Annotated in this window: 108 protein-coding genes and 1 pseudogene (2 of these 109 cut by a window edge); 65 read left to right on the top strand and 44 right to left on the bottom strand. The window is 63.9% G+C overall.

Annotation, left to right across the window (positions count from 1 at the left end; translation table 11 throughout):
* Positions 1-780: the 5' portion of a LysR family transcriptional regulator gene (locus O1Q03_RS10305; protein ID WP_269503194.1), read on the bottom strand. The gene continues 171 nt to the left of window position 1, outside the view; the window shows 780 of its 951 coding nt (coding positions 1-780); the start codon lies at positions 778-780; its stop codon lies off the left edge, out of view.
* 114 nt (positions 781-894) lie between these two features.
* On the opposite strand from O1Q03_RS10305, the gene O1Q03_RS10310 reads away from it, so the two are divergent.
* The 8 genes from O1Q03_RS10310 to O1Q03_RS10345 all read left to right on the top strand — a co-directional run bounded on the left by O1Q03_RS10310 (position 895) and on the right by O1Q03_RS10345 (position 10831).
* Positions 895-2646, top strand: a complete 1752-nt coding sequence (locus O1Q03_RS10310; RefSeq protein ID WP_269503196.1) for an IlvD/Edd family dehydratase — start codon at positions 895-897, stop codon at positions 2644-2646.
* 184 nt (positions 2647-2830) lie between these two features.
* On the top strand, positions 2831-4189 hold the full coding sequence (locus tag O1Q03_RS10315) for an MFS transporter (protein WP_269503197.1): 1359 nt from the start codon (positions 2831-2833) through the stop codon (positions 4187-4189).
* Between the two features lie 49 nt (positions 4190-4238).
* Positions 4239-5168 carry a dihydrodipicolinate synthase family protein gene (locus O1Q03_RS10320; protein WP_269503198.1) on the top strand — a complete coding sequence of 310 codons (930 nt, stop codon included), beginning with the start codon at positions 4239-4241 and terminating at the stop codon, positions 5166-5168.
* Positions 5169-5192: 24 nt separating this feature from the next.
* The gene (locus tag O1Q03_RS10325) at positions 5193-6122 is read left to right on the top strand and encodes a Gfo/Idh/MocA family protein (protein WP_269503199.1); all 930 of its coding nucleotides are present in this window, start codon (positions 5193-5195) and stop codon (positions 6120-6122) included.
* An 81-nt stretch (positions 6123-6203) separates the two neighbouring features.
* Positions 6204-7217 carry an arabinose ABC transporter substrate-binding protein gene (locus O1Q03_RS10330; protein ID WP_269503200.1) on the top strand — a complete coding sequence of 338 codons (1014 nt, stop codon included), beginning with the start codon at positions 6204-6206 and terminating at the stop codon, positions 7215-7217.
* A gap of 21 nt (positions 7218-7238) precedes the next feature.
* Positions 7239-8822 carry an L-arabinose ABC transporter ATP-binding protein AraG gene (gene araG / locus O1Q03_RS10335; RefSeq protein WP_269503202.1) on the top strand — a complete coding sequence of 528 codons (1584 nt, stop codon included), beginning with the start codon at positions 7239-7241 and terminating at the stop codon, positions 8820-8822.
* A 30-nt stretch (positions 8823-8852) separates the two neighbouring features.
* Entirely contained in the window at positions 8853-9878 is a 1026-nt protein-coding gene (araH, locus tag O1Q03_RS10340; protein WP_269503203.1) for an L-arabinose ABC transporter permease AraH, read from the top strand.
* Positions 9879-9928: 50 nt separating this feature from the next.
* Positions 9929-10831, top strand: coding sequence for an SMP-30/gluconolactonase/LRE family protein (locus O1Q03_RS10345; RefSeq protein ID WP_269503204.1), 903 nt, complete (start codon positions 9929-9931; stop codon positions 10829-10831).
* Positions 10832-10924: 93 nt separating this feature from the next.
* Here the strand turns inward: O1Q03_RS10345 and O1Q03_RS10350 are convergent, their stop codons facing one another.
* Complete coding sequence (locus tag O1Q03_RS10350; RefSeq protein ID WP_269503205.1) at positions 10925-11350, bottom strand: hypothetical protein; 426 nt, start codon at positions 11348-11350, stop codon at positions 10925-10927.
* Positions 11351-11607: 257 nt separating this feature from the next.
* On the opposite strand from O1Q03_RS10350, the gene O1Q03_RS10355 reads away from it, so the two are divergent.
* The 8 genes from O1Q03_RS10355 to O1Q03_RS10390 all read left to right on the top strand — a co-directional run bounded on the left by O1Q03_RS10355 (position 11608) and on the right by O1Q03_RS10390 (position 21911).
* The gene (locus tag O1Q03_RS10355) at positions 11608-12147 is read left to right on the top strand and encodes a MarR family winged helix-turn-helix transcriptional regulator (protein ID WP_269503207.1); all 540 of its coding nucleotides are present in this window, start codon (positions 11608-11610) and stop codon (positions 12145-12147) included.
* 235 nt (positions 12148-12382) lie between these two features.
* Positions 12383-13213, top strand: a complete 831-nt coding sequence (locus tag O1Q03_RS10360) for a p-hydroxycinnamoyl CoA hydratase/lyase (RefSeq protein ID WP_011548805.1) — start codon at positions 12383-12385, stop codon at positions 13211-13213.
* Between the two features lie 71 nt (positions 13214-13284).
* On the top strand, positions 13285-14733 hold the full coding sequence (locus O1Q03_RS10365; protein ID WP_269503208.1) for an aldehyde dehydrogenase: 1449 nt from the start codon (positions 13285-13287) through the stop codon (positions 14731-14733).
* 11 nt (positions 14734-14744) lie between these two features.
* The gene (locus O1Q03_RS10370; protein WP_269503209.1) at positions 14745-16649 is read left to right on the top strand and encodes a feruloyl-CoA synthase; all 1905 of its coding nucleotides are present in this window, start codon (positions 14745-14747) and stop codon (positions 16647-16649) included.
* Positions 16650-16882: 233 nt separating this feature from the next.
* On the top strand, positions 16883-18088 hold the full coding sequence (gene mhpT / locus O1Q03_RS10375) for a 3-(3-hydroxy-phenyl)propionate transporter MhpT (protein WP_269503210.1): 1206 nt from the start codon (positions 16883-16885) through the stop codon (positions 18086-18088).
* A gap of 67 nt (positions 18089-18155) precedes the next feature.
* Positions 18156-19304, top strand: a complete 1149-nt coding sequence (locus O1Q03_RS10380) for a porin (protein ID WP_269503211.1) — start codon at positions 18156-18158, stop codon at positions 19302-19304.
* Between the two features lie 33 nt (positions 19305-19337).
* Positions 19338-21062: a tannase/feruloyl esterase family alpha/beta hydrolase gene (locus tag O1Q03_RS10385; RefSeq protein ID WP_269503213.1), complete on the top strand. Its 1725-nt coding sequence runs from the start codon at positions 19338-19340 to the stop codon at positions 21060-21062.
* Between the two features lie 231 nt (positions 21063-21293).
* Positions 21294-21911, top strand: coding sequence for a 3'-5' exonuclease (locus O1Q03_RS10390; RefSeq protein ID WP_269503215.1), 618 nt, complete (start codon positions 21294-21296; stop codon positions 21909-21911).
* A 93-nt stretch (positions 21912-22004) separates the two neighbouring features.
* On the opposite strand, the gene O1Q03_RS10395 is transcribed toward O1Q03_RS10390, so the two are convergent.
* A complete protein-coding gene (locus O1Q03_RS10395; RefSeq protein ID WP_269503216.1) occupies positions 22005-22481 on the bottom strand; it encodes an Lrp/AsnC family transcriptional regulator in 477 nt (158 codons plus the stop codon).
* A 178-nt stretch (positions 22482-22659) separates the two neighbouring features.
* Here O1Q03_RS10395 and O1Q03_RS10400 point away from each other — a divergent pair, with 178 nt between their 5' ends.
* Positions 22660-23991: a PLP-dependent lyase/thiolase gene (locus O1Q03_RS10400; protein ID WP_269503217.1), complete on the top strand. Its 1332-nt coding sequence runs from the start codon at positions 22660-22662 to the stop codon at positions 23989-23991.
* Positions 23992-24029: 38 nt separating this feature from the next.
* The gene (locus O1Q03_RS10405) at positions 24030-25214 is read left to right on the top strand and encodes a M20 aminoacylase family protein (RefSeq protein ID WP_269503415.1); all 1185 of its coding nucleotides are present in this window, start codon (positions 24030-24032) and stop codon (positions 25212-25214) included.
* Positions 25215-25290: 76 nt separating this feature from the next.
* Here O1Q03_RS10405 and O1Q03_RS10410 read toward each other — a convergent pair whose 3' ends face one another.
* Positions 25291-26004: a GntR family transcriptional regulator gene (locus O1Q03_RS10410; protein ID WP_269503218.1), complete on the bottom strand. Its 714-nt coding sequence runs from the start codon at positions 26002-26004 to the stop codon at positions 25291-25293.
* Between the two features lie 172 nt (positions 26005-26176).
* On the opposite strand from O1Q03_RS10410, the gene O1Q03_RS10415 reads away from it, so the two are divergent.
* From O1Q03_RS10415 to O1Q03_RS10435, 5 genes are all read left to right on the top strand, one after another.
* The gene (locus O1Q03_RS10415) at positions 26177-27475 is read left to right on the top strand and encodes an MFS transporter (protein WP_269503220.1); all 1299 of its coding nucleotides are present in this window, start codon (positions 26177-26179) and stop codon (positions 27473-27475) included.
* Between the two features lie 51 nt (positions 27476-27526).
* Complete coding sequence (locus O1Q03_RS10420) at positions 27527-28255, top strand: maleate cis-trans isomerase family protein (protein ID WP_269503221.1); 729 nt, start codon at positions 27527-27529, stop codon at positions 28253-28255.
* A 10-nt stretch (positions 28256-28265) separates the two neighbouring features.
* Positions 28266-29681, top strand: coding sequence for a dihydropyrimidinase (hydA, locus tag O1Q03_RS10425; RefSeq protein WP_269503222.1), 1416 nt, complete (start codon positions 28266-28268; stop codon positions 29679-29681).
* Between the two features lie 67 nt (positions 29682-29748).
* Positions 29749-30945, top strand: a complete 1197-nt coding sequence (locus O1Q03_RS10430) for a serine hydrolase domain-containing protein (RefSeq protein ID WP_269503223.1) — start codon at positions 29749-29751, stop codon at positions 30943-30945.
* Positions 30945-32255, top strand: coding sequence for a serine hydrolase domain-containing protein (locus O1Q03_RS10435; RefSeq protein WP_269503224.1), 1311 nt, complete (start codon positions 30945-30947; stop codon positions 32253-32255). Before O1Q03_RS10430 ends, O1Q03_RS10435 begins: the two co-directional genes overlap by 1 nt.
* 161 nt (positions 32256-32416) lie before the next feature.
* On the opposite strand, the gene O1Q03_RS10440 is transcribed toward O1Q03_RS10435, so the two are convergent.
* Positions 32417-33775: an aspartate aminotransferase family protein gene (locus tag O1Q03_RS10440; protein ID WP_269503225.1), complete on the bottom strand. Its 1359-nt coding sequence runs from the start codon at positions 33773-33775 to the stop codon at positions 32417-32419.
* Positions 33776-34245: 470 nt separating this feature from the next.
* Here O1Q03_RS10440 and O1Q03_RS10445 point away from each other — a divergent pair, with 470 nt between their 5' ends.
* A complete protein-coding gene (locus O1Q03_RS10445; protein WP_269503227.1) occupies positions 34246-34800 on the top strand; it encodes a hypothetical protein in 555 nt (184 codons plus the stop codon).
* Positions 34801-35125: 325 nt separating this feature from the next.
* On the opposite strand, the gene O1Q03_RS10450 is transcribed toward O1Q03_RS10445, so the two are convergent.
* Together O1Q03_RS10450 and O1Q03_RS10455 are read right to left on the bottom strand one after the other, a co-directional pair.
* The gene (locus O1Q03_RS10450) at positions 35126-35632 is read right to left on the bottom strand and encodes a GNAT family N-acetyltransferase (protein ID WP_269503228.1); all 507 of its coding nucleotides are present in this window, start codon (positions 35630-35632) and stop codon (positions 35126-35128) included.
* A gap of 240 nt (positions 35633-35872) precedes the next feature.
* Complete coding sequence (locus O1Q03_RS10455; protein ID WP_269503229.1) at positions 35873-36511, bottom strand: helix-turn-helix domain-containing protein; 639 nt, start codon at positions 36509-36511, stop codon at positions 35873-35875.
* A 255-nt stretch (positions 36512-36766) separates the two neighbouring features.
* On the opposite strand from O1Q03_RS10455, the gene O1Q03_RS10460 reads away from it, so the two are divergent.
* The 3 genes from O1Q03_RS10460 (at position 36767) to O1Q03_RS10470 (ending at position 39897) form a co-directional block, all read left to right on the top strand.
* Positions 36767-37120 (top strand): RidA family protein, encoded by a 354-nt coding sequence (locus O1Q03_RS10460; RefSeq protein WP_269503231.1) that lies wholly within the window; start codon positions 36767-36769, stop codon positions 37118-37120.
* A 31-nt stretch (positions 37121-37151) separates the two neighbouring features.
* Complete coding sequence (locus O1Q03_RS10465) at positions 37152-38402, top strand: NAD(P)/FAD-dependent oxidoreductase (protein ID WP_269503233.1); 1251 nt, start codon at positions 37152-37154, stop codon at positions 38400-38402.
* Between the two features lie 103 nt (positions 38403-38505).
* Positions 38506-39897, top strand: a complete 1392-nt coding sequence (locus O1Q03_RS10470; RefSeq protein ID WP_269503235.1) for an amino acid permease — start codon at positions 38506-38508, stop codon at positions 39895-39897.
* A 403-nt stretch (positions 39898-40300) separates the two neighbouring features.
* Here O1Q03_RS10470 and O1Q03_RS10475 read toward each other — a convergent pair whose 3' ends face one another.
* Complete coding sequence (locus O1Q03_RS10475) at positions 40301-40951, bottom strand: glycine zipper 2TM domain-containing protein (RefSeq protein WP_269503236.1); 651 nt, start codon at positions 40949-40951, stop codon at positions 40301-40303.
* Between the two features lie 410 nt (positions 40952-41361).
* On the opposite strand from O1Q03_RS10475, the gene O1Q03_RS10480 reads away from it, so the two are divergent.
* Positions 41362-42564 (top strand): amidohydrolase family protein, encoded by a 1203-nt coding sequence (locus tag O1Q03_RS10480; RefSeq protein ID WP_269503237.1) that lies wholly within the window; start codon positions 41362-41364, stop codon positions 42562-42564.
* A gap of 68 nt (positions 42565-42632) precedes the next feature.
* The gene (locus tag O1Q03_RS10485) at positions 42633-43817 is read left to right on the top strand and encodes an amidohydrolase family protein (RefSeq protein WP_269503238.1); all 1185 of its coding nucleotides are present in this window, start codon (positions 42633-42635) and stop codon (positions 43815-43817) included.
* Between the two features lie 91 nt (positions 43818-43908).
* On the opposite strand, the gene O1Q03_RS10490 is transcribed toward O1Q03_RS10485, so the two are convergent.
* A complete protein-coding gene (locus O1Q03_RS10490; protein ID WP_269503240.1) occupies positions 43909-44772 on the bottom strand; it encodes a LysR family transcriptional regulator in 864 nt (287 codons plus the stop codon).
* A 138-nt stretch (positions 44773-44910) separates the two neighbouring features.
* On the opposite strand from O1Q03_RS10490, the gene O1Q03_RS10495 reads away from it, so the two are divergent.
* Positions 44911-45033, top strand: coding sequence for a hypothetical protein (locus tag O1Q03_RS10495; protein ID WP_269503430.1), 123 nt, complete (start codon positions 44911-44913; stop codon positions 45031-45033).
* A 22-nt stretch (positions 45034-45055) separates the two neighbouring features.
* On the opposite strand, the pseudogene O1Q03_RS10500 reads toward O1Q03_RS10495, so the two are convergent.
* Positions 45056-45319, bottom strand: a pseudogene (locus tag O1Q03_RS10500) (hypothetical protein); the annotation flags it as partial.
* A 270-nt stretch (positions 45320-45589) separates the two neighbouring features.
* Here O1Q03_RS10500 and O1Q03_RS10505 point away from each other — a divergent pair.
* Positions 45590-46393: an ABC transporter substrate-binding protein gene (locus O1Q03_RS10505; RefSeq protein ID WP_269503242.1), complete on the top strand. Its 804-nt coding sequence runs from the start codon at positions 45590-45592 to the stop codon at positions 46391-46393.
* A gap of 47 nt (positions 46394-46440) precedes the next feature.
* On the top strand, positions 46441-47289 hold the full coding sequence (locus tag O1Q03_RS10510; protein WP_269503243.1) for a phytanoyl-CoA dioxygenase family protein: 849 nt from the start codon (positions 46441-46443) through the stop codon (positions 47287-47289).
* A gap of 138 nt (positions 47290-47427) precedes the next feature.
* Here the strand turns inward: O1Q03_RS10510 and hutC are convergent, their stop codons facing one another.
* The gene (gene hutC / locus O1Q03_RS10515; protein WP_269503245.1) at positions 47428-48165 is read right to left on the bottom strand and encodes a histidine utilization repressor; all 738 of its coding nucleotides are present in this window, start codon (positions 48163-48165) and stop codon (positions 47428-47430) included.
* 45 nt (positions 48166-48210) lie between these two features.
* A complete protein-coding gene (locus O1Q03_RS10520; protein WP_269503246.1) occupies positions 48211-48975 on the bottom strand; it encodes an SDR family oxidoreductase in 765 nt (254 codons plus the stop codon).
* 374 nt (positions 48976-49349) lie between these two features.
* Between O1Q03_RS10520 and O1Q03_RS10525 the strand changes: the two genes are divergently transcribed.
* Complete coding sequence (locus O1Q03_RS10525) at positions 49350-50060, top strand: YceH family protein (protein ID WP_269503247.1); 711 nt, start codon at positions 49350-49352, stop codon at positions 50058-50060.
* A 44-nt stretch (positions 50061-50104) separates the two neighbouring features.
* On the opposite strand, the gene O1Q03_RS10530 is transcribed toward O1Q03_RS10525, so the two are convergent.
* Positions 50105-51370 (bottom strand): hypothetical protein, encoded by a 1266-nt coding sequence (locus O1Q03_RS10530; RefSeq protein WP_269503416.1) that lies wholly within the window; start codon positions 51368-51370, stop codon positions 50105-50107.
* A gap of 371 nt (positions 51371-51741) precedes the next feature.
* Here O1Q03_RS10530 and O1Q03_RS10535 point away from each other — a divergent pair, with 371 nt between their 5' ends.
* On the top strand, positions 51742-52872 hold the full coding sequence (locus O1Q03_RS10535) for a 3-deoxy-7-phosphoheptulonate synthase (protein ID WP_014900794.1): 1131 nt from the start codon (positions 51742-51744) through the stop codon (positions 52870-52872).
* Between the two features lie 377 nt (positions 52873-53249).
* Positions 53250-53678: a PRC-barrel domain-containing protein gene (locus O1Q03_RS10540; protein ID WP_269503251.1), complete on the top strand. Its 429-nt coding sequence runs from the start codon at positions 53250-53252 to the stop codon at positions 53676-53678.
* A 221-nt stretch (positions 53679-53899) separates the two neighbouring features.
* Here O1Q03_RS10540 and dapF read toward each other — a convergent pair whose 3' ends face one another.
* Positions 53900-54706, bottom strand: coding sequence for a diaminopimelate epimerase (dapF, locus tag O1Q03_RS10545; protein WP_269503418.1), 807 nt, complete (start codon positions 54704-54706; stop codon positions 53900-53902).
* A 317-nt stretch (positions 54707-55023) separates the two neighbouring features.
* On the opposite strand from dapF, the gene O1Q03_RS10550 reads away from it, so the two are divergent.
* The 3 genes from O1Q03_RS10550 (at position 55024) to O1Q03_RS10560 (ending at position 59463) form a co-directional block, all read left to right on the top strand.
* Positions 55024-57063: a hypothetical protein gene (locus tag O1Q03_RS10550; RefSeq protein ID WP_269503252.1), complete on the top strand. Its 2040-nt coding sequence runs from the start codon at positions 55024-55026 to the stop codon at positions 57061-57063.
* Positions 57060-58040 carry an ATP-binding protein gene (locus tag O1Q03_RS10555; RefSeq protein ID WP_269503253.1) on the top strand — a complete coding sequence of 327 codons (981 nt, stop codon included), beginning with the start codon at positions 57060-57062 and terminating at the stop codon, positions 58038-58040. Before O1Q03_RS10550 ends, O1Q03_RS10555 begins: the two co-directional genes overlap by 4 nt.
* Before the next feature lie 334 nt (positions 58041-58374).
* The gene (locus O1Q03_RS10560) at positions 58375-59463 is read left to right on the top strand and encodes a hypothetical protein (protein ID WP_332112524.1); all 1089 of its coding nucleotides are present in this window, start codon (positions 58375-58377) and stop codon (positions 59461-59463) included.
* A 289-nt stretch (positions 59464-59752) separates the two neighbouring features.
* Here the strand turns inward: O1Q03_RS10560 and tnpC are convergent, their stop codons facing one another.
* The 3 genes from tnpC to tnpA are packed head-to-tail and all read right to left on the bottom strand — an operon-like array spanning position 59753 to position 62181.
* Positions 59753-61333 (bottom strand): IS66 family transposase, encoded by a 1581-nt coding sequence (tnpC, locus tag O1Q03_RS10565; RefSeq protein WP_269503255.1) that lies wholly within the window; start codon positions 61331-61333, stop codon positions 59753-59755.
* A 30-nt stretch (positions 61334-61363) separates the two neighbouring features.
* Positions 61364-61717: an IS66 family insertion sequence element accessory protein TnpB gene (gene tnpB / locus O1Q03_RS10570; RefSeq protein WP_269503256.1), complete on the bottom strand. Its 354-nt coding sequence runs from the start codon at positions 61715-61717 to the stop codon at positions 61364-61366.
* On the bottom strand, positions 61693-62181 hold the full coding sequence (gene tnpA / locus O1Q03_RS10575; RefSeq protein WP_269503257.1) for an IS66-like element accessory protein TnpA: 489 nt from the start codon (positions 62179-62181) through the stop codon (positions 61693-61695). The genes tnpB and tnpA overlap by 25 nt, the downstream gene beginning before the upstream one ends.
* Positions 62182-62364: 183 nt before the next feature.
* On the opposite strand from tnpA, the gene O1Q03_RS10580 reads away from it, so the two are divergent.
* From O1Q03_RS10580 to O1Q03_RS10590, 3 genes are all read left to right on the top strand, one after another.
* Positions 62365-62670, top strand: a complete 306-nt coding sequence (locus O1Q03_RS10580) for a YciI family protein (RefSeq protein ID WP_269503258.1) — start codon at positions 62365-62367, stop codon at positions 62668-62670.
* A 470-nt stretch (positions 62671-63140) separates the two neighbouring features.
* A complete protein-coding gene (locus tag O1Q03_RS10585) occupies positions 63141-64832 on the top strand; it encodes a phage integrase family protein (RefSeq protein WP_269503261.1) in 1692 nt (563 codons plus the stop codon).
* Positions 64833-65263: 431 nt separating this feature from the next.
* Positions 65264-66301 (top strand): IS481 family transposase, encoded by a 1038-nt coding sequence (locus O1Q03_RS10590; protein WP_269503263.1) that lies wholly within the window; start codon positions 65264-65266, stop codon positions 66299-66301.
* Positions 66302-66347: 46 nt separating this feature from the next.
* Here the strand turns inward: O1Q03_RS10590 and O1Q03_RS10595 are convergent, their stop codons facing one another.
* The 3 genes from O1Q03_RS10595 to O1Q03_RS10605 are packed head-to-tail and all read right to left on the bottom strand — an operon-like array spanning position 66348 to position 68579.
* The gene (locus O1Q03_RS10595; protein ID WP_269503264.1) at positions 66348-66593 is read right to left on the bottom strand and encodes a GNAT family N-acetyltransferase; all 246 of its coding nucleotides are present in this window, start codon (positions 66591-66593) and stop codon (positions 66348-66350) included.
* Between the two features lie 23 nt (positions 66594-66616).
* Complete coding sequence (locus O1Q03_RS10600; RefSeq protein ID WP_269503419.1) at positions 66617-67879, bottom strand: MFS transporter; 1263 nt, start codon at positions 67877-67879, stop codon at positions 66617-66619.
* Positions 67880-67904: 25 nt separating this feature from the next.
* Positions 67905-68579 carry a hypothetical protein gene (locus O1Q03_RS10605; protein ID WP_269503266.1) on the bottom strand — a complete coding sequence of 225 codons (675 nt, stop codon included), beginning with the start codon at positions 68577-68579 and terminating at the stop codon, positions 67905-67907.
* 247 nt (positions 68580-68826) lie between these two features.
* Here O1Q03_RS10605 and arsH point away from each other — a divergent pair, with 247 nt between their 5' ends.
* Together arsH and O1Q03_RS10615 are read left to right on the top strand one after the other, a co-directional pair.
* Entirely contained in the window at positions 68827-69501 is a 675-nt protein-coding gene (gene arsH, locus O1Q03_RS10610; RefSeq protein ID WP_442865779.1) for an arsenical resistance protein ArsH, read from the top strand.
* A 29-nt stretch (positions 69502-69530) separates the two neighbouring features.
* Positions 69531-69860, top strand: a complete 330-nt coding sequence (locus O1Q03_RS10615; RefSeq protein ID WP_442865777.1) for an ArsR/SmtB family transcription factor — start codon at positions 69531-69533, stop codon at positions 69858-69860.
* Positions 69861-70216: 356 nt separating this feature from the next.
* Here the strand turns inward: O1Q03_RS10615 and O1Q03_RS10620 are convergent, their stop codons facing one another.
* The 7 genes from O1Q03_RS10620 to pstS form a co-directional block, all read right to left on the bottom strand.
* Positions 70217-70543: an ArsR/SmtB family transcription factor gene (locus O1Q03_RS10620; protein ID WP_269503269.1), complete on the bottom strand. Its 327-nt coding sequence runs from the start codon at positions 70541-70543 to the stop codon at positions 70217-70219.
* Positions 70544-70679: 136 nt separating this feature from the next.
* A complete protein-coding gene (gene phoB / locus O1Q03_RS10625; RefSeq protein ID WP_269503271.1) occupies positions 70680-71408 on the bottom strand; it encodes a phosphate regulon transcriptional regulator PhoB in 729 nt (242 codons plus the stop codon).
* Positions 71409-71417: 9 nt separating this feature from the next.
* Complete coding sequence (gene phoU / locus O1Q03_RS10630; protein WP_269503273.1) at positions 71418-72131, bottom strand: phosphate signaling complex protein PhoU; 714 nt, start codon at positions 72129-72131, stop codon at positions 71418-71420.
* A gap of 8 nt (positions 72132-72139) precedes the next feature.
* The gene (gene pstB, locus O1Q03_RS10635; RefSeq protein WP_269503274.1) at positions 72140-72928 is read right to left on the bottom strand and encodes a phosphate ABC transporter ATP-binding protein PstB; all 789 of its coding nucleotides are present in this window, start codon (positions 72926-72928) and stop codon (positions 72140-72142) included.
* A complete protein-coding gene (gene pstA / locus O1Q03_RS10640) occupies positions 72915-73775 on the bottom strand; it encodes a phosphate ABC transporter permease PstA (protein ID WP_198110742.1) in 861 nt (286 codons plus the stop codon). The genes pstB and pstA overlap by 14 nt, the downstream gene beginning before the upstream one ends.
* Positions 73775-74806 (bottom strand): phosphate ABC transporter permease subunit PstC, encoded by a 1032-nt coding sequence (gene pstC, locus O1Q03_RS10645; RefSeq protein ID WP_196491111.1) that lies wholly within the window; start codon positions 74804-74806, stop codon positions 73775-73777. The genes pstA and pstC overlap by 1 nt, the downstream gene beginning before the upstream one ends.
* A 62-nt stretch (positions 74807-74868) precedes the next feature.
* Entirely contained in the window at positions 74869-75888 is a 1020-nt protein-coding gene (gene pstS, locus O1Q03_RS10650; protein WP_198110744.1) for a phosphate ABC transporter substrate-binding protein PstS, read from the bottom strand.
* A 228-nt stretch (positions 75889-76116) separates the two neighbouring features.
* On the opposite strand from pstS, the gene O1Q03_RS10655 reads away from it, so the two are divergent.
* Genes O1Q03_RS10655 through arsB form a run of 5 tightly spaced genes read left to right on the top strand, consistent with a single transcriptional unit; the run spans position 76117 to position 79071 of the window.
* Positions 76117-76458: an ArsR/SmtB family transcription factor gene (locus tag O1Q03_RS10655; protein WP_269503276.1), complete on the top strand. Its 342-nt coding sequence runs from the start codon at positions 76117-76119 to the stop codon at positions 76456-76458.
* The gene (locus O1Q03_RS10660) at positions 76455-76937 is read left to right on the top strand and encodes an ArsI/CadI family heavy metal resistance metalloenzyme (protein ID WP_269503277.1); all 483 of its coding nucleotides are present in this window, start codon (positions 76455-76457) and stop codon (positions 76935-76937) included. Before O1Q03_RS10655 ends, O1Q03_RS10660 begins: the two co-directional genes overlap by 4 nt.
* Before the next feature lie 9 nt (positions 76938-76946).
* On the top strand, positions 76947-77441 hold the full coding sequence (locus tag O1Q03_RS10665) for an arsenate reductase ArsC (RefSeq protein ID WP_198110746.1): 495 nt from the start codon (positions 76947-76949) through the stop codon (positions 77439-77441).
* A gap of 11 nt (positions 77442-77452) precedes the next feature.
* Complete coding sequence (locus O1Q03_RS10670) at positions 77453-77947, top strand: arsenate reductase ArsC (RefSeq protein ID WP_269503278.1); 495 nt, start codon at positions 77453-77455, stop codon at positions 77945-77947.
* 53 nt (positions 77948-78000) lie between these two features.
* Positions 78001-79071, top strand: coding sequence for an ACR3 family arsenite efflux transporter (gene arsB / locus O1Q03_RS10675; RefSeq protein ID WP_060343050.1), 1071 nt, complete (start codon positions 78001-78003; stop codon positions 79069-79071).
* A gap of 84 nt (positions 79072-79155) precedes the next feature.
* Here arsB and O1Q03_RS10680 read toward each other — a convergent pair whose 3' ends face one another.
* Genes O1Q03_RS10680 through O1Q03_RS10690 form a run of 3 tightly spaced genes read right to left on the bottom strand, consistent with a single transcriptional unit; the run spans position 79156 to position 82899 of the window.
* Entirely contained in the window at positions 79156-80541 is a 1386-nt protein-coding gene (locus tag O1Q03_RS10680) for a sigma-54-dependent transcriptional regulator (protein ID WP_269503279.1), read from the bottom strand.
* Positions 80534-82003, bottom strand: coding sequence for a sensor histidine kinase (locus O1Q03_RS10685; RefSeq protein WP_269503280.1), 1470 nt, complete (start codon positions 82001-82003; stop codon positions 80534-80536). Before O1Q03_RS10685 ends, O1Q03_RS10680 begins: the two co-directional genes overlap by 8 nt.
* Before the next feature lie 8 nt (positions 82004-82011).
* Entirely contained in the window at positions 82012-82899 is an 888-nt protein-coding gene (locus tag O1Q03_RS10690) for a substrate-binding domain-containing protein (RefSeq protein WP_081082867.1), read from the bottom strand.
* A gap of 166 nt (positions 82900-83065) precedes the next feature.
* Between O1Q03_RS10690 and O1Q03_RS10695 the strand changes: the two genes are divergently transcribed.
* From O1Q03_RS10695 to O1Q03_RS10705, 3 genes are read left to right on the top strand one after another with little or no spacing between them, the layout of a single operon-like run.
* Positions 83066-83599: an arsenate reductase (azurin) small subunit gene (locus tag O1Q03_RS10695; protein WP_060343054.1), complete on the top strand. Its 534-nt coding sequence runs from the start codon at positions 83066-83068 to the stop codon at positions 83597-83599.
* A gap of 13 nt (positions 83600-83612) precedes the next feature.
* Positions 83613-86090, top strand: a complete 2478-nt coding sequence (locus tag O1Q03_RS10700; protein ID WP_269503281.1) for an arsenate reductase (azurin) large subunit — start codon at positions 83613-83615, stop codon at positions 86088-86090.
* A gap of 54 nt (positions 86091-86144) precedes the next feature.
* Positions 86145-86474 carry a c-type cytochrome gene (locus tag O1Q03_RS10705; protein WP_269503282.1) on the top strand — a complete coding sequence of 110 codons (330 nt, stop codon included), beginning with the start codon at positions 86145-86147 and terminating at the stop codon, positions 86472-86474.
* Positions 86475-86576: 102 nt separating this feature from the next.
* Here O1Q03_RS10705 and arsC read toward each other — a convergent pair whose 3' ends face one another.
* Both arsC and O1Q03_RS10715 read right to left on the bottom strand, forming a co-directional pair.
* The gene (gene arsC / locus O1Q03_RS10710; RefSeq protein ID WP_269503283.1) at positions 86577-86999 is read right to left on the bottom strand and encodes an arsenate reductase (glutaredoxin); all 423 of its coding nucleotides are present in this window, start codon (positions 86997-86999) and stop codon (positions 86577-86579) included.
* On the bottom strand, positions 86996-88072 hold the full coding sequence (locus O1Q03_RS10715; RefSeq protein ID WP_269503422.1) for an ArsO family NAD(P)H-dependent flavin-containing monooxygenase: 1077 nt from the start codon (positions 88070-88072) through the stop codon (positions 86996-86998). The genes arsC and O1Q03_RS10715 overlap by 4 nt, the downstream gene beginning before the upstream one ends.
* A gap of 244 nt (positions 88073-88316) precedes the next feature.
* On the opposite strand from O1Q03_RS10715, the gene O1Q03_RS10720 reads away from it, so the two are divergent.
* Positions 88317-88562 (top strand): hypothetical protein, encoded by a 246-nt coding sequence (locus O1Q03_RS10720; RefSeq protein WP_269503284.1) that lies wholly within the window; start codon positions 88317-88319, stop codon positions 88560-88562.
* A gap of 510 nt (positions 88563-89072) precedes the next feature.
* Here O1Q03_RS10720 and O1Q03_RS10725 read toward each other — a convergent pair.
* Positions 89073-90344: a three-Cys-motif partner protein TcmP gene (locus tag O1Q03_RS10725; RefSeq protein ID WP_269503285.1), complete on the bottom strand. Its 1272-nt coding sequence runs from the start codon at positions 90342-90344 to the stop codon at positions 89073-89075.
* Positions 90345-90372: 28 nt separating this feature from the next.
* A complete protein-coding gene (locus O1Q03_RS10730; protein WP_269503287.1) occupies positions 90373-91230 on the bottom strand; it encodes a DUF5131 family protein in 858 nt (285 codons plus the stop codon).
* Positions 91231-91474: 244 nt separating this feature from the next.
* Between O1Q03_RS10730 and O1Q03_RS10735 the strand changes: the two genes are divergently transcribed.
* A complete protein-coding gene (locus O1Q03_RS10735) occupies positions 91475-92299 on the top strand; it encodes a three-Cys-motif partner protein TcmP (RefSeq protein WP_269503288.1) in 825 nt (274 codons plus the stop codon).
* 58 nt (positions 92300-92357) lie between these two features.
* On the opposite strand, the gene O1Q03_RS10740 is transcribed toward O1Q03_RS10735, so the two are convergent.
* The gene (locus O1Q03_RS10740; protein WP_269503289.1) at positions 92358-92603 is read right to left on the bottom strand and encodes a helix-turn-helix domain-containing protein; all 246 of its coding nucleotides are present in this window, start codon (positions 92601-92603) and stop codon (positions 92358-92360) included.
* A 144-nt stretch (positions 92604-92747) separates the two neighbouring features.
* Between O1Q03_RS10740 and O1Q03_RS10745 the strand changes: the two genes are divergently transcribed.
* The 5 genes from O1Q03_RS10745 to trhA all read left to right on the top strand — a co-directional run bounded on the left by O1Q03_RS10745 (position 92748) and on the right by trhA (position 97287).
* Positions 92748-93431 (top strand): hypothetical protein, encoded by a 684-nt coding sequence (locus tag O1Q03_RS10745; protein ID WP_269503291.1) that lies wholly within the window; start codon positions 92748-92750, stop codon positions 93429-93431.
* Between the two features lie 209 nt (positions 93432-93640).
* On the top strand, positions 93641-93820 hold the full coding sequence (locus O1Q03_RS10750; protein WP_269503423.1) for an MbcA/ParS/Xre antitoxin family protein: 180 nt from the start codon (positions 93641-93643) through the stop codon (positions 93818-93820).
* Between the two features lie 339 nt (positions 93821-94159).
* Positions 94160-96238, top strand: a complete 2079-nt coding sequence (locus O1Q03_RS10755) for a carbon starvation CstA family protein (protein ID WP_269503292.1) — start codon at positions 94160-94162, stop codon at positions 96236-96238.
* Between the two features lie 12 nt (positions 96239-96250).
* Positions 96251-96457 carry a YbdD/YjiX family protein gene (locus O1Q03_RS10760; RefSeq protein ID WP_006480280.1) on the top strand — a complete coding sequence of 69 codons (207 nt, stop codon included), beginning with the start codon at positions 96251-96253 and terminating at the stop codon, positions 96455-96457.
* A 209-nt stretch (positions 96458-96666) separates the two neighbouring features.
* Entirely contained in the window at positions 96667-97287 is a 621-nt protein-coding gene (trhA, locus tag O1Q03_RS10765) for a PAQR family membrane homeostasis protein TrhA (protein ID WP_269503293.1), read from the top strand.
* A 43-nt stretch (positions 97288-97330) separates the two neighbouring features.
* Here the strand turns inward: trhA and O1Q03_RS10770 are convergent, their stop codons facing one another.
* Both O1Q03_RS10770 and O1Q03_RS10775 read right to left on the bottom strand, forming a co-directional pair.
* On the bottom strand, positions 97331-98752 hold the full coding sequence (locus O1Q03_RS10770; RefSeq protein WP_269503294.1) for an MFS transporter: 1422 nt from the start codon (positions 98750-98752) through the stop codon (positions 97331-97333).
* Positions 98749-99180: a nuclear transport factor 2 family protein gene (locus O1Q03_RS10775; protein ID WP_269503296.1), complete on the bottom strand. Its 432-nt coding sequence runs from the start codon at positions 99178-99180 to the stop codon at positions 98749-98751. Before O1Q03_RS10775 ends, O1Q03_RS10770 begins: the two co-directional genes overlap by 4 nt.
* Before the next feature lie 458 nt (positions 99181-99638).
* Between O1Q03_RS10775 and O1Q03_RS10780 the strand changes: the two genes are divergently transcribed.
* The 3 genes from O1Q03_RS10780 to O1Q03_RS40160 all read left to right on the top strand — a co-directional run bounded on the left by O1Q03_RS10780 (position 99639) and on the right by O1Q03_RS40160 (position 101789).
* Positions 99639-100241: a hypothetical protein gene (locus tag O1Q03_RS10780; protein WP_269503297.1), complete on the top strand. Its 603-nt coding sequence runs from the start codon at positions 99639-99641 to the stop codon at positions 100239-100241.
* A gap of 158 nt (positions 100242-100399) precedes the next feature.
* Positions 100400-101158, top strand: coding sequence for a hypothetical protein (locus O1Q03_RS10785; RefSeq protein ID WP_269503299.1), 759 nt, complete (start codon positions 100400-100402; stop codon positions 101156-101158).
* Positions 101159-101522: 364 nt separating this feature from the next.
* Positions 101523-101789: a PAAR domain-containing protein gene (locus O1Q03_RS40160; protein WP_442865778.1), complete on the top strand. Its 267-nt coding sequence runs from the start codon at positions 101523-101525 to the stop codon at positions 101787-101789.
* A gap of 75 nt (positions 101790-101864) precedes the next feature.
* On the opposite strand, the gene O1Q03_RS10790 is transcribed toward O1Q03_RS40160, so the two are convergent.
* Positions 101865-102218 carry a DOPA 4,5-dioxygenase family protein gene (locus O1Q03_RS10790; protein ID WP_269503300.1) on the bottom strand — a complete coding sequence of 118 codons (354 nt, stop codon included), beginning with the start codon at positions 102216-102218 and terminating at the stop codon, positions 101865-101867.
* Between the two features lie 489 nt (positions 102219-102707).
* Here O1Q03_RS10790 and O1Q03_RS10795 point away from each other — a divergent pair, with 489 nt between their 5' ends.
* The 3 genes from O1Q03_RS10795 (at position 102708) to O1Q03_RS10805 (ending at position 104198) form a co-directional block, all read left to right on the top strand.
* A complete protein-coding gene (locus O1Q03_RS10795) occupies positions 102708-103082 on the top strand; it encodes a hypothetical protein (protein ID WP_269503302.1) in 375 nt (124 codons plus the stop codon).
* A gap of 223 nt (positions 103083-103305) precedes the next feature.
* Entirely contained in the window at positions 103306-103785 is a 480-nt protein-coding gene (locus O1Q03_RS10800; protein WP_269503303.1) for a hypothetical protein, read from the top strand.
* 152 nt (positions 103786-103937) lie between these two features.
* Positions 103938-104198: a hypothetical protein gene (locus O1Q03_RS10805; protein WP_269503305.1), complete on the top strand. Its 261-nt coding sequence runs from the start codon at positions 103938-103940 to the stop codon at positions 104196-104198.
* Between the two features lie 157 nt (positions 104199-104355).
* On the opposite strand, the gene hpnH is transcribed toward O1Q03_RS10805, so the two are convergent.
* The gene (gene hpnH, locus O1Q03_RS10810) at positions 104356-105516 is read right to left on the bottom strand and encodes an adenosyl-hopene transferase HpnH (RefSeq protein ID WP_269503307.1); all 1161 of its coding nucleotides are present in this window, start codon (positions 105514-105516) and stop codon (positions 104356-104358) included.
* Positions 105517-105528: 12 nt separating this feature from the next.
* Complete coding sequence (gene ispH / locus O1Q03_RS10815; RefSeq protein ID WP_269503309.1) at positions 105529-106470, bottom strand: 4-hydroxy-3-methylbut-2-enyl diphosphate reductase; 942 nt, start codon at positions 106468-106470, stop codon at positions 105529-105531.
* 397 nt (positions 106471-106867) lie between these two features.
* Between ispH and O1Q03_RS10820 the strand changes: the two genes are divergently transcribed.
* Positions 106868-108055: a glycosyltransferase gene (locus O1Q03_RS10820; protein ID WP_269503310.1), complete on the top strand. Its 1188-nt coding sequence runs from the start codon at positions 106868-106870 to the stop codon at positions 108053-108055.
* 166 nt (positions 108056-108221) lie between these two features.
* Here O1Q03_RS10820 and O1Q03_RS10825 read toward each other — a convergent pair whose 3' ends face one another.
* The 4 genes from O1Q03_RS10825 to hpnA form a co-directional block, all read right to left on the bottom strand.
* Positions 108222-108899 carry a hypothetical protein gene (locus O1Q03_RS10825; protein ID WP_269503311.1) on the bottom strand — a complete coding sequence of 226 codons (678 nt, stop codon included), beginning with the start codon at positions 108897-108899 and terminating at the stop codon, positions 108222-108224.
* Positions 108848-110230, bottom strand: coding sequence for a DUF6402 family protein (locus O1Q03_RS10830; RefSeq protein ID WP_269503313.1), 1383 nt, complete (start codon positions 110228-110230; stop codon positions 108848-108850). Before O1Q03_RS10830 ends, O1Q03_RS10825 begins: the two co-directional genes overlap by 52 nt.
* A gap of 408 nt (positions 110231-110638) precedes the next feature.
* Positions 110639-111964, bottom strand: a complete 1326-nt coding sequence (locus O1Q03_RS10835; RefSeq protein ID WP_269503315.1) for a phage tail protein — start codon at positions 111962-111964, stop codon at positions 110639-110641.
* 108 nt (positions 111965-112072) lie between these two features.
* Positions 112073-112604 carry the 3' portion of a hopanoid-associated sugar epimerase gene (gene hpnA / locus O1Q03_RS10840; protein WP_124826714.1) on the bottom strand. It continues 476 nt past the right edge of the window, so only the last 532 of its 1008 coding nucleotides appear in the window; its start codon lies beyond the right edge, outside the window — the gene reads right to left on this strand; its stop codon occupies positions 112073-112075.

The following is a 112604-nucleotide window of genomic DNA, read 5'->3' on the forward strand; positions in this document are numbered from 1 at the left end:
CGCGACGTCCTCCGCGAGCACCGCGATCATGTCGCTCTGCTCGATCAATTGCGTGATGAACAGCAGCGCGGCCGTCTCGACGACGTTCGCCGGCGGCGCGAGGCTCGCGCGCTGGAACACCAGCTCGAAGCGATGGCGCAGCACGCTGCCGGCCGGCGGCATCACCCATGCGGCGCGCTGCACGTCGGCCAGCGACAGCGGCGCCTGCGCGAGCAGCGGATGGCCGGGCCGCACGACCGCGGCGACCGGTTCGCCGGTCAGCGGCTCGTAGCGCAGATGCAGCTTGTCGTGTTCGGCCGACAGCCGGCCGAGCACGATATCGAGCTTGTCCTGGGCCAGATGTTCGAGCAGCGCGTTGCTGGTGTCGATCTCGACGGACACGCGCACGTTCGCATGCGTGCCCTTCACGGCCGCGACGGCCGGCGGCACGAGCCGCAGCCCCGGCGACGTGATCGCCCCCACCGCCACATGGCCGAGATGGCCGGCCTTCAGCGCGGCCAGCTCCTCGCGCGCCTGGTCGAGGCTGCCGAGCGCCGCGCGCGCGTGGCGGATCAGCGCGTCGCCGTACAGCGTCGGCCGCATCCCGCGCGGCAGCCGTTCGAACAGCACCGCGCCGATGGATTCCTCCAGCTCGCGCAGCAGCTTCGACGCGGCCGGCTGCGTCATGTTCAGCGCGGCCGCCGCGCGATGAATGCTGCCTTCGTCGGCGAGCGCGACGACCAGCAGCAACTGGCGCGTCTTCAGGCGGCTGCGGTTTCCCCACGGGCTGGCTTCGGTCATCGTACGGGTTTATATCGATATCGGAATCGATATCGTAATCGCCTAAAACGTCATTAGCGAGTTATCAAAATTCTCCCTAGACTGCGTCGGTATCCCGTCACCACAGGACTGACGATGTCGGCAACAAAACCCAGGCTGCGCTCCGCCCAATGGTTCGGCACGAACGACAAGAACGGCTTCATGTACCGGAGCTGGATGAAGAACCAGGGCATCCCCGATCACGAATTCGACGGTCGGCCCATCATCGGCATCTGCAATACGTGGTCCGAACTGACGCCGTGCAACGCGCACTTCCGCAAGCTCGCCGAGCACGTGAAGCGCGGGATCTCCGAGGCGGGCGGCTTCCCGGTCGAGTTCCCGGTGTTCTCGAACGGCGAATCGAACCTGCGGCCCTCGGCGATGCTCACGCGCAATCTTGCATCGATGGACGTCGAGGAAGCGATCCGCGGCAACCCAATCGACGCGGTCGTGCTGCTCGCCGGCTGCGACAAGACGACGCCCGCGCTGCTGATGGGCGCCGCGAGCTGCGACGTGCCGGCGATCGTCGTGTCGGGCGGCCCGATGCTGAACGGCAAGCTCGAGGGCAAGAACATCGGCTCGGGCACGGCCGTGTGGCAACTGCACGAAGCGCTGAAGGCCGGCGAGATCGACCTGCATCACTTCCTGTCCGCCGAAGCCGGCATGTCGCGCTCGGCCGGCACCTGCAACACGATGGGCACCGCGTCGACGATGGCGTGCATGGCCGAGGCGCTCGGCGTCGCGCTGCCGCACAACGCGGCGATTCCCGCCGTCGATTCGCGTCGCTACGTGCTCGCGCACATGTCAGGAATCCGTATCGTCGAGATGGCGCTCGAAGGGCTCGCGTTGTCGAAGGTGCTGACGCGCGCCGCGTTCGAGAACGCGATCCGCGCGAACGCGGCGATCGGCGGCTCGACCAATGCGGTGATCCACCTGAAGGCGATCGCGGGGCGCATCGGTGTGCCGCTCGAACTGGAAGACTGGATGCGCATCGGCCGCGACACGCCGACGATCGTCGATTTGATGCCGTCCGGGCGCTTCCTGATGGAGGAGTTCTATTACGCGGGCGGCCTGCCGGCCGTGCTGCGCCGGCTCGGCGAAGGCGGCCTGCTGCCGCACCCCGACGCGCTGACGGTGAACGGCAAGTCGCTGTGGGACAACGTGCGCGAAGCGCCGAACTACGACGACGAGGTGATCCGCCCGCTCGACCGGCCGCTGATCGCAGACGGCGGGATCTGCATCCTGCGCGGCAATCTCGCGCCGCGCGGCGCGGTGCTCAAGCCGTCGGCGGCGAGCCCCGAACTGCTCAAGCATCGCGGCCGCGCGGTGGTGTTCGAGAACCTCGAACACTACAAGGCGACGATCAACGACGAAGCGCTCGACGTCGATGCCAGCTCGGTGCTCGTGCTGAAGAACTGCGGGCCGCGCGGGTATCCGGGGATGGCCGAGGTCGGCAACATGGGGCTGCCGCCGAAGCTGCTGCGCCAGGGCGTGAAGGACATGGTGCGGATTTCCGACGCGCGGATGAGCGGCACCGCGTACGGCACGGTCGTGCTGCATGTCGCGCCGGAAGCGGCTGCCGGCGGCCCGCTCGCCGCGGTGCGCAACGGCGACTGGATCGAACTCGACTGCGAGGCCGGCACGCTGCATCTCGACATTTCGGATGACGAACTGCAGCGCCGCCTGTCGGACGTCGATCCGAATGCGGCACCGGGCGTGGCCGGACAGTTGGGCAAGGGCGGTTATGCGCGACTGTATATCGATCACGTGCTGCAGGCCGACGAGGGGTGCGACCTCGACTTCCTGGTCGGCACGCGTGGCGCGGAGGTGCCGAGCCATTCGCATTGAGCGGCAGGCACGGGCATACGGAAAAGGACTGCGGCGGGGCCTGAGGGAAACACAGCGACGCGCCGGATGTGATCGGGCGCGAAGGAAGAGAGTTGCGCAAGCGTTCACGTGCAGATGATGGCCGACCGCGACGCATGGGCCGACGCAAGCGCGCAAGCGCCAACGTGGGCTGACAGGAGACAAGATGACGACGCAGTACACGCCCGCGCACGCCGCGGCGGACCAGTCCGATTCACCGGCAGCCGTCGACGAACGGCAATTGACCCGCCTGCTCACGCGCAAGCTCGTGCCGTTCCTCGCGCTGATCTATGTGGTCGCGTACGTCGACCGTACCGTCGTCGGCTTCGCGAAGCTCCACATGAACGCGGCGGTCGGCCTCGGCGATGCCGCATACGGGCTCGGCGCGGGACTCTTCTTCATCGGCTACTTCCTGTGCGAGGTGCCGAGCAACCTCGCGCTCGGACGCTTCGGCGCACGCGTGTGGTTCGCGCGCATCCTCGCGACCTGGGGCGTGATCACGATGGCGATGGCGCTCGTGCAGGGGCCGACCAGCTTCTACGTGCTGCGCTTCCTGCTCGGCGCGGCCGAAGCCGGCCTCTATCCCGGCATCCTGTACTTCCTCACGCAATGGTTCCCGATGCGAGACCGCGCCCGCGTGATCGGTCTGCTCGTGCTCGCGCAGCCGCTCGCCGGCATCGTGACCGGGCCGCTCGCCGGATGGCTGCTGTCGACGCACGGGTGGTTCGGCCTGTCGGACTGGCAGACGCTGTTCGTCGTCAGCGGCTTGCCGGCCGTGCTGCTCGCGTTGCCGACGCTGCGGCTGCTGCCCGAATCGCCCGCGCATGCGCGCTGGCTGAACGACGACGAACGCCGCTGGATCGCGCGGCAGCTCGCCGCCGACCGCGACGCCTATCGCCCCGATTCGCACCGCAATCCGCTCGCCGCGTTGCGCGACCGCCGCGTGCTGCTGCTCGCCGCGCTGTTCCTGCCGTTTCCGCTGTGCATCTACGGGCTGTCGCTGTGGCTGCCGACGATCATCCATGCGTTCGGCACCGGCGATGCGGCGACCGGCCTGCTGTCCGCCGTGCCGTACCTGTTCGCGGTGGTCGGCCTGCTCGTCGTGCCGCGCCATTCGGACCGCAAGCGCGAGCGCTACTGGCACATCGTCGTCGTGTCGGCGGCGGCCGCCGTGACGATGGCCGCGAGCGCATGGGTGCAGCAACCGGCGCTGCAATTCATGTTCATCTGCTTCACCGCGTTTTCGCTGTATTCGATCCAGGCCGTCGTGTGGGCGCTGCCCGGCGAATTCCTGGCCGGCACGAGCGCCGCGGTCGGCATCGCCGCGATCAATTCGCTTGCGAATCTCGGCGGCTACTTCGGGCCGTACGGGATCGGGCTGATCAAGGCGTCGACCGGCAGCCTCGCGGCCGGCCTGTACTTTCTCGCGGCGACGCTGCTGTTCGCGGTGCTGATGACGTTCGTGGTCCGGGCTGCGCTGCGCACGCCCGAGCCGGCCGCGGGCGCATTCGCCCGCGAATCCTGAACGCCTTGTTTTCCGGCTGAACGCCGATTCGACTGACGCAGGACCCACCATGACATCGAGCAGCACACCGCGCTATCGCGGCATCTTTCCCGTCGTCCCGACGACGTTTTCCGATACCGGCGAGCTCGACCTCGCGAGTCAGAAGCGCGCGGTCGATTTCATGATCGACGCGGGCTCGGACGGGCTGTGCATCCTCGCGAACTTCTCCGAGCAGTTCGCGATCACCGACGACGAACGCGACGTGCTCACGCGCACGATCCTCGAACACGTCGCGGGCCGCGTGCCGGTGATCGTCACGACGTCGCACTACAGCACGCAGGTCTGCGCGGCGCGCAGCCTGCGCGCGCAGCAGCTCGGCGCGGCGATGGTGATGACGATGCCGCCGTATCACGGCGCGACGTTCCGCGTGCCGGAAGCGCAGATCTTCGACTTCTTCGCGCGCGTGTCGGATGCGATCGACATCCCGATCATGATCCAGGACGCGCCGGCGAGCGGCACGCCGCTGTCCGCGCCGTTCCTCGCGCGGATGGCCCGCGAGATCGAACAGGTTGCGTACTTCAAGATCGAGACGCCAGGCGCGGCGAACAAGCTGCGCGAGTTGATCCGGCTCGGCGGCGATGCGATCGAGGGGCCGTGGGACGGCGAGGAGGCGATCACGCTGCTCGCCGATCTGCATGCTGGCGCGACCGGCGCGATGACGGGCGGCGGCTTCCCGGACGGCATCCGGCCGATCCTCGAAGCATGGCGCGAAGGCCGTCACGACGATGCGTTCGCGCATTACCAGACGTGGCTGCCGCTGATCAATCACGAGAACCGCCAGTCCGGGATCCTCACCGCGAAGGCGCTGATGCGCGAAGGCGGCGTGATCGCGTGCGAGCGGCCGCGGCATCCGATGCCGGAACTGCACCCGGACACGCGCGCGGAATTGCTCGCGATCGCGCGCCGGCTCGATCCGCTCGTGCTGCGCTGGGCGCGCTGAGCGAATGGCGAAGGAGAAACGCAAATGAGCAAGGTGATTTCGCTGGGCGTGATCGGGATCGGCAAGATCGCGCGCGACCAGCATCTGCCGGCAATCGCCGCCGAACCGGGATTCGCGTTGACTGCCTGTGCGAGCCGTCACGCGGAAGTCGACGGCGTGCGCAATTATCCGGATCTGAACGCGCTGCTGGCTGCCGAGCGCGAACTCGACGCGGTATCGCTGTGCGCGCCGCCGCAGGTGCGCTACGCGCAGGCGCGCGCGGCGCTCGAAGCCGGCAAGCACGTGATGCTCGAGAAGCCGCCGGGCGCGACGCTCGGCGAAGTGGCCGTGCTGGACGCGCTCGCGCGCGAGCGTGGCCTCACGCTGTTCGCGACCTGGCATTCGCGCTGCGCGAGCGCGGTGGAACCGGCGCGCGCGTGGCTCGCTGCGCGCACGATCCGCGCGGTGCAGGTGCGCTGGAAGGAAGACGTGCGGCGCTGGCATCCGGGGCAGCAGTGGATCTGGGAGCCCGGCGGCCTCGGCGTGTTCGATCCCGGCATCAACGCGCTGTCGATCGTCACCCGAATCCTGCCGCGCGAGCTCGTGCTGCGCGAGGCGACGCTCTACGTGCCGAGCGACGCACAAATGCCGATCGCGGCCGAACTCGATTGCACGGATACCGACGGCGTGCCCGTGCGCGCGGAATTCGACTGGCGGCACGGCCCCGTCGAGCAATGGGAGATCGCGGTCGACACGTCGGACGGCGTGCTCGCGATCAGCCGCGGCGGCGCGCAACTGTCGATCGACGGCGAGCCGGTCGAGATCGGGCCCGAGCGCGAGTATCCGGCGCTGTATGCGCACTTCCGCGCGCTGATCGCGCGCGGCGAAAGCGACGTCGACGTACGGCCGTTGCGGCTCGTCGCCGATGCGTTCCTGTTCGGGCGGCGCGTCGGGACCGACGCGTTCGGCCGCTGACGCAGTGACGGCACGCGCCACCGCGAGCGCGACCCGCCACGACGGATGTTGAAGACCCAAGCCAATACAAGGAGACACCGCATGAACCGCACGAATCAGACGATCCGCCGCCACACCCTGCGCGCGCTGCTGGCCGCGCTTTGCATCGCGCCGCTCGGGATGACGGGCGCCGCGCACGCCGATGCGCCGCTGAAGATCGGCTTCCTGGTGAAGATGCCCGAGCAGGCATGGTTCATCAACGAGCAGAACGCCGCGTCCGCGCTCGGCCAGAAGGAGAACTTCTCGGTCGTGAAGATCGGCACGCCGGACGGCGAGAAGGTGCTCGCCGCGATCGACAACCTCGGCTCGCAAGGCGCGCAGGGCTTCGTGATCTGCGCGCCCGACGTGCGCCTCGGGCCGGCGATCGCGTCGCGCGCGAAGCGCTACAACATGAAGTTCGTGACGGTGGACGACCAGCTCGTCGACTCGACCGGCAAGCCGCTGCCGAACGTGCCGCACCTCGGGATGTCGGCGACCAAGATCGGCAACCAGGTCGGTCAGGCGATCGCCGACGAGATGAAGCGGCGCGGCTGGAAGCCAGAGGAAGTCGGCGCGCTGCGCATCACCAACAACGAACTGCCGACCGCGAAGCTGCGCACCGACGGCGCGACGCAGGCGCTGCTCGCGAACGGCTTCCGCAAGGACAACATCTTCGACGCGCCGCAGAAGACGACCGACGACGAAGGCGGCTTCAGCGCGGCCGCGCCCGTGCTCGCGCGTCATCCGAACATCAAGAAGTGGGTGGTCTACGCGCTGAACGAGGAGACCGTGCTCGGCGCGGTGCGCGCGACCGAACAGCTGCACATCCCGGCGGCAGACGTGATCGGTGTCGGCATCAACGGCGCGGGCGAGGCGTTCGCCGAATTCCAGAAGAAGGAGCCGACCGGCTTCTACGGGACGATCGCGGTCAGCTCGACGAACCACGGCAAGGACAGCACGCAGAACCTCGTCGACTGGATCCGCAACGGCAAGGCGCCGCCGGCCGACACGCAGACGAGCGGCAAGCTGATGACGCGCGCGAACTGGCAGGCCGTGCGCGCCGAACTCGGTATTTGAGCGGGGCGAGGCGAGAACGCGATGACGATGCAGACGATCACGGCCGTGCGCGGCAACGACACCGTGGCGCAAGCCGGTGCCGATGCAGTTGCAGTTGCAGTCGACGGTGCGCCGCGCGGCGGCGCGCTGCTCGCGCTCGACGGCATCACGGTGACGTTCCCCGGCGTGCGCGCGCTCGACGCCGTGTCGCTGTCGGTGCGCGCGGGCGAGGTGCACGGGTTGATGGGCGAGAACGGCGCGGGCAAATCGACGCTGCTGAAGGTGCTGTCCGGCGTGAACCAGCCGCAGGCCGGCACGCTGACGCTGAACGGCACGGTGCAGCGCTTTGCATCGACGCGCGCGGCGCTCGAGGCCGGCATCGCGATCATCTACCAGGAGCTGCATCTGGTGCCGGAGCTGACGGTCGCCGAAAACCTGATGCTCGGGCAACTGCCGAGCCGGCTCGGCGTGGTGGACGAACGTGCGCTCGCCGCGCGTGCGCTCGACGCGCTGGAGCGGCTCGGCGAGCACATCGATCCGGACATTCCCGTGAAGTACCTGTCGATCGGTCAGCGCCAGATGATCGAGATCGGCAAGGCGCTGATGCGCGACGCGCGCGTGATCGCGTTCGACGAACCGACGAGCTCGCTGTCCGCGCGCGAAACGACGCAGCTGTTCCGGATCATCCGTTCGCTGCGCGCGGAAGGGCGCGCGATCATCTACGTCACGCACCGCATGGAAGAAGTCGACGCGCTGTGCGATCGCGTGACGGTGTTTCGCGACGGCCGGCGGATCGAGACGTTCGAATCGGTTGCCGATCTCGATCGCGACCGGCTGATCGGCTGCATGGTCGGCCGCTCGATCGAGGACGTGTACGGCTACCGGCCGCGTGCGGCCGGCGACGTGCTGATCGAGGCGAAGGGGCTGATCGGGCCGGGCTTGTCGGAGCCGGTGTCGTTCGCCGCGCGGCGCGGCGAGATCGTCGGCTTCTTCGGGCTCGTCGGCGCGGGCCGCTCGGAGCTGATGAAGCTGCTGTACGGCGCGGCGCGTCCGAGCGGCGGCCACGTCGAGCTGGGCGGCAAGCGCGTCGCGTTCGCGAGCCCGCGCCACGCGGTGCGCGCCGGCATCGCGCTGTGCCCGGAAGACCGCAAGCAGGAAGGCATCGTCGCGATCGCGTCGGTGGCCGACAACCTGAACATCAGCGCGCGCCGTCACTTCAGCCCGGCGCGCATGCTGCTCGACGCGCGGCGCGAACGCGAACTCGCGCAGAAATACATCGAGCGCCTCGCGATCAAGACCCGCGACGGCGACACGCCGATCGGCGCGCTGTCGGGCGGCAACCAGCAGAAGGTCGTGCTCGCGCGCTGGCTGGCCGAACGCATCGACGTGTTCCTGATGGACGAGCCGACGCGCGGCATCGACGTCGGCGCGCGCGCGGAAATCTACAACCTGTTCTACGAACTCGCGGAAGCGGGCCGCACCGTGATCATCGTGTCGAGCGATCTGGCCGAGGTGATCGGCGTGGCGGACCGCATCATCGTGATGAAGGAAGGACGGATCGCGGGCGAGGTCGCGAAGGCGCAGGCGACGCCCGATGCGCTGATCAAGCTCGCGCTGCCGCGCTGAGCGGCATGCAGTCAACCGGAATGAACTGATATGAGCCAGGCAATGCAACCCCAACGTACTTCCCCGTCCCCGGATGCCGCCGCCGCGGCTGCGCCCGCGCGCCCACGCGGCGGCGTGTGGCAGTTGATCAACCGCTCCGGCATCGTGATGGTGTTTCTCGTGCTGTTCGCGGTGCTGTCGCTGACCGTGCCGGACTTCCTCACGCCGCGCAACATCCAGGGCCTGCTGCTGTCGGTCACGCTGATCGGCTCGATCGCGGTGACCATGATGTTCGTGCTCGCGCTCGGCGAGGTCGACTTGTCGGTCGCGTCGATCGTCGCGTTCTCGGGCGTCGTCGCGTCGACGCTGATCACCGCGACGCACAGCGTCGTGCTCGGTGTCGCGGCCGGCATCCTCGCGGGCGGCGCGGTCGGGCTCGTGAACGGCGTGCTGATCGCGCGCTGGCGGATCAACTCGCTGATCGTCACGCTCGCGATGATGGAAGTCGTGCGCGGGCTCGCGTTCATCACGTCGAACGGCGACGCGGTGATGATCTCGGAAGAGCGCTTCTTCGATCTCGGCGGCGGGTCGTTCCTCGGGATCTCGTATCCGATCTGGAGCAACATCGTCGGCTTCGTCGTGTTCGGATTTTTGCTGCGCAAGACGGTGTTCGGCAAGAACGTGCTGGCCGTCGGCGGCAACGGCGAGGCCGCGTTGCTCGCGGGGCTGCCGGTGATGCGCATCAAGATCGCGGTGTTCGTGCTGCAGGGGCTCGTGACCGGCTTCGCCGGCGTGATGCTCGCATCGCGGATGAGCCTCGGCGACCCGAAGACGTCGGTCGGTCTCGAGCTCGGCGTGATCTCCGCGTGCGTGCTCGGCGGCGTGTCGCTGACGGGCGGCGTCGCGACGATTTCCGGCGTGCTGGTCGGCGTGCTGATCATGGGCTCCGTGCAGGACGCGATGAGCCTGCTGAACGTGCCGACCTTTTACCAATATCTGATACGCGGCGGAATTCTGTTGCTCGCGGTGCTGTTCGACCAGTATCGTCGCAACCAGCGGCGCGCGATGAAGATCTGACTTCGACCACGCGCGGCCGCCTGCACATACGACGAATATCGGGAGACGGCATGCAACAGACTCATCCGGCCGCGTCGGCGACGCTGCTGGCCGACAGCCGCAATACGCTCGGCGAAGGCGCGACGTGGTGCGACAGGACGCACGCGCTGTACTGGGTCGACATCGAAGGCGCGTGCCTGTGGCGCTGCCGCGCGGACGGTTCCGATCTCGCGCAGTGGGCGATGCCCGAACGGCTCGCGTGCTTCGCGCTGACCGATGACCCGGACGTGCTGCTCGTCGGGCTCGCGACGCATCTCGCGTTCTTCGATCTGCGCAGCGGTGCGTTTACTCGGATCGTCGACGTCGAGCGAGAGCTGGCGACGCGGCTGAACGACGGCCGCTGCGATCCGTTCGGCGCATTCGTGTTCGGGATGAAGGACGAAGGCGCCGAGCCGCCGCGCGCGATTGGCGGGTTTTATCGGCTCAATCCGGATCTCACGCTCGAGCGGCTCGCGTTGCCGGCGGCCGCGATCGCGAACAGCATCGGGTTCTCGCCGGATGGGTCGAAGATGTATTTCTGCGATTCGCTGGTACGCGAGATTTTCGTGTGCGATTACCGCGCGGGTGGCGATGTGGCCAATGTGCGGCCGTTCGCGCGGCTGACGGATGTAGACGGCGACCCGGATGGCTCGTTCGTCGATCGTGATGGCGGGCTGTGGAATGCGCAGTGGGGTGGCAGGCGGGTAGTGCGTTATGGGGCGGACGGGGTCGAGACCGATCGCGTTGAAGTGCCGACCGCGCAGCCGAGCTGCGTGGCGCTCGATGGTGACGGCAGGTTGTATGTGACGAGTGCGCGGGTTGGGCTCGACGACGCAGCACTCAGAAGCGATGCGCATGCCGGCGGCGTGTTCGTCGCGCAGACGCGGCGTGCAGGGTTGGCGACCGCGCGATTTGCGGGGACACGTACTGGTTGAAAAGCAGCGGCACAACTCGAAGTGGCACAGAACAACGAAAGCCCCCGGCTTGTGAAGGTTCGAGGGCTTCTCTTTTGCACACAGTCATGACAATTAAAATAAAGGCAGTCGGGCGCGAATCCAATCCCATTTGGTAGGCGGAATCGAAAGCAACTGCATCACATCACTGCTCGAGCTATCGTAATATACAATTCCGCCGACACCGTCTACCAGTTCTCGCTCAGTTGCCGAATTTGTGTAGTATGAAAAATAGCGTCGAGCGCGCAATTCTCCAGTCCCATCAAAGAGCTGAAGTCTCACTTCGTGCCCATTCAGAATATTCGCGCCGCACAACTTTGCGTAATATTCCACGCCTCCAAATTCTTTCTTTCCGCCATTCAGTTCTTTTTCGAAAAAATCACACCGCCCATAATTTGGTCTGGTCATGTGAATGGAAAAGCCAACCAGCAAAAACACAAGAATGGCGAGCCCGGTGATTCGGGGGAGGCTAATCTGCATATTTCGTCCTGTATTAACCATTGTCGATTCCGGTATCGCAGTCACTCCACCACGTGAAGGTTGAATGAAGCTGTTCTTTTACCTCATCGCGAAATGACGAACCCTTTGCAAGGTGAGAATCGATTGCTTTTGGTAATTTAATTGGTGTGCCGACCGCTAATTTCGTACTTATCCGAGGCAACTGAGCACATGGAGTTACGCCGAGAGTGATGTCGCGACTATGCGTTCGCCCCCCGACCTGCTGGTAAGATGGCCCGCAATGCCACCCAGCACGCGCCATGAGTTCCACCCCGACCAAGCCCGCGAAACCGAAAAACGCCGCGACGAGCGCCACGGCAGGCGCCGTGAAGAACGCCGCGAAAAGCGCCGCCCGCGCGCCGGCCGACAAGCCGAAAGCGCGCGCGCCGCAGCGCCTGACCTACGTGATCGGCGGCCTCGACCGGCTGCTGCGCCGTCACATGACCGACGCGCTCGCGCCGCTCGGCATCACGCTCGCGCAGTACACGGCGCTGTCGGTGCTCGAGGCGCGCGGCGCATCGTCGAACGCGCAGCTGGCCGAACGCTCGTGGATCACGCCGCAATCGGCGAACGAGGTGATGAGCGTGATGGCCGCCCGCGGTTTCGTCACGCGCGAAGCCGACCCGTCGCACGGCCGCATCATCCTGCTGACGCTGACCGACGCCGGCGCGGCGATGCTGCGCGAATGCGAAGCCGCGCTGCGACCGGTCGAAGCACGCATGCTCGGCGACATCTCCGCCGACGACGCCGCGCACGTGCAGCGCGCGCTCGAACTGTTCTCGCGCAACCTGCGCGGCTGACCGCTTCCCCGATTCTCACGACGCGGGCCCGCCAGGCCCGCGCTCGCTGCGTACGCGCCATCGGCGCTCGCCCGACCGTTCCCTGATTTCCCCAGCGCTTTCCCCGCGTCCCGCTCCGGGTTTACACCGGCGCTCGTGCCGCTTGCAATATCAGGTAGCCTGATATTAAATGAAGCCGTCCGCAGCAGGCAGGCTGCGCACCGAATCGCACTGGAAACGAACGACAGGAACAGACATGAGCAAGTACGACAACCGCTGGCAGACCGTTGAAGTGAAAGTGGAGGCCGGCATTGCGTGGGTGACGCTGAACCGCCCCGAGAAGCGCAACGCAATGAGCCCGACGCTGAACCGGGAGATGCTGGAAGTCCTCGACGCGGTCGAGTTCGACGACGAGGCGAAGGTACTGGTGCTGACCGGCGCGGGCGCCGCGTGGACGGCCGGCATGGATCTGAAGGAATATTTCCGCGAGATCGACGGCGGCTCCGACGCGCTGCAGGAAAAGGTGCGCCGCGACGCATCGGAATGGCAGTGGCGCCGCCTGCGGATGTACAACAAGCCGACGATCGCGATGGTGAACGGCTGGTGCTTCGGCGGCGGGTTCTCGCCGCTCGTCGCGTGCGACCTCGCGATCGCGGCGGACGACGCGGTGTTCGGGCTGTCGGAGATCAACTGGGGCATCCCGCCGGGCAACCTCGTCAGCAAGGCGATGGCCGACACGGTCGGCCACCGCCGCGCGCTGCACTACATCATGACCGGCGACACGTTCACCGGCGCGGAAGCGGCGGAAATGGGCCTCGTGAACAGCAGCGTGCCGCTCGCCGAACTGCGCGACGCGACGATCGCGCTCGCCGCGCGGCTGATGGACAAGAACCCGGTCGTGCTGCGCGCGGCGAAGCACGGCTTCAAGCGTTCGCGCGAGCTTACGTGGGAACAGTGCGAGGATTACCTGTATGCGAAGCTCGACCAGGCGCAGCTGCGCGATCCGGAGCGCGGCCGCGAGCAGGGGCTGAAGCAGTTCCTCGACGACAAGACGATCAAGCCGGGCCTGCAGGCATACAAGCGCTGAGACAAGCGCGGACGCAGCCGCCGGCTTCCCCGCCGGCGTAATCGCAAGAGACAGGCAAGGCAGGAGACGACATGACCGACAGACGGATGCTGATCGGCGGCGAATGGTGCAACGCCCGCGACGGCCGCACCTTCGACCGCTTCAACCCCGCGACGGGCGCGCTCGCGTCGCGCTCGCCGGCGGCCGGTGTGGCCGACGCCGACGCGGCGATCGAGGCGGCGCACCGCGCGTTCCCCGCATGGGCGGCGCTCGCGCCGACCGAGCGGCGCCGCCGGCTGCTGAAGGCGGCCGACCTGATGGACGCGCGCATCGACGAAATCATTCAGACCGGCGTCGCCGAAACCGGCGCGACGCCCGGCTGGCTCGGCTTCAACGTGACGCTCGCGGCGAACATGCTGCGCGAGGCCGCGTCGATGACCACGCAGATCAACGGCGACGTGATCCCGTCCGACGTACCGGGCAATCTCGCGCTCGCGATGCGCGTGCCGTGCGGCGTGGTGCTCGGCATCGCGCCGTGGAATGCGCCGGTGATCCTCGGCACGCGTGCGCTGGCGATGCCGCTCGCATGCGGCAACACGGTCGTGCTGAAGGCGTCCGAGGCGTGCCCGGGCGTGCACGCGCTGATCGGCGCGGTGCTGGACGAAGCGGGGCTCGGCGCCGGCGTGGTCAACGTGATCACGCACGCGGCGCCCGACGCGCCCGAACTCGTCGAGCGGATGATCGCGCATCCGCATGTGAAGCGGATCAACTTCACCGGGTCGACGCACGTCGGCCGCATCATCGCGCGCCACGCGGCCGCGCACCTGAAACCCGTGCTGCTCGAACTCGGCGGCAAGGCACCGGTACTGGTGCTCGACGATGCCGACCTAGACGCGGCCGTCGACGCGATCGCGTTCGGCGCATTCTTCAACCAGGGGCAGATCTGCATGTCGACCGAGCGCGTGATCGCCGCGCGGCCGATCGCCGATGCGCTCGTGGAGCGGCTCGCCGCGAAGGCGCGCACGCTGGTCGCGGGGGATCCGCTGGCCGGCCATCCGCTCGGCACGATGGTCGATGCGTCGGCCGCCGCGCGCGCGGCGTCGCTGGTCGAGGATGCGCGTGCACTTGGCGCGCAGCTGCCGCTCGGCTGCCGCGTTGAAGGCGCGACGATGCAGCCCGCGATCGTCGACGGCGTCACGCGCGACATGCGGCTCTATCGCGAGGAGTCGTTCGCGCCGGTCGTCGCGATCCTGCGCGCCGACAGCGACGACGAAGCGGTCGCGCTCGCGAACGACAGCGAGTTCGGGCTGTCGGCGAGCGTGTTCAGCCGCGATATCGCACGTGCGATGGCGGTCGCGCGCCGGATCGAATCGGGGATCTGCCACGTCAACGGCCCGACCGTGCACGACGAAGCGCAGATGCCGTTCGGCGGCACGAAGGCGAGCGGCTACGGCCGCTTCGGCAGCCGCGCGTCGATCGCCGAATTCACCGAGCTGCGCTGGATCACCGTGCAGACCGCGCCGCGGCATTACCCCATATGAGCGAGCCGACGATGAATGCAGAGAAGGCGCCGCTTCAGGTCGTCCAACACACCGACGCCGGCGCCGACGCCGTGCGCTATCGCGCGGCCGCCGTCGCGGTCGGCGCGGCCGAGATTCGCCGCGCGGACGACGGTACCTGGTACCTGCGCTCGCGCGAGCCGCTCGGCGATTACCCGACGCGCATCACCGACTGCCTCGTGCGCGGCGCGCACGCGCATCCCGACCGCGTGCTGGCCGCACGGCGCGGCGCCGACGGGAACTGGATCGAGATCACGTACGCGCAGATGCTCGAACGCGCCCGCGTGCTCGGCCAGGGCCTCGTCGATCTCGGGCTGACGGCCGAGCGTCCGCTCGCGGTGCTGTCCGGCAACGATCTCGAGCATCTGCAGATGATGTTCGCCGCGATGCTGGCCGGCGTGCCGTACTCGCCGATCTCGCCCGCGTATTCGCTGGTGTCGACCGACTACGGCAAGCTACGTCATACGCTCGGCGTGCTGCGGCCGGGCGCGGTGTTCGTCGCCGGGCGCGCGCCGTTCGCGCGTGCGCTCGACGCGACGTTGCCGGCCGATGCGACGCTGATCGTCGTAAGCGATGCCGATGCGCAAACCGATGTCGAAAGCCGCACAGTGCCGCTGTCGCGCCTGCTCGCCACCGTCCCGCGCACGATCGACGCGATCCACGCGGCAGTCGGCCCCGACCATCTCGCGAAGATCCTGTTCACATCCGGTTCGACGAAGCAGCCGAAGGCCGTGCCGACCACGCACCGGATGCTGTGCAGCAATCAGCAGATGCTGCGCCAGACGATGCCGGAACTCATGCGCGAGCCACCGGTATTGGTCGACTGGTTGCCGTGGAATCACACGTTCGGCGGCAGTCACAACCTCGGCATCGCGCTGTACAACGGCGGCACGTTGTACATCGACGATGGCCGCCCGATGCCCGGCCGCTTCGACGAAACGGTGCGCAACCTGCGCGAGATCGCGCCGACGATCTACTTCAACGTGCCGAAGGGCTGGGAAGAGCTGACCGCCGCGCTTGAGCGCGATGCCGAACTGCGCGACACGTTCTTCTCGCGCGTGAAGCTGTATTTCTTCGGCGGCGCGGGGCTGTCGCAGGCCGCGTGGGACCGGCTCGACCGCGTGACCGAAGCGCATTGCGGGGAGCGCATCCGGATCATGGCCGGCCTCGGGATGACGGAGGCGTCGCCGTCGTGCCTGTTCACGACCGGGCCGCTGATGCGCGCCGGCTATATCGGGCTGCCCGCGCCCGGCTGCGACGCGAAGCTCGTGCCGTGCGGCGGCAAGCACGAACTGCGCTTCAAGGGGCCGAACGTGATGCGCGGCTACTGGCACGCGGACGTCGATCCGCGCGACGTGTTCGACGAAGAAGGCTATTACCGCAGCGGTGACGCGGGCGTCTTCGCCGATCCGCAGCGGCCGGAACTCGGGCTGCTGTTCGACGGGCGGCTGACCGAGGATTTCAAGCTGAGCAGCGGCACGTTCGTGAGCGTCGGGCCGTTGCGCGCGAACGCGGTGTCGACGGGGGCGCCGTACGTGCAGGACGTGGTCGTCACCGGGATCAATCGCGACGACATCGGCTTGCTGGTGTTTCCGCGCGTCGACGCATGCCGTGCGCTGGCGGGGCTGGCCGCCGACGCATCCATGACCGACGTGCTGCGCGCGCCGGCCGTACGCGCGGCGTTCGAGGCGTGGCTGGCCGCGCTGAACCGGAACGCGAGCGGCGGTTCGACGTTCGTCGCGCGGATCCGGCTGATCGACACGCCGCCGTCGCTCGATCTCGGCGAAGTGACCGACAAGGGTTCGCTGAACCAGGCGGCCGTGCAGAAGCATCGCGCGGCGACGATCGACGCGCTGTACGACCCGGCGCGACGCGATCCCGATGTAATTTACGCGTAAGGCAGGCTCAGGCAACAGCGAGCAACAAGCAGCAAGCAGCAGCAACAAGCAGCACGCACAACGACCGGCCGGTCACGATACCGGCAGGCGCTTTTGCGGCCAATGAATCAGGCTTCCTGATAAAGGAAGCCGTTCGGACGACACCTCGCGCGCCGTTTCGCCACTGGCCGGCGGCGGCGCGCGGCGGTCGTTGCACGGCCGACCGACTACAAGACATCGGACTGGAGACAAGGATGAACACCTACGTTGCCGAAAAACCCACGGTCGCGACCACGCTCGCGCTGTGTTTCGCGATCGCACTCCTCGAAGGGCTCGACCTGCAGTCGGTCGGCGTCGCCGCGCCGCGGATGGCGCGCGAATTCGGGCTGACCGTATCGCAGATGGGCATCGCGTTCAGCGCGGGCACCTTCGGGCTGCTGCCGGGCGCGATGCTCGGCGGCCGGCTCGCCGACCGGATCGGCCGCAAGCGCGTGCTGATCGCATCGGCTGTGCTGTTCGGGCTGCTGTCGATCGCCACCGCGCAGGTATCGACGTTCGCGATGCTCGTCGTCGTGCGCGTGCTGACCGGCATCGGCCTCGGCGGCGCGATGCCGAACCTGATCGCGCTGTCGTCCGAAGCGGTCGAGCCGCGCTCGCGCAGCAGTGCGGTCGCGACGATGTACTGCGGGATCCCGTTCGGCGGCGTGATCGCGTCGCTGATCGGCGTGCTGCTCGCGGGCGACACCGAATGGCGGCACATCTTCTACGTCGGCGGCGTCGGGCCGCTGCTGCTCGTGCCGCTGCTCGTGTGGTTCCTGCCGGAATCGCGCGCGTATCTCGACGTCGCCGGCACGCCGGCGGCGCGCACGAGCGTCGGGAAGACGCTGTTCGGCGACGGCCGCACGACGTCGACGGTCGCGCTGTGGGTCAGCTACTTCTGCACGCTGATCGTCCTCTACTTCCTGCTGAACTGGCTGCCGTCGCTGATGGCCTCGCGCGGGCTCGATCGCGCGCACGTCGGCCTCGTGCAGATCGCGTTCAACGTCGGCGCGGGGCTCGGCGCGCTCGGCATCGGCGCGGCGCTCGACCGGATGCGCGCGTCGCGCGTGGTCGGCGGCATGTATGTCGGGATCGTGCTGTCGCTCGCCGCGCTCGCGGCCGCGCCCGGTTTCGCGTCGCTCGCGGTAGCCGCGTTCGCGGCGGGGATGTTCGTGGTCGGCGGGCAGTCGGTGCTGTATGCGCTCGCGGCGATCTACTACCCGACCGCGATGCGCGGCACCGGCGTCGGCGCGGCGGTGGCCGTCGGCCGGCTCGGTTCCGTCGTCGGGCCGCTCGCGGCCGCGACGCTGCTGGCCGCGGGCCGCAGCGCACCGGTCGTGATCGGCGCGAGCATCCCCGTCACGCTCGTCGCGGCCTTCGCTGCATTCGTGCTGATTCGTCGCCCGCAAGCCGACGACTGACGTTTTCGTTTTTTTCAAGGCGCGCCGTCAGAGCGCGCAATTCAACACGGTCTGGAGACGCAACGAAATGAAGACGAAGACAAGGAACGGCCTGCTGGCCGCCGGCGCGTGCTGCGCATTCGCCGCGCCGGGCGCGCATGCGCAGTCGAGCGTGACGCTGTACGGGATCATCGATACGGGCGTCGAGTTCGTGTCGCACGCGAACGCGGCCGGCGACCACGTGGTGCGGATGCCGGGCGTGACGGGCGAGCTGCCGTCGCGCTGGGGGCTGCGCGGCACCGAGGATCTCGGCGGCGGCTACCAGGCGGTGTTCACGCTCGAAAGCGGCTTCAACGTGCGCGGCGGCGATCTCGGCCAAGGTGGCCGGCTGTTCGGCCGGCAGGCGTTCGTCGGGCTGAAGAGCGGCTTCGGCACGCTCGCGTTCGGCCGCCAGTACACGATGACCTACCTCGCGCTGCAGGGCGCGGACATCATCGGCCCCGACATCTACGGGCTCGGCTCATTCGATGCGTACGTGCCGAACGGTCGCGCCGACAACGCGGTGACCTACATCGGCACGTATCGCGGCGTGACGCTCGGCGCCGCGTATTCGTTCGGCCGTGACGGCGCGGGCACCGGCAACTCGCCGGGACAGGGCACGTGCGCGGGGCAGGTGCCGGGCGATGCCACCCAGTGCCGCAACTGGTCGGTGATGCTCAAGTACGACAGCGCGTACTTCGGTGCGGCGGCGTCGTACGAGGAACAGCGCGGCGGCACCGGCGCGGCCGCGAACTTCTTCGACGGCGTGGCGCCCGTCCCGTTCACGAGCAGCGGCGGCAAGGACGCGCGCGCGCACGTGAGCGCGTATGCGCAGGCGGCCGGCGCGAAGATCGGCGCGGGCTGGATCGGCCGGCGCGTGTCGACCGGTTCGCCGGCCGCGCCCGGCGCGCATTCGGACCTGTTCTTCGTCGGCGCGTCGTATGCGGTGAAGCCCGCCTTCATCGTCGACGGCGAAGGCTACCGGATCGTCAACAGTGCGCACGACTCGCGCGCGACGATGGCCACGCTGCGCGCGACCTATCTGCTGAGCAAGCGCACGGCCGTCTATGCGCAATCGTCGTATCTGTGGAACAGCGCGCATGCGCGTTACGCCGTCAGCGGCGGCGGGCCCGGCACGACGCCGGGCGAAGGGATGGGGCAGCTCGGCGCGATGGTCGGCGTGCGGCACATGTTCTGATCCATCGGCGTGACGAACTGAACGGGAGTTATCTTGAACAGAAAATCTGCATTCCTTTGTATCGCGCCGTTATCAGCCGCCGCGATGCTCGCCGGTTGCGGCGGCGACGATTCGGTCAGCTCCAGCCCGACGCACCTGAGCGCCGCGACCCCCGCCGCGATGACGCAGACCTGCGACGCGCTCGCCGCGAAGCTCGCGTATGCGAACACGTCGTTCACGTCGGTGACGACCGCGGCCGCCGGCGCGCTGACGGTGGCCGGCAAGCCGATCGCCGAGCATTGCGTGATCGCAGGCAAGATGAACGAGCACGTGAGCGCGGTCGACGGCAAGACCTATGCGATCGGCTTCGAGATGCGCTTGCCGAAAGCATGGAACGGCCGCTTCTTCTACCAGGCGAACGGCGGGCTCGACGGCAACGTCGTGACCGCGACCGGCGAGATCGGCGGCGGCGGGCCGCTGACCGATGCGCTGAACCAGGGTTTCGCGGTGATCAGCTCGGACTCCGGGCACAGCGCCGCGCAGAACCCACTGTTCGGCCTCGATCCGCAGGCGCGGATCGACTACGGCTACGGCGCGGTCGACGCGCTGACACCGATGGCCAAGCAGGTGATCCGGCTCGCATACGGCAAGGCGCCCGATCGCAGCTATTTCGGCGGCTGCTCGAACGGCGGCCGTCACGCGATGGTCACGGCGGTGCGCAACCCGGCCGACTACGACGGCATCATCGCGGGCGATCCGGGCTTCCATCTGCCGAAGGCGGCGATCGGCGAGATGTACGGCGCGCAGCAGTTCGCGAAGATCGCCTCGGCCACCGGAACGAACGGGCTGCCGGATATCCGCAGCGGTTTCAACGATGCGGAACGCCAGTTCGTCGGCGCGAAGATCCTCGAGAAATGCGATGCGCTCGACGGTGCGACCGACGGGATGGTGCAGGACGTCGCCGCGTGCCAGGCGCATTTCAGCGTCGAGACGGATATCCCGACCTGCGCGAACGGCACGCGCACCGGGTCGTGCCTCACGCCTGCGCAGAAAACCGCGCTGGAGAACGTGTTCACCGGTGCGCGCAACAGCGCGGGCACGGCGCTCTACGCGAGCTTTCCGTACGATCCGGGCATGTCGGGCCCTGGCTGGGCTGCGTGGAAGCAGTCGAACTCGATCATGCTCGACCCGGCCGCGATGGCGTTCACGTTCATGACGCCGCCGAAGACCGCCGCCGTGCTCGCGAACCTCGCCGGCTTCGCGCTCGGCTTCGACATGGACAACGACGCACCGGCGATCTTCGCGACGAACGGCACGTACACGCAGTCGTCGTGGTCGTTCATGACGCCGCCCGACGAGACGAACCTCGCCGCGCTGAAGTCGCGCGGCGCGAAGCTGCTCGTCTATCACGGCACCGGCGACCCGGTGTTCTCGTTCAACGACACGCGCGACTGGTATGCGCAGGTCGCGCAGGCGAATGGCGGCGATGCGTCGAGTTTCGCGCGCTTCTATCCGGTGCCGGGGATGAACCACTGCTCGGGCGGCCCGGCCGCCGACCAGTTCGACATGCTGACGCCGCTCGTCGCGTGGGTCGAACAGGGGCAGGCGCCCGCAGCGGTCGTTGCGACCGCGCGCGACACGACGAACGCGGTGCCGAACGCCGACGTGCCGACGTCGTGGGGCGCGGGCCGCACGCGGCCGCTGTGCCCGTATCCGCAGGTCGCGCGCTACAACGGCTCGGGCGACGTGAATTCGGCCGCGAGCTTCAGTTGTCGTTGACGTAGAGAAGGGGATGTACCGATGCGCGCAAGCATCGGTACATTCGTCGGCGTTCGGCGGCGGATGGGGCGAGCGTGCCTGTCCGTCCGTACGAAAGCGGCGACGGGCCGCGCATGACGATCGAGTTTGCCGCCTGGTGCGGCACCAGGGAGATACACTGTGGCGCTTTCGCGTCGGTGCGACGCGCGCTGACCGGCGTTCCGCGCCGGGTATCTTTCCTCTGATTCGACCATGCAAACCGTAGCGGTACTCGACTTCGAAACAACCGGGCTTTCCCCGAACATGGGAGACAGGGCGACCGAAATCGCCGTGATCCTGCTGCGCGACGGCCAGATCGTCGACCGTTACCAGAGCCTGATGAACGCCGGCCGCCGCATTCCGTCCGACGTCGTCGCGCTCACCGGGATCACGAACGACATGATCGCGTCGGCGCCGCCGGTGGCGAAGGTCATGAAGGAAGCCGCCGCGTTCGTCGGCAGCCATCCGGTCGTCGCGCACAACGCCGGTTTCGACAAGCGCTTCTGGCAAGCCGAGCTCGGCATGCTCGGGATGGCGGCGGAGCATGCGTTCGCGTGCACGATGCTGGTGTCGAGGCGCATCTATCCGCATGCGCAGAGCCACCGGCTATCGAGCCTCGCCGACCTGCTGCGCCTGCCGCAGACGGGCCGCGCCCACCGCGCGATGGTCGACGCGGAGATCGCGAGCCATCTGTGGTGCCGGTTGCAGCGCGACATCGGCGAGACCTACGGGCTGCGGCAAGTCGATCACGGCCTCATGTCGCGCTTGCAGACGACGAGCAAGGCGAAGCTCCCGGCGTTTTTCGGATCATTGACCGCAGGCGCGCGCTGATAGCGGCTGACGTCGATCGTCAGTCGCCGGGGCCGACGCGTACGTCGAGCCGATCGTCATTCGTTGCGATCCATCGCCATCTCGAGTCGGCCGTCAGTCGCCGGCATCCAGCGGCACCTCGAGCCCGACCTTCACGCGGCTCATGCTCACCAGCGTCTTGAAGCGCTTCACGTTGTTGTTCGAGAAGAACAGCTCGCGCGTGAGCGCGTTGTACTGATCCATGTTGCGCACGGCGAGGATCAGTACGAAATCCCATTCCCCCGTCACGTAGTAGCACTGCTGGATCTGCGGGCAGCGCTCGAAGGCCCGCTTCATCGCGTCGAGCTGGTCGATCTGCTCGCTCTCGACCTCGACGTTCACGACGATCGTCAGCGGATGGTCGACCTTCTCCGGCGCGACCACGGCCGTATAGCGCTCGATCACGCCGTCTTCCGCGAGCCGCCGCAGGCGGCGGTTCACGGCCGCGGTCGACAGGTTCACGCGGGCGCCGAGCTCGTTCTGCGGCGTTTGCGCGTCGCGCTGGACTTCCATCAGCAGCTTGCGATCGAAGGCATCGAGTGGGGGAGTCATGATGGCGCGGTAACCTCGAAAGAATGAGAAATTTTTGCGTCCGGACCACCGATTTGGCGATTTTGTTCACCGGCATGCGCAATATTATTTTTCGGACCGTCGGCGAGCGCAACTCGTGCGCGCCCGAACCTAATCCACCGATGGACCGCCCGCGGTCCCTTTCCGGAGCTTCCCCGCCATGCTGATCGCCAACCCGCGCGCGTCGCGCGCCGCCTATCCCGACGCACTGCGGCGCGTCATGAACATCGCCGCGGCCGACGAAAGCGGCGCGTGGTTGTCGCATTGGCCGCTGGTCGGCACCGCGCGCACGCCGCTGCACGCGCTGCCCGACCTGGCCGCGCGGCTCGGCGTCGCGAGCATCAGCGTGAAGGACGAAGCGTGCCGCTCGCCGCTCGGCAGCTTCAAGGCGCTCGGCGCGCCGATCGCGCTGGTGCGGCTCGTGAAACGGCTGCGGCCCGCCGAAAATCTCGATCCGCACGGGCTCGTCACCGGCCGCTACGCGGCGTCGCTGGCCGACCTGACGGTGATCAGCGCGACCGATGGCAATCACGGCCGCGCGCTGGCCGCCGCCGCACGGTCGATCGGCTGCCGCTGCGTGATCGTGCTGCACGCGAACGTCGACGCCGAGCGCGAGCACGCGATCGCCGCACACGGCGCACGGATCGTGCGCATCGCCGGCAACTACGACGAATCGGTCGTGCACGCAGCGGAACTGGCGGACGAAAACGGCTGGTACGTCGTGTCGGATACGTCGTATGACGGCTATGAAGCGATTCCGCGTGACGTGATGCAGGGCTATGGCGTGATCGCGGCCGAAGCGCTCGCGCAGCAGGCAGCGGGCGAGGGCGATGGTGGAGGCAATGGCGGCAACGGCGGCAACGGCGATAACGGCGATAACGGCGGCACCAGCAGCACCAGCAGCAACAGCAGCAACGGCAACCGCCCGTTCACCCACGTATTCCTGCAAGGCGGCGTGGGCGGTCTTGCGGCCGGCGTCGCGAGCTATCTTTGGGAGCATCATGGCGCACAGCGGCCGAATTTCATCGTCGTCGAGCCGCGCCAGGCCGACTGCCTGTACCAGAGCGCGCTCGCCGGGCGTGCGACCAAGGCGACCGGCAGCGGCGATTCGGTGATGGCCGGGCTCGCGTGCGGCGAGGCGTCGCCGCTCGCGTGGGATTTCCTCGAGCCGTGCATCGATCACTTCATGCTGATCGACGACGCCGACGCCGTGCAGGCGATGCGCGCGCTCGCGGCCGGCAGCGCACGCGACGTGCCGTTCGTGTCCGGCGAATCGGGCGCGGCGGGTATCGCGGGGCTCGCCGTGCTGATGCGCGACCCGGCGCTCGCGCGGGAGGTGGGGCTCGATGCGCATTCACGCGTGCTGGCGATCAACACGGAAGGGGCGACCGCGCCGTCCGTCTACCGGCAGTGCGTGGGCGACACGGCCGATGCGGTGCTCGCGCGGCAGCGCGACTGGCTGAAGGTGAACCGCGCAGCCGCGATGGCCTGAACGAACCGAACGACATGACGACCGACGAGGCAAACACGATGGACGCGATCGACGCGACGGAAGAAAGCACGCTGCAGGCCCGACTGAAGACCTGGCGCCGGCATCTGCACCAGCACCCGGAGACGGGTTTCGAAGAAGTGAATACGTCGGACTACGTCGCGCGGATCCTGACGGCGCTCGGGCTCGACGTGCATCGCGGGATCGGCGGCACGGGGCTGGTGGCGAACCTGACGGTCGGCACCGGCACGCGCGCGATCGGCATCCGCGCGGACATGGACGCGCTGAACATCGCCGAGCACGCACCGGGCCGCGACTACGCGTCGTGCATACCGGGCAAGATGCACGCGTGCGGGCACGACGGCCACATGTCGATGGTGCTCGGCGCCGCGCAGCTGCTGGCGGAGCGCAAGGATTTCGACGGCACGGTGCGCTTCATCTTCCAGCCGGCCGAGGAACATGGCCGCGGCGCGAAGGCGATGATGGCCGATGGCCTGTTCGAGCGCTTCCCGGTCGACGCGATCTTCGGCGCGCACAACATGCCGGGCATGCGCGCCGGCACGTTCTCGACGCGCGCGGGCGGCATCATGGCGAGCGAGGATAACTTCGTGATCCGAATCGATGGGCGCGGCACGCACGCGGCGCGCCCGCACATGGGTATCGATCCGATCGTGATCGGCTCGCAGATCGTGCTCGCGCTGCAGACGATCGTGTCGCGCAATCTCGATCCAGGCCAGCAGGCCGTGATCTCGTGCACGGAGTTCATCACCGACGGGCTGCGCAACGTGCTGCCGTCGACGGTGACGATCAAGGGCGACACGCGCAGCTATTCGCGCGACGTGCAGGCGCTGCTGGAAACGCGGATGCGCGAGATCAGCGAAGGGATCTGCCGCACGCACGGTGCGACCTGCACGTTCGAGTACACGCACGAGTTCGCGCCGACGGTGAATGCTCCGGAATGGGTCGACACGGCCGTGCAGGCCGCGGCGCGGATCGTGGGCGCCGATGCGGTGAATGCGGACGTGCAGCCAATGATGATCTCGGAAGACTTCGGCGCGTTCCTGCAGGCCGTGCCGGGCAACTTCGTGTTCATCGGCAACGGCGAAGCGGCCGGGCGCGGCGGCGTGCCGCTGCACAACGCGACCTACGATTTCAACGACGAGATCCTGCCGATCGGCGCGCGCTATTTCGCGGAAGTGGCGCGGCGCGCGTTGCAGGCCGCGTAGCGGTGGCCGTCAGGCCGCCGGAACACGGCGGCCGTCGCGAAACATCACGAAGCATGGCCGAAGCATCACCGAAGCATTACGCTTCCGCCGCCCGCCTGCCCGGCGCGTCGGCCGTGCTCGCGCGATCGAGGATCGCCAGCACTTCGCGTGCGGTGTTTTCCGAATGGCTGCGCAGCACCTGCGGCAGCGCCTTGTGGTCGGGGTCGGCCAGCGCGGCCATGATCTCGTCGTGCTCGTGCAGCGATTCGGCCCAGCGCAGCGTGTCCGCGTTCGCGGCGCCGCGCGCGCGGTGCACCTTCGACATCAGCGACGCATAAATGCCCGACAGCACGGGGTTGCCGGCCGCGTCGATGATCATCTGATGGATCTGCTGGTTCAGCCGGAAATACTCGACGCGCTTGCCGGCTTCATGGCACTCGACCATCTTCCGGTGCTTCGCCTGCAATGCGGCGAGCGTCGACGTGCCGATCCGTTTGCTCAGCAATTCTCCCGCCATCGCCTCGAGCCCGTGCAGCAGTTCGAACGTCGACACGAGATCGTCGATGTCGATCGACGCGACGCGATAGCCGATGTACTGGCGATGCGTGACGGCGCCTTCCGCGACGAGCACCTTCAGCGCTTCGCGCAGCGGCGTTTTCGACACGTCGAACGCAAGGCTCAGTTCCTTTTCGTCGATGCGTGCGCCGGGCGGCAATTCGCCCTCGTCGATCATCACGCGCAGGCGCGCGGCGATCTCCGCGGCCATGCCGCGCGTGCGCAGAAGCAGGGGATTGCGGGGTGTCTGGGTCATGATGGGGCAAGCTTATCACGATATCGGGGCTTACCCTGCGCCGTCGTTTATGAATAACAAATTCAATAAAACCAAGCGTTTACGCTAACTGTAATTATAAATTTCTAATCCTATACTCGGTTCAACGTTGCGCGACGTCCCGACCATCCTCGTTCATCTGTGGAGTCCGTCCATGTCTTCAACCTCCGGTGTCGCCGGCCTGACGGTCGGCAAGTCCGCCGTCCGCTGGAAGATATTCGTCGTCATGCTGAGCCTCATTGCGATCAACTACGTCGATCGCGCGTCGCTGTCCGTCGCCATGCCTTACATCTCGCAGGAGTTCAACATCGGGCCGGCGATGGAGGGTCTGATCCTGAGTTCGTTCTTCTGGACCTATGCGGCGATGCAGATCCCGGGCGGGATGCTGGCCGACCGGTTCAAGCCGCGCATCGTGATCGCGACGGCGACCGTGTTCTGGGGCTTCTTCCAGGCAATCGCCGCGGTGTGCACGAACGCGCCGTCGCTGCTGCTCACGCGTCTGGGCCTCGGCGCGGCCGAAGCGCCGATCTATCCGGCCGGCGGCAAGCTCAATGCGATCTGGATGACGCAGACCGAGCGCGGCCGCGGCGCCACGCTGCTCGACGGCGGCGCGCCGCTCGGCGCGGCACTGGGCGCGGTGCTGATCGCCGGGCTGATCGCGCTGCTCGGCTCGTGGCGGCTCGCGTTCGCGGTGGCCGGCATCGGTACCGTGCTCGCCGGGTTCGTCGCGTGGTCCTACATCCGCAACACGCCGCGCGAGCATCCGGGCGTCAACGATCTCGAAGCCGACTACATCGAGGCATCGCACGCGAGCGACCTCGCGGCCGAGCCGGCCGGTGCGTCGGGCCGCTCGCGCGACTTCTTCAAGTACCGGTCGGTGTGGTGCATGTTCTTCGGCTGGATGTGCTTCAACAGCGTGTTCTACGGGCTGCTCACGTGGATGCCGAACTACCTGCACAAGGTGCACGGCTTCGACATCAAGCAGATGGGCGGCTCGACTTTCATCATCTTTTTCTGCGGCTTCGTCGGCGAACTGCTCGGCGGCTGGATCGCCGACAAGTGGAAAGCCGCGGGCGGGCGCCCGAACGTCGTGATGCGCACGCTGTTCGGCATCGCCGCGGTGATCGCGACCGTGTCGATCTTCTCGGTGGCGTACGTGAAGAGCCCGGCCGTGTGCGTCGCGCTGCTGTCGTCGACGCTGTTCTTCCTGCGCTGGTGCGGGCTGTACTGGTGCATCCCGTCGTCGCTCGGCACGCGCAACAAGATCGGCTTCCTCGGCGGCTTCATGAACCTCGGCGGCAACATCGGCGGCATCACCGTGCCGATCGTCGTCGGCGCGATCGTGCAGTTCACCGGTTCCTACTTCCTTGCGCTGATGGTGTTCGCGGCGGCAGGCGTCGGGCTGCTCGTGTGCTCCAGCGCGATCGACTACGAAAACAAGCTCCCGGTCTGACCGACCCTTTCCATTGCATCGACTGCACTCACTGGTAACGAGAAACCCATCATGAAGAAACGTACCCTGCTCGGCATGCTCACCCCTTCGTCCAACACGTCGCTCGAACCGCTGACGAGCGCGATGGTCGCCGGCCTGCCGGGCGTGTCCGCGCACTTTGCGCGCTTCCCCGTGACCGAAATCTCGCTGTCGGGGCAGGCGCTCGGCCAGTTCGACGACGACAAGATCATCCAGGCCGCGATGCTGCTCGCCGACGCGAAGGTCGACGTGATCGCGTGGAACGGCACGTCGTCCGGCTGGCTCGGCTTCGAGGCCGACGAGCGGCTGTGCCAGCGCATCACCGCGGCGACCGGCATACCGGCCACGACCTCCGTGCTCGCGCTGAACGAGATTCTGAAGAAGACGAATGCGCACGAGTTCGGCCTCGTCACGCCGTATCTCGACGACGTGCAGACGAAGATCGTCGACAACTATCGCCGCTCGGGGCTGAACTGCATCGCGGAGCGCCACCTGAACCTGAAGGTCAATTTCTCGTTCTCCGAAGTAACGGGCGACCAGATCGGCGGGATGGTGCGGGAAGTCGCGAAGGCCGGCCCGCGCGCGATCTCGATCTTCTGCACGAACCTGAACGCGGCGCATCTCGTGCCGGCGCTCGAGGAAGAGACGGGCATTCCGATCTACGACACGATCTCGACCGTCGTATGGAAGTCGCTGCAGCTCGCCGACTACGACACGCGGCAGGTGAAGGGCTGGGGGCGTCTCTTCGGCGACGTGGTCTGAGGCGCGCGCCATGTCGAACGATCTCGATTTCGTGATTCGCCACGCGGACGTCGTCACGGCGGCAGACCGGTTCACGTGCGACATCGGCATCCGCGCGGGCCGCGTGGCGATGCTCGGCCACGGGCTGCCGCGCGCGCCGCGCGAGCTCGATGCGAGCGGGATGCTCGTGATGCCGGGCGGCGTCGATGCGCACTGCCATCTCGACCAACCGATGCCCGATGGCCTGAAGATGGCCGACGATTTCCTGACCGGCACGCGCTCCGCGCTGTGCGGCGGCACGACCACCGTCGTGCCGTTCGCCGCGCAGGCGAAGGGGCAGTCGCTGCAGGCCGCCGTCGACGACTATCACCGGCGCGCGGAAGGGCGCGCGCTGATCGACTACGGCTTTCACCTGATCGTCGCCGATCCGACGCCGCACGTGCTGGCCGAGGAGTTGCCGCGGCTGATCGCGAACGGCTACACGTCGTTCAAGGTGTACATGACCTACGACGACCTGAAGCTGAACGACCGGCAGATGCTCGACGTGCTGTCGGTCGCACGCGAGCACGGCGCGCTCGTGATGGTGCATGCGGAGAACTCCGACTGCATCGGCTGGCTGACCGAGCGGCTGCTCGGCGACGGCCATACCGCGCCGCATTTCCATGCGCATGCGCGGCCGGCGGTGGTCGAGCGCGAGGCGACGCATCGTGCGATCGCGTTCGCCGAACTCGTCGACGTGCCGATCCTGATCGTGCACGTGTCGGGCGCCGAGGCGATCGAGCAGATCCGCTGGGGGCAGTCGCGCGGGCTGCCGATCCTCGCCGAGACGTGTCCGCAGTACCTGTACCTGAGCGCCGCCGATCTCGGCCATGACGATCATGGCGGCTACGAGGGCGCGAAATGCGTATGCAGCCCGCCGCCGCGCGATCCGGCCAACCAGCAGGCCGTGTGGAAGGCGCTGAAGCAGGGTGTGTTCTCGGTGTTCTCGTCCGATCACGCGCCGTTCAACTACGACGATCCGTGCGGCAAGCATCCGGGCGGCCATGCCGTATCGTTCGACCATATCCCGAACGGCATCCCCGGGCTCGAGACGCGCCTGCCGCTGCTGTTCGACGGCGTGCGCAAGGGGCGCCTGTCGCTGCATCAGTTCGTCGAGCTGACGTCGCTGCGGCCGGCGAAGCTGTACGGGCTGTATCCGCGCAAGGGGACGATCGCGGTCGGCGCCGATGCGGACATCGTCGTGTGGGATCCGGACAAGCGCGTGCGGATCGCGAATGCGTCGCTGCATCATGCGGTCGACTACACGCCGTACGAAGGCGTCGAGGTGACGGGCTGGCCGCGTCACTGCCTGTCGCGCGGCGAATTGCTCGTGGAGGACGGCCGGCTGCTCGAGGCTGAGCCGGGGCGCGGGCAGTTCCTGCCGGCCGGCAAGCCGTGTGTCGATTGAGCTCGGTCGACGTGATCGATGTGAACGCCCGCTACACGTAGCGGGCGCGGTTTCAACAGGAGCAACGATGAGCGTTTCCCATGCAATACGCGGCCTCGCGGCCGCCGCGATCGTCGCCGGATCGTGCGCCGGCCCGGCGCGGGCCGCGGGCGGCGCGCCGCAGGACATGCCGAGCGTCGTGCCGGAAGCGGTCGGCGTCGATTCGGCGCCGCTCGTGCGGCTGTCCGAATGGCTGCGCCGCGACCGGATGGACGTGCGCAGCCTCGTCATCGTGAAGGACGGCAAGATCGTGTTCGAACGCTACGGCGACGGCCTCACGCGCGACAACAACTACGAGCTGTATTCGGTGACGAAGACGATCACCGCGCTGCTCGCCGGCATCCTCGACGGCGAAGGCAAGCTCGGCCCGTCGACGAGGGTTGCGCCGCTGATCGCGGCCGCGCGGCCCGATCTCGCGAGCGAACTCGCGGACAAGCAGGACATCGAGCTGCGGCATCTGATGTCGATGTCGAGCGGGTTGCGCTACACGACGCGCGAAGGCACCGATCCGCTGTACTACGACGCGCCCGACCGGCTGCGCGTCGCGGTGACGAGCCGCGCCGCGCAGCCGCCCGGTACGCATTTCGATTACATCGACGTGAATCCGGTGCTGGTCGGGACGGCGGTATCGATCGCCGCGGGCGAGCGCGAAGACGACTTCGCGCGCAAGCGGCTGTTCGAACCGCTCGGCTTTGCGCACTACCGCTGGAGCGGCGCCGACGGAACCGGCGCGGTGGCGGGCGGCTGGGGCCTGCGGCTGCGTGCGGTCGACATGGCGAAGATCGGCATGCTGCTGCTCGACAACGGCCGGTGGAACGGCAAGCAGGTCGTGCCGGCCGGCTGGATCCGGCAGATGACGACGCCGTCGCCGGCCGCGAATGATTACGGCTACTACTGCTGGATTCATCACGTCGTCGAGCGTGGCACGCCCGAATTCGGCGCGATGGGCTTCAAGGGCCAATTCATCACGGTGCTGCCCGCGCAGCGCGCGGTCGTCGTGATGACGAGCCTGCTGCCGACCGACGGCGGGTTGCGCGACGCGACCTACCTGAACCTGTATCGGCGGATGGTCGGCGATTACATCCTGCCGGCGCTCACGCCCGCGCGGCCGCCGGTCGAAAGCGCGGCTGCCACGCAGGCGCTGCGCGACGAATTCGCGCGCAGCCGGCAGACGAAGGGCGTGCCCGGTACCGCCGCTGCATTCAACGATGCTCCGGAGATCTGATGAGGATTGCAAATTGGATGGCAAGCGGGACTGCAAGCGGGATTGCTGGCCCGGCGGCGTGGCCCGATGCGCGGCGGCCGGGTGCGCCTTTCACGCGCCGACTGCTCGCGCGGTTCGCGGCGATGCTGATCGGCGGCGGTGCGCTGGCGTCCGCGCCCGCGATATCTGCCGCACCGCCGGCCGATGCGTTGCCGCCGCTGCATGAAACCGGCATCGCGGCGGCCGAGCCGGAGGACGTCGGCGTCGATTCGCGCAAGCTCGCCGACCTGTCGCGTTGGATTCGCGACCGGAAGCTCGACGTGTACAGCCTGCTCGTCGTGAAGGACGGCAAGCTGATCTTCGAGCGCTACGGCGCGAAAGCATCGCGCGATGCGACCTACGAGCTGTACTCGGTGACGAAGGCCGTGACGTCGCTCGTCGCGGGCATCCTCGTCGAGCGTGGTGCCGTGCATCTCGACGATCCGGTGGCCGCGCGGCTCGCCGCGTGGCGTCCCGACCTGGCCGGGGCGCTCGCGGACAAGCGCGGCATCGAGCTGAAGCACGTGCTGTCGATGTCGAGCGGCCTGCATTACGACTTCAGCCCGAAGGACGATCCGATCTACTACACCGCGCCGGACCGGCTGAAGCTCGCCGCGTCGGCGGCGCCGAAGGTCGCGCCGGGCACCGCGTTCGAGTACACCGACGTCAATCCGATTCTCGCGTCGGCGATGTTGAGCGCGGCGGCCGGCGAACCCGTCGAGCGCTATGCGCAGACGCATCTGCTCGCGCCGCTCGACATGCAGCGCGCCGCATGGGAGCGCGCTGATCGCACGGGGCTCGTGTCGGCCGGCTGGGGGCTACGATTGCGCGCGGTCGACATGGCGAAGATCGGCATGCTCGTGCTCGACGGCGGGCGCTGGCAGGGCCGGCAGGTCGTCCCGCAAGCGTGGATCGCGCAGATGACGACGCCGCGCGTGTCGCCGCATTTCGGCTACTACTGGTGGATCAACAACATCGTCGACACCGAGCCGGAATTTGACGCGATGGGCTTCAAGGGGCAATTCATCACGGTGCTGCCGAAGCGCAATACGGTAATCGTCATGACAGGCGTGCTGCCGGTGGACGGCGGGCTGCGCGATGCGGAGAACGTGAAGCTGTTCCGGCGGATGGTGAACGGTTACATCCTGCCGGCGCTCGATGGCAGTGCTGCGTCGGCGCAGGGCTCCGAGGGCGGCGACACGCGGGCGGCGCTGCGCGACGAGCTCGAAGTGAGCGCGCGCTTCGTAGGCGTGCCCGGCACGCAGGTCGATCCGACGGATCTGCCGAAGTAGGCGCGGCGATACGCGTGCGGTCCTGCGCGGCGAACTTGACGTGAGCGCGCGCTCCGTCGGCGTGCCGAGTACGCAGGTCGATCCGACGGATTCGCCGAAATAGTGGCGCGCGTGCGCCCTGGCCGGCCGATGCAGGCGAGCCGGACGCACGTTGGATCACGTCAAACCAGCTCCCCCAGGCACGCGTCGAACTGCGCGACCAGCGTGTCGACGTCTTCTGCCGTCGTCTGCGGACACACCAGCATCATGTTGTGGAACGGCGTGATCAGCACGCCGCGGTTCAGCAGGTACAGATGCACGATGTGCTCCAGCTCGCTGTCGAGCTGTTCGCCGGCGATCGTGCCGTTGCGCGGCGGCGTGGGCGTGAACTGGAACTCGGTGCGCGCGCCGATGCGCGTCACGCACCACGGCAACCGGTGTTTCGCGATCGCCTGTTCGAGCCCGGCGGCGAGCCGCGCGGCCAGTTCGAACATGCGTGCATACGCGGCGTCGGTCGCGACTTCGGCGAGCGTCGCGCGCATCGCGTGCATCGCCAGCATGTTCGCGGTGAGCGTCGTGCCGATCCCGGAATGGCCGGGCGGCGCGTTCAGCTTCGCCGCTTTCGCGCGTTCCGCGAATTCGGCGCTGAAGCCGTACACCGCGCACGGCACGCCGCCCGCGATCGGCTTGCCGACCACCAGCACGTCCGGTTCGAGGCCGTGCGCGACCGCGTAGCCGCCCGGGCCGCTGCTGATCGTGTGCGTTTCGTCGATCACGAGCAGCGTGCCGTAGCGGCGCGTCAGTTCGCGCGCGGCGTCCCAGAAGCCCGGTTCGGGCAGCACCATGCCGATGTTCGTCATCGCCGGTTCCGCGAGCACGCACGCGACGTCGCCGTCCTTCAGCGCCGCTTCGAGCGCGTCGAGATCGTTGAACTCCACGACGCGCGTGTTCGCGAGCAGGTCGTACGATTGCCCGAGCAGGCTGTCGCGCTGCACCGGGCGGCCGTCGACGAGATCGACGAACACGTCGTCGACCGTGCCGTGATAGCAGCCGTTGAACACGACGATCGTGTTGCGGCCGGTGGCCGCGCGCGCCCAGCGCAGCACGAAGCGGTTTGCGTCGCTCGCGCTCAGCGCGAACTGCCAGACCGGCAGCCCGAAGCGGCGCGCGAGTTCGCGCGACACCCACGCGGCGTCCTCGCTCGGCAGCATCGTCGTATAGCCGCGCGTCGCCTGTTCGGCGAGCGCGCGTGCGACCGGCTCCGGCGCATGGCCGAACATCGCGCCGGTGTCGCCGAGGCAGAAGTCAGCGTAGCGATGGCCGTCGACGTCGGTGAACGTCGCGCCGCGCGCTTCCTTCACGACCAGCGAGAACGGCGTCGACCAGTCCTGCATCCAGTGCAACGGCACGCCGAAGAGCAGGTGCTCGGCCGCTTCCGCGGACAACGCGCGGGATCTCGGCATGGCTTCGGTGAACGCACGGCGCTCGCGATCGAACAGCGCGCGGGCGCGGATGAGGTCGACTCCGTGGCGGGAAGGCAAAGGCAGCTCCTGGGGCTGTGAAGGTGGTGTAACGATAGCGCGGGCGGCAGGGGGCTGAACAGACGCGCAATTACCAACCGCGGTGCCCACGGGACATCGGCTCACGGTGTGTTTCTATTTGATTTCGAGATTGCGAAGGTAAATGGAAATGCGCCGGAACCGTGAAGGTTTTCATGGATTATGGCGCCGGATCGCGCGCGCTATCGTGGTGATATGCCGCGCCGAACGCGGTCCGTCGGATACCGTCGTTGCTGGCTGAGAAGCGTATCGGACACGCGATTGCAGTGGCCTGAGGCCGCGTCGATCGCACGCGCGCACGGCTGGGCGTACCGCATTCCACGGGGCGTTGCACGCTAATTTCGGGATAAGCAAATACCGGATGGCTGATGCAATGGCGGAGTCGGGCGCTCGAAATAGGCCGGTATTTTTCGGCACCCGGATTTCAACCATGCTGAATGCGGAGCCACACGATGAAGATCCACAAACATCTCGCCGCACTCGCCGCTTGCGGCGCATTGACCGGCCTCGCGCACGCCGGGCCGACGTCGCCGCAGGCGGTCGTCAAGAAGATCACGCTGACCGCGCACATCGGCGATAGCCTGTTCGCGTCGAAGCCGGACGACTCGGCGTTGAACGACGTGGTCGAACTGAGCGCGACCGACCGTGCGCCGCAGATCGTCGGCGCGACGCTGCCGATCCGCGTACGCACGACGGGTCCCGATATCAATGTCGTGCTGTTGCAGCCGATGGCCGATACGAAGATCGTGCTGACGGATCGCGCAGGCAGTGTGGACATGGTGCCCGGTGCCGGCCGCGCCGTCAGGCTGATGAAGCGCAGCCACGACGGTTTCGACGGCTACGACGAAACCCGCGACTTGACGATCAGCGCGCCTGCGCCGGCCGTGCACGGGACCGCGGCGCCCTCGGGCGGCCGGTATCCGGCCAGGGTGGTGCTGGTGTTCGAACCGGCCGCGTCGGCCGGACGCGAGCCGGCAGCAGCGCAGGTTGCCGTAACGGAGCAGTAGCGCAGTGTGCCCCGCCGGGCGTCGTCGGGCGGGGCATGTCGGCGAGGTTTGTGCGCATAAACATACGACGACATGTCTCTGTGGTGACGACCCTAGATGTGAGTGCGCGCCCACCGGCACCCGCGCCAACTTGCCCGGCGCGATTCCGGGCCGGGTGCATACGCACGGCGCGTGCAGCTGCCGGCACGGGTCGACGCACTTGCGTCGATGCGCGTCGCACGCGCTCGCTGCGGCAGCCCCCGATCCACGCAGATCGCGGCAGTGACTTCTCACCTCATCGACACGCGATGCGTGATCGCTGCAGCCCATCCGTCACCGCAACGCGTTACGCGAGCGCCTTCACCATGTGACGTTCATCGTAGAAGCGGCCGTCGACGAACAGCGAGCGCGGTTCCGTGCCGAACCGCACGAACCCTTGCGACGCGTACAACCGTTCCGCGGTGCCGTTGATCTCGTTTACGCACAGCATCAGTTGCTTGCACTGCCACGCTTGCGCCGCATGCGCGGTCGCGCTGTCGAGCAGCGATTGCGCAATGCCGCGCCCGCGATACGCGGGATCGACGAACACGCCCCAGATCGTCGCCTTGTGCGAGACCTTAGCGCGCGCATCGCGGCGCACGCCGGTGATGCCGACGAGCGATGCGTCGTCGAATGCGCCGAACACGGCGCGCTCGTGGGTGGACGTGATGCGCGCCGCGAATTCGTCGACCGACACGCCGGCTTCTTCGTCGCGGGTCGGCAGGAACGAGGTCGGCGACGTGTCGACCGCGCGAAGGCGGACGGACTGGAATTGCGCCGCATCGGCGGCGTCGAGCAGGCGGATCGTGATCATCGGTTGACGTAGTCGTGGGCCGGGCGGGCGCCGGCATCGGCTGCGTGGCGCGCGGCCGCGAACGTCAATGCTAATCGGATTCGGTGCTGCCCGCTGTGCGGTTTCGAGCGACCACGCGCTGCGCCTGACCGATACCCGCGTCGCGAGCGTGAAGCACTACGGCGAGCTCGAGCTCGGGTTCTCCGTGATCGACGGACGCGCATCGCTCGCGCGCTCGATGGTAATGGCGCGTCGTGCCGGTCAGATAGCGTCGCGCGGCCGCCGCGCGTCGCCGTCGACGCAGCACGCGAGCACTTCGGCATCGTTGTCGCCGAGGCTCAGGTACACGTGCCCGACCGCGCTGTCGAAATAGAGGCTGTCGCCGGTGCCGAGCCGGTACGCATGGCCGTTCTCGAAGCGCACTTCCAGCTCGCCGCTCAGCACGAACACGAACTCCTCGCCGCTGTGCCGGATGTAGTCGGCGAAGTCGGACAGCTTGCGTGCATGGATGCGCCCGCGCACCGGCACCATCCGTTTGCCGGTCAGGTCGTTCGCGAGCATCCCGTACGCGTAGTTCGGCGTGTCGTAGACCATCTGCTGGCCGGCCGGCGTGAACGACGGGGTCATCGCGCCGGCTGGCGCGGCGCGGCCGAACATCGTGTCGAAATCGAGCGCGAGCGCGTGCGTGAGCGCCGCGAACTTGTCGTAGGTGAGCGCGATGTCGCCGCGCTCCGCCTTCGAAATCGTCGAGACCGCGATACCGGAGCGCTCGGACAACTGCGCGAGCGTCAGGCCGCGCGACTTGCGGGCGTCGCGCAGCCGCGCGCCGACCGTCTGGTGGTCGAGCTGCGGCGGGGCGTCGTCGGCTAGTGGAGCAGCAGGGGCAGTGGATTTGGGCATGCGAAAACGGGCGCGGCGTGAATACGGGTTTTGTCGTATACGAGAATAAATTTTCTCGTATATGATAATTTTCGTCGAGATCGCCAACGGCGGGCGTGACGGCCACTCTAGCATCGGACGACGCGAAACTCGCCGCAGCCCATGCGACAGGCCCGAGTCGCGACCGTCCGGCGGTGCTTTCCGGTCCGTTGGTTTTGCCGGACCATTCCCCGATTCAACCGGCCCGTGGTGGCCGGACCTGCGAAGGTGCAATTCATGTCCACTGACATCAAACGTCTGCACACCGGCCCGCGCATGAGCCAGGTCGTGATCGCCAACGGCATCGTCCATCTGGCCGGCCAGGTGCCCGACACCGCCGGCGCGCCGATCGCCGTGCAGGCGACCGAAATCCTCACGCGCATCGACGCGCTGCTCGCGTCGGCCGGCGTCGACAAGACGCGCGTGTTGACGGCCAACGTGTGGCTCAGCGACGCGGCGCACTTCGACGCGTTCAATGCGGTGTGGGATGCGTGGGTGCCGGCCGGCCACGCGCCGACCCGCGCGTGCGTGCAGGCGCTGCTGATGAAGCCCGGTCTCGACGTCGAGATCGCCGTCACCGCGCTCGCGTGACGCGCGCGCCGCACGCCCGAGGAGTTTTCCGATGAAGTTCGATACGCTCGTCCTGGGCGGCGGCATGATCGGCGTGTCGGTCGCCGTCCACCTGCAGCAGCGCGGCCTGTCGGTCGCGCTCGTGGATCGCAACGCGCCCGGCAACGAAACGTCGCTCGGCAATGCCGGGCTGATCCAGCGCGAAGGCGTGTATCCGTACGCGTTTCCGCGCGGCTTCGGCACGCTGCTCAAATACGCGTGCAACCGCTCGCCGGACGTGCGCTATCACCCGGCCGCGCTGCCGAAGCTCATCCCGTTCCTGTATCGCTACTGGCGCAATTCGCATCCGGCGCGCCACGCCGAGATCGCGCGCGCCTATGCGCCGCTGATCGAGCACTGCGTGACCGAGCATCGTGCGCTGATCGACGCGGCCGGCGCCGGTGCGCTGCTGCGCGAAGGCGGCTGGCTCAAGGTGTTTCGCACCGCCGCGACGCGCGACGCCGAAACTCGCGACGCCGAGCGCTGGCACGCGGAATACGGCGTGACCTTCGACGCGCTCGACGCCGCCACGCTGCGCGACGCGGAGCCGAACCTGAGCCGCGCGCTGATCGGCGCGCTGCGCTATCCGGGCTCCGATTCGATCAGCGATCCGAACGGACTCGTCACCGCGTATGCGCGGCACTTCGAGCAGCTCGGCGGGCGCGTCGTGACCGGCGATGCGCTGACGCTGTCGGCCGCGAACGGCTGGCGTGTCGACACCGACGAAGGTCCGCTCGACGCGCGCGCCGCGGTCGTCGCGCTGGGCCCGTGGTCGGACCTGCTGTGCGAACGGCTCGGCTATAGGCTGCCGCTCGCGGTCAAGCGCGGCTACCACATGCACTATGCGGCGCAGCCCGGCGCGCGGCTGAACCGGCCCGTGCTCGATGCCGACAGCGGCTTCCTGATCACGCCGATGACGCGCGGCATCCGCCTGACGACCGGCGTCGAGCTCGGCTATCGCGACACGCCGCCGACGCCGACGCAGCTCGCCGCCGTCGAGCCGGTCGCGCGCGAGCTGTTCCCGCTCGGCGCGCGCGTGGATAGCGCGCCGTGGCTCGGCCGCCGCCCATGCACGCCCGACATGCTGCCGGTGATCGGCGCGGCGCCGCGCCATCGCGATCTGTGGTTCGCGTTCGGACATGCGCACCACGGTTTCACGCTCGGCCCCGTCACCGGGCGGCTGATCGCCGATCTGATGACCGGCACGCAGCCGTTCGTCGACCCGACGCCGTTTCGCGTCGAACGCTTTCTGCACGGCCGCTGAACCCGGCGCCGCGCGATGCAACGGGCCCCGCGCACGACGTCGGGGTGCCCGCCCAGCGGCCGTCCGATCCGGCGAGCCGCGACGATCCACGACTGGAGACAACATGCAACAGCACACGATGCGGCGCGAGCTCGGCGCGCGCCAGATCTCGTTCATGGCGCTCGGGATGGCCATCGGCGTCGGCCTGTTCCTCGGCTCGGCGTCCGCGATCCGCGCGGCCGGGCCCGGCGCACTGGTCGCGTACCTGATCGGCGGCGCGATGATCTTCCTGATCATGCGCGCGCTCGGCGAGATGGCCGTGCACCGGCCGGTGTCCGGCTCGTTCGGCGCGTATGCGTTCGAATACCTCGGGCCGTTCGCCGGCTATCTGGTCGGCTGGACCTACTGGCTGTTCATGGTCGGCGTCGGTGTCGCGGAGACGACGGCCGTCGGCATCTACATGGGATTCTGGTTTCCGGCGGTGCCGCAGTGGCTCTGGGTCGTGTTGGCGATCGCCGCGATCGCCGGCTTCAACCTGCTGAACGTGAAGGTGTACGGCGAGCTGGAATTCTGGTTCGCGCTCGTGAAGGTCGGGACGATCCTGCTGATGATCGCGGGCGGCGCGCTGATCGTGTTCACGGGCATCGGCCATCACGGCGAGCCGGTCGGCCTGTCGAACCTGTGGCGGCATGGCGGCGTGTTCCCGCACGGCGTGCTCGGGCTCGTGAGCGCGCTGCCGATCGTCGCGTATTCGTTCGCGGGAGTCGAGATGATCGGCCTCACGGCCGGCGAGGCGCGCGACCCGCAGAAGGCGATTCCGCGGGCGATCAATTCGGTGCTGTGGCGCATCCTGATCTTCTACGTCGGCGCGCTGTTCATCATCATGGCGCTGTACCCGTGGAACGAGCTCGGCGAGCACGGCAGCCCGTTCGTCACCACGTTCGAATCGCTCGGGCTGAGGCAGGCGGCCGGCGTCGTCAACTTCGTGGTCGTCACGGCCGCGCTGTCGAGCTTCAACTGCATCGTGTTCAGCGGCGCGCGGATGCTGTCGAGCATGGCCGGCAACGGCCTCGCGCCCGCGCCGTTCGCGACGCTGAGCGCGAGCGGCTCGCCGTCGCGCGCGGTCGGCGCGACCGTGTTGTTGATGTCGGTCGGCGTGCTGCTGAACTACGTGATTCCCGCGCGCGTGTTCGGCTGGCTGATGTCGTTCCTGTCGTTCGACGTGGCCGTGATCTGGGCGATGATCGTGCTGACCCACATGCAGTTCCGGCGCGTGATGGCCGCGCGCGGCGTGACGCCGGCGTTCCGGATGCCATGTGCGCCGGCCACGTCGTGGATCTGCCTCGCGTTCGTCGTATTCGTGTTCGTGATGCTCGGCGTCGATGCGGCCACGCGCGGGTCGTTGTACGTCGGCACGGGGCTGCTCGTGCTGCTGGCGATGATCTACCGGCGATCGCGGCGTCTGCAGGCGGCCGCGCATTCGACGCGCGTCGCGCTGGCGGCCGAGCGGGTGTGAGGGTCCGGCGCGTTGGCTGATACGAGCGCGACGCGCGGCAGGTGCGCCGTGCCGGGTTCACGAAGGCAGGGGAACTGAAGCGCGCGCGCCGTGCGGCTCAAGGAGCGTTGGGGATGAAGCGCGCCCGCCGTCGAGCCGGGCCGGCACGACGCGTCGAGCGCGCGAAGTACGTGAAGCGTGCGGGAGAAACAAGGGAGAAACACGCGGCGCGCCCGATCGGCTCAGGCGCGCCCGACCGGATCAGGTGCGCCCGACCGGATTAGGTGCGCCCGACCGGATCAGGTGCGACCGATCGGATCAGGTGCGTACGAACGGATCAGGTGCGCACGAGCGGTTCAGATGCGCACGAGCGGTTCAGATGCGCACGACCTGCATCGGTACGTCCTGCATCAGCACGACTTGTTCAATACCGCGAGAGCTGACTGCCGTTGATCTGCACGCGATCGCCCGGGTGCAGGTCGCCCGGCGACTGCACGTCGAACGAGCGCGTCGAGCCGTCGCTGAGCTGCACGTCGATCCGGTAGCTGCTCGGCGGTTGCGCCGCGCCCATCTGCTGGCCGATCTGGTTGCCGGCGACGGCACCGCCGAGCGCGCCGATCACCGTCGCCGCATCGCGGCCGTGGCCGCGGCCGAACTGGTTGCCCAGCACGCCGCCGACCAGCGCGCCGACGACGGTGCCCGCGACGCCCGACGTTCCGACCGAGCCTCTGACCGGCACGATGTTCGAGACCGTGCCGTATTGCGTGCCGTAGCCGTTGCCGTACTGGCCGCCATACGGCTGCGGGTTCGCGTAAGGCTGCGACCCGTATTGCTGCGGGTTGCCGTACTGGTCGTACGGCTGCGGTGCCTGGTTCGGATACGCCGGCTGTTGCGGTTGCACGTAGCCCGGCTGCGAATACGTGGGCTGCGCGTAACCGGGCGTCGCGTATTGCTGTTGCGGATAGCCCGGTTGCGCGCCGTAATAACCCGGTGCGACGCAGGCGGTCAGCGGAAGCGCCGCCACGGCGACGAGCGAGGCGAACAGAACGGTCTTCGTGGAAGGCATGCGCATCATGGTGTTTCCTGCATCGGCAACGTGTTCGCCGACGAATACCGGGACGGGTGGCGAACTCGGCGTGAGTATAAGGAATGGGCGGATGCGCGTCCGGTGTGGCCGGGTAACAACGTGTAAAGTCTGTTGCCGCGCAACTCGCCGCCGGGACAGGCGTCGCGGCGTGCGGGGCATCGGGCTCCGCGTCGCGCTTCACGCATGATCGCGCCCCATCCCCTCGCCACACCACGCGGGCGCGCCCGCCGCACATCGCGAAATCGAATGCGCGGCATCGCGACATTTAATTGGTCACTGGCCGGCCCGTCCGATATCGTGACCGGATTGCCTGCCGACGGTCGCGCCGTGTCGGCCGCGGTTCGTTCCCCTGTCCGCGTCGACGTCGCGCAGCGACCGCCCCACCTACATTCCGAGTCATGACCACCGATCGTTTCTTCACCAACGCCGTCGATGCCGGCGGCCAGCCCGTCAACCTCGTCGTCCAGGACGGCCGCTTCGTCCGGATCGGCGCCGATTGCACGGCCACGCCCGGCGCGGAAACGATCGACCTCGGCGGGCGCGTCGTGCTGCCCGGCTTCGTCGACGGCCACATCCATCTCGACAAGAGCTTCGTCGGCGATCGATGGGTGCCGCACGAATCGGCCGGCTCGCTGCGCGAGCGGCTCGCGGTCGAGAAGCGCCAGCTTGCGGCGGCGCCGGCGATCGTCGAGCGCGCCAATGCGCTGATCGCGCAGGCCGCCGCATTCGGCACGATCGCGATGCGCAGCCACGTCGACGTCGACGCGACGACGGGCCTGTCGGACCTGCACGCCGTGATGGCCGCGCGCGAACAATGGCGCGGGATCGTCGACATCGAGCTGGTCGCGTTTCCGCAGGCCGGCGTCGTGACGTGCCCGGGCACCGCCGGGATCCTCGACGCAGCCGTGCGCGAAGGCGCGGACGTGGTCGGCGGGATCGATCCGACGACGCTCGACGGCGACGCGGACGGCCAGCTCGACATCGTGTTCGGCATTGCCGAGAAGCGCGGCGCGAAGATCGACATCCACCTGCACGAACCCGGCGAGACCGGCATCGCGCAATTGCTGCGGATCGCGGCGCGCACGCGCGCGGCGGGCCTCGGCGGCCGCGTGAACGTGAGCCATGCGTACGCCCTCGGCCAGGTGAGCCACGACGACGTCGAGCGTGCGGCCGCGGCGCTCGCCGATGCCGGCGTGTCGATCCTCACCAATGCGCCGGGCGACTGCGCATTCCCGCCGGTGCAGCAACTGCGCGACGCGGGCGTGCAGGTGCTCGCCGGCAACGACAACATCCGCGACGCATGGTGGCCGTACGGCAACGGCGACATGCTGCAACGCGCGATGATGGTCGGCTACCGGTCGGGCTTTTATACCGACGAAGCGCTCGGCATCGCGCTCGACATGGCGACGCATGCCGGCGCGCGTGCCATTGGCAAGGACAACTACGGGATCGCGGCGGGCTGCGACGCGAGCTTCGTCGCGGTGAGCGCGCCGAATGCGGCAGCGGCCGTCGCTGGCGTGCCGGCCGAACGCTGGGTGTTCCGCCGCGGCGAAAGCGATACGGCCGCGCCGTTCGCACCCGGGCTGCGTTTCACGCGATAACGACCTGACCGCCGTCACGGTGCGCGCATCGTGACGGTTCTGCACTGACCGACCCTACCGGAACCGACATGACGAACCTGCTGATCCGCAACGTCCGCACGCACACCGACGAAGCGTTCGACATCCTGATCGACGACGATCGCATCGCGCGCGTGGGCCCGTCGCTCGACGCCCCCGCCGGCTGCACGATCGAGGACGGTGCGGGCGCGCTCGCGCTGCCCGGCCTCGTCGAAGGCCACACGCACCTCGACAAGACGCACTGGGGGATGCCGTGGTATCGCAACGCGGTGGGGCCGCGCCTCGTCGACCGCATCGAGAACGAGCGCAACTACCGCGCGACGAGCGGCCACGATGCCGGCGCCGCATCGCTCGCGCTGTCGCGCGCGTTCCTCGCGGCCGGCACGACGCGCATCCGCACGCACGTCGACGTCGACACCGAAGCCGGGCTGCGGCATCTGCACGGCGTGCTCGCGACGCGCGAGACGCTGCGCGGCCAGGTGGAAATCCAGATCGTCGCGTTTCCGCAGTCGGGCGTGCTCAAGCGGCCCGGCACGGCCGCGCTGCTGTCCGACGCGCTCGGTGCGGGCGCCGACCTGCTCGGCGGGCTCGATCCGTGCGCGATCGAAGGCGATCCGGTCGAGGCGGTGGACGTGCTGTTCGGCATCGCCGAACGTCACGGCCGCGGGCTCGATCTGCACCTGCACGAGCGCGGTTCGATGGGCGCGTATTCGCTCGACCTGATCTTGCAGCGCACGGCCGCGCACGGGATGCAGGGCAAGGTCACGATCAGCCACGGCTTCTGCCTCGGCGATATCGCCGAACGCGAGCGCGATGCGCTGCTCGCGCGGATGGCCGACCTCGGCGTTGCCATCGTCACCACCGCGCCGGCCGCGGTGCCCGTGCCGCCCGTTGCCGCGTGCCGTGCGGCCGGCGTGACCGTCATCGGCGGCAACGACGGCGTGCGCGACACGTGGACGCCGTACGGTTCGCCCGACATGCTCGAGCGCGCGATGCTGATCGGCATGCGCAACGATTTCCGCCGCGACGACGCGCTCGAAGTCGCGCTCGATTGCGTGACGCACGGCGCGGCACGCGGTTGCGGTTTCGCCGACTACGGCCTGGAGGCCGGCAAGCGCGCGGATATCGTGCTCGTCGATGCACTGACGTTCGCCGAGGCGGTCGTCGCGCGGCCGACCCGGCGGCTCGTCGTGTCGTCCGGGAAGATCGTCGCGCGCAACGGCGCGCTGGTCTGAGCGCGGCGTCGCCCCGGTATGATCGGGCCTCTTTCAGCGTGATCCTCGGCGAGACGCGTCGAATCCGATCCGCACCGCCGCGCGTTTGCGCTTACTCCGGCTCTTGCTCCAGCATCGCCGCGAGCGTCCTGGTCAGCTCGCTGACCATCGGATCGGCGGTCGGCCGATGCAGGATCGCGATGTCCATGTTCTCGATCGGCGCGAAGCCGTCCTTCTCGGTCAGCACCACGTGTTCGTCGGTCACCACGCGCGCGGGCAGCACGCTGATGCCGAGCCCGTCCGCGACGGCCGCCTGGATGCCGCTCAGGCTCGACGTCGTGAAGCTGATCCGCCAGCGGCGGCCGCGCTCCTCGATTGCCTTGATCATGTCGTCGCGATAGAGCCCGCGCGGCGGAAACACGACGAGCGGCACCGGATCGAGATTGATCGTCGGATGCTGCGCGCTGTCGATCCAGCGCAGTTTCTCCGGCCAGCGCACCACCGCCTCGCGGCTGTCGCGGCGCTGCTTGATGAGCACGAGATCGAGCTCGCCGCGATCGTACGCCGCGCTGATGTCGCGGCTCAGCCCGCACATCACTTCGAGCTTCACCTGCGGATGATCGCGCCTGAACGCGGCGAGCACGTGCGTCGTGCGGCCCGCCGCGAAGTCGTCGGGCACGCCGAGCCGGATCGTCAGCGCGACCGTCGCGCCCGACAGCGCTTCCAGCATCTCGTCGTTCAGCGCGAGCATGCGCCGCGCATAGCTGAGCACCGTCACGCCGGCGTCGGTCGGCCGCACATCGCGCGTGCCGCGATCGAGCAGGCGATGACCGGCGATCTCCTCCAGCCGCCGAACCTTCTGGCTGACCGTCGACTGCGTCGAATGCAGGCGCGCGGACGCCGTCGTGAAGCTGCCGCAATCGGCGACCATCACGAGCGCGCGCAGCAGGTCGAGGTCGAACAAAGGTCTATTCATTTCTACACTTCTGTGGATTCGAACATTTCATTTTCAAATGCGTGCGGCGACTTTTAACATGGCCGGACGTCGCCAGCAATTGCGGTTTCGCCGGACCTGGGCGCGGCGGCGCGTATGGGGATGCAAGGAGGAAACGGGATGTTGCTCCAACGGATCGCGATCATCGGCGCGTTTGCGTTGACCACTGTCACATCGGCCGGGGCGGCCGCCGACGGCGGCGCGCTCGCGTCGATCGTGTCGATGTCAGCCGGTTCAAGGTAACGGGCGACACGCCGGCGAGTTTTGCCAGTTGGCGCTGAGTCAGATCGAGTTCCGTCCTCCGTCTAGCGACGATCGGACCGATTTCACGGAGTGCATGCCGATTTCCTGAGGGCCGGAAGGATCGACATGTAAGGCAGATTTTGTTCGGGCGATTATCCGTGCGGTATAGGCCGGGGCGCGAATCCCGGCTATCCGGCCGGAACGGAGCGATACGTTCGTTAGTACATCGACGCGCCGCCGTGTGGATATCTCGCAGAAAAGCACTCTCCGCGGACTGTGCCTCCATCGGGTAAACACCACAAAATTTGGTAAATTAGGCGAAAATGCGCCGTAAAACCCGCTATTACGTCCTTCCTGCGCAATTTCCCCGTTCGACTTCCCCCATTCCGCGCACCCTCCATTTCCCCGGCTTGCGCTCAAAAATCAAGCGGTCTAGACTGCATCGCAGTTCCACCGAAGTCCCCGTCTTACGCATACCGCGCCGACCGTGCCGGCGCGACGCTCCCCAACGGACGCCCGGCGCTCGCGCGCCACGTCGAGACCACAAGGACACACCATGAACCGCACTGCAAAGCTCGTCGTATCCGCGCTGGCGTTCGCGCCGCTCGTCTCGTTCGCGCAGGACACGGCGACGATCCGCTGGGGCATCGATCCCACCTATCCGCCGTTCGAGGCGAAGCAGCCCGACGGCTCGCTCGCCGGCTTCGACATCGACCTGCGCAATGCGATCTGCGAGCAGCTGCATGCGAAATGCGTGTGGGTCGAGCAGGGCTTCGACGGGATGATCCCGGCGCTGCGTGCGCGCAAGTTCGACGTGATCATGTCCGCGATGACGGCCACCGACGAGCGGCTCAAGCAGATCGACTTCTCGAACAAGCTGTATGCGTCGCCGGGCGCACTCGTCGCACCCGTCGGCTCGAAGCTGCTGCCGACCGCGGCGTCGCTCGCCGGCAAGCGCGTCGGCATCGACCAGGGCACGACGCAGGAGGCGTATGCGAAGGCCGAATGGGCGCCGAAGGGCGTGACGATCGTGTCGTACCAGAACCAGGATCAGGTGTATCAGGATCTCGTGAACGGCCGCCTCGATGCGACCTTCCAGGACAAGACCCAGGCCGGCTACGCGTTCCTGATGACGCCGCGCGGCAAGGGCTACGCGTTCGCCGGCCCCGACGTGACCGACGTGCGCATCACCGGCTACGGCGTCGCGATGGGCGTGCGCAAGGGCGACGCCGCGATGAAGAAGCGGCTGAACGACGCGATCGTCGCGATCCGCGCGAACGGCACGTACCAGAAGATCGCCGCGAAATATTTCGACTTCGACATCTACGGCGAGAAGCAGCAGCTGACCTCCGCGCCGTGACCTCATGGCCCCGTGACCCCGTGATTCATTCAATCGACAGGCAACCCATGACGAGTATCCAGGAGCGCGTCGCGAAAGCCGTGACGCCCGAACTGATCGCCGCCTTCCGCGACGAAGGCGCGGTGTGCATCAAGGGCATCTTCTCGCCCGACGAAGTAGCCGCGCTGCGTGCCGGCATCGACGCGAACCTCGCGCAGCCGAGCGAACGCGCGAAGGTCGCGAGCCGGCCCGACGACCCGGGCTGGTTCTTCGAGGACTTCTGCAACTGGCAGCACAACGACGCGTACCGCGACTTCATCGTGAAGTCGCCCGCGCCGTCGGTGGCCGCCGCGCTGATGGGCACGCAGACCGTGCGCCTGCATCACGACCACCTGCTCGTGAAGGAGCCGGGCACGCGGCAGCGCACGCCGTGGCACCAGGACCAGCCGTACTACAACATCGAAGGCGACGACAACGTCAGCATGTGGATTCCGGTCGACCCGGTGCCGCTCGAATCGACGCTGGAATTCGTCGCCGGCTCGCATCAGGGGCCGTGGCTGATGCCGCGCACGTTCATGGACAAGGAGGCGAAGTGGTTTCCGGAAGGCAGCCTGGCCGACCTGCCGGACATCGAAGCCGATCGTTCCGCGTTCCCGATCCGCCACTGGGCGCTCGAGCCGGGTGACATGGTGTGCTTCCGGATGCTGACGCTGCATGCGTCGGGCGGCACGCAGAATCGCCGGCGCGCGTTCTCGATCCGCTTCGTCGGCGACGACATCCGTCACGCGCCGCGCCGCTGGAAGACGTCGCCCGATTTCCCCGGGCTCGCGGAGCAGTTGCCGGACGGCGCGCCGCTCGAGCATCCGCTGTTTCCGGTCGTGTGGTCGCGCGGCGCGGGGCAGGCCGGCGCGATTTGATCGGCGGATATCGCCACATCACGCTGCTTGACGCCCCATCACGCGCGCGGCGGCCGTTTCGAGATGAAGCGGCGGCGGCGCGCCGTCTCGTTTTTGGGCGCGGGTGAAGGGGCAGGTGAAGGTACGGGCGAAGGCGGTTCAGGTCTGGTGACGTCCGGCGCCCGGCTTGAAGCGCGAGCCGAGCCGGTAACGGTTGCCCGGATGCAGGAAATGCACGAATGTGACCGGCAGCCCGTTCGTCCACGTGCGGCGCGTGAGCGTGAGGCATGGCTCGTCGGCGCGCATGTCGAGCAGCCGCGCCTGTTCGCTGGTCGGCAGCGATGCGTCGACGACGTGCTCGATCTCCAGTTCGTAGTGCGACACGTTGTTGAACAGGTATTCGGACGGCGGCTCGGCCTGGAAATCCTGGTCGATGAATGCCGGCGCGGCGGCCGGATTCACGTAGCGGTCTTCGAGCTGGATCGGCCGGCCGTTTTCCTCGTGCACGCACACCACGTGAAAGACCGGTGTGTTGACCGCGAGCCCGAACGCGGCCGCGACGTCGAACGACGCGGGCTCGCGCGACTGGCTCAGCACGCGGCAGCGATATTCGTGCCCGCGTGCGCGAATCTCGTCGCGGATGTGCGCGATCATCAGCAGGTTCGACTGCGGCTTCACTTCGGCGACGAAGGTGCCGACGCCGGCGATGCGCTTGAGCACGCCTTCCTCCGTCAGCTCGCGCAGCGCGCGGTTGACCGTCATGCGCGCGACGCCGAATTGCGCGGCGAGATCGAGTTCGGACGGAATGCGGTCCCCCGGGCGCCAGTCGCCCGCATCGACGTTCTGGCGAACGAGCGTCTTGATCTGCTGGAACGGGGCGGTGGTCTTCGTGACCATCGGGGAGATCCTTGGGGAAAGGCAACCGCGAAATTCTATCCCGGATCAGGCCGCGGGCAATTCCCGCACGTCGGCCGTCGGCACCGAGCCGAACGCGTCGCTCAGCGCATAGCCGATCAACTGCCGCGCGGCTGCTTCGGGCGTCGACAGCGCGCCGCTCGCCTTCAGCTCGTCGAATTTCTCGCGCAGCGGGAAACGGTCGGTCGGCGTCGAACGGATCGTCGCCTGCATGCCCGTGTCGACGACGCCCGGCGCGACGCTGCAGATCCGCAGCGCGCGGTTCGCGTCGAGCGCGACCGCCCGTGCATGGTGGTCGAGCGCGGCCTTGGTCGCGCAGTAGATGCTCCAGCCCGCATAGGCGTTGCGCGCGGCGCCGCTCGACACGTGCAGGATCCGGCATTCGGTCGGCGCGGACGCCGCCTGCTCGAGCGCGGCCGACAGCATCAGCGGCGCCGCGACGTTCAGGCCGACCGCGCGCGCGACGAGCGCCGGGTCTTGCGCATCGAGCGGGCCGATCGGGTCGACGATGCCGGCGTTGTTGAACAGCAGCACGATCGATGCGCCGTCGACGAAGCGGCGCAGCGTGTCGCCGGCCAGCCACGTCGCGACGGCCGACGTGTCCGACAGGTCGAGTTCGATTTCGGCGAAGCGATCGCCGGCCTGCGCGGCGAGCGACGGATGACGGCTGCGCGACACGCCGAGCACGGCGACGCCTTCCTGCAGCAGCTGGTCGGCGAGTGATGCGCCGAGGCCGCGCGTATGTCCGGTGACGATGGCGCGCACGTTCGGCGCGAAAGAGGATGCGGTCATGGCGGTGAACGAGTGAACGGATCGGATGAACGGTGTCGACGGGCGCTGCGCATGCGCGGCGGCACGGCGTGCGGGACGGGCGATGCGCGGTATCGGCGCGCTGCGCGATGCGCTCGCGCGCGGCGCCGCGTGCCGGGGTGAACGCGTATCGTAGCGCCGGCCTGCGCGACGCGCAAACGAGCGGGCGGGCGCCGCGACGGCGCCTGGCCGATACGTTGGACGAAAGCCGGCTGCGGCATGAGCGCGCGTGCTCGCGGCAACCGGCAACCGGCGCCGGGCGCCGCGCCGCGAGCTATCATATGGCTCGCCCGCGCGCGACGCCGCACGGGCCGCGACCGTTTCCCCTTCACCTGCTGCACGCTGCGACGCCATCCATGAACACCACGCCGGACATGCCCACGCCCCGCGCCCTGCGCGAACTCACGCCGCTCGAAGCCCGCATTCTCGGGGTGCTCGTCGAGAAGCAGCACACGGTGCCGGACACCTATCCGCTGTCGCTGAATGCGCTGACCGCCGGCTGCAACCAGAAAACCGCGCGCTCGCCGGTGATGAACGTCAGCGAGGACGAAGTCACGACCGCGCTCGACGGGCTCAAGCACCTGAGCCTCGTGATGGAGGGCAGCAGCAGCCGCGTGCCGCGTTTCGAACACAATATGAACCGCGTGCTCGGCATCCCGAGCCAGGCGATCGCGCTGCTGACGATCCTGCTGCTGCGCGGCCCGCAGACGGCTGCGGAACTGCGCCTGAACAGCGCGCGCCTGCACGGCTTCGCGGACATCTCGTCGGTCGAGGCGTTCCTCGACGAACTCGCCGCGCGTGCGCAGCCGCTCGTCGTCCGGCTGCCGCGCGCACCGGGCGCGCGCGAGAACCGCTGGATGCACCTGATGTGCGGCGAAGTAAACCTCGCCGACTTCGCCAGCGCGGACGCGGGCGGCGGCGCGGATTCGGTGCCGCCTTCCGAATTCGAAGCGCTGAAGGCCGAGCAGAAGCGCCTTTCCGACGAAGTCGCGCGCCTGAATGCGCTCGTTCAGCGGATGGCGAGCGAACTCGGCATCGACGTCGACGCGCCGGGCGACGCGTCCTGATCGCATTCCTGATGCAATGACGGTGGCGCGCGCGCACCGCCGCGTTATTTCAGCTTGACGCCCGGTACGAGATAACGCGCGCCGCCCGGTCTCAGGATCGGCGTGAGCGCGGCAAACGGCGCGTCGAGCTGCGGCCCGAGGCAAGCGCCCATTGCGTGACCGATGCCGGACACGACGAACGACAGCTTGCCGGGCGCATCGAATTCGAACGCCAGATACTCCGGGAGCACGTCGGCGCACGACAGCGAATCGCCGTGGCCGTCCGTCGGCTGGTCGCCCGGTGCGTCTCCGTCGCGCAGCCGCGCAATGAATTCCGTCAATGCGGCGCTCGTTGCCGATTCACGATCCTCCGCCGGCGCAGCCGCGTCGATCACGCGATTCCAGTCGAGGTACGCACCGCGCAGCAGGTCGAACGTGACCGGATCGTAGTGATTGTTCGGGTGCGCGCCGCCGCAGAACGTGCTGCCGGCTTCCACGATGCCCAATGCCGCACGCGACAGCCACGTGACCGTCACGCTCTCGTCGTCGTAGCTGCCAAGCGTTCCGGCGGCCGGCCCGTCGTCGGTATAGCGCGTCGACGCGCATTCGAGCGCCGCGAGACTCATTTGCCAGTGCCGCTGTTCGAGCAGATGGTTGACCCGCGCCATCACGGCCGGATCGGGATGGCGGCTCAGCCGCGGATACGCGAGCACCGTGCGCGGGTCGCGCCACATCCGGTACGCAACCGTGCCGTCGCCGACTTCTGCGCCGACCGGTTGCGCGTGCCCCGCAAGCTTCAACGTGGCATAAGGCGCGTGCTGCATGTCGATGTCCGCGCTGCGTGCGATGCCGCTGCCGGCACCGCCTGCCACGAGCGCGGTGATCGCTTCGACGGAGCCGGGCGCGACCGCGTCGGGATCGTATGCAGCCACGCGGCGCAACGCGAAGGCGCGCGTCTTGCCCGAGCGCGCATCGGTCCAGCGGCCGCGATAGCCGCTTTTGTCCCGCGTGCCCTGCCAGGTGGCCGCCGCATGATCGAAATCGGCCTGATCGCCGTATGCCGACGTGTTGCGTGCCTCGTCCGGCAATTGTGTACGCACGAGCGGCTCGACCAGCTGCGCCGGCTTGCCTCGCAGTGGGATATCGACGCCGAACTGTGCGTAGAAATAGCGGCCCGAGATCGTGCCGCCCACGGCCGGGCGATCGTCGAGTTCCATGACGACGGTGCCGGCGCCTTGCAGCGTTCCTTCATAGACGGTGCGCGGCGCGGCATCCGCGAAGCCCGCGTGCAGCGCGATCAGGACGCACGCGCTTCGGACCAACGGGCGCATCAACGGCGATGACAGGATGTTTTTCATGAGCGTGCGTGAACGATGAAGACGCATATCAACCGACATTGATCGTAGGGTTGGCGGATGGCGCGGAGCAGTTCGGAGACGGTCATCGTGGCGTGTCGGTTCGGCAGAAAACGATCGGTCGCAGGCAAGCGGTGCGCGAAGCGTCCGGCGCTGCACGGCGGGCCGTTTCGCTACCGGACAGCCGTGATCGTACGGTACTTCGCTCGAACGCGAACACTCGGCCGAACGGCCGGCCCGTTAGCATCGCGTGACGGCCGGTTCAGCCGTAAGCCGCTGCCGCGCCGTCCGGGTGCCATAATCGAGCCTGTCCACCATTCCAGATAGACGTCCCCCGGAGAATCGCCATGCAGAACCTCGACAATCCTTCCCACGATCGCGAGGTAGGCAGCGCCGACGCGACCCAGGACACCACGCGCATCGACGACGTCCGCATCGGCGCGGTGCGTCCGCTGATTTCCCCGGCGCTGCTGCAGGACGAGCTGCCGGTGCCGGCCGCCACGCAGACGCTCGTCGAGGACACGCGCCGCGCGATCGGCGACATCCTGCACGGCCGCGACGACCGTCTGCTGCTCGTCGTCGGCCCGTGCTCGATTCACGACCACGACCAGGCGCTCGAATACGCGCGCCGGCTGAAGGCCGCCGCCGATGCGCTGAAGGACGATCTGCTGATCACGATGCGCGTCTATTTCGAGAAGCCGCGCACGACGGTCGGCTGGAAGGGCTACATCAACGATCCGCGTCTGGACGGCAGCTTCCGGATCAACGAAGGGCTGCGCGCCGCGCGGCAACTGCTGCTCGACATCAACGCGCTCGGCCTGCCGGCATCGACCGAATTCCTCGACCTGCTGAGCCCGCAGTACATCGCGGATCTGATCGCGTGGGGCGCGATCGGCGCGCGCACGACCGAGAGCCAGAGCCATCGCCAGCTCGCGTCGGGGTTGAGCTGCCCGATCGGCTTCAAGAACGGCACCGACGGCGGCGTGCAGGTCGCATCGGATGCGATCGTCGCCGCGCGCGCGAGCCACGCATTCATGGGGATGACGAAGATGGGGATGGCTGCGATCTTCGAGACGCGCGGCAACGACGACGCGCACGTGATCCTGCGCGGCGGCAAGAACGGGCCGAACTACGATGCCGAGCACGTCGAGGCGAGCTGCGCGGTGCTGCGCAAGAGCGGGTTGCGCGAACAGGTGATGGTCGATTGCTCGCACGCGAACTCGAACAAGTCGCATGAACGGCAGATCGAGGTTGCGCAGGATCTCGCGCGGCAGTTGTCGCAGGGCGAGCACCGGATCGTCGGCGTGATGGTCGAAAGCCATCTCGAGGCCGGACGTCAGGATCTGAAGCCGGGCGTGCCGTTGCAGTACGGCGTGTCGATCACCGACGCGTGCCTGAGCTGGACGCAGACGGAGCCGGTGCTCGACGTGCTGGCCGAGGCGGTGCGGCATCGGCGCGTGTATTCGCGCAACGCCTGACGTAGCGATGGCGGGGCGCTGCCCCGCCGCGTGCGTATTTCGCTACGGCGGCGGCGAGCGGCCGCGCATCTGCGATGTTGTCCTGATCGACGTGCGCGCAGCCCGCCACCGTCCGCCACCTGTTCACGCCAACGTTGATCTTCGTCCGGTTCGACCGCCGCGGCGTTGCAATCCGAACGCACGATCCGGCGAATGCCGCTACCATGAAGCCGTGTTGCACGCTGCGGTCCGGTCACGCCGGTCCGTCATGCACACACGCAGTGGCGGCGCGGCTGGCTGCCACGCGGCGACGAAGCGCGGGGTGCTCACCGATCAGCCGTTGCGCCCGCGTCGCTTCGCTCCCGGAATCACAACAACCGAACCGGAGTGCAATACACATGAAGTTCTACAAGACCCTCATCGCAGCAACCATCGTCGCATCGAGTGTCAGCGCGCACGCGCAGATCGCCGGCGCGCAGCCGCTCAGCGTGACCGTCGAGCAATCGCAGGCGCTGCTCGAAGGCTGGAGCGTGAAGAAGAGCGTGCTCGGCAAGGCCGTGTACAACGACGCGAACCAGAAGGTCGGCACGGTGCGCGACCTGATCGTCGCGCCGGACGGCTCGGTGTCGGCGGCGATCGTGTCGGCCGGCGGCTTCCTCGGCGTGGCCGCGCACGACGTCGCGGTGCCGATCGCGTCGCTCGACGTGCGCAACGGCAACATCTATCTGCCGGGCGCGACGAAGGATGCGCTGAAGGCAACGCCGGCGTTCCAGTACGCGAAGGTGCCGTCGCCGCCGAAGCCGAAGAAGATCGACGAGAAGAAGTGATGCTCGCGGCCCGGCGCGCGACATGCCGGGCCCGGTCGATCGCGCGCCATGTCGGACGCGCATCGACGCGCGTCGGCACGATAGTCGGGCGCGACATCGTCGCGTTCGACGTATCGCTTCCATCGGGACAATGACGATGCTGTTCGGGGGGGATCCGTATGCAGCCCGAACCGACGGCGCGAGTGCGAATATCGCGGCTGCCCGGCCGATCAGCGGTATCGTCAGGCGACCCACACCCCGTCGAAGCCGAACGCAACCGGCCCGCTCAGCAGCACGCTGCCCGCGCCGTCCCACCGCACGACGACATCTCCTCCATCGCAACTGACCCGCACGGTCTCATCGAGCAGCGCGCGCCGGATCCCGTTGACCACCGCGCCGCACGAACACGAGCCGGAGCCGAGCGGCACGCCGCCGCCGCGTTCCCAGATGCGCAGGCGAATGTGCCTGCGATCGATGACCTGAACGAAATGCACGTTGGTTTTCTGCGGAAACAGCGGATGCGTTTCGATGGCCGGGCCGAGTGCCGCGACGTCGATTGCGCCGGGATCGTCGACGAAGAACGTGCAATGCGGATTGCCCATGTTGCATGCGGCCGGTGCGCCGGGCAGCGGCAGCGCGAGCGTGTCGGCTGCTTCGGCGAGCGGCACGTCCTGCCAGCCGATGCGCGGCGCGCCCATCTCGACCGTGATCAGCCCGTGCGCATCCCGCGCACAGCACAGCAGCCCGCGGTTGGTGCGCAGCACGACCGACGACCGTCCCGTTTCCCGCATCAGCTTCCATGCGACGCCGCGCGTCGCGCTGCCGCAGGTATCGAGCGCGGAGCCGTCGGGGTTCCAGAACGCGACGCGGGCGGCCGCGTCGTCGCAGTCCGAGATCACCGCGAGCTGGTTGAAGCCGATGCCGAAACGACGGTCGCCCATGCGTCGCACGAGCTCGCGGTCGATGCGGGCCGCGGCGTCCTGACCGCGCAGGTCGACGACGACGAAGTCGTCGCCGTTCGCGTTCATCTTCTGAAATCCGATCGGCATGGCGGTTCCGGCATCGAGGCAGGCAAATACTCTACGTGGCTTGCCGGCGGCGATCAATCGCCGCGCGGCGACGCGCCCGTCGGTTTGCATAAATTTGTTCCTACAACATCCCCGCCAATTGGCCGTCTCGGAGATTTCGGGAACAATCTTTTTGGGCAAAAATTTGCATGAAATTGTATCTTGTCCAAGCGATTTTGGTGACTTTGTAACTAATCCCGCATTGCCGATTTCGATGTACTAGCCTTCTCTCGCAGAAGCATCGCTAGGGCGACCCCGACCAGAATCAAGTCCGTCGCTCGGATGAGGAAAAGCGCGAGATGGCAACTGACGACTCCGAAAAGCAGCCCAAGTTTTCCCAGCGAATAGTGCGGGGGCGGGCCATTGATACATCCCATTGGGTGACGCCGGACGTAGGCGCGATGACGGATTCTCGACAGGCACGTTATTTCGCGAGGAAGAAGGCTGTTGAGTTGTACTTGGAGGGGGCGACGTCAGAATCGATTGAGCAAGCAACATCTCTCGGTGCAAAGCAGGCGTATCGACTCATCAACGAGCGCTGTCTTGAGACTCATGAAGATGGCCGAGAGTACGGATGGCGGGGATTGATCCCATACGAAAGAATGCGACCGTATCGGCGTACCAAGCGAATTCGAGTGGATAACTACGGCGGTGGTGCGGCCGGCGCAATGCAGGTCGTTCTGGATGCCCACCCTGAACTAAGGAGAGACTTCGACGCGAGGATTCAAACTATTCCGCGCGCCGGCAAGCTTGCCGAGATCAAGCGCTCAAGAACACGTCATCAGAGTTGGTTTCTCGACCAGCTTCGGGCGCTCGGTTACGAGATACGTAACGAATGGCCCTTTAATACAGCTAGCCGCGGATACTATTCCATCAGACGTTATATTGAAAAGGTTCTGTCTGCGAATCCGAAGGCATTGGCACATGAAGCAGGCGGGCCAGATTTGGTTAAAAAACTGGCGACTGGCGACGGGACCAATCGTCCAGTTTTCAGGTTTATGCAGCGGGTAGAGATGGACGCGCATAAATTGGATGGCCGGTTTTGTGTGTTGCTACCACAGATCGGAGGTGGCTTCCTCGAAAAAATAATCCATCGGCTCTGGGTTATTGTCCTGCTCGAAATAACTTCCAGAGCAGTGATTGGGTATTACCTTAGTTTGAGACGAGAGGTTTCAAAGGACGATGTGCTGCGGGCGATCAAGGGATCGCTGACCCCGTGGGTTCAGCGGCAGGTGACGTTTTGTGAAGAGCCTTACAAGCCTGGAGCAGGATTGCTATCAATTCTCGGCCCAGCCTACATTGGCCTCTGTTGGGACGAAACGAGCGTGGATGGTGCGCTCGCGGAGACCTGCCAACATGTTCGCCAGTCGCTCGAAGAAGTTGTTCGGTCCAAACTGCTTGATCCATCGAATTCATTTTCTAGGCGACGCAGCAAAGACGATCGCCCTTTTATCGAGGCGTTTTTTCGTCATCTGGCTGCGCTGGGATTTCAGCGGCTATCCAATACAACGGGGGCCAAACCAAAAGACAAGAAAGGACGTGACCCGGACGATGTAGCAGTGACGAGTCGATTTCAATACGAGTATGCAGAAGAGCTGATCGATGTGCTGATAGCAAACTACAACAGTACGCCGCATCGGAGCATCGGAAATCGTACGCCGCTAGAATACGCAGAGTTCCTCTATCGTCAATCGTCTTCGGCGCTACGACATGTAGATGCCGAGATGGTCAATTCGATGTTCAGTGTCCGAAAGCTCTGTACCGTCCGAGGCGGAGCTAGTAAGGGGCGTCGACCCTATGTCGAATTCCTCAACGCGACTTATTCGAACGAGGTACTGGGCGCTCGATATGATCTCGTCGGATCAAAGATATGGGTAATTGCACATAGGGAAAATGATGCCCGCATTGCGATGGGGGTCGAGATCAGCGGTACGTCGTTGGGTGTGTTGAGAGCGGCTCCTCCTTGGAATGGTTTGCCGCACAGCTTGGCTGTCCGTACGGCGATTTGCCAAGCGAACAGAGCCAGGAAGTTCGATATTTCACCTGGAATGGATCCCGTTGAGGCATTGATTCATTATTCAGAAGCGCAACCGAAGGGCAAGCTTCCGGTGCACCCGGCATATCTTGAGGCCCGTCGCATTATTGCAGCCGCGGCGACACAATCAGTTGGAGATATGATGCTGGATGCTGCGATGAAGCGGGATGATGAAAATCAAGACGATAAGGAAACCGAATATATTGATTCGAAGAAATCCGATCGGCGCCCAGGTCATGTCAAACGACCAGAAGCGTCGACGCCTTTGCCACCACGGCGGATCGCGTCGACGAGGTCACGATGACATTCTCGCTCCCAAAACATATTGACCCCACTCACTGCATCGTAACGCAGCAGTATGCGGTCTATACACCGCCCATACACGAAATGATATCCAAGATTGGCGATTGGATCGATCAGCAGTGTCCAGGGGCGTATCTCATGGGGGCATCGCGCCTTGGGAAGTCAAGATGTATTCAGTATTTCCTCGCTCAAGTGCTACGCGAGCGCTTCGAGGTCGAGCTTCCTCTCATTGTCTGGATTCGCCCGCCCGACAGTCAATTGAGCGAGGCGGGCTTCTGGCACATGTTGCTGCGAGCTTCGCGATTTGCGCTCGTCAATGTGGCGAAGCCGCCACCGCGCGCAGAAGGGCGTTACATGTGTCTGCAACGCTTCATCGCGATTGCAGAGTGGGCACGCCGAAACTATGTGATCTTGTTGATAGACGAAGCACAGGGTATGACATTGCGAGAATGGCAGTGGTTGATGGGACTGCAGAACGATCTCGACGAAAAGGGGTATCTGCTGAGCGTCATTTCAGTCGGATCGCACCAACTGAACTACAAGTACGACTATTTCGCAGGCACCGGAAATGCCCATGTTTCGGCTCGATTCATGGCATCACATGCGCAGTTTCATGGCTTGCGTACAACGGAAGAGTTGGAGTGCGTATTGACAGGCTACGATGTCGACTCTCGATGGCCCGAGGGTAGCAATGTTTCATTTCTCGAGTATTTTGCGCCAAAATATTTTTCAATGGGGCGGAGGTTGGTTGACTGCAGTCCTGATCTCTGGAAATCTTTGCAAAGCCTATCCCCCGATAGTGCCAAGCGATTCGGGGAGTTCCCTATGCAGCATATCGCTCGAACTATTGAGGCGACGCTTTTTGAATTGGCCCGAGGAGACGATTGGGATGAGGTGACATCATATGAAAACTGGATAAAGCGGTTAGCTAAGACAAATTTCTCTGACCACATGCGGATTATTTGTCCGCCATCGTAGCATGACATATCTAGAGTTTAATTGGTGGAGCGGATGCGCGAGGGCATATGAGTCGGGGTTCAGCATTTTTCTGCGGTTCTGCGAACTCAATCACCTTAGCATTCGAAGAGCCCAAGAAGTCTTGGCATTTAACCCTCATCGACCATTCAGCTCGCCTGACACAGAGATTGATCGAATAGCGGCTCTACTAGGCGAGTCTTCCTCAAGGGTTCGTACGGCATTTTATCCAGATCTTAGTTTGAGCTGTTGCGGAAGCTACAGTCTGAACCCGGGCGGTCGCGACGAGCGTGTCATTCGATTTTGTCCCGAATGCGCGAGACTTGGATACCACAGCATGTTCCATGAAGTCGCATGGTTAGTCATGTGCCCATTCCATGGTGTTCCGCTACAAGTTGCTCAACCCCCTAGGTATTACGGCACCATACTAGAACACTATATAAGGACACTTCAATATGTAATGAAAATGCGTTGCGCTAGCTGGCCCCTTGTTCAACGTGGGCCGGCGGATGGTGGACTTGGTAGTGTGCCGGCATGCATTCTAGATTGGGCGAGCCGAGCAACAAAATCAAGTGCTGAATTTTCAGATAAAGATATTTTGTTATTGAATTCGCGTGGATTGTCTGATTCATCGTTTAATCTTCAGAAGCTTGGTCAAATCTATGTCATTGAACCAGTGCCAGAAGAGATAAAAATGTATGTTAAATCCACCGATGTTAACTGGAGGGTCGAATATCGACGATTTGATAGAGGTGGTGGCAATTTTTATCCTGATGCAGAAGGTAGGCGTGCGATTTCAGTTCTATTTGATTTCTATATGAAAACGCAGCCTCTATCGTATAATCCGCCACCATATGTCGAGTATTTAAAAAGCCTGATTGAGGCGCTTCGAACTAAGCAGGTCGCGTGTCACTGCAATTGCTTCGATGTAGTACAGACAACGGGAGAAGTTCTTTGGCGCAAGGTGATTGGAGTGCACGGTCAGAGCTACAGGGGACGGTGCCCCTACGAGATGACATTGGACGAACTCGAAGCTCGATGGGGGCGCTGGACCGAAGTTTGGGCGAAGCGTCTCGCGGATCAGGAGTTTGGCAGATTGATCGTTCTTTCGCAAAGCGCTCGAGATTTCGGCTTTGTTCGATTGGCGAGCGACAACGCGACGTGTTCTGACGAGTACTTCCAGCACCTGCATAGTCCCTTCGATAACTATACGTGGACCCTCGCGCCTTCCGAACTTGACTTGCTGAATGCGGCGGCGAAGTGGCAGATCGAGGCTGAGTTTGGCTCAATGACTGTGTGGATGGATAGCCTCAACAGCGACAGAGAGCCATTAGAGTACGAGCATCCGGCGGGCTTCGTCCGTATTCAGTCAGATGGCGACGAGCTAGTGTTGATGCGCTGGATTCGCGACGTTGATGCCTCATAGTGTTATCTACCGTGAGACGATTTCGGGAGTATCTCGACTTCATCCAATTGATCTGCTTGGGGACCGCGAGCCCCAAACTGGCCGGGTAGGTTGTTGAGCGGGGGCGCCTGCGGCCTATGAGAGCCTTATGCAGAGTGCATTCAGTGCCAACTAAACCGGGGCAAGCTCCCGCGCAGGGGCATAGTCCCGCAGCGCAATGCCACTGTGTGTCGGCTGACTGTATGCGATCCACGAACGACGTCCTTCAGAGTGAAGCGGTGGAGCGCTTGAGGTATGGTAACGAAGCGCGTCAGCGCAGGTCGGCCGGCATTTTCCAGGGCAGCAGCGCGTCGTAGTCGTCGACGCTCTTCGTCAGTGGCAGGCGTTGGAACAGCCAGGTGAGATAGCGATACGGGTCGATGCCGTTGGCCTTGCAGGTCTCGACGAGGGAATACAGATTGGCGCTCGCGTTCGCACCATCGACGGTATCACTGAACAACCATCCGCGGCGGCCGACGCAGAACGGGCGAATCGCGTTTTCACAGGGGTTGTTGCTGATCGGCCAGTCGCCGGTTTCGACGTAGCGGATGAGCTTCGGCCACTGCGAACGCAGATAGGTCAACCCCTTGCCGAGCAGGCTCTTCGGCGCGACACCGGGTGACTGCTCGACCATCAGCGTGTGGATCGCTGCGAGCACATGTGTGCTGTAACGTCGTCGCAATCGCTGTCGTCGCGATGCCGACCATGTTTCACTACGCGCTTCGGCCGCGAACAGCTTGCCGATCAGCCTGATGAAGCGCGTCGCGAGCAGATCCGGTGTGCGCGCTGCCTTCGGCACGCTGTCTTCCGCCTTAACGAAGTACCGTCTCACGTGAACCCAGCATCCCAGATGTACGAGTTGGTGACGCTCAGCGATGTCGTTGTAGGGTTCGTAGCCATCGGTCATCATGACCGCGCCCGCACGGATGCCGGTGAACAACTTGTCGCCAAGCCAGGCGCCACGTCCCGGTGTATAGGTAAAGCAGCGGATGGGCACACCCGAACCCGTCATCTGCGCCCACAGGTAACTCTTCGTTTGCGCGCGGCGGCCTTCTTCTTTCAGCACCTGGAGCGTCGTCTCGTCGCAGTAGATCAGCTCGGCATCAAGCAGCGCGTCGCGCATCAGGTTGATGACGGGCTGCGCAGCAAGGCCGACGCGAACCATGCTCGCGGCGATCGTGTTCGATGAGATGTCGCCGCCGAAGCGGCGCAGCAAACCGGCTTGCCGATACAGTGGCATACCGAACTGATACTTGCCGGTGGCAATCCACGCGAGCGCCGATTCGCTCAACAGTCCGCGGGAGATGATACGTGGCGGCGCCGGCGTCACCTTGATGCCGAGCTCACAGCACGGGCACGCATATTTGACGCGCTGGTGCTGGATCACCCGAAGCTGCTCAGGGATCACCGTGAGCTGTTCGCTGATCTCCACGCCGAACTCGACGAGTGCGTGACCGTCGTTCACGCAGAAGCGTTCGGCTTCGGGCAGTTCGTGCCGTACGATGTCGCGCGGCAGGTTGGGATCGAGCGGCTTGCGATGGCCGCGCTTTTTGCGCGTATGGGCGACGACCGTCGTATCGGGTGCATCTTCCTGCGCGGGCGTCGCGTTTGCGCCCAGCGCTTCGGCCTCGTTGAACAGGCCGAGCTGATCGGAGTCCCGTGCTTCACTCTTCGCGCCGAACAATTCGCGACGGTAGGAGCGCAGTCGCTCTTCGGCCAGATCGCGCTCCGCCGTCACGAGACGCACCATGCTACGCAATTCGTCTCGCTCTTGCTGAAGCGCTGCGTGCTGCTCACGTATCGCGAGCAGCGCGGCCAGTTCATCGGCGGTGACGGTGACTTGAATCGGCATGCTGATTGGACAGGCATGCCAATTCGATGTTCAGCTCACGCGTAAATATTTCCGCGTCGGATGCCGCTGGACCGTGGTAATGTCGTCACCGTCGAGCAACGCGTGCAGCAGCTCCGTCGTCATGGTCACGACTTCGGTTTTCTTGTCCGGCCAGATGAAGTGATCAACCTCGAGGCGCTTCATTAGCAACCAGAAGCCGTTCCCATCCCAGCCGAGGATCTTGATCCGATCGCGACGTCGATTGCCGAACACGTAGAGCGACGCATCCATCGGGTTCAGGCGCATCGACTGTTCGACGAGAATCGAGAGGCTGTTCATGCCGTACCGAAAGTCGACAGGATCGCGGTGCAGGTAGACCTTCAAGCCTTCGTCGAACTGGAACACGGCAGCCTCCCGAGCATTTGAATGACGGTGGCCAATTCGTCGATGCTTGCTTCGCCGAGATCGAACTCAACGCCATTCGATAGACTCACGTGCAGCGAGAGCGCCATCGGTCGAGCTGCAGGCAATAGCTCTGGCAGTTGTACGGACGGCGATGCGGTAGCTGCTACGATCGGCACGAACGCCGATGGAGTACTGGGGAGGTCAATCGTGACGCCGTCAGAAATCGCGGGCGTTCGGGCGACTCGCTCGTGTTCGAGTTGCGCCTGAATCTTCTGGTAGCGGGCGATCCAGCTGCGCAGGAGGTTCGGATTGAGACCATGCTCCATGGCGGTCCGTGCTATTGAAACGCCAGGTTGCAGGCAGATCTGTACCAGTTCGTCTCGAGCGGCATCGTCATATTCTCGACGCCCATCTCGCTTTCGGCCGATGACCAGTCGGCTACGCAGGTCTCGTTTTTCACTCATACACTCTGATACCAGCTGTCCACGTGGACACGTAGCATCAGAGTGAAGCGATTTCTAGACAAGGACGTCGTTGGCGGATCGCATACGGCTGACTTCAACGTAAAGCCTCACATTCAATACTGAAACCTATACCCGAGGGACCGAGCGATGGCGAAGTATCTTATCTCCTTCCCCGGAGCGGCGATGGACATCCCCGACGAAGACATGGCTGAGGTCGGTGAGGCGGCGCACGCGGTCATACGCGAAGCGAAGGATGCCGGCGTCTATGTGTTCGGCGGTGGTATCAACGGGGACGTCGCGCCACTGATGGTCGCTGCCGATGGCACTGTCACGGACGAGACCTACCCGCAGACCAAGGAGTTCGACGGCGGCTTCTGTGTCCTGGAAGTCCCGTCGCGCGAAGCCGCCGTCCAATGGGCAGTAAAGCTCGCCAGAGCCTGCCGCTGCTCGCAGGAACTCCGCGAGTTCGGACACGACCCCGAGAGCTGACCGGCGCGGGCGCAGCCCGATGCACGAACGAAGAGACGGTGTAACGCAGCCCAAGGTGAGCGTGGTGGCGATCTGGAGGAAGTAATAAAAAGATAGCTAGCGTTTTACTTACGAGAGGCAGCGCCAGCCGATGTGGTGCCGGATCTGATCGACGGCAGAATCTGTCCTCAATGCATGCATCTCGCGCGTCGAGCAATGCGAACGCTGCCTGCTGCTCGACCACAAATTGACCGCTGTCGAACGGATTCTAGTCGTTCACGACGAACACCCTGCCCCCATCCGGCAGCATCGCTACCTGGACGTCTGGAAACGACTGCAACGCTACATCATGGCGGGCAAGCGCTCGCCGATTGCGGCCGCAGCGGATACGTGATGACAACGATTGAAATGAAAATGTCAGCTAGTGATAGCGTCTGGACAGATAAGAGTTATTATCTGGCCATCATCGAAAAGCGTGAAAACCGGCGATCATGAAAACGCGTGAGACCCTTCCCCTGGATGCGGCTGAGTCCGGCTTCCCTGACGAAGCCGAACTTGCCGCACTGCGTAGCTGGTACTCCGGTCTGGACGCGCGGGATGCCGTCGACCGATATCTTGGCGAGCGTCGCGCAGCCGGAGTATCGTCGCGCAGCATCCTCGGCCGCATCCGCCGGCGACTCGTCACGTTTGCGCGAGCTCGTCATCGCGAAGACTTGGCTGCCGCGTTCGTCGACCGTCCTTCGAAAGCAGTGGCGGACGTCGTTGCCCGGGCCATCGACGCGCTGCGACACCTCCCTGTGCCCGAGCCGCACATATCGGACGAGATTGGCACATGGTTGCTGCCGCGCATCGTGGCAGCCCTGCAGGTCCACGGCATCCGAACGCTCGCGGATCTCACCGTGCGGATTCCTCGACGCCGCCGCTGGTGGTCGGCGATCGACGGTCTCGGCGTCGCCGGCGCGCGACATGTCGAGGAGTTTTTCGCCGCGCACCCGGCGCTGACCGAACGGGCGCGTGCGTTGATCGCCGCGACTCCGTCCAGCATCATCGTGCCATGGGAGCAGATTCGCGTGCCGCATGAGGTCGACGGCTCGCGCGGGCAGTTTCGGGCGCCGCAGACCGCCTGCCTGCTGAGCGCGTCGAACGACTATGAGGCAATCCAGTCGTGGCTGTCCCTTTACGAGTCTGTGGCTACCCAGCGCGCCTATAGGAAAGAGGCCGAGCGGTTGATCCTGTGGGCTATTGTCGAACGCGGCAGGGCATTGTCATCGCTGACGACCGACGATGCGATCGCCTACCGCGGTTTCTTGCGGCGGCCAACGCCACGTGAGCGTTGGGTCGGACCGTCGCGGCCGCGGCAAAGTGTCGAGTGGCGGCCGTTTAGTGGCTCACTGTCGGCACGGTCGACGGGGTATGCGCTCACGGTCCTGTCGGCAATGTTCCGGTGGCTGGTCGAGCAGCGATACGTGATGGCGAATCCGTTTGCGGGCGTCAAGGTGCGCGGCGCCGCGTCGCGCACGGGACTGGATGTTTCCCGCGGCTTCACCGAGGGCGAATGGCTGTTGGTCCGTGCACTTGCCGATGGGCTGGAATGGTCGTATGGCTGGGGCGCACCGGCTGCCCAACGCCTGCGCTTCCTGCTCGACTTTGGTTACTCGACCGGCTTGCGCGCCAGCGAGTTCGTCAGAGCTACGCTCGGCGACATACGGCGTGACGAACACGGCGATCACTGGCTCCACGTGGTCGGCAAGGGCGGCAAACCGGGCAAGGTGGCGTTGCCTGCGCTGGCGCGAACAGCGCTGGATCAGTCTCTTGTACAACGTGGGCTGCCGGTTACGCCGTCTCGCTGGAACCCGGCCACACCGCTGATCGCGAACCTCGAGGAGGGAGGCGCAGGTATCGAGAGTACGAGGCTCTGGCGCGTGCTGCGGCGATTCTTCCGGTTGGCGGCCGACGCGATCCAGGACGAACGACCAGCGACGGCCGAGAAACTGCGCCTCGCGAGCCCGCACTGGATGCGCCACACACATGCGACGCACGCGCTGGCCCGCGGCGCCGAGCTGATCATGGTGCGCGACAACCTGCGCCATGCGTCGATCTCGACGACGTCGACCTACCTGCATAGCGATGAGGTCCGGCGGGCGCGGCAGTTCGATCAGGCATTTGAGGCACGAAAGGTCTAACGTATGGCCGGTCCTCAATTCGACGCGGCGACTGCTTGGCGGGACGGCATCGTTGGTCGCGATACCGGACGATTCAATCGACCCTTTGCAGTGTTCGGTTGAGCCCGCTGCGTAGGTCTGTCACAGCAACTTGCGCATACAAGTCGCTGAGGCGGGACACAGATCACGAAACTCACTGCTGTTTCGAATTCCAGCAGGTGCATCGTCTCTGGCCACCACTGAGTATCCAACCGTCAGGAAGAAATTCGTTGCAGTCGTCGTCAACAGCCACAACGACGAGATTCCCGTCGCCTTGGCCTTCTCCTCCACTGCTTCAACTGCGGTGGACTAGACTAAATCTGACAGTGGTTGGTTTTTCATGCTGGCGCGCATTGGCGCGAAGGGCGTAGCCCGTAGCGGCAATGCGCGCCGCGAACAGCAAGGAGTCCGCCATGACTCAGGAGCAGAAGGTAATTCGTGCCAAGGTCGGCATACTCGAGTTGGCCCGGCAACTCGGCAACGTCAGTCAGGCCTGTCGCGTGATGGGTTACTCGCGCGACAGCTTCTACCGATTTAAGGAACTGTACGATCGAGGCGGCGAAGCTGCGCTGCAGGAGATTTCCCACCACCGACCGCTGCTCAAGAACCGCGTGGACCCGCAGGTCGAGGCCGCCGTTGTCGAGCTGGCCCTCGAATTGCCAGCCTACGGTCAGGTGCGTATCGCCAACGAAGTCCTCAAACGGCATGCCCTGTCCGTCTCGCCCCAAGGCGTCCGTAGCATCTGGTTGCGCCACGATCTGGAGACCATGCCCAAGCGCCTGAAGGCCTTGGAGGCCAAATCCGCCCAGGAGGGGTTGGTGCTGACCGAGGCGCAGCTCGTCGCACTCGAACGCGCCAAGCACGAGAAGGAAGTGCACGGCGAATTCGAGTCCGAATGTCCAGGCTACTGCGGCGCGCAGGATACGTTCTATGTCGGCAGCCTCAAGGGCGTCGGCCGTGTCTACCAGCAAACTTTCGTCGATACCTACTCGAAGGTTGCGTTCGCCAAGCTCTACGATCGCAAGACGCCCTTGCCGGCGGCTGATCTACTCAACGATCGTGTTGTCCCGTTCTTCGACAGCTTCGGCATTCCACTGCTGCGCGTGCTGACAGACCGCGGCACCGAATACTGCGGCAACCCCGAGCATCATGAATACGAGCTGTATCTGGCCTTGGAGGACATCGACCATACACGCACAAAGGCTAAGTCGCCGCAAACCAACGGGATCGTCGAACGGCTGCACAAGACTATGCTCAACGAGTTCTATCGCATCGTCTTCCGCAAGAAGATCTACGACTCGATCGCCACCTTGCAGGCAGACCTTGATGCGTGGCTCGACCAGTACAACAATGAACGAGAGCATCAGGGGCGCTGGTGTTATGGCAAGACGCCGATGCGTACTTTCCTCGATTCGCTCGAACTCGCCAAGGAGAAACTCATCCCCCATTGATGACTCGTTCTTTGTCGGCCCGACTACCTGTCAGATCGAGTCCCGGCTAATACACTTCAACCAATCCTTTTCCGATCCCCTGGGAACGCTCGCTACCAGAAACCGCCAGTGACCGTAGCAACCCAACCTCGCCGAAGCGCTCCAGCCCCGCGACAGCAACGAGCCTCGGGTCACCGACCACGAGGAAATCGTTCAACAAAGCCTCGGTAACATCCGCAGTCGGCAGTTGATTGAGGTCGAGAAGCGTTCTGACGGAATCGAGATCGTCTGGTCGCGCTTCACGGATGTTCATCTTGATGTTCCTAACAAGTGAATTTAGCAACAGCCGGCCGCCGCCGATTCGGCATTGCTGGCTCGTACCGCGACAATAAACGCTACCGCGGACAGCATCGAAACAGCGAATATCGTCCATTCGACCGCGACGTACCCGTGCGCGAGTGACCATATAGCTGCAGCAGTGATTGGTGCGATTCCCTTGGCGACATTCGATGGAATCGAGAGCATGCCGCTGATCGCCCCATATCCTTCTGTCCACAACAGATCTTGCACGATGGTGCCTCTCAAGATCGTCATCATCCCGTTCGCAGCACCGTAGCAAAGCGCAAAGAGCCATAGCATCACGGCAGAGTTCCCCGCGCAAACGAGAATAATCGTTGACATTGGGAAGAGGGTCACGACGATCATGCCCACGGTACTCACGTGAACCGAGCGAGCAAATGTGTACCAAACAGCGCGGGCAGCGACTTGTGCTGGGCCGATGAGCGCCATGGTCATCACGAGGACGGCATTCGATACGCCGCGCTCAACCATGAGCGGCACCAGATGGAAAGTCAACGCGGCAAACGTCGCGTAGTACGCGGTAAAGCACGCTGCGAGGGCCCAGAACGTCGGCGTTCGAAGCGCACGGCGTGCCGACGCTTCATTCGCCAGCTCGGCCGCCCTGGAATCAACGTGTGAACCCGTCGTACTCGCTCGCGACGAGCGGATCATCATCACGTGGATCGGCAAACAGAGCGCCAGATTGAGGAGCGCGAGTACGACGAGCGACAGCCGCCATCCGAACGATCCAACCAAGACCTGGGTCAGCGGGATAAACACCGTGCTTGCAAATCCGGCCACCAAGGTAATCAGCGTGATTCGAGTCCGAAAGCTCCTCGGATATCGATGCGTGACGACGGCAAACACGGGATCGTAGAACGTTGCCGCCATCGCGATGCCGAGGCCGACCCACGCAACGAAGAGCACGGTGAGCGATTGCGCGGTCGCCCAAAGCAACAGCATTGCAGTCGCGATGACCGATCCTATCGCCATGACACGGCGCCCGTACCCGCGATCGATCCATCGCCCGATCGGATATGCCGCAAATCCGGAGACCAGGAGCCCCAGCGACAACGCGGCGTTCGTTACCGTCCTGCTCCACCCCATTGTCTGTTCCATCGGAACGACCAGCAGCGAAAACGAGTAGTAAACAGAACCCCACGATACCAGTTGGGCCAGCGCTAGAGCCCAGGTCGCAATACGATCCTGCTGCTCTTCAGGGATACGGTGAATCGTCGCATCGTCGTGCCGACTGATCATCTTGTTCAATTTGATGCGCCTCTCATCAGACCTTGTAGTCGATCCTGCTACTGCCAATCCGGAATGCATCACAACAAAAGAACATCGTCGACGACAGTCTGCTCGCGACGAATGCGGCAATTCGAGTGGAGATTGATTGCGTGGCATTGCCCATGGATGCGCTGCCGTCTTGTGCGACGGTACCGAGAAAACCGATACCGTCTTCCTTGGCGAACCGTTTGACACGCCAGGTCGCAGCGCGCGCCCAACCCTCGCTCAAGATCGATGAAAAACGAGCGCCTCGTGCTGGCACCGTCACAACCGCAAAGAGCACTACCCCATCGTCAGCAAAGCGGTTTCGCACTCGAAGAAGTAGCGCGTCCCAATCGCACGAAGGATGGGACCGCCCCAGCTTCCGTGCATCGATCAACAAGATCGCGGCTGATGCACCGCTCGCGGCCAGAAATCGCGTAATGCGAGGCGTGTCGTCCGGCGGCACCGTCAAAGCAATCGCCGAGGTCGCGTATCCGGTTTTCCGCTGGAACGCCCGTCCCAGCTCTGTCGCGAGCGAAGCATCGTTCAGCAACGTCCGGTGGATCGGAGTCGCCCCTGTCGTTGGTCTGACTGCCGACAACATCAAGACACTTTGCATAGCTTCACAGCGCGCCTCTTCAGACAAATGCGACAGCGAACCGCCGGATTTGTAGTTGCCGTCGTTCATGATCGACCCCTAACGATTTCACATTTCCAGAATACCGGAAATATGGTAAAGTGCAAGCATCGATTGTGAGATTGGAGCCGTGAGCGCGTCAGCAAAAATTGACCTTGCATCGCCCGAACGACCCCAGATAATTGGAAATATCAAATCGCAGGATTGCCCGATGAAAGTTCACGCAACGAGCGGCGACCTCAGCTTCCCGGCCGCCAAGCCCGAGTACCTCGACACCGATATCGCTGCCCGGCTGGGGATGGAGGGCCAACCGCCGGTGCGGATACTGTTGTTGTACGGTTCGCTGCGTCAGCGCTCGTACTCGCGTCTGCTGGTCGAAGAGGCCGCGCGTTTGCTCCAGCAATTCGGCGCCGAAACACGCATCTTCGATCCGAGCGGACTTCCGTTGGCAGACGAACCTGGTTCGGAGAATCATCCGAAGGTTCGCGAACTGCTTGAACTTTCGATTTGGTCCGAAGGGCAGGTCTGGTGCAGCCCTGAGCGCCACGGCACGATCACCGGCGTCATCAAGACCCAAATTGACCATCTGCCGCTTTCCCGCGGCGGCATCCGTCCGACCCAAGGACGCACGCTCGCCGTGATGCAAGTCAGCGGCGGTTCGCAGTCGTTCAATTCGGTCAATCAGCTCCGGCAGCTCGGGCGCTGGATGCGTATGTTCACCATCCCGAACCAGTCGTCGGTCGCGAAGGCGTTCGAGGAATTCGAGGAAGGCGGTCGAATGAAGCCGTCGCCCTACTACGACCGTGTGGTCGACGTGATGGAAGAGTTGGTCAAATTCACGCTGCTGCTTCGCGGTCGCGCCGAATACCTGGTCGACCGTTACAGCGAGCGCGTTGAAGAGGATCGCCACCTCAACCCGGCAAGCGATTTGGCGAATCAAGTCATTGCCGACCACGCCCGAACGGAAGTTTGAGCCGGTAACAAACCTTCAAGGACCGCGAGATGGCTACCCTGGATTCGAAACTTGCAGTCAAGGCGCTCGCCGCGCTTGCACACGAGACGCGTCTCGCGGTCTTCCGTCTGCTGGTGACCGCCGGGCCATCGGGAATGAGTCCGGGTGCAATCGCGGAAAAGCTCGAGCTGCCGGCCCCCACGCTGTCGTTCCATCTCAAGGAGCTGGCTCATTCCGGCTTGATCGAAGGCAAGAGCCAGGGGCGGTTCATCATGTACTGCGCGAACTATGACCAGATGCAGACGCTCGTAGACTTCCTGATGGAAAACTGTTGTGCGGCTGAACAATGCGCCTGCGCGAACGACGAGGCAGAAGTTTAGAGGTGCGATTTCGCGAGAGCGGCGCCTCTATCGATGTTTCTTGTGGCGGATTTCGCGAACGGCGTAAATGGCTGTGAACACACCAGCGAACACGCTTGCTGCAGCCCAGACCTCGTCAAACTGGCCAGATGCCTTTGCATAGAACCAAAGGCCAATTCCTACCACTGTCAACAACCCACCCAACGCCAGCCCCCATTCGGGTCCCGCTGGTCGGGAGTACGATCTGTGAAGCCTCTTCATGACACCTTCTCCGCACACAAGGGTTGTCATAGCTGCCGAGGCTTGGAAGTCCCTGTTCCCGTCGATTTCGCGCGGATCGTGAAGATGTCAATCGTGGTCGTGCGTATGCCGAAGGTCTAGCACTTCACCTTCTTGTGGGGCTTGCAGTCTGCAACCTCGACACCTTGACAGCAGTTTTCCGTCAGGAAATCGACCAGCCCATTCATCTGATCAATCTCGGGGGCGTAATAGACAAAGCGCCCCTCCTGTCGCGACGACACGAGACCGGCATGCGTCAGTTCCTTGAGATGGAACGACAGCGTGGCGCTCGCCAAGTCCAGCTGTTCCTGGATGACACCGACACTCAGCCCCTCGGGCCCGGCGGTGATCAGCAACCGGAAGATGCCCAAACGCGTCGGCTGCGCCAACGCTGACAGGGCTTTGATTGCGTCTTTTTCCTTCATGGTGCGAAAGTCGTCAAGAATAACCGACGATTCTAACGCTATTGAGATGTCAGCAGCGCGACAAGGGGGCTCGTTGGCAGAACTACCAACGATTTCCCCTGTGCAGGCCACGTTCCCAGACGCAATTTCGTGCATCTCAGGCTGCCACGCCGAGCCGTGCGTTCGGCCCCGGCTGCGCCAGCCGATATCCGCTACCCCGAACGGTTTCGATAATGGCGTCACATCCGAGCGGCTTCAGCGCCTCCCTCAACCGCTTCACATGCACATCGATCGTCCGCTCCTCGATGAATACATGGTCGCCCCACACGCGATCGAGTACCGTAGAACGGCTATGTACGCGTTCCGGGTGCACCATGAAAAAGTGCAGGACCTTGAATTCCAGCGGCCCGAGACGTACGTGCACCTCACGTCCGTTCTCTTTCGCAAACACAAGGTGACGCCCCGGATCAAGTGTCAGTTTGCCAACCGTGACGGGATCGTCAGTAAGCTGCGGAGAGCTACGCCGCAGTACCGCCTTGATCCGTGCCACGAGTTCCTTCGGTGAAAACGGCTTCGCGAGGTAGTCATCCGCGCCGGCCTCCAGACCATCAATCCTGTCACGCTCCTCATCGCGTGCGGTCAACATGACAACCGGTACATCGCGCGTCCGTGAATCGGCGCGTAGCTGTCGCAGGAATTGAAGTCCGGACATGCCCGGCAACATCCAGTCCAGCACGATCAAGTCAGGAAGCACCTCGGCTATCAGCGAACGTGCGACCGACGCGTCGCGCGCTTCGAGCGGATGCATCCCGGCGTGTTTCAGGTTCACGGCCAGCAAGTCGACGACCGCCGGCTCATCTTCAACAATCATCACGTTGATCGGCATGGTTTTCCTTTATTCGTTTTCGTCCAATGCCCGGCGTTCAAGCTCCGCAGGCGACAGGTGACGTACATCCGTACCTTTCGCGACGTAGATGATGAACTCCGCAATGTTCGTCGCATGGTCACCGATGCGCTCGATGGCCTTCGCGATAAACAGGTAGTCGAGTCCGACCGAAATGCTCCGAGGATCTTCCATCATGTACGTCGCCAGCTTGCGCACGAATGCCCGGAATTGCTCGTCGATCGCGTGGTCGTCGCGAACGATCTGGGTAGCCGAAACGATATCCAGCCTCGCGAACGCGTCGAGCGCTCGACGCAGAATGTGCGTCGCCATCTCCCCCGACAACTTGATTTCAGCAACGTTGATGCTTCTCGCCGAGATGTCCACCGCGATCCGCCGGACCCGCTTCGCAATCTTCCGCGCCTCGTCGCCAGCACGCTCGAGGTTGGTCACGGTTTTCGACGTCGCCATCAACAATCGAAGGTCGCGTGCGGCTGGCTGACGACGCGCGATGATGTTGCTCAGCTCCTCGTCGATCGCGATCTCCATCGCATTCAACCGGCGCTCGTCCGCGATCACCTTCTCGACGATATCGAGGTCGAAAGTCGCCAACGCCTGCATCGCACGCGCGATCTGCAACTCGACCAGGCCACCCATTTCCAACAACCGGGTCGAAACCAGTGCGAGGTCGGCATCAAACTGACTCGAGAGATGCTTGTCGGTCATGCTCGCTCCTAACCGAATCGGCCGGTGATGTAATCCTCGGTCGCCTTTTGCGTCGGCTTGGTGAAAACCTGCTCGGTCGAGCCGAACTCGACGAGCTTGCCCAGATGCATGAACGCGGTGTGCTCCGAAACGCGTGCGGCTTGCTGCATGTTGTGGGTGACGATGACGACCGTATAGTGCTTTCGCAACGTCTCCAGCAACTCTTCGATTTTTCCCGTCGCGACAGGGTCCAGTGCCGACGTCGGCTCGTCCAGCAAAAGCACTTCCGGGTCGATCGCGAGCGCGCGCGCAATGCACAAGCGTTGCTGCTGCCCGCCCGACAACGCATGCGCACTCTGGTTGAGCTTGTCCTTCACCTCATCCCAAAGCGCGGCCTGTCGCAGCGCAAACTCGACACGCTCGTCTAGCTCGCTGCGAGTCAGCGCTTCGTGGTGATTGATCGCCAGCGCGATGTTGTCGTAGATGGACATCGAGAACGGCGTGGGCTTCTGGAAGACCATCCCAACCTTCAGTCGCAGCTCGTTGAGCTTGAAGTGCGGATCGAGGATGTTCTTGCCGTCCATCTCCACACGCCCCGTCGCGGTTTGATCCGGATAGATCGAATACATCCGGTTCAACACGCGCAACAAGGTCGACTTGCCGCAGCCCGACGAACCGATGATGGCGGTCACTTCGCGGTCGGGGAAGTCCACGTCGACGTCGAACAGGGCCTGACGGCGGCCGTAGTGAAAGTTCAGTCCGCGCACGCTGATGCGCGCTTGATTCGTCCTGGCAGATGGCATCTTAACGGGAGGCATGAGCGCGATTGAAGAAGGTGCGGGACAGGATGGCCAACGCGAGCACAAAGACCGTCATCAGGAAGGCACCGGCCCAGGCCAGCGAATGCCATGCCTCGTACGGGCTCATCGCAAATTGGAAGATGACGACCGGAATATTGGCGAGCGGGCCGTTCGGCGTCGTCGACCAGTACTGGTTGTTCAACGCGGTAAAGAGCAGCGGCGCAGTCTCACCGCTGATCCGCGCGACCGCGAGCAACGCACCAGTGACGATACCGGCGCTCGCCGCCTTCAACAGGATGCGGGAGCTGATCTTCCAGCGCGGGATACCGAGCGACAGCGCCGCTTCGCGCATGCTATCGGGGATCAGCTGAAGCATTTCATCCGTGGTTCGAATGACGACCGGCAGCATGATGATGGCAAGCGCGACCGCACCGGCCCACCCGGAAAAATGCCCGACTTGACGCACGATGAGTTCGTACGTGAAGAGGCCGATCACGATTGACGGCGCACTCAGCAGGATGTCGTTGACGAATCGAACGATGCCGCCCAAGCGCGTGCTGCGCGCATACTCGGCAAGGTAGATTCCCGCCATCAAACCGAGCGGCACGCCGATGACGGCCGCGATGCCGATCATCAGGAAACTGCCGTACAGCGCATTCAGCAAGCCGCCTTGTTCTCCTGGCGGCGGAGTCATCTGCGTGAAGAGACTCGGCCCGAGTGCGCTGAAGCCGTGTATCACCGTCGTCGCGAGAATCCAGAAGAGCCAGAACAGCCCGAAGAGCGTCGACAGCACGGACAAGACGAAGACGACATTGTTCGTCATCCGGCGTCGCCGGAACTTCTTCATGTCGAAGGTTGTTTCCATCACTTGGCTCCTTCCATGCGCTTCAGGCGGAGCAGCAACAGCTTCGCGAACGCCAGGACGATAAACGTGACCACGAACAGAACGAAGCCCAGCGCAATGAGCGATGACAGATAGATCGGCGAATCGGCCTCGGTGAACTCGTTCGCCAGCGTGGCGGCGATCGAGTTGCTGGGGTCCAGCAACGACACGCTCAGATCGTGCGCGTTGCCCAGCACGAACGTCACCGCCATCGTCTCGCCGAGCGCCCGGCCGAGGCCGAGGAAGATGGCGCCGATGACCGCCGAGCGCGTGTAGGGAAGCACGACCTTCCGGATCACTTCCCAACGCGTCGCACCGAGCGCGAACGCCGACTCTTTCAGCATCTGCGGCGTGGCGGAAAAGACATCGCGCATGACCGCGGTGATGAACGGGATGATCATGATGCCGAGAATCAAACCGGCGGGCAGCATGCCGAGGCCGATTGGAGCCCCGGTAAAGAGCGGGCCGATCAGCCATGCGTTGCCTAGTGTGTTGATCAGCCAGGGCTCGACATGATCGGCCAGGACAGGCGCGAACACGAACAGGCCCCACATGCCGTAGATGATGCTGGGAATCGCGGCCAGCAGCTCGATCGCCGTGCTGACCGGGCCCTTCATCCAGCGTGGCGCAATCTCCGTGAGGAACATCGCGATGCCAAAGCTGATCGGAACGGCGATGAGCAGCGCGAGCAAGGAACTCACCAGCGTCCCGTAAATGGGAATGAGCGCGCCGAACTTGTGCGCGACGGCATCCCAGTCGGTACTGATGAGGAAACGCCAGCCAAACGTCTGGAATGCCAGGCGGCCGCCCCACAGCATCGACAGCGCCGCACCCGAAAGCAGAACGAGAACAAACAATGCCGCGCACAGCGCAGCGAACCAGAACATTCGATCGGCCGCAGCGTCCGGCAGCCACCGTTTCCGGGTACGGAACGTCAGCTCGGTTCCGAGCACGGTGCCCTTGCGGCGTTCAGCCGGTAACCCGGTGCTTATATCTTCAGCGGTGGTAGGCATCGCCATTTCCTTTGCCGGCAGCGCGCGCCACGCGCGTCGCGCTGCCACGGGTTACAGGAGCATCAGAACTTGAAGTTGGTCGACCAGTACGTCTCGATCTGCTTGACGAGCGCCGGCGGCAGCGGCACATAGTCGAGCGATTCAGCCTGCTGCTGGCCCTTTTCGAGCGCCCAGCGGAAGAAGTCGATCGTCGCCTTCGATTGCGCCGGGTTCTTCGGCTGCTTGTACATGACGATGAACGTCGTCGCCGTCACCGGATACGCATCCGGGCCTGCCGCGTCGGTCATCACAAGATCGAAATCCTGCGCCTTCGTCCAGTCGGCGGTCGCTGCCGCAGCCTGGAACGACTTCGCATTTGGTTCGACAAACTTGCCGGCCTTGTTCTGCACCGAGCCGTACGTCATCTTGTTCTGCAGCACATACGCGTATTCGACGTAGCCGATGGAATTCTTCAGGCGGTTCACGTAAGCCGCGACGCCTTCGTTGCCCTTGCCGCCGACGCCCGTCGGCCACGCGACGGACGTGCCTTCACCGACCTTGCTCTTCCAGTCAGGGCTGACCTTCGACAGATAGTTGACCCAGTTGAACGTGGTGCCCGAACCATCAGAACGGTGCACGACCGTGATGTTGGCGTCCGGCAGCTTCAGCCCGGGGTTGATCTTCGTGATCGCCGGGTCGCTCCACTTCTTGATCTTGCCGAGATAGATGTCGGCGAGGACCGGACCAGTGAAGTGGATCTTGCCAGGAGCGACGCCGTCGATATTGACGACCGGCACGACGCCGCCGACCACCGACGGGAATTGCCCCATCGACTTCGCTTTCAGGTCTTCCACGGACATCGGCATATCGGTCGCCCCGAAGTCGACGGTGGCCGCCTTGATTTGGGCGATCCCGCCACCCGAACCGATCGACTGGTAGTTGACCTTCGTGCCCGACGCCTGGTTGTAGTCCGAAGACCACTTCGACAGAATGGGATACACGAAGGTCGAGCCGGCACCGGTGATTTCCGCAGCATGGGCGGCAACCGCAAAGGTTGCGGTCACGACCACACCCGCCAGACGTTGCACGAACCGCTTGTTCATCTTGGTCATCCTCAGTAAGTAAGCATCATTTCCATAAAACTAGATACGTTACGACTGTCGGGATGCTAAGTATAGTTCGTGACATTCCGGTGACAGGAACCGGCCCTCATGAAATTTGTGTGACACCTGGAATCGGGTCTTGAACAGCTCAACGGCATGGCGTCCACCACCAGGCGCCGGTCCCAAATTCAACTTTGCAATCTTCGATACTTCGATTACTATGGAAATATGGAAACGAATTCTGTCATCCGCGCCCTTGGCGCCCTGGCCCAGGAATCCCGGCTCTCGGTCTTTCGCCTTCTTGTCGAAGCCGGCCCGGGCGGGTTGTCCGCGGGGCAGATAGCCGAGCGACTGGGTATCGCCCCGTCGTCTCTGTCTTTCCACATGAAGGAGCTGACCCACGCCAGCCTCGCCACTGTCGAGCAGCACGGGCGCTACATGATCTATTCCGCCAACTACACGACCATGAATGACCTGATGGTCTATCTGACGGAGAACTGTTGTGGCGGCAACCCGTGCACGCCTATCAGCGCCGGCAGTTGCAACCTTTCGAAGGAGAACGCGTCGTGAAACGCCTACATATTCACCTGTCGGTCGACGATCTCGCGGCCAGCATCCGCTTTTACTCGGCACTGTTCGCCAGCCAGCCCACCGTCGAGAAAACCGACTACGCGAAGTGGATGCTCGACGATCCACGTGTCAATTTCGCAATCTCCCAACGAGGTGCGGAACTCGGGCTCGATCACCTTGGTGTGCAAGTCGAAAACGAAGCCGAGCTCGCCGAGATGCATACACGCCTGAACGACGCGGCGCTTCCCGTCGACGAGCAAATCGGGACAGCGTGCTGTTACGCGCAATCCGACAAGTACTGGACGGTCGATCCGCAAGGCATCGCGTGGGAGACGTACCAGACGCTCGGTGAAATTCCGACTTTCGGCGAATCTCGGGTCGTACCGGCTCCCCAGCCGGAGGCCAACGCTTCTGCCTGTTGTTCTCCCTCACGTGGCAAACCGATCGGGGTGCCAGTGAAATCATCTTCCTGCTGCTGAGGTTCGACCATGACCGACAAGCGCTACAACGTGCTGTTCATCTGTACGGGCAATTCCGCCCGCTCGATCCTGTCCGAAGCCCTGATGAATCAACTGGGCGATGGGCGATTCGTTGCCTATTCTGCAGGTAGCCATCCGAAAGGCGAAGTGAACCCGTTCGCGATCCGCGAGCTGGCGCGCTGGCACCTCCCGACCGAAGGGTATCGGAGCAAGAGCTGGGACGAGTTCGCAGCACCTGGCGCACCGGAACTCGATTTCGTCTTCACCGTCTGCGACAAGGCCGCAGGCGAGGTCTGCCCGATCTGGCCCGGTCAGCCGATGACCGCGCATTGGGGCGTCCCCGATCCGGCCGAAGTGGAAGGTTCGGATGAGCGGAAGCAGCAGGCAATGCATGAAGTGGCGCTCGTACTGAAACGTCGCATTGACCTGCTACTGTCGGTGCCGATCGCCAAACTCGATAACGTCGCACTTCTGAAAACCGTGCGTGATATTGGCCAACAGTGAAGTCCCGGAACATGACTACGAACGTATTGATTCTCTGCACCCACAACTCCGCGCGCAGCGTGCTGTCCGAAGGGATGCTCAATCACTGGGCCGTGAAGCTCGACAAGGACGTGCGTGCGTACAGCGCAGGCAGCGCGCCGAGCGGTCGTCTCAATCCGTTCGCGCTGGAAGCGCTGACGAACGCCGGCGTCGACGTGAGCGACTACCGCAGCAAGAGCTGGGATGAATTCGTCGGCGACGGTGCGCCTCAAATGCGCGTCGTCATCACCGTGTGCGACAGTGCGGCCGCGGAGACGTGCCCGTACTGGCCCGGCAGCCCCGTGAAGGTGCATTGGGGCTATGCCGATCCGTCGAATGCTTTGGGCGGCGACGAAGGCAAGCGGCTTGCATTCGAACTCACGCGTCAAGCGATCGGCTATCGCATGCTGCAGTTGCTCTCGCTGCCGCTTGACCGTCTCGACAACCGTGAACTGCAGGCTGCCCTGGATCGAATCTCGCAATCCTGATTTCGGGACCGCCGACCGCTGTCAGGCACGATTTCACCTTATCGAACAACCCAATGAATACCACCAACGTCGCACCGCCGGGAAAGCTTGCAGCGAAACCCGCGATCAACTTCTTCGAACGCTACCTGACCGTCTGGGTGGCGCTGTGCATCGTCGCCGGCATCGCGCTCGGTCAGTTGCTACCCGGCCTGTTCCAGCAGATCGGCCGGATGGAGTATGCACAGGTCAATCTTCCGGTCGGGCTGCTGATCTGGGTGATGATCATCCCAATGCTCGTGAAGGTCGACTTCGGCGCGCTGCATGAAGTGCGTCAGCACGTGAAAGGCATCGGCGTCACGCTGGCCGTGAACTGGCTCGTCAAGCCGTTCTCGATGGCATTTCTCGGCTGGCTGTTCATCCGTCACCTGTTTGCTCCGATGCTGCCGGCAGAACAGCTCGACAGCTACATCGCCGGCCTGATCCTGCTGGCCGCCGCGCCTTGCACGGCAATGGTGTTCGTGTGGAGCCGGCTGACGGGCGGCGATCCGCTGTTCACGTTGTCGCAGGTCGCGCTGAACGACAGCATCATGGTGGTCGCGTTCGCGCCGTTGGTCGGGCTGCTGCTCGGTATGTCCGCGATCACCGTTCCGTGGGCAACTCTGCTCACGTCGGTCGTGCTCTACATCGTCATTCCGGTGATCATCGCGCAGGTGTTGCGCAAGCGGCTGCTCGCGAAGGGGCCGGCGGCCTTCGACGCCGCGATGGCGAAGATCGGTCCTTGGTCGATCGCCGCACTGCTCGCCACGCTCGTGCTGCTGTTCGCGTTCCAGGGTGAAGCCATCCTGAAGCAGCCGCTCGTGATCGCGCTGCTTGCGGTACCGATCCTGATCCAGGTGTTCTTCAACTCCGCGCTTGCGTACTGGCTCAATCGCGCAGTCGGCGAGAAGCACAACATCGCGTGCCCGTCGGCCCTAATCGGCGCATCCAACTTCTTCGAGCTGGCCGTCGCGGCCGCGATCAGCCTGTTCGGCTTCCATTCCGGCGCGGCGCTGGCCACCGTTGTCGGCGTGCTGATTGAAGTGCCGGTGATGCTGCTGGTCGTGCGCATCGTGAATCAGTCGAAGGGTTGGTACGAACGCGCTTGAGCCTCGAAGATCGGGCTCCGCCGAAACCCGGCTTGGCCTCTCGCGCCAAGCCGAATCAGCAGCCCCCTTCTGCAGCACCTGTCGTCAACGGCCGCCTTCTTTGAGAATGGCGGCCGTATCGCTTCCGGCTCCCGCAGATTCCTGCGTTGTTATCCGATGTCTGCGCATCCGTTCCCAGAGGCTCTTCCTCGAGATGCCCAGTGCGGCTGCGGTTTCGGCAATCCGCCCGTTGTGTTGAACCAAGGCATTGCTGATATACAGCGTCTCGCATCGGTCCAGATAGGCAGCAAGCGTCGGAACGTCTTCGAGCCTCTCGTCGACATCACCCCCATCCTCTCCGAATACATCGGCGGGCATCAGGACTTTCCCGTTCGATATCAGGCAAGCTCGCTCAAGGCGATTGCGCAGTTCCCGAACATTCCCAGGCCAGTTGAACGTCACGAGCGCCGCCTCGGTGGCAGGGTGAAGCGTTCTCGGAGACTCGTGATTCGCATCCGCATAGGCCGACAGAAACCTGCGCGCTATCCAGAGAATGTCTTCGATCCGCTCCCGTAGCGGCGGTACGCGCAGCGTCACGACATTCAGACGGTAGAACAGATCCTCCCGGAATGTACGGCCCTCGACCAACAGGTTCAAGTCTCGGTGTGTCGCACATACCAGGCGGAAATTGCATGCGACGTCTCGCTCCGCACCCACGCGGCGGACATGCTTTTCCTGAAGGACGCGAAGCAGCTTGACCTGCATCGCCAGCGGTAGCTCGCCGATTTCGTCCAGGAACAACGTACCGCCATGCGCCAATTCGAAGAAACCTCGCTTCTGCCGCTCCGCACCGGTGAATGCACCGCGCTCGTGGCCAAAGAACTCAGCCTCCATCAGCGCTTCAGGCACCGCACCGCAATTTACAGCGATGAACGGCTCGTCTTGACCGGCGGACGCAACGTCGTGGATGTGCCGCGCCAGCACTTCCTTGCCGGACCCCGATTCGCCATTGATGAGAATGGACGATGCTCTCCGCGCGATCCGGGGGACAAGCTCCGCGAGCTTTCGCATTGCCGGCGAGACACCGAGCGGCCCATGTGCCGGCAGCGCCGAATCAGGGATCGCCGACAGCGAAAGCGCATGTATCTTCTGGACGAGTTCGGAGATGTCGAACGGCTTCGTGATGTAGTCCGCCACGCCCGATTTGAGCATGGAGACCGCCTTGTCGATCGAAGCATAGGCGGTCACGAGCATGAACGGCGGAACCTTCGCCATCGTCGAGGCGAGACGGGAATACAGTTCGTCACCCGGAAAATCCGGCAGCCGCACGTCGCTCACGATGACGGCGTAGTCCTTCCGCGGAATCGCCTCGTACGCTGCCGCGGCATCCGTGTGCCAGTCGACACCGAAGCCCTCCAGCCGGAAGCGCTCGACGATCGACTCCCCCATGATGGGATCGTCTTCGACCAGACAGATCAACGTCTCACTCATTGTCCTTCCCTGCACGTTTGATTGGCAACGCGACCTCGAAGGTCGTCTCGCCCGGAATGCTGCTGACCGAGATCGTCCCGTCGAGCTGGGTTGCTATCTGATAACTGACCCAGAGACCCAGCCCATAACTGCGGACACCGTGCGTCTTCTGATTAGGCCAATACGGCTCGAAAAGCTGGTCGACCACGTCGGCAGGAATATGCGCCCCCGAATTCCACACGGTGACGCGCAACTCCGATACATCGCCGGCCGCGTGGCATTTCACGGTTCCGCCAACCTCCGTCGCCTTGATCGCATTCAGCAACAGGTTCAGCACCAGTTGCCTGACGAGGTGCGACGGCAACGGGACGTCCTCGCTCGGGACGGACCAATCGAGCGCGGCCTGCTTGGATGCGAGCTGCGGCTGGATGAGGATGTTTAGATCATCCCAGTCGGCTTCGCGCATCGCCGGTGAATCGAGCCGCGCTTCAAACAGCAGCGCGCCAACCGTCGATCGAATTTGCGCGAGCCCACGCTTCAGTAATGCAAGCGTCCGGGTCGTCAGCCCATCAGGATTTCCGTGCGTCACCAACGTGTCGACCGCATTGATCATCCCGCCGAGCGGATTGTTGATTTCGTGCGCGATGCCTGCGGCTACACGTCCGACAGCGGCCAGACGCTCAGATACGACCATGTCGCGCTCCAGTTGCTGTTTGACGGCCAGATCATCGAGCATTTCGCGGAAGCTCATCGACAAACGGCCAATCTCGTCGCGCCCACGTGCGGGGACCTGCTGCTTCAACGTGTCCGGGTCATCCTTGTGCACGCGCGCCATCGCGTCGCTGAGCACGTGCAACGGCTTCGCCATGCGGTTGCCCCACCACCAGCCGATCGGCAGCAACACGATCAGGCTTGCGATATTGACCAACACGATCCGCTTGACGAGCGTGTTTATGCTGTCGCGCAGCTTCTGTATGTCGTAGGTGATCGTGATGAAGCCGAGCGGGCTGCCATCCTCGGCAGTCAACGCCTGCGCGGCGACGATATCGTCGGCACCCAGTACGCTCGGGAAGCTGAAATAGAACCCTTGTGGTTTGGCCATCAACGATTCGACAGCATGGTTGATGTCGTAACCGAAGCGCCACGATTCGGATAAGGTCGCATACGAACGCGGGTCGGTCGCTGCATATACGCGACCATGCGTATCGAAGACGATTAGCTCCTTCAAGGGACTGGACGGCTCCTTCGCAGCAACGGGGGCACGCAGCACCTCGAAGACGCGAAACAGATCGTCGCGAACCATGGAGTCACGAACGGAGAGTGCCGTCACGTTGGCAAGATTGCGCGCCCCGCTTTCCAGGTTGCTCCGGGCATCGGAAAGCAGAAATGAAATGAGGACCGCGGTCACCGCCATCTCGGTCAACACGATGGCCAACGTCAGCGCGACTGGAATCTTGTATCGGTAACTGATGTCCTCGAACACGATTAGCCTCACGCCGGCATCGTGTCGGATAAGTGGACCAGGGTACGAATGTCGTCGAACAACGCATCCTCGCCGACGACAAAGCGATCGATGTTCAGGCGATTCAGCAGGTCCCGTCCAACGACGTCGTTCGTCATCCCAAGCATGGCTGTCTGCAGCCGCGCGAAAGTTTCTGCGTCGAGGTTTCTGCGTGCCACGATCGGCGGAAATCCGTAGAGCGGAGACCGCCATGCGACGCGCACACCGGCCACCGTATCCGGGACCTGCTTGGCGAGCGTATCGAAGACGTAGCCATCGATTTCTCCAGCCGCTGCCAGCCCCGATGCAACGGCCTCCACTACCTTCCGGTGCGCAAAGGTAAAGAACGTTTTGCTGAAGAATCGGCGCGGGTCGATGTCGTGCCGGATGAGTTCTGTCCTCGGCACGAGGTATCCGGAATTGGACTGTGGGTCGCTGTACGCGAACACCCGTTTGCCGAGACTCGCGATGCTTTCCGTCGTCGTATCCGAGGACGGCACCAGAAGATAGGAACGGTAAAGGGGCTTGCCCTGGTACTGGGGAACCACCAGCAATTTCATGCGATCCGCATGGGTGACGTATGGATATCCGCACACCCACGCAATATCCAGTTGATCCGCGAGCAGCAACTCGGTGATCTCCCCGTAACTGCCACGCTGGACGAAATGAACTTCGGCACCCAATTGCCGCTCGAGCCGTTCACGCCATTCGACGAGCAAGCGGACCTGGTTGTCGAGAAAGACCGGCGTCGTTCCGAAGAAGATTTTTCGCGGCACTGCAGCATCGACAGCACGCGGAAGTCCAAGCGTCGCGAGCAAGCCGCCGCCTGCGGCGCGAAGCACTTTTCGCCGTCCGTTACTGAACGGTAACCCAGACATATCCCCGTCCTCTTCAGCCGTTACCGACTCGAAACGTTATATCGACGATTCTAGTTTCGTCGAATCATTGAGCGCGAGACGGCACGGCATTTCGGTCATATTGGCATGGAGCTTGCAATTTCCTTGAAATGGTAACGGTTGCCCCAACGCCTATCAAGGAGCAAGCATGTCCAAAGAAACACTGAGTCGGCGCACCTTCCTGAAGATCAGCGGAACGAGTGTCGCCGCAACGGCAGCGGTGATCGCCAAGCCCACATGCGCAGCCGGTGTCGCCACGAAGGCCGCTCCCGAGACGAGTCACACGCTGTTGCCGTATGTCGCCCGAGCGGTGGCGAACGCGAGCCAGCTGACGCAGGGCACGCCGTTCGTTTTCAACTACCCCGACGCAGCGTCACCGTGCGTCGCCGTCAAGCTCGGCGTGTCGGCGCCTGGCGGTGTCGGACCGAATCGCGACATCGTTGCGTACAGCATGATGTGTACGCACATGGGATGTCCCGTCGCGTTCGACGCTGGAACGAATACGTTCAAATGCGGATGCCACTACAGCATGTTCGATGCCGAGAAGTCCGGCCAGATGATTGCCGGCCAGGCGACCGAGAACCTGCCGCGAATTCGACTGAACTACGACGACAGGACCGGGCGGATATCGGCAGTCGGCATCGACGGCATGCTGTACGGTCGTCAAGCCAACGTGCTCTAACCAGGGGGACGACATGGACAACCAGACCGACCGGATCACGCTACCTCCGGCAAACGCGGAGCGGACCAACTTGACCTGCCACTTCTGCATCGTCGGTTGCGGGTACCACGTGTTCAAGTGGCCCGAGAACGAGGAAGGCGGCCGCGCCCCGTCGCAAAATGCCCTCGGGCTCGACTTCACCAAGCAGTTGCCGCCCATGACGGTCACGTTGACACCGGCGATGACCAATGTCGTGACCGAGCGCGACGGAAGTCGACGCCGCATCATGATTGTTCCGGACCGACAGTGCGTGGTGAATAGCGGCCTGAGTTCGACGCGCGGCGGGAAGATGGCGAGCTACATGTACAACGCCAGCGGCATCACCCGCGATCGCGTCATCAATCCACGCCTGTACATCGGCGATCAATGGGTCGATACCGACTGGGATCACGCCGTGCGCATTTACGCGGGTCTGGCGAAGAAGACCCTCGATAAAGACGGACCGAACGGCCTCGTCTTTTCGGCGTTCGACCACGGCGGCGCCGGCGGTGGATTCGAGAACACGTGGGCAACCGGCAAGCTGATGTTCACCGCGCTGCAGACCCAGATGGTGCGCATCCACAACCGGCCCGCGTATAACTCGGAATGCCATGCCACACGCGAGATGGGCATCGGCGAGCTGAACAACTCGTACGAGGATGCAGAGCTGGCAGACGTCCTCATCTCCATCGGCAACAATGCATACGAGACGCAGACGAACTACTTCCTGAATCACTGGATACCCAACCTTCAAGGCGGGACCGCCGAGAAGAAGAAGCAACGATTTGCCGGTGAAGCCACGCCGACGCCGCGGATCATCTTCGTCGACCCACGACGCACGCCGACCGTCGCAATCGCCGAGCAAGTCGCCGGGGCCGACAACGTGCTTCACCTGGATATTCAACCGGGAACGGATGTCGCGCTCTTCAACGGCCTGTTCACGTATGTCGTCGAGCAAGGATGGATCGACCGTGACTTCATCAGCCAGCACACCAACGGGTTCGACGAAGCGGTCAAGACGAATCGAATGTCGCTGGACGACGTGAGCAAGATTACCGGCGTGCCGGTGGAGAAGCTTCGCAAGGCGGCCGAGTGGGCATACAAGCCGAAGGCATCCGGCCACCCGCCACGCACGATGCATGCGTACGAGAAAGGCATCATCTGGGGCAACGACAACTACCTGATCCAGTCGGCGCTGGTCGACCTGGTCCTAGCCACGCACAACGTGGGCCGTCGGGGCACCGGCGTCGTCCGGATGGGCGGTCACCAGGAAGGCTATACGCGCCCACCCTATCCTGGCGACAAGAAGATCTACATCGATCAGCAACTCATCCACGGCCAAGGCAGGATGATGACCTGGTGGGGAAGCAACAACTTCCAGACCAGCAACAACGCTGAGGCCCTACGCGAAGCGGTTGTGCGGCGCTCCCAGATCGTGAAGGACGCCATGCTCAAGGCTCGCGGCGCCACTGACGAGCAGCTGGTCGACGTCATCTACGATGCGACGAGCAAGGGCGGCCTTTTCGTGACGTCGGTCAACCTCTATCCGACGAAACTGGCAGAAGCAGCGCACCTGATCCTGCCTGCGGCGCACCCCGGGGAAGTCAATCTCACGTCGATGAACGGCGAGCGCCGGATGCGACTTTCGCAACGGTTCATGGACCCGCCTGGAAGCGCCATGGCCGATTCGCTCATTGCCGCTCGGATCGCAAACGCGCTCAAGGCAGCGTACCAGGCCGATGGCAACACGACGATGGCCAACCGCTTCAGCGGATTCGACTGGCGCACCGAGGAAGACGCATTCAACGACGGATTCAGGCAGGTCGGCCAACCCGGCGCCGGAAAGATCGACAGCCAAGGTGGCGCCACCGGCAACCTCGTCACCTACGATCGTCTGCGGGCGGCAGGAAACAACGGCGTGCAGCTCCCGGTGAAGTCATACACCGACGGGAAGCTCGTGGGTACCGAGATGCTGTACACCGATTCGAAATTCGACACGCCTGACGGCAAGGCCCAGTTCAAACCAGCGCCGTGGAATGGTTTGCCGAAGACCGTCCAGCAGCAGAAGGACAAGTACCGGTTCTGGATCAACAACGGCCGTGCCAACGAAGTCTGGCAGACCGCGTACCACGACCAGTACAACGATTTCGTCCGTCAGCGCTATCCGATGGCGTACATCGAACTGAATCCCAATGACGCGAAGGAGCTGGGTATCGCGGCCGGGGACATCGTGGAGGTGTTCAACGACTTCGGTGCAACCTACGCAATGGCTTATCCGGCCAAGGACATCAAGCCGAACCAGACGTTCATGTTGTTCGGCTACGTCAACGGCATTCAGGGTGACGTCACGACCGACTGGACGGACCGCAACGTGATTCCGTACTACAAAGGCACCTGGGCCAACCTGCGCCGGGTAGGCAGCATGGACGACTACAAACGAACCGTCAGCTTCAAGGATCGCCGTTTCACCTGACCCCGACCTGCCGCTGGCTGGAAGCCGGCGGCACTCTTCACAAGGATCTCATCAATGCGTCGAATCATCATCGCCTCACTACTCGCCCTGTCTGGCAACTATGCACTGGCCGACGTCGACGCTGCGAAAGCGCAGAGCATCGCCAGCAGCCACATGTGCTTCAGTTGCCACGCAGTCGACCACAAAGTGGTCGGGCCGGCCTACCAAGACGTCGCGGCGAAATACAAGGGCAATGCGAACGCATTGGCAATTCTGATGAAGAAGGTGAAGAACGGTGGCGCCGGGGTATGGGGGCCTGTTGCCATGCCGCCGAACCCGACTATCAGCGAAGCGGACCTCAACGTCGTTCTCACGTGGGTGCTTGCTGGTGCGCCGAAACAGTGACGATGCGAGAAACGTGGATACGACCGCGCGCCAACGATGGCATGCATCGAAGGCGCGCCGATGCGGTTTTATCGATCTCGCTTCTTGGAATCTGTCGTCCGCTCAGCGGACACGATTCCCGGCTTCATCGACCACAACTTCGCCGTCCTCTTTCACGAAAGGAATCGTGCGCGCTTCGGGCAGGATATCCAGGACCACTTCGGAAGGACGGCAAAGACGAACACCGTGATCCGTGACCACAAACGGTCGATTGATGAGAATCGGATGCTCCAGCATCGCATCAATCAGCTGCTCGTCGGTGATCGACGGATTGTCCAGACCCAGTTCCGCGTACGGCGTGCCCTTCTGACGCACCACGTCACGCACGCTCAGACCCGACTGCTTGATCAGCTCGACGAGCTTGTCACGTGTCGGAGGCGTCTTCAGATACTCGATGACCGTTGGCTCGATGCCTGCACCACGGATCATCGCGAGCGTGTTGCGCGAGGTACCGCAGTCGGGGTTGTGATAGATCGTGACGCTCATGATGTTTGCTCTGTGAGAGAAGAAAGATACTGATCGATTTGGGTCGCAGTCGATCGCGCGCTACGCATCACGCCGATGAGGGTAGCCGACGCGAAACCGCACCATTCGCCGTAGCCCACCATCCACAGGCGAGGCTCGACGATCGAGCGCCCCTCGGCGACGTCGACTTTACCCGCCGCATTCACGACGCTCAGCGACTGCAGATGCTCCAACGCAGGTTTGAATCCCGTACACCAGATCACCGCATCGACTTGAGAATGTGTCCCGTCGGCCCAGACGACGCCATCGCGGACGAATCGCGCGAACGGCCGAACTGACGTCAAAACGCCTCGCTCCCGCGCCTCGCGGACAGGCGGTACCATGACGATATCGCCCAGACCACCTGCTGGCACAGAATCCAGCCGTCCCTCGACATGGGCCTTCCAACGCTCGGTCGCTCGCTCGAAGAGCACGCGTCCGTCAACGTCGTCGGGCAGGAAGGTTGGCTCTTCCAACGTAACCCATGTCGCATGACAAACCTGCGACAGCTCGGCAAGAATTTGCGCGCCGGAATTTCCTCCGCCAACCACGAGAACACGCTTGCCCTCGAGGCTGGCGGGATTTCTGTAGTTCGCGGAGTGAAGGTGCAGTCCGTCGTAGTCGGTCAGCCCCGGATATGCCGGGACGAACGGATTACGCCAAGTTCCGGTTGCACTCACAACGGCTTTCGCCTGCCAAGTGCCCGTGTCGGTGGTGACGAGAAGCCCGCTGGCGTTCGACGACACCGAAGTCACACGAACCGGGCGTTGGACAGGAATCGCATATCGCCTTTCGTACTCGGCGAGGTAGCGGACCACATGGTCTCGTGGGGGATACTCGTCCGCTGTCGCAGGCATCATCCAACCGGGCAATGAACTCCACTGCGCCGGCGAGAAGAGATGCAACGAATCCCAGCCATGTCGCCATGCACCGCCCGCAGCGGGCTGTTCGTCGAGCACCACGTAGTCGATTTCGGCGCGACGCAGGAAGTACGCAGTCGCCAGTGCAGATTGGCCACCACCGATGACGATGACATCAATCTCGCGTGTGGGGATCGACAATGGTTCCTCCAGGAGCAGGTCAGATTTCCATTATTTTATAATACTGGAAATATAGATATATTGCTTGCCTCTACACAAGTGTCCGATCTTTCCTTGCTGCTCGCGCGTGCCGAGACCTTCTTCTGCAGCTGAGGGCTGTCATACCAAAAAGCAAAGCACCGGTAGCTAATCGCTCGAACGCAACTGCGGATACGGTACGATGTGTCTCGGGCGACCCGTGCGCCACCAGGAGATTTACATGCTTGATGTGCGTATGCTGGAAACCGATGAACCGGTCGATGTAGGTCGGTTCTTTGAGGCGTTTGAACGCGAGATCGAAGACGCAGGCGACGAAGCTGCGCGCCATCACCTGAATGCCGGACGACCGATCTACGTCGGGGATGACGCTTTCCCTGGACGCGTCATCCGGCAGTATCCCGATGGCCGGCGTGAGTTGATGAGGCTCAACGAGCGTGACCTCCTGGTCGTGGACCGCGTACTGTGAGGCCGCAGGTTTGGGTGGTCACCGAGCCGAATGGCTTGGGCGAGACCACGTTCACGCAAAAGCTCCTCGCCGGGAAGCTGATTGTGCAGTCGCCGTCTCCGGCTCGCGTCGAAGCTATCCGATAGTCCTGCAAATCTATATGTTATGAGTCTGAGTTACAGGACAGCCGTTGTTCAGGCATAAGCCATCAAGGCAAGCAAGGCAGTGCGAAACTCGCTCATCCCAACAGGGGCGCCAATCAAATCGGTCGCGGCTTTCAAGCGACGGATGCGACGCGGACACTGTTGATGACCGGATGCAAGACAGTCACGGTAACGGGCTTACGTCTGTCGCGATCGCATTGACGATCGAAAACAGATATAGGGGGCAAAAGGGGCCTCGACTGGTCGCACAATGTCGATCCGCACCTTCGTCCACAAGCTCAATCCGTGCGCGGGCGACTAGCAGATAGGGTTCGCGATTGTCGTGTTCGGTTCAGCACGCTGATGCGCTGGTTGCGACTATGGTCAGTCAGAGATGGGAGGGCAGAAGGAGGCGGAGTTGCCTTGATCGGTCCACAATGTCGGTATCTGCAATGTAGCGTGCCCGATATCGTGTTTTTCCGTCTATCGCGTGCACGGTGACGTCTCCTTCTTCGATAAGGGTGGCGAGAGCGTTCTTGTACATCAATGCGGTTGCGGGGGTGCCATTGCAGGTCTCAGCGAACAGGCTTGCGAATGACTTCGGACTTGGTTGGTCGAAAATTCGGCTGGCCAGCTGGGTGACGAGTTCGTGGTCCGTCTTGGCGCGAGCGACGTCATCGAATTTGAAGCCGCCGTCGAATTCCTGCAGGAAGCCCATCGTTTGAGGTGCTAGCATGTTTAGGCCAGCCCCCCCGTAGTGCAGAAAGTGGTTGTGATGCTGCCAATGAACCTGCTTCATTACATCTTGAGCGCGGTGGTGTTGTGACAGATGGACGAGCCAGTATTCGCCATGCCCGGAACCGGCGCCGCGGATGAAGAACGGCGTGAAGAAGTCGGCGCCACATTCATCAACGAGTGCTTCGTATAGCGCTGCCTGTATGAAGCGACGCCAATCGGACTCATCTCGCTTGATGTCCTCAATGGAGCGTCCTCCCAGGTGCTTCAGTACATTGATTCGAAGCGTGGACGAGATCTTATGGGCCAGTTCGTCGTTCGTGTACGTAGCAAATGACGAAACGTGAAACGTCAAGATAATCTCTGCATCTCGAGCGCTTGCGAATATCTGCTGGATCAGTGTTGCAGGGACTTCTGTATAGCCGTATTGATCCAGGAAGAACAGTACTGTCCCGGACCGGGGCGTATGTCGGGCTACAGCAGCGAGTACGTCGCGAACAGTAGAGCCGAAGTCCGCATGTAGCAGGTGGATCGTTGTTCCGATGGATCGATCGTAGCCTCGCCCTTTCAGCACATCGCGTAGATGATTCAGTGCTCTAGGGTCCTTATCGATGAAGATGTACTGGATATCAAACAGAATTTTTTTGGGGCGCTCCCGATTGATCATCCGCGATGCTTCTTCCACGGCCTGCAGCATGCGTAGAGGGGAGCCGTCGACGAGCTGACTTGTGCCCTCTAGATAGTAGAGTCCACCGCCACAGAAGCCGTCGACGAGCGTCATTCTGATTCTGTCGCGACCGCGGGCAGTCAGTAGGCGTTGCTGAAAATAACGAATCAAGTAGTCGACCAGAACTTGGTGCTTGGTCAGACTATGTGATTCGAGTTCTGCCGGACCGTTACTCCAGTCATAGTGACGCTTTGCCAAGTCAAAACCCCGCTAGCAGATTGATTGACTACGATGCAGTGTGCGGAAATTGATCCCAGTGCTTGCCAGCCAGTGTCCGCCCCGCTTTGCCTTTGCCGATAGCCGCAACCGAAACTTCGGATCCGTCCTTGCGGATGATATGAATCGGCGTGCTTTTCTTCAATATGTCGGAGACATACTCGACCGGTGCCCAGTGCCCCCATTGCTTGAAATGGAAAGGTACTCTGGCTTTTGTGCACTGGCGCTGCAATGCAGAGGGCCAGGCCGGATCCATAGGGCGCGAGTGCGGTCCAGACTCTCCGCCGGCGATCACCCAGTCAACACGATTTCCCTTCTCATTTCTGACCAAGTATTCGGAGAGGTCAATTGCGGACAAAAGTGGTTCGCAGGATAAAAATCGTACGGAAGGTGATGAGAACTCCAGCAAGTGTTTGATTCGTTTTGTTGCCGTCGCCTGATCTTCAACAGTAGTCCCAAGCCATACGTTCTTGGGGAACTCGTATCCTTTAGGTAGTTGTTTGCGGACGAGATGAATGCGCTTGGTTAGTAGTAACCAATCCAGATTAGGCGTCTGTGCGATGAGGTCGAGTAGCCTATGACGTGCTGCGACCAAATCAGGCCTGTTCTCGAAGACGTCCGCCATCGACGCACAGAAGACGCGCTTGCGAGTGTTCTCACGCTCAGCCTCCTTGTCCCACTTCAGCGGCTCTTTCCAGTGGGCCTCGCCAAAGAAGCGACGCGGCGTGTGAGGCCCCCAAAGGCCTTCCCCCAGACGCTTAGCCCACGTTTCAGCGTAACAGTTGTCGCACGCAGCCGACACCTTCACACATCCCCACCAAGGGTTGAACGTGTGGTGTGTCCATTCTATGCGAGTTTCTTTTCCCATTGCTGGCAACCTGTCCTCAGTTGGAACAAGATTGTACTCGCCATTGATTCGGCAGAGAACGATGGCCTGACAGCCGATCGGACGATCGTTCTTGTGACAGGGGCTCTACGGCTCCGTATTTGTACGCATGCGAATAGATTGTTCATTGACCGACGGACAAGCATGCAGGCACGATGCAGAATGCGACAGCGTTCGGTAACGCCTTGTTGCCCATGACTATCGTCAATGTACACGAGAGAACAGTGTGAAAACTGAAGAGAAACTTGCGCTAGATCCCATCGATGGATTGCCGAGCATGGTTGTGGGGCGCTGGGTAACGGATGAAAAACATCGAATTATCAAGCGTTACATTGATGCATGCTGGGCGGCACGACAGAAATTCACGAGTCAGCGAACCTATATCGATTTATTTGCCGGAACCGGGCGAGTAAAAATCAAGCATACGCAAATTTTTCTCGATGGTGGCCCACTCGCTGCTTGGCGAATCGCTCAGCAACGGCGGGGTGCATTCTCAGATTTTTTTGTCGCAGATGTGAATTCTGAATACCTGGCCGCTTGTGATAGCCGACTGGCGGTACTGGGGGCGCCCGTGAGATCGGTGGTTGGGCAAGCCCATGAGACGGTCGACTGGGTGATGCCGCAATTGGCAAGAAGCGGGTTCCATTTTGCGATGCTGGATCCTTTCAATGCTGGACATCTGCATTATTCTATTATCAAGAAACTTGCGTCGATGCCAAAGATCGACATAGTTGTGCACTTAAGTACCGGTGATATTCAGCGGAATATTGCTTCCGGGTTGGAGTTGGAGGCGTCGTCATTGGACGGTTTTGCCCCGGGTTGGCGAGACGCTGTTATGAAGCAAAGTTCCAAACGAGAGATGCGTTACGCGTTCATCAGGCATTGGACGCGCTTGGTGGAGGCGGCGGGTATGAAAGTATGCGATACGATGTATCCCGTTCGGAATAGCAAAGATTCGACGATGTACTGGTTGTGTCTATTATCGAGACATCCGTTAGCGGAAAAATTATGGCGTGCCGCATGCCAATTTGAATCTCGTGAGTTGTTCTAGTATTGTGTGGACGTAATTTGTGTTGCACAACCCTTTCCGCTTGTGGATGGTAATGTAATCACAACCCAGCGGCCGACAGCAGGTCGGATGGGCGGCAGGACAACGCGGCGGCGATTTTCATCAGATTGAGTAACGTGACGTTTCGTTCACCACGCTCAATTTTGCCCATATGGCTTCTGTCGATGTTCGCGAGGTGAGCGAGCGATTCCTGCGAGATATCGAGCGCTAGTCGGCGCGCACGAATCGACACACCCACTCGTTTGAGGTGCGCCTCCGTGTCGCTTCGGCCCGATACCCTTTCCATGATGCTATGGTCGAGGTATCATCGACTCTCTGGCCACGGCATTTACGACCCATTTCGCGCCGTGAATTAGCTAAATGGCGCGAGGGCTGGGGAGGGTCGTTGCTCCAGTATCGGCATCAAGTAAGAATGGAGCAATGAGCAGTTATGTATGGTGACGGCACACTGTCGGATGTACGGTCGGTGGTCAGCGATGTAGTAGGCGGGCTCACCGGTGTTTCGGAAATGCTTGAGTTATGCGAAGCTGGAAATGAGGGCTTGTCGCGTGAGCATCTCGAAATGATCGAGCGGACGTTATTGAGCGGATCCGTCGACGTTTGGTATCGAGGTCGGTATGTGGCCATACCGTTTCGCCGGCTTTCCGACTGGTTCCGGGATCCTGTCGCAATTGGCGCGATGCGCTATCAAGTCACCGAGTCGGTTTTTCGGCGTTGGATTGACTGCGAGCAGGAGCATGGCACGGGATACATCTTCATAGAATGCAGTAACGTTGGTTGCAAGCAGCGCCGCATGTTGACCTTTTACGATCCGATCGAGATGCAGCAGATGGATCACCGCGTTGCTTCGGAGACTTGGTACTGTCACCATCATCGACTTGTTGCTTGGGAATCGTCTAGGTCATTGAGCGATGAGCACATGGCACTGCTCAAGCACGTGTATCGCTCCCCCGGTTGCAACCGCGAGCAACTGAAATGCCAGAAGCGCGATACTGACTTTCTGGCATCGATTGGACTGCTGACGTCCGCACCGTCAGTGGGTGGCAATCGGCGGGCATATTCGTTTCATTTGACTCCGCAGGGCGTAGAGGTCATTACCGCGCAGGGGCAGTAGCCCGAGGTCGTCGTCCACCCGCATTTATTTGACACGTCGCCCCGGCGAGCAACTTACCGTACTGGACGTATTTGCAGTGTGGCTTTCGACGTCATACGAAAAAGCGAGGTCGTGCGCATATGACGAATGATCGGTTTTGCCCCGCACCTTCAACGCCGTCGGAGATCCCACCGGATGTTTTGGACAATTTGATCAGGCAAGTTCAGCGAATGGTTGAGGAGTCTGGCGATCCCGATGGCTTCGACGCGAGGGCCTGGCTGAACGACTGGCTTCAATCCGCTATACCGGCGCTCGGTGGGCGCAAACCCGTTGACTATCTCCACAGTCCTGACGGTATTGCCCTCATCACTCAAATGTTGAATGGCATGCAGACTGGCGCATACTTTTGAGCGGTACATGCATGTTCCAGCATCCCCCTTTTAGTTCGCCGGACTCCACTGGAGGTGGTGTTCGATAAAGTGAGCGAGGGGGGCTGAGAACAAATTTATGCAAAATTTGGGAACAAATTTATGCAAACCGACGGCGCCCGTGACGCGAGACGACCTGCATCTACGTAATTCTACGTAGCCCTGCATACGTAGTTGTGCGCTTGTAAGCCTGCCCCATCGCGCGGAATACTACGGCCCACAGCTGCGGCTTTCGCGAGACGCGGCACGACGCATCGACGTCACGCGGGTTCGGCGCCTCGCCGCATCCACTCAAAAACACATTGGAGACCAGGAGACGCCATGAATCGGGCTTCCAGTACCCTGCTATGGATCGCGGTCGCGCTGCTCGGCGCGTTCGCATTCGGCACGATCGCACTCGCGCACGGCGAGCGTGTCAGTGCCCTCTGGATCGTGATCGCCGCAGTCTGCGTGTATCTGATCGCGTATCGCTTCTACAGCCGTTTCATCGCCAGCAAGGTCATGCAGCTCGACGGGCTGCGGATGACGCCGGCGGTCAAGTACAACGACGGCCTCGACTACGTACCGACCAACAAGTACGTGCTGTTCGGCCATCACTTCGCCGCGATCGCCGGCGCCGGGCCGCTCGTCGGCCCCGTGCTCGCCGCGCAGATGGGCTACACGCCGGGCATGCTGTGGATCCTGGCCGGCGTCGTGTTCGCCGGCGCGGTGCAGGACTTCATCGTGCTGTTCATCTCGACGCGCCGCGACGGCCGCTCCCTCGGCGACCTCGTCAAGATGGAGCTCGGCACGGTGCCTGGCGTGATCGCGCTGTTCGGCGCGTTCCTGATCATGGTGATCATCCTCGCGGTGCTCGCGCTGATCGTCGTGAAGGCGCTGACCAATTCGCCGTGGGGCACGTTCACCGTCGCCGCGACGATTCCGATCGCGCTGTTCATGGGCGTCTATACGCGCTACATCCGTCCGGGCCGCATCGGCGAAGTGTCGATCATCGGCTTCGTGCTGCTGATGGCATCGATCGCGTTCGGCCAGACCGTGCATGATTCGCCGGCACTCGCCGCGTGGTTCACGTTCAGCGGCACGCAGCTCACGTGGATCCTGATCGGCTACGGCTTCATCGCGTCGGTGCTGCCGGTGTGGCTGCTGCTCGCGCCGCGCGACTATCTGTCGACGTTCCTGAAGATCGGCACGATCCTCGGCCTCGCGATCGGCATCCTGGTCGTTGCACCGGAACTGAAGATGCCCGCGCTGACGAAGTTCGTCGACGGCACGGGCCCGGTGTGGTCGGGCAACCTGTTCCCGTTCCTGTTCATCACGATCGCGTGCGGCGCGGTGTCGGGCTTCCACGCGCTGATCTCGTCGGGCACGACGCCGAAGCTGATCGACAACGAAACCAACGCGCGCTTCATCGGTTACGGCGCGATGCTGATGGAATCGTTCGTCGCGATCATGGCGCTGGTCGCGGCCTGCGTGATCGAACCGGGCATCTACTTCGCGATGAACGCGCCGGCCGCCGTGCTCGGCTCGACGCCGGAAGCGGTCGCGAACACCGTCACGCAATGGGGCTTCGTGCTGACGCCCGACATGCTCACGCAAACCGCGAAGGCCGTCGGCGAAACGACGATCATCGCGCGTGCGGGCGGCGCGCCGACGCTGGCCGTCGGCATGGCGCACATCCTGCACCAGGTGATCGGCGGCGAAGCGATGATGGCGTTCTGGTATCACTTCGCGATCCTGTTCGAGGCGCTGTTCATCCTGACGGCCGTCGACGCGGGCACGCGTGCGGGCCGCTTCATGCTGCAGGATCTGCTCGGCACGTTCCACCCGGCGCTCAAGCGCACCGAGTCGCTGCCTGCGAACCTCGTCGCCACCGCGCTGTGCGTGGCCGCGTGGGGCTACTTCCTGTACCAGGGCGTGGTCGATCCGCTCGGCGGCATCAACACGCTGTGGCCGCTGTTCGGCATCTCGAACCAGATGCTCGCCGCGATCGCGCTGGTGCTCGGCACCGTCGTGTTGTTCAAGATGAAGCGCGAGCGCTACGCATGGGTGACGATGGTGCCGACCGCGTGGCTCTTGATCTGCACGCTGACGGCCGGCTGGCAGAAGATTTTCGACGCGAACCCGAAGGTCAGCTTCCTCGCGCACGCCGCGAAGCTGCAGGCCGCGGTGGACGAAGGCAAGGTGCTCGCGCCGGCGAAGTCGATCGCGCAGATGAAGCGGATCATCTTCAACGACTACATCGATGCGGCGCTGGCCGGGCTGTTCATCTTCGTCGTCGTGGCGATCGCGGTGTACGGCGTGATTGCCGTGCTGCGTGCGCGCCGCGAGTCCAAGCCGACCGTGCGCGAGACGCCGTACGAGCCGATGCCGGCCGCGCAGGCGCTCGGCAGCGGCCGATAACCGGAGGCCGCGATGTTCAGCGATCTTGGCAGCGATCTGCGCAGCGCAGGGCGTTACCTCGGGCAGGCGTTGCGGCTGATGGTCGGCCTGCCCGACTACGACACCTACGTCGCGCACATGCGTGAGACCCATCCGGACCGGGAGCCGATGACGTACGAGGAATTTTTCCGCGAACGTCAGAACGCACGGTACGGGTCGGGGGCAGGGAAGTGCTGTTGAACCGGGCCGAGGCAGCCGTCCGGTAAGGCCGGCCGGTGTCGGACCAGGAAGCGCCGCGAAGGAATTCGCGGCGCTTTTTCTTTTGGGGCGGATGACACGTGTCGCGCGGCCGTCGCCGCAGCGTTTGACCGGCTTCAGCGCGGCTCGGTCGGCCCACCGGTATCATATGACTCTCTTTTTTTCGATGAATCCGCGCAGGAGAATCCGTCGTGCATGTCGGTGAGCGTTTCAACAGCATTTCCCATCTCGTCGGCGCGGTGTTGTCGGTGGCAGGGCTGGTCGCGTTGGTGACGATGGGCGCGCTCGACCGCGATCCTTACAAGATCGTGAGCTTCAGCGTGTACGGTGCAATGCTGATCGTGCTCTACGGGATCTCGACCGCGTATCACAGCGTGCGCAATCCGCGGCTCAAGGCGATCCTGCAGAAGTGCGACCATTCGGCCATCTATCTGCTGATCGCGGGCAGCTACACGCCGTTTACGCTCGTCACGCTGCGTGGCCCGTGGGGCTGGTCGCTGTTCGGTGTCAGCTGGGGGCTCGCCGCATTCGGGATCGCGCAGGAACTCACGCTCGGGCGGCGCACACGCATCGTATCGATGGTGCTGTACGTGCTGATGGGCTGGCTCGCGCTCGTCGCGTTCCGCCCGCTGATCCACGCGCTGCCGCCGGTCGGCACCGCATGGCTCGTGGGCGGCGGCGTGATCTACAGTGCCGGCATCTACTTCTTCATCAACGACGAGCGTATTCGCCACGGGCACGGCATCTGGCATCTTTTCGTGCTGGCCGGCAGCCTGTGCCAGTTCGTCAGTGTCGCGCTGTATGTCGCGTGAGCGGCGCGCCGCGTTGATCCGGTAACGCGCGTTCGCTCGCCGTTCATCTACCTGCGCCCGGCACGCTGCATCGGCTCGGCCGTGCGTCGCTCGCAGCCGCGGGCCGGGTTGCCAGCCACCACGTCGCCGCGGCAAGCGCGGACAGCGTGGCCGCAATGCCGAGCGCGACGCGCATCGCGACCGGAAACGGCTGCAGCATGCCGATGCACGCACCGAAGATCGCCACACCGAGCGCCGAGCCGCTCTGCCGCGCCGCGTTCAGCGCGGCGGCCGCCACACCGGCGCTGCGTCGATCGATCGTCCCGAGCGCCGGCGCCGTCGCGGCCGGCGAGATGAATCCGGACGCGAAACCGATCGCGAGCAGCGGCGCGACGGCGGCCCACGCGGGCGTCGCCGCGCCGATCGCCATCATGCCGAGCGCGCCGGCCGCATAGAGCCCGAACGCCGCGCACATCGTCGCCCGCGTGCCCAAGCGCGCGACGAGCCGGCCGGAGGCGAGCCCGCCGAGTGCGACCATCGCGGTCATCGGCAGGAACGCCAGACCGGTGTCGAGCGGCGTCGCGCCGCGGATCTGCCGATAGAACAGGCTGAGCACGAACAGCAATCCGTAGAACACGAACGCCGACGCCATCGACACGCACGTCGATCCCGCGAACAGCCGGTTGCGGAAGAACGCGAGCGGCAGCATCGGATCGCGCCGCCGCGCTTCGATCGCGATGAAGGCGATCCACGCGAGCACGCTGGTCACCGCACCGGCGATGATCGGCGCGGTGTGCCAGCCGAGCGACGGCCCTTCGATCAGCGTGCCGATCAGCGCGGCGATCGCGATGATGGCCGCCGCCTGCCCGGCCCAGTCGAAGTGCCGCGACGCATCGGTGGCGCCGTGTGCGATCGTGCGCGCGAACGCGATACCGGCGAGCCCGAGCGGCAGGTTCACGAAGAAGATGCTGCGCCAGCCGAACAGGTGGATCAGCAGGCCGCCGATCAGCGGCCCCGACGCCATCGCGATACCGCCGCAGCCCATCCAGATGCCGATCGCCGATGCGCGCGCGGCCGGTTCCGGAAACGCGCGGTTGATCAGCGCGAGCGAGCAGGGCACCAGCATCGCGCTGCCGACGCCCTGCAGCGCGCGGGCGGCGGCAAGCGCCGGGAGCGTCGGCGCGATGCCGCACAGCGCCGATGCGACGACGAAAACGGCCAGCCCCGCGACATAGACGGTGCGGTCGCCGAGCCGGTCGCCCAGCGTGCCGCCCGTCATCAGCAGGCTCGCGAACGCGAGCGTGTACGCGTTCACGATCCACTGCAGGCCGGCCACGTGGCTGCCGAGGGTGTGCGCGATGTCGGTGAGCGCGACGTTGACGATCGACGCGTCGAGCAGCACGAGCGTGTAGCTCACGCAGGTCGCGGCGAGCACGCGGCGCGCCGCCGCCGCGGTCGGTGCGGCGATCGGTGCGGCGGCCGTCATGCGCGGTCCGCGGCACGCGAAGCGGCTCGCAGCGCGAGAAAGCCGACCCATCCCCAATAGACGCGATGATGGGCGATGAGCCCGTCGCGCAGATCCATCACTTCGACGAGGTCGACCTGATCGCCGTCGGGTGTCGCGCGCGGATATTCCCACGCGAGTTGCCGGCCGTTCGAGAAGAACAGGCCCGTCCGGTACCAGCGCCCGAGCTGGCTGGCGGGGTTTCGCAGGGCCGCCGCGAAGAATTCGCCGATCGCCGCCTTGCCGTGCAGCACGCCACCGCCGTGGTCGGGCAGCGTGACGACGACGAGCGGCGTTTCGAGTATCGCGTCGTCCGCGTACAGCGGCATCAGCGCGTCGAGGTCGCGTGCGACGACGGCCGCGTGCCAGTTTTCATGGATGCGGTGCGCATCGGTGTCGGCGTGGGTCATGGCGGGGTTCCGGCAAGCGTGGATAACGGAGCCACTGTAGTGACGCAGCGCCGCCGGACGTTTCAGCGCGGGACGAAACGTGGATGTCCCCTCCCACGGGCGCGATCGCGCTCGGCTCATCCGAGCATGGCTGGAGACTACTTTGCAGCCTCGCTCAACGAAAACGGCGTTCGGGCCGGTGCGATCGGGCTGCAATGGACTCCCGGCGGAAGCAACGAGGCGATCGTGGTGGACGAATGGAGCACCTTACTTGAGGCGTGGAGGGCTGGGGCCACGCACAGGTAGAAACACGACGATCTTCCCGTCGCAGCCCGTGCGCGCGAAACCAGTATCCATGTTTCACATGGACTCCTGATGGTGGGGTGCGCAGAAGCCGCAGTAACGCGCCGGTTGAAGTAGCCCAACATCGTTGGAAGGGAAATATCGTAGCGAAATTTCGGACTTGTCCGATAGACGCGGTGGTAGGCAAGATCGCCAAGGTTGTGGGCGACGCCGGCGAGGAGGCCCTTGCCGCCACCATGATCGAAAAGTGGGGCTTCGATGCCAAGCAGATTCTCGGCTACAGCAGCGACCCTAGAGTTCCTCACCGCCTGGGGCTGACCAACAAGAGCGGCCACGGTCTAGATATGTTGGTCTGGGTACCGCCACCGCCGGAACTCACCGTGAGGGTGCCGCTGGATAAGTACCGCCACGCTATCGATGGCGCCACGGGGCCGGCACAGAAGACGGTAACCATGAAGTTCACCGAGGATACGTTGCTGGTGATGGAGACGAAGGCGACGTTGGGAATGGTGAGAACTCCAGGCTTCAATAAAACGCAGCAAACAGGTTCCGGTAAAGTCGCAGATATTTTATATAAGATAGATAAAAAAATTAAGGGCTGGAAGAGAAGTGGCATGTTGGATGTTGATCGCCATGCAATGGAAAAAGTCCAGGCTATAAGGGATGCAACATCAATGGGAAAGATAAATCATCTGCATGCACAGGTGTTCTTCGATAGCAGTGGGAGACTGAACCCGCTTGTGGGAAATGGATCTGGTGTTCAACTCAATGTATGGTAAAGAAAGGTGGGAGCATGAAAAAATCTAGACTTGATCGAGTTTTGGTTGAAGTGAGGGAGTGGGCGGGCGATAACTGGCCTCCCGCAGGAAGATTAGAGCAATACATATCAGGCTCAAGTCATTTTCCTTTGGCGAATAATGACTTGTCCCGATATGCAATGATCGAGTTGAGTAAGGGTTTATTGGAGGCTGAGGAAAATCAATTTTCATCAGCCAGAAGGCACATGGTATTTGGTTTCGAGCGGCAGCTATTTCACGATATGATGGGGATTATAAATAACCGAAGTTCAGGTGGGTTAATAATAGGCGACCTGGATTCGGTGACGCATACCATGTTGGGAGCGATCGCGACAGGGCAGTCTTTCCTTGCAAAACAATTTTATAAGGTTGTTTTGGATGGTGTAAATGGAGATTATGGTGTGTGCGATGGACATAATCCTCCGATAAGAAGCACGCTGCGCTATGCAGCCTTCGGCTTGTCCGTTGTCAGCGATTGGCTGGAAACACCGCTGGATTTGGACAAGCATGCGTTGCCTCGCGACCCGGCGTGGGGGCAACTCGTAGCGCACTGGCGGGACCCGGACCCGGACAAACTCTTGCCGGTGCTGCTGCTGGCATGCGACACACACATCGAGCGCATTGCGGTGACCGAGCGCGAGGCGAATGCTCTGTCGAAGGACTTCGAGTTTGGTTCCGTGTTCCTGGCGGTGCATCCGACTGAAATTTTGGCCGTCCTTCGTTTACGCGACCTGCTGGGCTTGCCTAATCCGACGACCATCGACCACCCGTTGATGCAAACGCCCTACGCCGCGATTACTTGCCGGCCGGGCGAGATCACCGAGCGCGACGAATTGCTCGACCGTTACCTGGCCGCAGTGCGGCAGCGCGACCCACACGTATTCCCCCCAGGGCTGTGATGGTTCTAGCTCTCGTGCATTGGGATACCGCCGCTGCGGAAACTCAGTGTGCGCGTGCCGACGATGAGTTCCGCCACGCTATCGATGGCGCCACGGGGCCGGCACAGAAGACGGTAACCATGAAGTTCACCGAGGATGGCCTGGCGAAGTCACCGAGCGTGACGAATTACTCGAGCGCTATCTCGCCACAGTCAGTGAACGTGATCCGCACGCCTTGCCAGCCGGAATGTGACGGACTTTCCCGGGAATCAAGGTTCAGGCTGCCGGAAACCCGGATGGCAATCAGACCTTGTCAATACCGGCTGCGAGGCTTGGCTCTTGGCAAGCCACCCGGCGCAATATCGATGAATACAAGGAGCTTACGATGGCTGGCGGAGCAATACGATTGGGCGACAGTCATTCCGGCGGTGGCGTCATGATTGAGGCCACTGGCTTTCCGGTGAACGGGGCGCGCCAGTGCGTGTTAGGTGACCACGCTCAATGTCCGACCCACAACGGCAAATTTCCGCTGGTATCCGGAGGCGACGGTTCGGTCGCCATGAATGGCCGACCGTTGGTATTCGAACCGGCCCGGCTCGCGTGCGGATGTAGCGTGTACTCGTCGTGCGCAGGGCAGTACGACAGGGCGTAGGCCGTCTCCGCCTATCGACGCGACGCCGGGAGACGTTTCAACGCGGTCCGAAGCGTGCACGCGCGGGTCAGCCGGTCACCCCCCCAGCGCCCCGAGATTCAGCTCATACGACTTCCCGATCCACACGGCGCTGTCGCGATGGTCGCGCAGATCGTCGCCGGTGTTCGGATGCAGGAAGATATCAAGCGCGCCGTGATTCAGCACGAGCCACGGCACGATGGTGTCGAACTGCGCGGTGCCGAACGCGATCTGGTACGACCACGCCGGATGCGGGCCGACGGGGCGTTCGTGAAAGCGGCCGAGTTCGATGATCGCGCCGAATCGCTCTTCGACGATCAGGCGAAACGCCCAGGCCGCATCGCGGCTCGCGGCGTCGAAGTAGACGTGTGCGTGCCAACTATCGATGGCAGTGGTGTCGATGGCAGCCATGGCGGGACTCGAGAAGAAAGGGCATGCGTGAGAGCCGTGAAATACGGCCGATGCGCAATTATCGCGCTTCCTTGTCGGACACGTCTTGTCGCAGAGCAGGATTTCGGCGCGATGGACGGCGCATGTGTCCGAACGTTCGGCATGCATCGTGGCGCTTATTCCGCTCATGTCCGCACGCATCGCAGCGTGTCGAAAGCCGCGCCGGCACGGGCTGCGGCCGATTCTTGCACCGGCAATATGTCATTTCAAAAACTGAAAAAGCGCGCGATGCGCGACTGCGAATCATCTGGAAAAACGCGATCAGGTAATTGAATGAAATAGAGAAATTCCGGTTCGGCAGCATTGGCGACGCACGCGGATCGCGGCCCGGCCTTTCGCACTGAAAATATCAATTGCGGAATCGGCTATTCAAGCGCATTGCGACGCGACCTACGATGGTTGCACGGCATCGACGACGATCGATGCGAACGCAACCAACTGGAGGCCATGATGCGATCCCTCGTTTCCCTTGCTGCCCTGACCGTTACGCTTGCCGCGCTGCCCGCCGTGAGCTTCGCACAGGCCGCCGATACCGAATGGCAGAACGTCGCGCCGTTGACCTGGTCGGCGGCACGCGCCGAAACCGACGTGCAGCTGATGCAGATGACGCGCGCCGGTTTTCGCGCGACGTCGGCCGGCAATCAGAACTATCCGCTCGCGATGCAGCGCGCACTGGAGCGCGTGAGGAACCCGGTGGCCGACCGCTCGCGCGAGGAGAAGGCCGCGATGGAAGCGCGCGCGGCCAGCGCCGCGCAGAGCGGCCATCCGGTGCAGGCGTTCTTCGTGAAGACCGCGTACTACCTGAAGGGCGAGAACACGTTCTGATGCGGGAGGCGAGTATGGGATGCCCGAACCGATTCCCCGACGTGTTGCGCGCGGCGGCACCGCGCCGGTTTCACGGTGAACGTGCGACGTGGCGGCGAGCCGATGCGTGCGGCGCCCGGAGCCGGGCGAACGTCCGGCCTGACGCGAGCCGCAGCGCCGCTGCGTGCCGCACGGCGTGGCCGGTCGTGATCGCGGACGATGCGTCCGCAAGCGAGTGCGAATCATGAAGGGTGTCCGAAAAAGCCGTCGGCATGCGCCGCTAACGCGTGAGTGGCTGCTGCCGCTGCCACCCGCGCATGTGCGCGACATCTCGCTGAAATGCCACATGGCGCTCGTCGCGCTGCGCGGCGAGCACGGCAGCGAAACATTGCTGATGCGGTTGCGCACGAGTGTCTATCTGGTGTTCCTCGCGCTCGACGACCACGTATGCGCCGATGCAAGCGTCGATCTGTGCGTCGACGCGGAGCGCGTGCTCGACGCGAGTGTGGCGCGCGCCGCGCAAAGCGGCGTATGGACGCTGCACGACGATGAATGCGCGGTGCTCGAACGCGTGCTCGCCGCGAACGACGCATGCGTCGCGACGCTCACGCGGCATCGGCTGGCCGAGCTGTGGGATCACGTGTGCACGTTCGCATCGGCCGGGCAGCCGGCACTGGTCGAGCACGCGGCATCGAAGATGCGGGAACGGGCCGTTCTGCATTGAGCGGCCGCAACGCGACCGGCCCGTGAGGCCGATTCTCGCCGTCCAGAATCGTCACGGCAGCCTGCGCGCGTTCGGGCGACGACGATCCATCTTCGCGTTCTCGACGATCGTGCGTGTCGACGCGAACGCATTCGTTTCGGTCAGGAGGCGTGATGGCGCTATACAGGATCGGCGGCTACTTCACGTGCGGAAGCGGCCGCGCATTCAGTGAGGACCTGCTGCCCGGCAGCAAGGTGACGGTGGCGGGCATCTATCGGTGCACCGTGTGCGGCGACGAAATCGGCATCGCGGAGTCGCAGACGTTGCCTGCCGACGACGAGCATCAGCACGATCTCGACCCGCCGTCCGACCCGCTGCTCGATCGCGGGCCGACCGCGTGGCAACTGATTGCGGCGGCGGAGTCCAAGCACTAGGCGCCCGGCGTTCGTGCGCAGGCTCATGCACGCCCGCACGCGTCGCCCCATGACGGCTGCCGACAAAACAAAAGCGCCACGGAGCGAACTCCGTGGCGCTTCTTCGTTGCCCGCGTGCGCGAAGGGAAGGCGTGCCCCCCCGCGCAGCGAAATGCGCTTAAGCCGCGGTTGCCGGCTTCGCCGGCTTCTGCAGCTTGCCCTTGCCGGCGCGCTGGATTTCCTCGAGCTTGATCTCTACGTGGTGCGAGAACACGTACTCGGCCGGGCGTTGCTTCGCGATCGAGATGTCCGGCGCGAACGGGCCGTCGGTCTTGATGCCCTTCTTGCTCACGCGCAGCGCCTTCAGCGGATGCGAGATCGTGTCCATCACGGCGGTGGCTTCGAAGCCGCAGTGGACCATGCAGTCCGCGCACTTCTCGTAGTTGCCGACGCCGTAGTTGTCCCAGTTCGTGTCTTCCATCAGTTCCTTGAAGGTCTTCACGTAACCTTCGCCGACCAGATAGCACGGCTTCTGCCAGCCGAACACGGTACGCGCCGGATTGCCCCACGGCGTGCACTTGTACGTCTGGTTGCCGGCCAGGAAGTCGAGGAACAGCGACGACTGGCTGAACGACCAGCGCTTGCCGCCTTCGCCGCGCTTCAGGATTTCGCGGAACAGGTTCTTCGTCTTGTCGCGGTTCAGGAAGTGCTGCTGATCCGGCGCGCGTTCGTACGCATAGCCCGGCGACACGGTGATGCCGTCGACGCCGATCGGGCCCAGCGTGTCGAAGAACTTCGCGACGCGCTCGGGGATCGCATCGTTGAACAGCGTGCAGTTGATGTTCACGCGGAAGCCGCGGCGCTTCGCTTCCTTGATGGCCGCGACCGCCTTGTCGTACACGCCGTCCTGCGACACGGAATGGTCGTGCATCTCCTTGTCGCCGTCGAGGTGGACCGACCAGACGAAATACGGATTCGGCTGATAGTCGTCCATCTTCTTTTCCATCAGCAGCGCGTTCGTGCACAGGTACACGAACTTCTTGCGCTTCATGATGCCCTTGACGATTTCCGGCATCTCCTTGTGGAGCAGCGGCTCGCCGCCGGCGATCGACACGATGGGTGCGCCGCACTCGTCGACGGCTTCCAGGCATTCCTCGACGGACAGGCGCTGGTTCAGGATCGGGTCCGGATAGTCGATCTTGCCGCAGCCGTTACAGGCGAGGTTGCAGCGGAACAGCGGCTCGAGCATCAGCGCGAGCGGATAGCGTTTGTTGCCGGACAGGTGTTGGCGCATGATGTATGCGCCGACGCGGACTTGCTGGAGCAGCGGAATAGACAAGAGATGTCCTCCTTAAACTTCGCGGGCGACAGCTTGCGTAAGCTTCGCCGGCAACTTGAATTCGACTTTTTCTTCGCGGCCCGCCATCGTCGCGACATCGACGGGCCCCAGCGCGCGCAGCGCACTGATTACATCCTCAACCATTTCCTCGGGTGCCGACGCGCCGGCGGTCAGGCCGACCGTCTGCACGCCCGCGAACCATTCGGCTTTCACTTCCGAGCCGTCGGCGACGAGATAGCTCGGCACGCCGCTTTCGGTGCCGATCTCGCGCAGGCGGTTCGAGTTCGAGCTGTTCGTCGCACCGACGACCAGCAGCACGTCGACCTGCTCGCTCAGTTCGCGCACGGCGGCCTGGCGGTTTTGCGTCGCGTAGCAGATGTCGCGCGTGTCCGGGCCGACGATGTCGGTGAACCGGCGCTGCAGCGCTTCGATGATGCCGCGCGTGTCGTCGACCGACAAAGTCGTCTGCGTGACGTAGGCGACCGGCGTATCGACCGGCAGCGTCAGCGTGCCGACTTCGGCCTCGCTCTGCACGAGGATCACCTCGGCCGGAATCTGGCCGATCGTGCCCTCGACTTCCGGATGGCCCGCATGGCCGATCAGGATCAGCCGGCGGCCCGCCGCCACATATTGCCGGCCCTGCACGTGCACTTTCGTCACGAGCGGGCAGGTGGCGTCGAGCACGTCGAGCCCGCGCGTTTGCGCATCAAGCTCGACCGTCTGGGCGACACCGTGTGCGCTGAAGATCGCCACGGCGCCATGCGGCACCTCGTCGAGCTCCTCAACGAATCGCGCCCCTTTATTACGCAGATTTTCGACGACATGCCGGTTATGCACGATTTCATGACGCACATAGACCGGCGAGCCGTGCTGTTGCAGCGCGCGATCGACGATCTCGATCGCACGGACAACCCCCGCGCAAAAGCCGCGGGGCTGGGCAAGGATGACTCGCATAAGTGAGCGAACTCCGACGACAGACGCCGGGGTTCGAGGAGCTGGCACCGCCCGCTCGCCCCGGCTTGATGTTATGAAGGCAGGACACGAACCGGCCAAGCCAGGCCTCGGAACCCCGAATTAGTCGCGCATTTTAACTCTATCGGGCCGTCCGTGCTTTGGTCCTGTATCCGCACTGTTGCAATCGCCGCAGAGCCCCGCCGGCGCTCACGGGCGCGGAACCCGGTAAACTGCGCGGTTTTGCGGGCGGCCCGTCCGGCTGCCCGGCGTCGCGCTCATTTCAAGGCCATTCGATGACCGTCGATTCTTACGCGTATTGCCCTGCCGCCCGCGCGGCTTTGGGCGTTTTCACTCCGACCCCGATTCAGCGGACCCGCCCCCGGCAGGAGGTGTGCCGATGATGCTCGCGATTACCTTCCTGGTGTCCGGCCTGTCGCTGCTGATCTGGATCGTGCTGCTCGTTGCGCGCGGCGGCTTCTGGCGTGCGCGTCCGGCCGGGGCATTGCCGCCCGACGCGCGCGGCGCTGCCGCCGAAGCCGGCTGGCCGGCCGTCGTCGCGGTCGTGCCGGCGCGCAACGAGGTCGACGTGATCGCCCGCGCGGCGACGTCGCTGCTCGAGCAGGATTATCCGGGCGAGTTTCACCTGATCATCGTCGACGACCACAGCGACGACGGCACGGCCGACGCCGCCCGCGCGGCCGCGCTCGCGATCAACCGTGCCGAACGGCTGACGGTGCTGGCCGCGAAGCCGCTGCCGGCCGGCTGGTCGGGCAAGGTGTGGGCGCAGTCGCAGGGCATCGCGGCGGTGCGTACGCTCGGGCTGCCGGCCGACTATCTGCTGCTGACGGATGCCGACATCGGCCATCCGCCCGACGCGGTGGCGCAACTCGTCACGCGCGCGCAGGCCGAGCAGCGCGATCTGGTGTCGCTGATGGTGCGGCTGCGCTGCGACTCGTTCTGGGAAAAGGCGCTGATCCCGGCCTTCGTGTTCTTCTTCGCGAAGCTCTATCCGTTCTCGTGGATCAACAATCCGCGCAACCGGACGGCCGGCGCCGCCGGCGGCTGCATGCTCGTCAAGCGCACCGCGCTCGAGGAGGCGGGCGGCATCGAATCGATCCGCGGCGCGCTGATCGACGACTGCAGCCTCGCCGCGCAGATCAAGCATCGCGGCAGCGGCCGGCATCCGATCCGGCTCGACCTGGCCGACCGCAGCGTGTCGTTGCGTCCGTACGACAGCTGGCGCGACATCTGGAACATGATCGCGCGCACCGCGTTCACCCAGCTCCACTATTCGCCGCTGCTGCTTGCCGGCACGCTGCTCGGGATGGCGATCATCTATCTCGTGCCGCCGGTCGCCGCGCTCGCGTATGGCGCGCGTGCATGGCCGGCGTGGCTCGCATGGGCGTCGATGTGCACCGCGTATGCGCCGATGCTGCGCTACTACCGACGCTCGCCGCTGTGGGCACCCGCGCTGCCGCTCGTCGCGCTGTTCTACGTCGGCGCGACGTTCGCGTCCGCGTGGCGCTACTGGCGCGGCAAGGGCGGCCAGTGGAAGGCGCGCGTGCAGGCGCCGGTGGACCGCTGAGCGGCGGCCGGCGCGGGCCGGCTGGTGCGTTTGAGGACTTCGGAAAGCAAACAGCCCGATCGGTGAGAGCCGATCGGGCTGTGTCGTTTGTGGCGGGGTTGCGTGGTCGTGTCACGCTGTCGAACTGATCCCGGCCAAGCGGTGTGCGTCGCGTGGTCGGTCTCTCTCAATTGAAGAGGGGAAGGCGTGCTTTAACCTTTTCAATAAGAGACGGTGGCATGTCGATTGTATGATCGATTTGCTTCTCGTCATCTTGATAGGTGATGCTATTGGCGCCAATCGCGAGAGGTTCGTGACCGGGCCGACCGTCCCAAAACACCTTGTAATTCCTTTTGACCTGAATTCGGCCTTGTTCATCCTGGACGGTCAGTTGAACGGAATCCAGGCTATCGCCGAAGAAGTGGTTGTTATTAACACCGCTTCCGCAGATATTGATCGTATATTTTTTTCCTTGAAATTCTTTGATGCCGCCGTTCAATTGCTGATTGTAGTTGTGCTTTGTGCAGTTGTAACTGTTGCTTCCTGTAAAAAGACCCGTCACGCAAAAAGCGAGAATGAGCCAAAAAATGGTCGCTGGCACCATCTTGAGAAGCTCATGGCGGAAGGATTTTTCTGTCTTGTAGACGCGGTATGCCCTATATCCAAAAAACAGTGCGCTCAAAGTAAGGGTCGCAATGCTTATCTCGTTGATGAAGTAAAGGGAGGAGATGGTGAGCCCGTTGTGCATGCTGTTTGGTAGAAACCAGTCGATGACCAAGCATGCGATCACTAGAGCAACAATCGAGGCGGCGATCAGGAGAATGTTTTTTGCTGACCGATAGAAATACTGTTGTACGGACGGCATATTATTCCCAATTTAATGATAATGGGTTTCGCGAGCTTGAAAAGTTGAGGTTTGCTGTAAATCATAAAATCCTCGCCTCTATTGTGCTTTTCTCTCCACTCATTATAGGTTCGATTGTATATTGGCCAGTATACATCCTTCTTTATCAATTTTCCAAAGAAACCTCGTCTCGTATCAACTGGCTTGTTGACTTCTTTCTTGACTGATAGGTAGTCCCAGTTGATTGTGTTTACTTCAATTCTGTCGCCATTCATTCTAATTTTCAGGCTCGGTTTAACTTGACCGAGCAAGTCATTTGCTGCCTCTAAATAAGAGGTGATCATTCCGGTTTTATTCCAATGTCCAAGATACTGGCTCTTGGATGGGTTGTCGTCATTGAAGGAATAGTTGTCCTTTAGATAAATGTAGATGTGAGTAAGTTTTGCCACGGAGTCGATGCAGTATTCGTGGGATTGTTTTTTATATTTGAAGAATTTTTCATTGATGATTTCTACCTTTCCAATGGCTGCGTAGATGAGAAAATTCCCCAGCGTGGCAGACAGATCGGTCAAGGTCGTCCCGCTAAGCGTATCAAAGGTAGTGATTTTCTTTCTCTGACTTTGCCAATTTATATGGAACTGCCTGATGTCAGTATCGATAACCGTCTCGAAGCTAAGATTTGGACTTTGGCTGGTCGTTTCCGTAAATATCGTGGTGACGTGTTGGTGGATTTTTTTCTTTATGGTGGAAAGTGCTTTTTCCGAGTAAATATCCTCGGTGAGCAACTCATTTAATCTGTCTTTGACCTTGCCGTATTTCAACACCCAGTTGAGCGTGATGGTGGTGTCATCTAAAGGTTGTTCAGAGTCGGGTTTGTCGTTGTAGATGTGAGTGGGACCGGCGAACCACCTTCTGGCAAGTTTGGCAGCCTTAAACCAACCCATCTTTTCCATGGCAGTCGGAACATCCTGCAAGTCAAACTCTGGAATCCTGTCATGTTCCTCCGCGTCAGCATCTTCAGGTGGCGCAGGTGGCTTGGGAGGCGCTTTGGGTTGCGCTGCAAGGAGCTTCTGGAATGCCGCCTCGGCCTTGATCTGTTCAGGGGTGCGTTTGGGCGGTGAGGGAGAGGCTTCGCCCGGTGCAAGTCGAGCATACGAGATGCATTGCGGCGTGTTGATTGGCACACATCCTTGCGAACCAACATGAGCCTTCCACGTTGGCGCAGTAAAAGGGAGCACCGAAGGGCTTATTCGGTAGTAAGGCAGTCTTTTGACCTTTGTCATATTCTTGAATATATATTTCAGGAAATAACGCATCGTCCGAAGGCGGACGCTCTCAGGGTCTAACAGCATTGATCTGCTACTGGGTTGATGCGAGCGGAGTGCGGCAACGCAGGTCCCCTGGTCGGAGAGAGCGTGCTTTGGGTAGTTTAATGAACTTTTTCCTTGGTCTACTCAACGCGCGTTCATGCACAGAGGCATGACGTCTTTTTTTGATGATTAAAGATTGTTTTGTATAGGACTTAATGTATTGCCAGTAACTTCGAAGTGAGTCGAATACGACCGCGATCAACAGATATGTCGCGTTTGATATCGGACTTGTCTTATCGGAGTGAATGACGTCGAATTGTTAAAGTCTGTTAGATTCTCGTCGCCATGAAAAACACCCCAAGCGCCGAATTTTTCAATCCGGCCCTTGGGGTGCAGGTCGACCGGTGCGAACCGATCGGGCTGTGTCGTTTGCGGCGGGGTTGCGCGTGGCTACCGCTGCGTCAGCATCATGTACATCTGGACCACGACGTCCGGCGAGAACGTAAACGGCACCCAGCCGTAGCCGGTGTGGCGCGCGACCAGCAGACGGTCGCCGTTCGACTGCTTCTGCACGGCCATCATCGGGTTCTTCGTCGTTACGAAGCGCCAGCCGGCCGGGATGCCCGGCGGCGGTTCCGGCTGCATCGACGCGCGCGCATGCGCGAGTTCCTCGATCAGCTGGCCCAGTTGCTCCGGATGCAGCGTGATCGACTGGCCGTTGATGGTCAGCGTCAGCTCGTTTTGCGACGGGCGCGCGACGTGCAGCGTCGATTTGTCTGCGGTTGCTTCGGCGGCATCGGCTGCCACCGGTGCGGCCGAATCCCCGGCCGGCTCGGCCGCCGGTTCGACGACTTCGACGACTTCGGCGGCGACTGCCGCTGCCGTTGCAACTGCCGGCACCGCTGCCGTCGCCGCGGCTTCTTTCACGACGGCTTCGACCAGCGCTTCCGCGTCGGCGATGGCCTTCGTGTGGCGCTCGGCGGCTGCTTCGGCCTGCGCGATCGCTTCGGCGTGGCGCTGCGCGACGGCTTCGGCTTCGGCGGTCGCGTCCGCATGCTGCTTCGCGGCGGCTTCAGCCTGCGCGATCGCGTCGGCGTGGCGTTGCGTGATGGCTTCGGCCTCGGCCGCAGCGTCGACGTGACGCTTCGCGGCAGCTTCCGCTTCGGCGATGGCCTGCGTGTGACGCAACGCGAGCGCTTCGGCTTCGGCGATCGCGGCGGCGTGGCGCTGCGTCGCGGCTTCGGCTTCGGCGGTCGCGTCCGCATGCTGCTTCGCGGCGGCTTCGGCCTCGGCCGCGGCGACGGCATGGCGCTGCGCGGCGGCGTCCGCCTCGATCGCAGCGGCGTGATGACGCTGGGCGGCCGCCTCGGCTTCGGCGATCGCGGCCGCATGACGCTGCGATGCGGCTTCGGCATCCGCGTGACGTTGCGCGAGCGCTTCGGTCAGCGCGGTCGCTTCAGCGTGACGCTGGACCGCAGCTTCGGCTTGCGCGGCTGCGTCGTTGTGGCGCTGGGCGGCGGCTTCGGCCGTGGCGGTCGCGTCGGCATGGCGCTGCTGCGCGGCCTCGGCCTGCGCGGCGGCAGCCGCGTGGCGCTGCTCGGCGGCCCGGGCTTCCGTTTCCGCCGCGGCGTGACGTTCGGCGGCGGCCCGGGCTTCCGCCGCGGCGGCGCGCGCGAATGCTTCCGCGCTGCGTGCCGCCTGCTGCGCGGCGTGGTGATCGTGGAGGAGCTGATCGACGCCCGCGTTGAGCGAATCGATCTGTTCGTTCAGGTTCATGCGTGTCTTCTCTGCGTAAGACCCGCGATTTTAACCGCTGCGCCGGTGCCGGACCTTCAGCGACGTGTAACAAAGTGCGCAATGCGGCGCGAAGCACGCCGCTTTGTGTTACTTCAGGTACCCGGCCGAGCCGAACCAGTCGAGCGCATCGCGCAGCCCTTCGCGGTACGGACGCGCGCGGTAGCCCAGCTCGCGCTCGGCCTTCGCGGATGTGAAATACATCTTGTTCTTCGACATCCGCAGCCCGTCGACGGTCACGAACGGCTCCTTCTTCGTGAACTTCGCGACGGCTTCCGCGCCCATCGCGAGCGGGTAGAGCGGCCAGCGCGGCAGCGCGATCGTCGGCGCCTTGCGGTTCGTCATCTGCGCGATGTCGGCGAGCATCTGCTGCAACGGCAGGTTCTCGCCGCCGAGGATGTAGCGCTCGCCGATCCGGCCGCGCTCGAGCGCGAGGAAGTGGCCGTGCGCGACGTCGTCGACGTGCACGAGGTTCAGCCCGGTATCGACGAACGCGGGGATCTTGCCGAGCGCGGCTTCGACGATGATGCGGCCGGTCGGCGTCGGCTTCACGTCGCGCGGGCCGATCGGCGTCGACGGATTGACGATCACGGCCGGCAGCCCTTCGTCGGCGATCATCCGC

This window comes from Burkholderia sp. IMCC1007, assembly GCF_027257875.1.
Lineage (GTDB): Bacteria > Pseudomonadota > Gammaproteobacteria > Burkholderiales > Burkholderiaceae > Burkholderia.

What these genes read in the sequence shown, in the direction of transcription:
- phoB (WP_269503271.1), bottom strand. Translation starts at nt 71,408, where the DNA reads ATGCCGATCAACGTGATGATTGTTGAAGATGAGCCGGCGGTCGTCGAC.
- O1Q03_RS10800 (WP_269503303.1), top strand. Translation starts at nt 103,306, where the DNA reads ATGAAGGGTGTCCGAAAAAGCCGTCGGCATGCGCCGCTAACGCGTGAG.
- O1Q03_RS10415 (WP_269503220.1), top strand. Translation starts at nt 26,177, where the DNA reads ATGTCTTCAACCTCCGGTGTCGCCGGCCTGACGGTCGGCAAGTCCGCC.
- O1Q03_RS10400 (WP_269503217.1), top strand. Translation starts at nt 22,660, where the DNA reads ATGCTGATCGCCAACCCGCGCGCGTCGCGCGCCGCCTATCCCGACGCA.
- O1Q03_RS10830 (WP_269503313.1), bottom strand. Translation starts at nt 110,230, where the DNA reads ATGCTGTTAGACCCTGAGAGCGTCCGCCTTCGGACGATGCGTTATTTC.
- O1Q03_RS10620 (WP_269503269.1), bottom strand. Translation starts at nt 70,543, where the DNA reads ATGAAGGAAAAAGACGCAATCAAAGCCCTGTCAGCGTTGGCGCAGCCG.
- O1Q03_RS10435 (WP_269503224.1), top strand. Translation starts at nt 30,945, where the DNA reads ATGAGGATTGCAAATTGGATGGCAAGCGGGACTGCAAGCGGGATTGCT.
- O1Q03_RS10455 (WP_269503229.1), bottom strand. Translation starts at nt 36,511, where the DNA reads ATGCCCAAATCCACTGCCCCTGCTGCTCCACTAGCCGACGACGCCCCG.
- O1Q03_RS10670 (WP_269503278.1), top strand. Translation starts at nt 77,453, where the DNA reads ATGACTACGAACGTATTGATTCTCTGCACCCACAACTCCGCGCGCAGC.
- O1Q03_RS10370 (WP_269503209.1), top strand. Translation starts at nt 14,745, where the DNA reads ATGAATGCAGAGAAGGCGCCGCTTCAGGTCGTCCAACACACCGACGCC.
- phoU (WP_269503273.1), bottom strand. Translation starts at nt 72,131, where the DNA reads ATGACCGACAAGCATCTCTCGAGTCAGTTTGATGCCGACCTCGCACTG.
- O1Q03_RS10460 (WP_269503231.1), top strand. Translation starts at nt 36,767, where the DNA reads ATGTCCACTGACATCAAACGTCTGCACACCGGCCCGCGCATGAGCCAG.
- O1Q03_RS10360 (WP_011548805.1), top strand. Translation starts at nt 12,383, where the DNA reads ATGAGCAAGTACGACAACCGCTGGCAGACCGTTGAAGTGAAAGTGGAG.
- O1Q03_RS10745 (WP_269503291.1), top strand. Translation starts at nt 92,748, where the DNA reads ATGTATGGTGACGGCACACTGTCGGATGTACGGTCGGTGGTCAGCGAT.
- ispH (WP_269503309.1), bottom strand. Translation starts at nt 106,470, where the DNA reads ATGCGAGTCATCCTTGCCCAGCCCCGCGGCTTTTGCGCGGGGGTTGTC.
- mhpT (WP_269503210.1), top strand. Translation starts at nt 16,883, where the DNA reads ATGAACACCTACGTTGCCGAAAAACCCACGGTCGCGACCACGCTCGCG.
- hutC (WP_269503245.1), bottom strand. Translation starts at nt 48,165, where the DNA reads ATGGTCACGAAGACCACCGCCCCGTTCCAGCAGATCAAGACGCTCGTT.
- O1Q03_RS10530 (WP_269503416.1), bottom strand. Translation starts at nt 51,370, where the DNA reads ATGCGCCCGTTGGTCCGAAGCGCGTGCGTCCTGATCGCGCTGCACGCG.
- arsC (WP_269503283.1), bottom strand. Translation starts at nt 86,999, where the DNA reads ATGAGCGTCACGATCTATCACAACCCCGACTGCGGTACCTCGCGCAAC.
- O1Q03_RS10550 (WP_269503252.1), top strand. Translation starts at nt 55,024, where the DNA reads ATGGCAACTGACGACTCCGAAAAGCAGCCCAAGTTTTCCCAGCGAATA.
- hydA (WP_269503222.1), top strand. Translation starts at nt 28,266, where the DNA reads ATGTCGAACGATCTCGATTTCGTGATTCGCCACGCGGACGTCGTCACG.
- pstS (WP_198110744.1), bottom strand. Translation starts at nt 75,888, where the DNA reads ATGAACAAGCGGTTCGTGCAACGTCTGGCGGGTGTGGTCGTGACCGCA.
- O1Q03_RS10835 (WP_269503315.1), bottom strand. Translation starts at nt 111,964, where the DNA reads ATGAACCTGAACGAACAGATCGATTCGCTCAACGCGGGCGTCGATCAG.
- arsB (WP_060343050.1), top strand. Translation starts at nt 78,001, where the DNA reads ATGAATACCACCAACGTCGCACCGCCGGGAAAGCTTGCAGCGAAACCC.
- O1Q03_RS40160 (WP_442865778.1), top strand. Translation starts at nt 101,523, where the DNA reads ATGGCTGGCGGAGCAATACGATTGGGCGACAGTCATTCCGGCGGTGGC.
- O1Q03_RS10585 (WP_269503261.1), top strand. Translation starts at nt 63,141, where the DNA reads ATGAAAACGCGTGAGACCCTTCCCCTGGATGCGGCTGAGTCCGGCTTC.
- O1Q03_RS10700 (WP_269503281.1), top strand. Translation starts at nt 83,613, where the DNA reads ATGGACAACCAGACCGACCGGATCACGCTACCTCCGGCAAACGCGGAG.
- O1Q03_RS10320 (WP_269503198.1), top strand. Translation starts at nt 4,239, where the DNA reads ATGACATCGAGCAGCACACCGCGCTATCGCGGCATCTTTCCCGTCGTC.
- O1Q03_RS10680 (WP_269503279.1), bottom strand. Translation starts at nt 80,541, where the DNA reads ATGAGTGAGACGTTGATCTGTCTGGTCGAAGACGATCCCATCATGGGG.
- O1Q03_RS10785 (WP_269503299.1), top strand. Translation starts at nt 100,400, where the DNA reads ATGATCGAGTTGAGTAAGGGTTTATTGGAGGCTGAGGAAAATCAATTT.
- araG (WP_269503202.1), top strand. Translation starts at nt 7,239, where the DNA reads ATGACGATGCAGACGATCACGGCCGTGCGCGGCAACGACACCGTGGCG.
- O1Q03_RS10495 (WP_269503430.1), top strand. Translation starts at nt 44,911, where the DNA reads ATGTTGCTCCAACGGATCGCGATCATCGGCGCGTTTGCGTTGACCACT.
- O1Q03_RS10445 (WP_269503227.1), top strand. Translation starts at nt 34,246, where the DNA reads ATGAAGATCCACAAACATCTCGCCGCACTCGCCGCTTGCGGCGCATTG.
- tnpA (WP_269503257.1), bottom strand. Translation starts at nt 62,181, where the DNA reads ATGAGTGAAAAACGAGACCTGCGTAGCCGACTGGTCATCGGCCGAAAG.
- O1Q03_RS10720 (WP_269503284.1), top strand. Translation starts at nt 88,317, where the DNA reads ATGCTTGATGTGCGTATGCTGGAAACCGATGAACCGGTCGATGTAGGT.
- tnpC (WP_269503255.1), bottom strand. Translation starts at nt 61,333, where the DNA reads ATGCCGATTCAAGTCACCGTCACCGCCGATGAACTGGCCGCGCTGCTC.
- O1Q03_RS10555 (WP_269503253.1), top strand. Translation starts at nt 57,060, where the DNA reads ATGACATTCTCGCTCCCAAAACATATTGACCCCACTCACTGCATCGTA.
- O1Q03_RS10750 (WP_269503423.1), top strand. Translation starts at nt 93,641, where the DNA reads ATGGTTGAGGAGTCTGGCGATCCCGATGGCTTCGACGCGAGGGCCTGG.
- O1Q03_RS10355 (WP_269503207.1), top strand. Translation starts at nt 11,608, where the DNA reads ATGAGTTCCACCCCGACCAAGCCCGCGAAACCGAAAAACGCCGCGACG.
- O1Q03_RS10740 (WP_269503289.1), bottom strand. Translation starts at nt 92,603, where the DNA reads ATGGAAAGGGTATCGGGCCGAAGCGACACGGAGGCGCACCTCAAACGA.
- O1Q03_RS10760 (WP_006480280.1), top strand. Translation starts at nt 96,251, where the DNA reads ATGTTCAGCGATCTTGGCAGCGATCTGCGCAGCGCAGGGCGTTACCTC.
- O1Q03_RS10520 (WP_269503246.1), bottom strand. Translation starts at nt 48,975, where the DNA reads ATGACCGCATCCTCTTTCGCGCCGAACGTGCGCGCCATCGTCACCGGA.
- O1Q03_RS10470 (WP_269503235.1), top strand. Translation starts at nt 38,506, where the DNA reads ATGCAACAGCACACGATGCGGCGCGAGCTCGGCGCGCGCCAGATCTCG.
- O1Q03_RS10795 (WP_269503302.1), top strand. Translation starts at nt 102,708, where the DNA reads ATGCGATCCCTCGTTTCCCTTGCTGCCCTGACCGTTACGCTTGCCGCG.
- O1Q03_RS10410 (WP_269503218.1), bottom strand. Translation starts at nt 26,004, where the DNA reads ATGACCCAGACACCCCGCAATCCCCTGCTTCTGCGCACGCGCGGCATG.
- pstA (WP_198110742.1), bottom strand. Translation starts at nt 73,775, where the DNA reads ATGGAAACAACCTTCGACATGAAGAAGTTCCGGCGACGCCGGATGACG.
- O1Q03_RS10420 (WP_269503221.1), top strand. Translation starts at nt 27,527, where the DNA reads ATGAAGAAACGTACCCTGCTCGGCATGCTCACCCCTTCGTCCAACACG.
- dapF (WP_269503418.1), bottom strand. Translation starts at nt 54,706, where the DNA reads ATGCCGATCGGATTTCAGAAGATGAACGCGAACGGCGACGACTTCGTC.
- arsH (WP_442865779.1), top strand. Translation starts at nt 68,827, where the DNA reads ATGGAGGGCCAACCGCCGGTGCGGATACTGTTGTTGTACGGTTCGCTG.
- O1Q03_RS10820 (WP_269503310.1), top strand. Translation starts at nt 106,868, where the DNA reads ATGATGCTCGCGATTACCTTCCTGGTGTCCGGCCTGTCGCTGCTGATC.
- O1Q03_RS10580 (WP_269503258.1), top strand. Translation starts at nt 62,365, where the DNA reads ATGGACATCCCCGACGAAGACATGGCTGAGGTCGGTGAGGCGGCGCAC.
- O1Q03_RS10605 (WP_269503266.1), bottom strand. Translation starts at nt 68,579, where the DNA reads ATGAACGACGGCAACTACAAATCCGGCGGTTCGCTGTCGCATTTGTCT.
- O1Q03_RS10590 (WP_269503263.1), top strand. Translation starts at nt 65,264, where the DNA reads ATGACTCAGGAGCAGAAGGTAATTCGTGCCAAGGTCGGCATACTCGAG.
- O1Q03_RS10365 (WP_269503208.1), top strand. Translation starts at nt 13,285, where the DNA reads ATGACCGACAGACGGATGCTGATCGGCGGCGAATGGTGCAACGCCCGC.
- O1Q03_RS10690 (WP_081082867.1), bottom strand. Translation starts at nt 82,899, where the DNA reads ATGTCTGGGTTACCGTTCAGTAACGGACGGCGAAAAGTGCTTCGCGCC.
- O1Q03_RS10430 (WP_269503223.1), top strand. Translation starts at nt 29,749, where the DNA reads ATGAGCGTTTCCCATGCAATACGCGGCCTCGCGGCCGCCGCGATCGTC.
- O1Q03_RS10525 (WP_269503247.1), top strand. Translation starts at nt 49,350, where the DNA reads ATGAACACCACGCCGGACATGCCCACGCCCCGCGCCCTGCGCGAACTC.
- O1Q03_RS10465 (WP_269503233.1), top strand. Translation starts at nt 37,152, where the DNA reads ATGAAGTTCGATACGCTCGTCCTGGGCGGCGGCATGATCGGCGTGTCG.
- O1Q03_RS10480 (WP_269503237.1), top strand. Translation starts at nt 41,362, where the DNA reads ATGACCACCGATCGTTTCTTCACCAACGCCGTCGATGCCGGCGGCCAG.
- pstC (WP_196491111.1), bottom strand. Translation starts at nt 74,806, where the DNA reads ATGCCTACCACCGCTGAAGATATAAGCACCGGGTTACCGGCTGAACGC.
- O1Q03_RS10600 (WP_269503419.1), bottom strand. Translation starts at nt 67,879, where the DNA reads ATGATCAGTCGGCACGACGATGCGACGATTCACCGTATCCCTGAAGAG.
- O1Q03_RS10490 (WP_269503240.1), bottom strand. Translation starts at nt 44,772, where the DNA reads ATGAATAGACCTTTGTTCGACCTCGACCTGCTGCGCGCGCTCGTGATG.
- O1Q03_RS10380 (WP_269503211.1), top strand. Translation starts at nt 18,156, where the DNA reads ATGAAGACGAAGACAAGGAACGGCCTGCTGGCCGCCGGCGCGTGCTGC.
- pstB (WP_269503274.1), bottom strand. Translation starts at nt 72,928, where the DNA reads ATGCCTCCCGTTAAGATGCCATCTGCCAGGACGAATCAAGCGCGCATC.
- O1Q03_RS10505 (WP_269503242.1), top strand. Translation starts at nt 45,590, where the DNA reads ATGAACCGCACTGCAAAGCTCGTCGTATCCGCGCTGGCGTTCGCGCCG.
- O1Q03_RS10825 (WP_269503311.1), bottom strand. Translation starts at nt 108,899, where the DNA reads ATGCCGTCCGTACAACAGTATTTCTATCGGTCAGCAAAAAACATTCTC.
- O1Q03_RS10755 (WP_269503292.1), top strand. Translation starts at nt 94,160, where the DNA reads ATGAATCGGGCTTCCAGTACCCTGCTATGGATCGCGGTCGCGCTGCTC.
- O1Q03_RS10510 (WP_269503243.1), top strand. Translation starts at nt 46,441, where the DNA reads ATGACGAGTATCCAGGAGCGCGTCGCGAAAGCCGTGACGCCCGAACTG.
- O1Q03_RS10475 (WP_269503236.1), bottom strand. Translation starts at nt 40,951, where the DNA reads ATGATGCGCATGCCTTCCACGAAGACCGTTCTGTTCGCCTCGCTCGTC.
- O1Q03_RS10485 (WP_269503238.1), top strand. Translation starts at nt 42,633, where the DNA reads ATGACGAACCTGCTGATCCGCAACGTCCGCACGCACACCGACGAAGCG.
- O1Q03_RS10350 (WP_269503205.1), bottom strand. Translation starts at nt 11,350, where the DNA reads ATGGTTAATACAGGACGAAATATGCAGATTAGCCTCCCCCGAATCACC.
- O1Q03_RS10315 (WP_269503197.1), top strand. Translation starts at nt 2,831, where the DNA reads ATGACGACGCAGTACACGCCCGCGCACGCCGCGGCGGACCAGTCCGAT.
- O1Q03_RS10595 (WP_269503264.1), bottom strand. Translation starts at nt 66,593, where the DNA reads ATGAACATCCGTGAAGCGCGACCAGACGATCTCGATTCCGTCAGAACG.
- O1Q03_RS10330 (WP_269503200.1), top strand. Translation starts at nt 6,204, where the DNA reads ATGAACCGCACGAATCAGACGATCCGCCGCCACACCCTGCGCGCGCTG.
- O1Q03_RS10615 (WP_442865777.1), top strand. Translation starts at nt 69,531, where the DNA reads ATGGCTACCCTGGATTCGAAACTTGCAGTCAAGGCGCTCGCCGCGCTT.
- O1Q03_RS10310 (WP_269503196.1), top strand. Translation starts at nt 895, where the DNA reads ATGTCGGCAACAAAACCCAGGCTGCGCTCCGCCCAATGGTTCGGCACG.
- O1Q03_RS10560 (WP_332112524.1), top strand. Translation starts at nt 58,375, where the DNA reads ATGTTCCATGAAGTCGCATGGTTAGTCATGTGCCCATTCCATGGTGTT.
- O1Q03_RS10395 (WP_269503216.1), bottom strand. Translation starts at nt 22,481, where the DNA reads ATGACTCCCCCACTCGATGCCTTCGATCGCAAGCTGCTGATGGAAGTC.
- O1Q03_RS10730 (WP_269503287.1), bottom strand. Translation starts at nt 91,230, where the DNA reads ATGGGAAAAGAAACTCGCATAGAATGGACACACCACACGTTCAACCCT.
- O1Q03_RS10390 (WP_269503215.1), top strand. Translation starts at nt 21,294, where the DNA reads ATGCAAACCGTAGCGGTACTCGACTTCGAAACAACCGGGCTTTCCCCG.
- O1Q03_RS10695 (WP_060343054.1), top strand. Translation starts at nt 83,066, where the DNA reads ATGTCCAAAGAAACACTGAGTCGGCGCACCTTCCTGAAGATCAGCGGA.
- O1Q03_RS10655 (WP_269503276.1), top strand. Translation starts at nt 76,117, where the DNA reads ATGGAAACGAATTCTGTCATCCGCGCCCTTGGCGCCCTGGCCCAGGAA.
- O1Q03_RS10540 (WP_269503251.1), top strand. Translation starts at nt 53,250, where the DNA reads ATGAAGTTCTACAAGACCCTCATCGCAGCAACCATCGTCGCATCGAGT.
- araH (WP_269503203.1), top strand. Translation starts at nt 8,853, where the DNA reads ATGAGCCAGGCAATGCAACCCCAACGTACTTCCCCGTCCCCGGATGCC.
- O1Q03_RS10345 (WP_269503204.1), top strand. Translation starts at nt 9,929, where the DNA reads ATGCAACAGACTCATCCGGCCGCGTCGGCGACGCTGCTGGCCGACAGC.
- O1Q03_RS10790 (WP_269503300.1), bottom strand. Translation starts at nt 102,218, where the DNA reads ATGGCTGCCATCGACACCACTGCCATCGATAGTTGGCACGCACACGTC.
- O1Q03_RS10325 (WP_269503199.1), top strand. Translation starts at nt 5,193, where the DNA reads ATGAGCAAGGTGATTTCGCTGGGCGTGATCGGGATCGGCAAGATCGCG.
- O1Q03_RS10405 (WP_269503415.1), top strand. Translation starts at nt 24,030, where the DNA reads ATGGACGCGATCGACGCGACGGAAGAAAGCACGCTGCAGGCCCGACTG.
- O1Q03_RS10705 (WP_269503282.1), top strand. Translation starts at nt 86,145, where the DNA reads ATGCGTCGAATCATCATCGCCTCACTACTCGCCCTGTCTGGCAACTAT.
- O1Q03_RS10665 (WP_198110746.1), top strand. Translation starts at nt 76,947, where the DNA reads ATGACCGACAAGCGCTACAACGTGCTGTTCATCTGTACGGGCAATTCC.
- O1Q03_RS10805 (WP_269503305.1), top strand. Translation starts at nt 103,938, where the DNA reads ATGGCGCTATACAGGATCGGCGGCTACTTCACGTGCGGAAGCGGCCGC.
- O1Q03_RS10450 (WP_269503228.1), bottom strand. Translation starts at nt 35,632, where the DNA reads ATGATCACGATCCGCCTGCTCGACGCCGCCGATGCGGCGCAATTCCAG.
- O1Q03_RS10535 (WP_014900794.1), top strand. Translation starts at nt 51,742, where the DNA reads ATGCAGAACCTCGACAATCCTTCCCACGATCGCGAGGTAGGCAGCGCC.
- O1Q03_RS10775 (WP_269503296.1), bottom strand. Translation starts at nt 99,180, where the DNA reads ATGACCCACGCCGACACCGATGCGCACCGCATCCATGAAAACTGGCAC.
- O1Q03_RS10770 (WP_269503294.1), bottom strand. Translation starts at nt 98,752, where the DNA reads ATGACGGCCGCCGCACCGATCGCCGCACCGACCGCGGCGGCGGCGCGC.